We start from the raw sequence: 115,343 nt of genomic DNA on the forward strand, positions 1-115,343 counted from the left end.
GAGCACCACCGCGACTTCATCCACCGCGGCCGCATCCGCCTGACCGGCTGCGCGCCCGACAACCTGCTGTGGGAACTCGGCTGCCGGCCCGGAAAGCCGCCGCTGATGCGGCTGCGCGGCGATGTGTATCTACAGAAATGAAGCGCCGAACCGGTGCGCGACAGTGGCCGCACATTTAACGTCAGCACTGCCGCGATTGTCAGGGGAAGACGGGGCCTCTGTGTTCCTGCACGTCGGGTGCGCTGCGGTGTACGACCGCCGCGGGGCGCTTGCACGCCTCCGCTACGCCTCCGGCAGCTCCTCGAGCTTGACGAGCACGTCACCCGGCCCGACCATTCCGCCGACCTCGACGCGCACCTCGACCACGCGCGCACGGTGCGTCGTGCGCACGGTCGTCTCCATCTTCATCGCTTCGAGCAGCAGCAGCGCCGCGTCCGCTTCGACTTCGTCCCCCGGCGCGACGAGCACCTGCAGGACCTTGCCGGGCATGGGCGAGCTGATCTCCGGCGTGAATCGCGCGGCGCCGCCGGCGGCGTCGGCCGCGGCCTCTTCGCCCGGCACGAACTCGAACACGTGCCCTGCGCTGCCGATGAAGACGTGGCCGCGCTCGCTCTCATAGAGCAGACGGTGCGTCTTGCCGCCGATGACGAGCGAGACGTAGCGGTCGTCGATGCTGACATCGTCCAGCACGACGTCGCGCTCTCCGATGTTGATGACCGGCCTGCCATCGTGCTCGCTCGCCACGAGCTCCAGAAGCTGGTTGCCGACGCGAAAACGCAGCTCCATGTCAGGCCCTCCCGCCCACGCGCCAGGCGCCGAGCGTGTCCCAGGGGCCAGGGATGCGCTGCGCGGCCGCGCCGTCGCCTGCCGCGCCGCCGCCGCGCGTGCGGCCGCTCTTGACGAGCAGCGCCACTGCAGCAGCGGCCGCATCGAGGGCGGCGCCCGGCTGCGGCTTCCAGTCCGCATACTCCTCGCCGATCGTGGTCGTGAAGAACTGCGCCGTGGCGAAGCGCTCGCTCTTCAGCAGGTCGATGAGGAAGGGAATGTTGGTCGTCAGCCCGAGAATCGGAAAGCCTTCCAGCGCCGCGATCATGCGACGGATCGCGTGAGGGCGATCGGGCGCCCACGTCACGGCCTTGGCCAGCATCGAATCGTACTGAATCGGCACCGCCCATCCGTCGCGCAGCGCGGAGTCCACGCGAATGCCGACGCCGCGTGGATGATCGACGCGGCGGACCTTGCCGGCAGAAGGGAGGAAGCCATTGGCCGGATCTTCCGCGCACACGCGGCATTCGATGGAGTGGCCTCGCGGCGCCGGCGGCTTTTCCGGCAGCCGCTCGCCGCTCGCGACCTCCAGCTGCCAGCGCACCAGGTCGGTGTTGGTGATCATCTCGGTAACGGCGTGCTCGACCTGGAGGCGCGTGTTCACTTCCAGGAAGTAGAACTGTCCGTCCGGCGCCGCCACGAACTCGACGGTGCCGGCGCTGCGGTACCCGATCGTCCTGGCCAGCGAGACTGCCGCCGAGCCCATGCGCTCACGTTGTGCGGCGTCAACGACGGGGGAGGGCGCTTCTTCGATGATCTTCTGATGACGCCGCTGCACCGAGCACTCGCGTTCGCCCAGGTGGAGCGCGTTGCCGTGACTGTCGCCGAAGATCTGGATCTCGATGTGACGCGGCCCGACGACGAACTTCTCCATGTACACGCGGGCATCACCGAACGCGGAGCCGGCCTCGCGCTGCGCCGAAGCGACCGCCTCGGCCAGAGCGGCCGCATCATCGACGCGCCGCATGCCGCGCCCGCCGCCGCCGGCCGCGGCCTTGACGAGCACCGGAAAGCCCAGCCGCTCGGCGGCTTCGCGATTGGCGCCGGGATCCTGCGACACCGGCGCCGATGGCAGCACCGGAACGCCGGCCCTCTCGGCAGCTTCGCGTGCGCGGATCTTGTCGCCCATGGCATCGATGGCCTCGGGCGTAGGCCCCACGAACGTCAGGCCGGCGTCGGCAACGGCGCGTGCGAACCCGGCGTTCTCTGCCAGGAAGCCGTAGCCGGGATGGACGGCGTCGGCCCCGGTCTGCTTGGCGGCCGTGAGCAGCTTGTCGATGGCCAGGTAGCTTTCGGCCGAGGTCGAGCCACCGAGCGCGACCGACTCATCGGCGGCGCGCACGTGCTCGCTGCCGGCATCGGGGTCGGAGTAGACGGCCACGGTGCCGATGCCCATCTCGCGCGCCGTCTGCGCGATGCGGCAGGCGATCTCGGAACGGTTGGCGATGAGGAGCTTTCGGATGGGGCCTTGCGCCGGCATGGGAAGGCTCCATAGCGGTCGCTTCGTCGTCGGACAACCGCTTCCTCGGCACATCCGACGCGCGACGCCTACATCCGGAAGATCCCGAACCGCGTCTCCTCCGGCAGCCGGTTGAACGACGCCGCCAGCGCCAGCGCCAGCACCTGGCGTGTCTCGAGCGGATCGATCACGCCGTCGTCCCAGAGCCGGGCGGTGCTGTAGTAGGGGCTGCCCTCGCGCTCGTATTTCTCGAGAACCGGCGCCTTGAAACGCGCCTGCTCCTCCTCGGGCATCGTGCGGCCTTCCTTCTCGTACTGCGCCAGCTTGACCTGCAGCAGCACCGACGCTGCCTGCTCGCCGCCCATCACCGAGATGCGCGAGTTCGGCCACATGAACAGGAAGCGCGGCGAGTAGGCGCGGCCGCACATGCCGTAGTTGCCGGCGCCGTTGCTGGCGCCGATCAGCACCGTGAACTTGGGAACGCGCGTTGTGGCCACGGCCGTGACCATCTTGGCTCCATCCTTGGCGATGCCCCTGGCTTCGTACTCGCGCCCGACGATGAAGCCGGTGATGTTCTGCAGGAAGACCAGCGGGATCATCCTCTGCGAGCACACCTCGATGAAGTGGGTGGCCTTCAGGGCCGATTCCGAGAACAGCACGCCGTTGTTGGCGACGATGCCGACCGGGTAGCCGTGAATGCGCGCGAAGCCGCAGACGATGGTGGGCCCGTAGCGGGCCTTGAACTCGTGGAAGTAGCTGCCGTCGACGATGCGCGCGATCACCTCGCGCACATCGTAGGCGCGGCGATTGTCGGGCGGCACGATGCCGTACATCTCGGCAGGGTCGTAGTAGGGCTCTTCGGGCTCGCTCATCTCCAGCGGGCAGCCGCGCGACGGTGGAATGCTTTCGAAGATCTGGCGCGCGATGCGGATGGCGTCGCTGTCGTCGTCGGCCAGATGATCCGACACTCCCGACGTGCCGGTGTGCACGTAGCCGCCGCCGAGATCTTCGGCGGTGACTTCCTCGCCGGTGGCCGCCTTCACCAGCGGCGGGCCCGCAAGGAAGATCGTGCCCTGTTCCCTGACGATCACCGTCTCGTCGCACATCGCCGGCACGTAGGCGCCGCCCGCCGTGCACGAGCCCATGACGACCGCCACCTGCGGAATGGCCAGCGCGCTCATGTTGGCCTGGTTGAAGAAGATGCGGCCGAAGTGCTCCTTGTCGGGAAAGACGTCGTCCTGCATCGGCAGGAACGCGCCGCCCGAATCGACGAGATAGACGCAGGGCAGACGGTTCTCGAGCGCGACCTCCTGCGCACGAAGGTGCTTCTTGACCGTCATCGGAAAGTACGTGCCGCCCTTGACCGTGGCGTCATTGGCGATGACGACGGCGCGTCGGCCCTGAATGGTGCCGATGCCGGTGACGATGCTCGCCGCCGGCGCCTGCCCGTCATAGAGGCCGTGCGCGGCCAGAGGCGACAGCTCCAGGAATGGCGTGCCCGGATCGAGCAGCCGCTCCACGCGCTCGCGCGGCAGCAGCTTGCCGCGGCTGGTGTGCAGCTTGCGCGCCGACTCGGGGCCGCCGAGGCGCGCCTCGGCCAGCCGCTCTCTCAGCTCGGCCGCCAGCTCCCGGTTGCGCGCGGTGTTGTCGCGAAACTCCGGCGAGGAGGTCCGAATCTGACTGGCGAGCCTCTTCATCGCCCTGGTCCTGCAACCGCGCCGGCAGACTTCGTCGCGGCGTCCCGTGGTTGCCGCGGGTAGCGAGCGCATGCCGCACCGGCAGCACCTCGCCCTCGTCCTGCAACCGCGCCGCCAGTCCTCATCGCGGCCTCCTGTGGTTGTCGCCCGTAACGAGCGCATGCAGCACCGGCAGCACCTCCCCGGGCTCGGTGAACAGCAGCGTCTTCCATCCCAGCGCGCGCGCGGCCTTGAGGTTCTGTCCGATGTCGTCGACGAAGAAGATCTGCTGGTGCGGCACGCCGAGGCGCTGCTGCGTGATCTCGTAGATGCGCGGCTCGGGCTTTCTGCAGCCAACCGCGCTCGAGTCGATGACGACGTCGAAGAGCGAGGGAATGTCGAGAAGCCCCTGCCAGTCGGCGCGCCACTCCACGATGTTGTTGGTCAGCAGCGCGGTGGGCATGCGGCGGCGGATGCGCGAGACCGCGTCGATGACTTCCGTGCGCAGCCGCATCTTCTGCGCCATCGGCTCGGGATCGCCCATGAACGCGGCGGCCGTGGCGGCGTCGACGTTGCCGCCGGCCTTCTCGACCTCCTCGCGCAGCTCGTCGATGAACGTCTGGAAGCTGATCTCGCCGCGCTCGAGCTCGGCCCAGCGCCCTTCATTGCCGAAGATGCGCCGGCGCAGCGGCTTCCACACGTCCTCGGTCAGCCCGCATTTCAGGCCGAAGGCGACGACCTCGCGCGGGCCGCCTTCGATCAGCACGCCGCCATAGTCGAAGACGGCTGCGCGGATGGCGGCCGGATCGAAGTCGGGCTGAGGCATGGCCGGCAGGTGTAATCGAAATCGCGGACGGGGCCAATTCAGGCGAGCGCGCCAATCCGCTCGATCGCCCATAACAGCCCTGCCAGCGCGATCATGCCCGACAGGACGATGGTGAGCGGACGCGCCGCCGCTCCGCGCAGCAGCAGGCGCAGCACCGGGACAACGATGACGAGGACGACGAGCTGGCCCGCTTCGACGCCGAGATTGAAGGCCAGCAGCGGCACGGCCACGCCGCCCGGCGGCAGGCCCGTCTCCGCAAGGATGCCGGCGAAGCCGAAGCCGTGAATGAGCCCGAAAAGGAACGTCACCAGCGCTCGCCGGTCGCCCGCCCAGCCAAGGATGTTCTCGACGGCGACGTAGACGATGCTCAGCGCGATGACGACCTCGACGGGACCGGAGGGAAGCTGCACGAGCCCGAGCGCCGCCAGTGCCAGGGTGATGCTGTGCGCGACGGTGAACGAGGTGACGATCGCGACCAGCCGCCGGATGCCGCCGCCAGCCAGCAGCACGCCGAACAGGAACAGCAGGTGGTCGTAACCGGTCCAGATGTGCTCGACGCCGAGCTCGAAGAAGCGCCGCAGCGCATCGCCGGTACCGGCGGCGTCGGCGCTCGAATCCCCGCCATGTTCACGGCCGGCAGCACCGCCGTCTTCGGCGTCGCCGCGACCCGCGCCGCTGCGCGGCTCGGCGCCTGTCTCCCCGGAGCCGGCGCCGCCGTCTCCCGCATCCGGCATCGGCGCGCCCACCGTCAGACGCGCACTGGTGGGCGTGAAGACGGTGCTGTAGCTCTGGCCGGCAAAGCGCACGGAGGCGATGTTCTGCCAGTCCTTCAGCATGTCGTTGAAGGCGCGGAACGTGACGCGCAGCGACGGGATGCGCTGGGCCGGGCACTTCCACAGCACGATGACCTGGAGATCGTCGTTGAGGTCGGGACCGATCAGGTTGTCGACCGAGGGAGTGCAGCGGCCTTCGGCCACGCGCAGCTCGACGGTTTCCTGCATCCACGCCTGCACGCTGTCCTGCAATCCGAGCACCTGCGCGCGCGACAGCTTGCCGCCGCCCTCGGTGGGAAAGCCCGGAGTCAGATGCGCCGCGTACTTCAGCCGCAGGACGGCGCCGCGGTCGGAGACGTCGATGTCGCTGTAGCTGATGTTGCCGAGGTGTGCGTGCGCGGGCAGCGCTTGCAGCGCGAGCGCCAGCACTGCCGCGGCCGCGAGCATCCTGTGCGGTCGCGCCGGCGCCAGCGGCGGCGCGGCCGGCAGGAGCCTTGCGGGCAGCGCCCGCACCCTTGGCAACCGAGCCAGCACGTTCAGAAGAAGATGCTCTCGCGCGCCGCCCGGCCGCGGTCGAGCTGGGCCTGCAGGGCCGCCTTCACCTGGTTGACCTTCTCCTCGATGACGTCGTCCTCGTCCTCGTGATGGCCCTCGAACACCATGGGTTCGCCGAACTCGATGCGATAGCGCACCGGCAGCGGCCACATGCCGAGCGGCCCGAGCCACGGAAACGTCAGCGTCACCGGGAACGACGGCATGCCGAGGAGCCGTGCCAGCGGCGCCACGTTGGCGAAGCCGGGGTTCTGCTCTTCGGAGCCGACGATGGAAACCGGAACGACCGGTGTGCCCGTCTCCAGCGCCAGACGCATGAATCCGAGTCCGAACTCCATCAGCTTGTACGCATCCGCATAGAGCTTGTTCATGCCGCGTACGCCTTCGGGAAAGGCCAGGACACATTCTCCGTGATGCAGCATGTCCACTGCCGTCTCGCGCGTGCCGACCGCGCTCCCGGTGCGGTCCAGCAGAACGCTGAGGTAGGGCAGAGTTCCCAGCCAATACTCGCCCATGCCGCGCGCGAGTCGCGGCGGATTGCCTTCGAGGACGCACGCCGTCGACACCATCAGCCCGTCGAACGCAATCTGGCCGGCGTGGTTGCCGATCAGGAGAACGCGTCCCTGCGGAATGTTGTGCAGCCCGGTGGTCTGGCAGCGGAAGTAGTAGCGATACATCACCGCCGCCGGCAGGATGAAGCGCTTGAATGCCTTGGGGCTGTAGCCCCAGCGGTCGTAGCCGTATTCGTTGAGCTCGGTCGGAATGCGGTTGACCTTCTCGTCGATCTCCGCCGCAAGATCCGAGATCGGCGACGCGATTCCGCTGGCAAGCGCGCCGATCTGATCGACGAGCGATTCGAAGACGTCGACAGGATCTTTCATGCGGATACGCTCGCGAAGATCTCCGCCAGGGAGTGGCGCGGCCGAAATCCGGTCGCCGATCGGAACCGCGCGTCACTGATCGTGCAGGGATACTTGATGTAATCGATGGCGCCCGGCGGGAACTGGTACACGCTCAGGTTGAAGAGCGTGCCGATGAGCAGGTGCGCGATCGGATCCGGAATCGAGATGCGCGCACGGCCGATCTCGCGGATCGCCCGCTTGATCGGCACCGCGCCCGGACCGGCCACGTTGTAGACGCCGCGGATCTTCTTGTGCAGCACGATCTCGGTGGCTTCGGCGACGTCCTCGGCGTGGATGAACTGCATCATCGGGTTGAAGCCCATGATCGTCGGCACCGCCGGGAGCTTCAGGTACGTGCCGATCGCGCTATGGACGCCCGCGCCCAGCGTGTTGGCAGGACGCAGCACGCACGTGGCGATCTCCGGATAGCGCCACAGGAACGCACCCACCAGGCCCTCGACCTCGCACAGGTCGCGAATCTCCGGAAAATTGCGCGACGCATTCAGAGGATGGTCCTCGTCCATGTAGCGCGGGTTGGTGGGAAGGGCGCCGTAGACGTACGAGCTCGACAGGACGATGACCTGCTTGACGCCGTATTCCGCGCAATGCTCGAGCATGCGCTTGGTGCCGGCCACGTTGATCTCGTGGCGCGTGGCGGGATCGGAGCGGAAGTGCCGGATGAAGGCGCCGTGCACGACGGCATCGGGCCTCTCGGTGCGAAAGATGTCCTCGAAGCGGCGCTTGATCAGGTCGAACTGATGCACGACCACGCCGTCGGGCGCGCTGGGCCACGGCTCGCGGTCCACGCCGATGACCTGCCAGCTCCTGCACACACGTTTGGCGAGCAGACGCCCCTGAGCGCCCGAGATGCCCGTGATCAGCAGCTTCGGCACGCGGTGGGATTACGCAAAAACGAGCACGGGTACAATAAACGGGCGGTTCGGCCATAATGCGCGGCTCATGAGCGAGCGCGTGTCCCACTTCGAAGGCTGCCTCCTCGGCGTCATGATCGGTGACAGCCTCGGCTCGCGTGTCGAGAATGCGTCGGCGGCGATGATTCGCCACCGCCGCCGCGACGACCGCGGCATTCATGCGCTTCGCCCCGGCCTCTACGGCTCGACCACCGAGATGACGCTGGCGCTGGCGGAATCGCTGGCGGCGGAGCCCGACTTCGACGGCGACGACTTCGCGCGGCGCCTGGTGGCGCGCCATCACGAGGCGCGCGTTTACGGGCAGGGCACTGCCGCAGCGATTGCACGTCTTCGTGCGGGATTGGACTGGCGCGAGGTCGGCACCGGACACGGCCGCGGCTGCGCCGGCAACGCGGCGGCTACGCGCAGCGCGCCGATCGGGCTGATGTTCGGGCACGATGTCGAGCGCCTGCGCTGGGTCGCCGAGGAGGCCGCGGCGGTGACGCACACGCATGCATTCGGCGTCGAGGGCGCGGTGGTGTTCGCGCTGGGCGTGGCGGCGGCGCTTTCGGCGCGTGGCGATGCACTGGAGCCGGCGGATTTCCTGGATGCGATCCTTACCGAGGTCCACACGCGCGAATATCGGACGCATCTGGAGACGGCGCAGAGCATCGTGCAGCGGTCGTGGGAGCCGGCCGTCGTGGTCGGCCGGCTCGGCAACAATCAGACGGCGCTGGGATCGGTGGTCACGGCGCTGGCGTGCTTTGCCAGCCACAGCGGCAGCTTCACCGAGGCCGTCAGCGCAGCGGTCGCGCTCGGCGGCAATGCCACGTCGATCGTTGCGATGACCGCGGCCCTGGCCGGCGCATTCCACGGCATCGAGGATGTTCCCGTGCCCTGGATCGATGCGCTCGAGCGTGCGCAGATCGACGCGCAGGCGATGCTGCGGGCGGCGAGGGCGCTCGAGGCGCTGGCACGGTAGCGGGCACGTAAGCGCGGAACCCGCGGGCCAGGTTGCGCGTGCGCGAGATCGCACGCGACGTGCGCGAGCCAAGTAACGGTATCCGCGGCTCAGGAGCGGCGCGCGCTCCCGAACACGCTCACTTCTGCAGCGCCTTGTTGGCCACCGGCGGCTTGGCCGAGTAGTCGTAGAAGCCGAGCTTGGTCTTGCGGCCGAGATGGCCCTGCTCGACGAGCTTCTCCAGAAGCGGCGTCGGCTTCATGTAGTCCTGCTTGAACGTCGAGTAGAGGTTCTGCGACATCGCCAGCACGATGTCGAGGCCGATGTAGTCGGCGAGCGCCAGCGGGCCCATCGGATGATTGGCACCGAGCTGCATGGCCGTGTCGATGCCGGCGATGTCGGCCAGGCCGGACTCGACGCAGCGGATCGCGTCGACCATGTACGGCGTCAGCAGGCGGTTCACGATGAAGCCGGTCTCGTCCTTGACGAGCACCGGCGTCTTGCCGAGCTTTTCCACGAACGCGACGGCATCGGCCGTCACCGCCGCATCGGTGCTGGCCGTCGGAATGACTTCGACCAGCTTCATCACCGTGGCGGGGTTGAAGAAGTGCAGGCCGATGAAGCGGTCGGCGCGGCGCGTTGCCGCCTGCATCTGCGTGATCGACAGCGTCGAGGTGTTGCTGGCCAGGATGCAGGTGGGCTTGCAGATGCGGTCGGCGTCCGCGAACTTCTCGCGCTTGGTCGCGATGTCCTCGACGATCGATTCGATGAAGACGTCGGCGTCGGCGGCGTCCTCGATCTTGTCGGTGAACGTCAGGTGCGACATCGTCGCGTCCATCGCCGATTGCTCGAGCTTGCCGCGCTCGACCTGGGCCGCCAGCTGCTTCTCGATGGCCCCGCGGGCCTTGTCGCTGGGCCCCGGCGTGGCCTTGATCATCACCACGTCCAGGCCGGCCGCCGCCGCCACCTGCGCGATGCCCGAGCCCATCTGTCCGCCGCCGAGTACTGCAACCTTCTGGATGCTCATATCCATTCCTTCGGGTCAGGTCTTGAGTTTACGGTTATCGAGAAACCGTAATTCACACCTGAACCCATCTGTCTCTATCCGTTGACGCGGAAGACGGGGAACCAGCCGACCTTGTCGGCCTTGTAGTCCGCGAAGAGCTGCGGGATCTCGTCGTAGTCGTAGACGCGCGTGTCCAGTGGCGGCAGCCAGCCGTTCTTCTCGGCGAAGGCCACCGCCTCCACGCCCTGCTGGTAGCGCGCGTAGTGAGTGTTGATGTGCTGGTGGCGTGCGATGCACTCGCTGGCACGCACCAGCTCGATCATCATGCCTTCCTTCCATCCGGCCGTCGTGATGATGCCCTCGCGCGCCAGCGCCTTCAGCGTCGCACGGAAGACGGGCACGCCCACGTAGTCGATGAAGATGTTGACCATGTTGCCGCCGGTCATCTCCTCGACCTTCTTCATGAAGATGTTCTCGGCAGCCAGGTACTTCCTGGTGTACTCCTCATCGACGCGGAAGCGCTTCTTGTCGAAGTACAGATCGCGGAACTCGCGGCGGTCGATCGCGCGGATGCCGAGGCTCTCGATCGTCAGCAGCCGCTCGTCGGTCGAGGCGATCTGCGCGACGTTGCAGCCGGCGTGCTTGGCCAGCGCCAGCTCTCCCAGCGTGACGCCGCCGCCCCAGCCCCACACTTCCGGGTGCGGCAGCTCCTCGGCGTTCAGCAGCAGGCGCAGCGTGCCCCAGGCAAGCTCCCAGTTGGACCACGCCGTGACGTAACGCAGGGAAAACGCCGCCCACTGCTCGAGCGGATATTGGGTCTTGGCCGGAATCGGGATGACCTGGTGCGCCTTGAGCTTGGTCTGCTTGGCCAGGAACCCGATGGTGCCGGGGTCGTCGTAGCCGAAGATCTTTTCCGGATAGCCGAACTTGTCCGGCTGGCCGAGGCAGAACAGGATGGCCGTGTCTCCCTCGCGAACCGTGGTGACGGCGGTGCCGACCTTCTCGACGCGGCATACGCCGGCATTGCCGACGACCACCTTGGGCTCGTTGCGTGCGATGCAGATGTCGATGGGCTTTCGCTCCACCGAATGGCCCATGTTGCCTTCCATGCAACCGAACAGCGGCGACACCAGCACCTCGTTCGGCCCCGGATCGTCGAACTCGAACATCTCGCGAACGAGCTCGGTGCGCTGCGGAGGCGCACCCTTCTCACCGGCGTAGAGCACCCATGCGTCGGTTTTCACGGTCATCGTCAGCTCCTGTACGGGTTGAAAAAAGGCGCCGGAAACTAACGCGGCCGGTGGTCGAAGACAACACGGCCGTGCGCCGCTGAAACGAAAAAGCCCCCGCGTCTTGCGACGCGGGGGCTCCTTCAGGCCTTCGCTGGCTTCCGCAAGGAAGCGCGCGACGGGTTCAGCCTACGGGCAGTTGGAGCCGCCCGGCAGGTTGTACTGCGTGCCGTTGGCGCAATACAGGTCGAAGTTGAAGTTCAGCTTGACGCGGCCGGGGCCCGGCAGGCCGCCGGCGCTGTTGACGCCCGGGTTGGACGTCTGCGCCGTGCAGAACGTCGAGATGCCGTTGCTCTCGAAGATGCCAGGATCGCCGGTGGTGGTGATCGTCGGCAGGAAGCAGCTGCGGATCTGGTCGGGAACGCAGCTCCCGCAGTCGTTGCCGGGGCAGTCGGGGTCGAGGGCGTCGCAGTCGGAATCGTCGCTGCACGTGATGATGCCGACGGCGCCGTTGCGGTCGTCCGCACGCACCAGGCCGTCGCAGTGTGAGACGGTCGGGGTGTCGGAATCGCACTGGCCCTGGTTGTTGCCCACGTCGACGCAGCCGGCGATGCCGTCCACGCAGTCGTTCTGCTTGGACTGCGTGCCGCTGGTGCAGGTGCCCGCACCGGCAGCCGCGCACTCGGCGTTGGAGCTGCAGCCGATGGTCGTGTCGCCGCTGCACTGCATGCAGTGGCAGGGAGGCACGCTGCAGCCGCCGCCGGCCAGAGCCGCCGTGATCGACTGCGTGCCGCTCGAGAACTCGAGCGCCAGCGTCAGACCCGTGCCGGAGATGTTCGTGCCGGGGTCGGGGGGACAGTCGAAGCTGGTGTTGCCGAAGTCCAGGCTGGTCGCGTTGACGTCGCAGGCCGAACCATTGCGGGTGCCGCCATTGCAGGTGCCCTGGCGAACGCCGTTGTTGTACTGCGCCTCGGTCTCGCCGTCGCAGGTCGGGCACGGCTGAGACACGTTGATGCCCGTGTGCACGACCGCCTTGGTCGCCGTCGTCACGCTGTACTCGCCCAGGCCGATGGTCGTGCCATCGAACTCGGCCGCGAAACGGTTGCTGACGCAGACCGGCGTGCTGGCCGAGGACAGAGGCAGCGGCGGGCCGAAGAAGCACTGGCAGGTGTTGCCACCGCACTCGGTGTCGGCGCCGTTGATGACGTCGCAGTTGATGGTGACGTCGTTGCTGCAGCGGCAGGTGCTGTACGTGCCGGTGTAGTTATCGGGGACCGGAGTCGGATCCAGGGTGACGTCGCAGTTGTCGCAGTCGTCATCGCAGTTGCTGAGGTTCACCGCACCGAGGTAGCGGTCGATGACGTCGACGCCGTGCGCGAGACCGGTGTAGCCGGAGTCGAGGACGGTGTCGGTCTGCTTGACGCCATAGCCGGAGTTGATCAGCACGTTGGCCGAGGCCGGGCAGGTGCCGGGCAGCTCCTGGGCAGCGGCGGCGAGGCCGTTGGCCAGAGGCCGGACGACGCGGTCGACGACGCACTCGATCAGCTGGTCCTCGGACTGGCCGCACACGCCGAGGCTGCGCAGCTGGTCACCGGTCAGCGGGCCGCACGAAGCGTCGATGGCAAAGTTGACCGCGCTGAGCGTCGGTTCGATCTTGCCGCTGGGGTCGCCGATGGCGCAGTCCGCGCCGAAGTCGAGCGCCGTGCCCGTGAGCTTCTCTTTCGCAGCCTGGCACTTCGCGCGCTCCTTGCCGGCGGTGGCAATGGCCTTGGACGCCGTCTTGGCGATCGCGCCCTGGCAGGAAGCGAGTTCCTTGGCGAGCGCACCATCCGAAACGTCGGGGTTGCCGAGGATCGAGGTCGAGAGGCGGGTCACGTACTCGTCCGACAGCGCGATAAGGCAGTTCGAGAGCTCGGCGACGGTGTCGATGCCGGTGGTGGTTTCGCCGTCGTCAGCGTCCTTCACCGGGACCGGGCAGCGCGGGTACAGCGCCTGGATGTTGGCGAAGTTGGTGCCGGAGGCGGCGCCGCAGCCCTTGTCAATGGCGGCACGGACTTTGTCGCGCGTGTCGTTCAGCGTGCCCTTGAGGTCGGCGCCGTCGGTCACGACGTCGTTGCAGTTGCGGCTTTCCGCGGTCTTCAGACCGTTGCGGGCCTTGTGGCAGCCGCTGACGGCCTTCATGAGCGTGGCCTGATACTTTCCGATGTTCTTGGCGATGGTCGCGTGACACTTCGCATCTTGCGCGGAGGCCGTGCCTGCCGCTGCGATGCAAACCGTCGCTACCGTCACCGCACTGACGAGCAGTCGTGCAGTCATTCGATTCTCTCCTCCTGTGGGACTTAGGGAAGTCTTCCTTTTTGTCTGGTTCCGTCGATGCGGCTGCACCGGCGTCCCGAGCCGTTCTCCTATCTGCTGTTGCGGCATTTCAGTCAAGAGTGACCTGGTCTTTTGACAAACCGTCGGCAAGAAAAAAACGCTGCCAGTCCGCCCGCCTTGGGGGCGTTGCGGCCGCTGTCTAATTGCAGCGCCGCTGCAAGGAGCCGGCGTCGGCGCGGGGCGATGTTCGAGCGGCGCCAGCTTCGACGCAGCGCGTGCAAAGAGCCGGCGTCAGAAGCCCATCGTCCGAAGGTAGTCGTCCAGGCGCTCGAAGCGCAGGAACGGATTGGAGCGTTTTTCCTTTCCAATCGTGGACGTGCGCTCGGCGGCGTAGTTGTGGCCGGGCAGCAGGACGGTGTCGTCGGGCAGCTTCTTCAGCTTGTCGTTGAGGCTGTAGTAGAGCTGGCTCGGGTCCGATCCGGGCAGGTCGACGCGGCCGCAGGAGCCGATGAAGAGCGTATCGCCGGAGACCAGGTTGCCGTCCACGAGAAAACATTGCGAACCCGGCGTATGGCCAGGGGTATGGATCAGGCGAAGCGGTATGCGGCCGATGTCGACGGTGGTCTCGCCGTCGCAGGAGACGAAGTCGGCGTGGGTCATGCCGAGCTGGCGGGCCACGTACGGCGCCTCCTCCTTGTGCATGTAGACCTTACAGCCGCGGGCACCGAGCAGCTCGCCGATGCCCTCGATGTGATGGCCCATGAAGTCGCCGCCTATGTGGTCGGGATGGTAGTGGGTGATCAGGGCGCCGGTCAGCTCGAGGCCATCCTTGTCCAGCTCATCGAGCAACGCCTGGATGTCCCAGGCCGGGTCCACCAGCATCGCCTTGCGCTGCTCCATGTCGGCGATGACGTAGACGTAGTTGGCCATCGGCCCGATCTCGATCTGCTTGATCGCTAGCGACATTCCATGCTCCGTGGGAACGGGGTCAGGTCTTGCATTGAGCATCGTTCTGCAGTGCACGAGATGCCGGACTCCATGCTCATCTCGGCCCCGCGCTTATCGTCGGCCCCGCGCTTTGCGGCCGGGGGGCGGGGGTTCGAGGCCGTGCTGCCAGAGGACTTCGCCGTGGCCGGTGGCGTGGGCGATCCAGCGGGACTGGACGAAGAGGAGGTCGCTGAGGCGATTGAGGTAACGCGCGGCCTGCGGCGAGCAGGCGCCCTCGCGCATCAGCGAAGTGGCCAGACGCTCGGCGCGCCGGCACACCGTGCGTGCGACGTGCAACATCGCGCCGGCGGTTCCGCCGCCCGGAAGCACGAACGATTTGAGCTCGGGAAGGTCGGGCTGCAGCTCGTCCATCCATGCTTCGAGGCGAGCGATCGCATCGTCGCCGACGCGAATCATTCCTTCGTACTCGGCCTCCGGCGGCGTGGCCAGCTCGCTGCCGAGGTCGAACAGCTCCTGCTGCACGAACGCGAGCACCGAGTCGATGCGCTCGGCCGCCGACGTGCCCGCATACGGCTCCTGCGCCAGAAACGCGCGCACGACACCGAGCACGCTGTTCAGCTCGTCGACCTCGCCGTACGAAGCGATGCGCGGATCGTCCTTGGCAACGCGCTTGCCGCCAACGAGCCCCGTCGTGCCGTCGTCGCCCGTGCGGGTGTAAACGCGATTGATGCGAATGCTCACGGACCGTCTCTACGAAGAACCGCACGTCATGACCAATGCCCCTGACCAAACGTCGCTGGACGGCCGCGCGCAGCGGTGCAGCCGCAAGGCGCCGGGCGAGAAGCGAGCGTAGGCGGGCTGGAGGCCCGCCGCAGCGAGCGACGAGTCCGGCAACGCGGCGGATGCGCCACTCCGCGCGGCCGTCCCAGCTCAGCCGCCGGCTCTGGCCTCCACCAGCTCCCGCAGCCGGCTCGGATCGATGGGCTTCTTGAAGATCACGTCGCGCAGCCCCTCGGCCTTGGAGCGTTTGATTACGTGATCCTTGTCGTAGTAGTACGCCGTCATCAGCACCACCGGCAGCTCGCTGTGGTCGGCGCGAATCTGGCGGAACAATTCGTAGCCGTCCATGTCGGGCATCTGCACGTCGCTGATGACGAGGTCGACAGGCTTCTCGTCCAGCACCTTCAAGGCCTCCACGCCGGATCCGGTCGTAAAGACCTGGCATCCCTCGCCGCCGAGGATGTCGGCCATCGACGTGCGCACTTCCTCGTTGTCGTCGACCACGAGCACGCTCTTGCCGCGCAGGTGACATTCGGGCGGCGCCGGCGGCGGAGGAGGCGGCGGCGGTCCCGGCTCGTTCTCCAGGCCAAGGTCCGTCATCAGACGGCCCGGCATGTACTCGCTGGTCTGGTAGTTGCCCTCGGCCGCCATCTCGCCGACGCGCTCGACGATGGTCTGGATGCGCCGCAGCTCGCGCTTGATCGCCGCGATGCGGTCGTGCTCGCGCGTGTAGTCTTCCTCGCTCGCCTTCTGCTTGAGATAGCGCTCGAGCAGCTCGACCTGGTTGACCAGGACCTCGAGCGGATTGTTGATCTCGTGCGCCAGCGTCACCGCCAGCTGACCGAGCGTGGCGAGCTGGTCGTGCTTGCGCAGCTTGCCGATGTCCTTGGCGAAGCCGATGCTGCCCTGCTCCCGACCCTTCTCGTCATGGATGATGGAGCCGGAGATGGCCACGGGGACCGCGCGCCCGTCCTTGGAGATGAACTCGGTTTCGAACGTCGAAACGTGCCCCTTGCCGGCGCGCATCGACGACATCACGCGGCGGGCCTCGTTGGCCGTGGGATAGAGGCGCACGACCGGCGTGCCCAGGACCTCCTCGGCTTCGTAGCCGAGCGTCTCCTCGGCCCCGTCGTTGTAGAAGATGATGGTGCCGTTCTTGTCCACCGCCACGACGATGTCGGGCGAGGTCTCGAGAAGACGTTCGAAGTAGACTTTTGGAAGCTCTTTCAAGAGACCGGATCTTCGAGGGACTCCGTAACCAAAGCATCGTAGGCCGCGGCGAAAGGGAGTCAAGACGCCGACTTCGGCGGACCGTCCCCCGACACAGGGACGCTTTGCCGGTCAGCCCGGCCAACATAAGAGTCCGACGATGCTCACTCGACGAGCGCTTCTTTCCGGCATGGCGGCTGCGGTGATGCTGGCCGCTGCTGCGGGCTGCTACTGGCTGCGCTACGCCGACCTTGCCCGAACCCATGTCGAGCTGCTGGAGCGGCTGGCTTTGGATGCACGCGACGCCATGGCTGCGGGGCACCGGCTCTCCAACTCCGACATCGAGACCATGCAGTATCCGCTCGAACGTGCCGACCAGTTCGCGCGCATCAGCGACCGGCAGGACCCGCCGGCATCGCTCGTGGCCATGCGCGAGACCATCGAGGCCTACCGTCAGATGGTGGAGCTGCTGGACCGGCTGCGAGTAGCCGAGGCTTCGGACGAGGATCGTGCTCGCGTCGACGAGCTGGCCAAAAAGGTGTCGGCGTCGGCTCGGCGAACGGTCGCAGCGCTCGAAGAGGAATGACGGGTTCGGTGCCCTGCGGCGGCACCTGGGAAGGCCGCCCTACTGCGGCACCTTCTTCCAGTCGTCGAGGAACTTCCTGAGCCCGATGTCGGTCAGCGGGTGCGAGAGCAGGCTCTTGATGACGCTGAACGGGCAGGTGGCCACGTCGGCTCCCATGCGCGCGGCGTCGACGAAATGGGTGGGGCTGCGCACGCTGGCCACCAGGATCTCGGTGTCGTAGTCGTAGTTCGAGAAGATCTCGACGAGGTTCGAGATCAGGCCCATGCCGTCCTCGGAGATGTCGTCGAGGCGCCCGACGAACGGGCTGACGTAGGCGGCGCCGGCCTTGGCTGCGAGCAGCGCCTGCGAGGGCTGGAAGATCAGCGTAACGTTGACGCGAATGCCGTCGTCGCTGAGCGCGCGCGTGGCCTTGAGGCCGTCATAGGTGATCGGCGCCTTGACGACGATGTTCGGATGCAGCGCCGCCAGCTTGCGGCCCTGTTCGACCATTCCCTTGAAGTCCTCGGCGGTGACCTCGGCGCTGATCGGGCCGTCGACGATCTCGCAGATGTCGGCGAGCACCTCTTCGAAGCGGCGTCCGGTCTTGGCGACGAGCGACGGATTGGTGGTGACGCCGTCGACGACGCCGAGGGCCACGCCCTCGCGGATCTCTGCAATGTCGGCGCTGTCGATGAAGATTTTCATGGCAAACTCATCCTTGACGCCGCCGCGGGCGTCGGTTTCGGCCTTGGATTCGAGCAGCCCGAGTGCAGGACCGGACGCCGGGTGGCGCGTTCCTATTCCGGCGCCGCGCCTTCGTCGACGTGCGGTCGTGCACATCGCCACGCAAGGCCCGCGACCCGAGTGCGGCCTCGGTCACGACCGAAACAGCATCACCTTCTTCTTGTCCGGCGTATTCGCAAGCAGCGAGGAAACCGTCGACCCCAGCACGGGGTGGTGAAAGGCGGGCGCCAGCTCGGCGAGCGGCAGCAGCACGAACTTTCTGTTGGGGACCTGCGGGTGCGGGACCTTGAGGTTCTTGCTCTGGATCACCTCGTGGTCGAACAGGAGGATGTCCAGGTCCATCTCTCGCGACACGGACGTCTTGGCCGGATCGCGCTTGCGGCCGAGCGCCGTCTCGATCTTCTGCAGCTCCTTGAGCAGGCTCGGCGCCTCCATCTCGGTCGTGATCTCGACGACGCCGTTGAGGAACCAGTTGCGAGCCTTTCCGTGCGGCTCGCTTTCGTACAGCGAGGATCGGCGGGTGATGCGCGTCGTCGGCAGGCTGGAAAGCTTTTCCAGCGCCGTCTTGTAGTTACGCAGCCGGTCCCCGAGGTTGGTGCCGATCGCGATGTACGCCATATGGCTCACGGCGATTCCAGTTGCGCGCGATATAGCCGCTTTGGAGGGGGGCTAGCAACGGCGAGAATGTGCGTCTGCGATAGCGACGGTCCGCTAGAGGCCCAGGAGGTCTTCCATCGAGTAGAGGCCGGCGGGCTTGCCGGCCAGCCAGGCACCGGCCCGCACCGCTCCGGCCGCCAGGCAGTCTCGCGAGGCCGCCCGGTGCGTCAGCTCCACGCGCTCGCCCGTGCCGATCAGCATGACCGTGTGCTCGCCGACGTTGTCGCCGCCGCGCAGGGCCACCACGCCGATCTCGCCGGCCTTGCGCTCACCGGTCATGCCCTGACGGGCCAGCGTGAACGCGGAGGGCGCCTTCAGCCGCGCGGCCTGCGCCGCCGCCTCGGCCAGCGCCAGCGCCGTGCCCGACGGCGCGTCCTTCTTCTTGTTGTGGTGGAGCTCGACGATCTCGATGTCGAAGCCGCTGAGCCTGGCGGCCGCCTGCCGAACCAGCCCGAGCAGCACGTTGACGCCGAGGCTCATGTTGGCCGCCTGCAGGATCGCGACCTTCGTCGACAGCTCCTCGATCTCGCCGCGCTGCGCGGCAGTCAGGCCCGTGGTGCCGATGACGATGGGCGTGCCCGTCTCGGCGGCCGTGCGTGCATGCTCGATGGCCGCCTCGGGCGACGTGAAGTCGACGGCCACCGCGCCGCTGCCCGCCGCCCTGGTCGCAGCCGCGAAGTGACCGGTGATGGCCACGCCGATGGCGTCGATGCCGGCCACTTCGCCCGCGTCGCGCCCAATGAGCTCGGAGCCGGGCACCTCGACGGCCGCGGCCACCGTCGTCGCGTCTCCGGCCTGCGACAGGGCGATGATGCGCCGGCCCATGCGCCCGCCGGCGCCCAGTACGATCAATGGAACGCGCGTCACGGTCAGTCCTTCAGCAGGCCCTGCGCGCGCAGCACCTCGCGAACCTTCCTTTCGGGCTCGGGCGACAGCGGCGTCAGCGGCAGGCGCAGTTCGTTGCGGATCTTGCCGAGCATGGCCAGCTCGGCCTTGACCGGAATCGGGTTCACTTCCAGGCCGATGGTCTGGAACAGCGGCAGAAGCTCGTAGGTCAGCTTGGCGGCGCGCGCGAAGTCGCCGGCGAGAGCCGCGTCCACCATGGCCTTGACGCGCGCCGGAACCACGTTGGACATGACGCTGATGACGCCGTGCCCTCCGATCGACATGAGCGGCACCGTCACGGCATCGTCGCCCGAAAGCACGCAGAAGTCGGGACCGCACAGCTGGATGATGCGCAGCCACTGATCCACCGACCCCGAGGCTTCCTTCACGCCGACGATGTTCCTGATTTCAGCAAGGCGCGCGATCGTCTCGGGCGTCATGTTGATGCCGGTGCGCCCGGGGATGTTGTAGACGATCAGCGGCAGATCGCTCGCTGCGGCGATGGCCTTGTAGTGCTCGATGTGCCCGTGCTGGGTCGGCTTGTTGTAGTACGGGCTGATCAGCAGCGCCGCGTCCGCGCCGGCCTCCGCGGCCGCGCGCGTCAGGTTGCACGCCTCGGCGGTGTTGTTGGAGCCGGTGCCGGCCATCACCTTGATGCGGCCGCGCGCCTGCTGGATCGACAGCTTGATGACCTGCTCGTGCTCGTCGTGGCTGAGCGTGGCCGACTCGCCGGTGCTCCCGCACGGCACGATGCCTTCGATGCCGGCGGCGATCTGCTCGTCGATGAGGCGGCGCAGCGCCTCTTCATCGATGGCGCCGTCGCGAAAGGGCGTCACCAGAGCGGTGTAGGTTCCTCGAAACATGATGTCCTCTGCGGCGGGCGCGGATGGCGGCGCTCCGGGTCGTTCGTCGGCTGTGTGTGGCGGGAGCGGCGGGCCGGCGCAAGCGGCCGAAGCTGCATTGCTCCCGCGACGCGGCGCGAGTCGATGCGCCGCGCGCTACCGGCCCGGCAACGCGATCGTCCCGGTGAAGACTTCCACCGACGGCCCCGTCATCACCACGCTTCCGTCCTGGCGGTACTCGATCTCGAGATCTCCGCCGTTGAGGTGCACGAGCGCACGCCGCTGGCTTCGTCCGGTCAGCACGCCGGCCACCACCACCGCGCACGCGCCGGTGCCGCACGCGGCCGTCTCGCCCGAGCCTCGCTCCCATACTCGCATCGTCAGCTCGGTCGGCGAGTCCACACGAACGAACTCGGTGTTGACGCGCTGGGGGAAGAACGGATGGTGCTCGAAGGATGGTCCGATCTTCTCGAGGTCCAGCCCGCTTGGATCCTCGTCGAACGTCACGCAGTGGGGATTGCCCATGGAGACGCAGGTGACGCGCCAGATGCGGCCGGCCACTTCCAGCTGGTGATCGACGACGCGCCCGTCGGCGGCCACCGGGATGTCGCGGCCCTCCAGGATTGCCTGGCCCATCTCCACGCGGACGCGCTCGACCCGGCCGCCGCGGTGCTCGAGCTGCAGCTCCTTGATGCCGCAGTCGGTCTCGATGCGCAGCTCGTCCTTGACCGTCAGCCCGTGGTCGAAGACGTACTTGCCGACGCCGCGGATGCCGTTGCCGCACATCTGCCCGCGGCTGCCGTCGGCGTTGTACATCTCCATGCGAAAGTCGGCCTCTTGCGATGGGCAGATCAGGATGAGGCCGTCGCTGCCGACGCCGGTGCGGCGCTCGGAGACGAAGCGCGCAATCGTCGCAGGATCGTGCAGCGGCTGGCGCGTGCAGTCGACGAACAGGTAGTCGTTGCCGCAGCCGTGAAGCTTGGTGAACGTCAGCTCCATGGCGGCGATATAGCCGCCGCGGCGGTCAAGGCGAAATGCGCACGGTCAATCGCCGCAGGGCGGACACGTCAGCGGAACATCCTGACCGACGCCCTTGCGCAGAACGATGAGAGCGTCGGTCGCGGTGATCGAGCTGCTCGCGTTGACGTCGCACACGCACAGATCGCAGGTCGCCGATCCGACCGCCGAGCGCAGCACGTAGAGTGCATCCGAGGCATTGATCGTCGCGCCGACTCCCTCCGAGTCCGCTGCCGAGCCTTCGTCGCCGGCCACGTCGTCGCGATAGACCAGAAGCGGGTCTCCGCACGCACCGGGCAGCGTCGTGGTCGTCGTCGACGTCGACCCGACCGACTGGCAGACGACCTCCATGCGCACGCCGGCGAAGTCGCCGGAGGAGCTGGCGGTCTCCATCCTCAGGCGGATCTCGTCTCCGGCGGCGACCTCGATGTTCTCGAGCACGCCGGCGCCGCCCGACCCGGCGGCGAAGTGGAACGGCGCACCTCGCGAGTAGATGTCGCCCGAGGAGATGCTGCCGGTCGTCAGCACCGTGTCTTCGTGCAGGAGAGACCAGTTGATGGCGCGGCCGATGTCGCGCCCCATCCACGTCGAGCCGGTGATGGAGATGACGCCGTCGAAGGGGCTCGTCCAGACCAGCTCGGCCTGGCCGTTGCCCTGGCCGTTGCTGGCGTCCCATGTGTGGACGACGATGTCGCCCGCGAGGAAGTCGCGCTCGAAGGTGGCCTTGCCGTTGCTCTGGAACCAGAACGGCAGCCTGTTGGTGTCGTCCTCGGACTCGGCCCATCCAGGCTGGAACTCGCTCCATCCGCCGGCGATGCGCTGCCAGGCCTCGACGTGGGGCAGCGGGTTGCCGCCTTCGCGATAGGACCACGGACCGTTCGGATTGGAGGTTTCGCTCCAGTCTTCCTTCACGTCGTAGGTCTGGCAGAGACCGCCGGCATGCGAAGGCATGGCCGCCACGGATAGCATCGCGGCCAGTGCGGCAATGCACACGGCCTGTCGCTGATGGTTCGACTGCATCGCCGCATCCCTCCGGGAACGTGCACCGAAGCTGCCATGGAATCGTGCGCCGAGACAAGACGCCCCAATGGGGTACCGGCCGAAACACGACTTCGATGACGCCGGGATGCGGGCCGACAGCATCGAGGAATTCCGATGCGGAGGCCGTTCGAGCATGCGCGCTGCGGCCGCGCGCCGCCGGCCCTGTTCCCTTGGTCCGCTCGTGCTATGAAACGGGCGATGCAGTGCGCCGATCTGGCCGCTGCGATCACTCGAGCCGAACTGGAGGTAGCGTGCCCCGGCGATTGCCGCTGACGATCCTGCTTACCGTCGTAGTCGCGACCGGCGGCTGCGCGCACCAGCGACCCTACTACCGCTTCGACATCGACCAGTCGTGCGCGGCCTGCGACGTCAGCGCGATCGACGCGCGCCTGCTGCTGATCGGCGATGCCGGCGATCCCAATCGCGCCGGCGAGCCGGTGCTGCAGCTCCTGACCAAGAAGGCGCGCGAGCTTCCGGAGCGGACCACCGTCGTCTTCCTCGGCGACAACGTCTACGAGCGCGGAATGCCGAAGGTCGACATGCCCGATCCGCTCGCCGAGGTCACCGAGGCATCCAAGGTCCTGCTTCCCGACCTCATCGACACGCGCAAGGAGGCCGAGCGCTGCCTCAATTCGCAGATCGACGTCGTGCGCGGCACGCAGATCCCCGCGATCTTCATCCCCGGCAATCACGACTGGGACCAGTTCGAACTCGGCGGCTGGGACCGCATCCTCGAGCAGGGCAAGTTCATCGAGGCCGCGCGCCAGCAGGGCAACAACGTCATGCTGCTGCCGGCCGGTGGCTGTCCCGGACCCGTGTCCATTCCGCTCGGCACGCGCGGAATGCTCATCGCCATGGACACCCAGTGGTTCCTGGAGACGCGCGCCGACGGCAAGCCGACGGCCGACAACAATCCGACCGGCTGCTTCTACGTCACCGAAGGCGCCGTGCACGACGGGCTGGTCACGCAGCTGCAGATCGCCGCGCGCGAGGGACGCCGCGCCGTCGTGGCGGCGCATCACCCGCTCGAAAGCTACGGGCCGCACGGAGGTTTCGTCGAGGGCTGGACGCACCTGTTCCCGATGCGCTTCCTGCGGCACTACGTACCGTTCTACATGGAGTGGGTGCCGATGCCGGTGGTCGGCACGATGATGGTGTGGGCGCGGCAGTACTTCTCGCCGAGCCCGCAGGACTTCTCGAACGCACGCAACGAGCAGCTGCGCGCCTACCTGCGCCTTGCCATGGCGGAGGCGGAGAAGAAAGGCGCCCCCGCGCTCGTCTACGCCGCCGGCCACGATCACAGTCTGCAGGTGTTCCGCACGCATCCGGGGCCGCACTACGCGCTGGTCAGCGGTCTCGGCGCCAGGTCCCGAGCCTCGGCCGTCGGTGCTGCCAATCATACGCTGTTCGCGCACTCGAGCCCGGACAGCCCCGGTTTCATGCAGCTCGACTTCCTCAAGGACGGAACGGTCCGCCTGTCGGTGATCGAGGTGACGGGACACGAGATCACCGAAGGCACCGAGACGGTCACCGGAGACGAGGTCTTCTCGATGGTGCTGACCGCGGGCCGCAAGCCCCCCGTCACACGCTGGCAGCGCTGGCGCCAGCGCTTCTTGCCGAAGAGCGGGACGCGATGATGGCACGCGGCTCGTGCCGCAGCCGGCGGTTGGGCGCTCGCGCGGCGGCTTTCGCGTCTCGGGCGAACGCGGGGCCCGATCGCATGTCGCAGGAGTGCGCCGGCCGATGCCGGCGGCGCTAGCGCGCGGCTGCCGCCCCGGCGCCCGTCATGTAGGCGCGCCATCCGCCGTAGTCGGTGATGTCGAGCGCTCCCCGCAATGCTTGCGGCTCGCAGACGAAGCCGCTGACCTCGCTGCCGTCCTCGAGCGTCAGGCGGCCGATCGCCAGGGGTCGCGGCACCGCGGCGACGAAGCTGCCGAAAGCCTGCGGCGTCAGCGACCACACCTCGACCTCGATGGCGGCGCCGTTCTCGCTGACGCGCTGCAGGCCCGGCTTGGGCGGCAAGGTGTCCGGCAGCGCGAAGAGCCGGTAGTCGGCGCTGGTGCGCGTGACGGCCACCAACCGCGCGCCGCGTTCGGTCAGCTGGTGATGCAGCGGCATGCCCGACAGGTGCGCGCCGACCACGGCAATCGCAATGCGATGCGGGCGTCGCAGCCGCGGCACCTCGGATGCGACGCGGGATTCCAGCGCCGCACCGATCTCGAGCAGCAGCGCGTCCGACCCGCCTGGCGCGCACAGCGTGATGCCGAACGGAACGCCGCAGCTCCACGCATTGGTGGGCACGGCCACGGCGGCCAGCCCCAGCAGGTTCACGAAATTGTTGAAGACGCCCATCTTCGGGCTCGCCTCCAGCGGACGCGCCAGCACGTCCGCGATCGTGAAGAGCTGCGGCACCGTCGGCACCACCAGCACGTCGATGTCGTCGAGAATCGGTTGCGTGGCCGTCTTCTGCTGAACGAGCCGTTGCAGGCTAGCGTCGATCTGCGCCGACGTGATGCCGGCGGCTTCGGCCACGATGGCGGCGACGGTGGGATCGACGGCCTCGGGATGCGCGCGCAGGAACGTGCCGAAGGAGCGGTCGCGTTCCACCAGCCATGCGCCGCGGCCGTAGAGGAGATCGGCGGTCTCGCGAAAAGGCGCGTAGTCGATTTCGACGCACGTGCCGCCGGCGCGCGTCAGCGCCGCCACGGCCTTCGCGAACAGGTCGTGCGCTTCGCCATCGAGCGAGGTCAGCTCGGCAGCAGCGGGAACGCCGAAGACGAAGGAGCTTGAGCGCCGCCTCGTCGGAAGCGCAGCCGGCTGCGTCTTCTTCGCCTCCAGCACGGCAAGCACGCGCTCTGCATCGGCGCAGCCGCGTGCGAAGACCGAAACGCAATCCAGGGATGCGCACGCCGGCACGACGCCGTCGGTGCTGATCAGGCCGCGCGACGGCTTGACGCCCACGACGCCGTTGAGCACGGCCGGCACGCGGCCGGAGCCGGCCGTGTCGGTGCCGAGCGCGAAGCTGACGATGCCCTGGGCCACCACGACCGCCGAGCCGCTGCTGGATCCGCCCGCGATGTACTGGGAAACGTGCGCGTTGCGGCACGGGCCATGCGGCGAGCGCGTGCCGACGAGGCCTGTGGCGAACTGGTCCATGTGCGTCTTGCCGACCAGGATGGCGCCGGCGGCGAGCAGACAGTCCACCGCGGTTGCCGTGCGGTCGGGCGTGTACGCGTAGGCCGGACAGCCGGCAGTGGTGGGAATTCCGGCGACGTCGATGTTGTCCTTGACCGCGAAGGGAATGCCGTACAGCGGCAGCGCCCGTGGCCCGATGCGTTCCAGCTCTTCGGCACGCGCGAGCAGGCTGGCGCGCTCGACCACGTGCAGCCACGCCTCGGGCCGATTCGACAGCTCGATGGCATCCATCACCGCTTCCACCACTTTGGTGGCCGTGGTCCTGCCGCTGGCCAGCGCGGCGGAGAGGCTTTCGATGTCGGTCAGATCCATTGCCGCGACATGCGATGAAAAATGACGTCAGGTCCAGTGCTGCGCCAATGCACTCTCAGCGCGCGCGCATCCCATCCGGCAGCAGTGCCAGCAGCGGCGCACCTGCGAGGACGATCTGCCCGGGCGCGCACGCCAGCTTCTCGATCGTGCCCGATACCGGTGCGGGCACGGCGGTTTCGGTTTTCATCGCGGAGAGGACGACGAGGTCTTCGCCGGCCGCAACGTGCTGCCCTTCCTGGACCGGCATCGCCCACACCTGCGCACCGAAGGGAGCGGTGATCACCATCGCGGCGTCCGATGCGTGGAACTCCCCGCTCCGTGCTCGCAGCGAGGCCAGGCTTCCTTCGGCGCTCCTTGCGGCTTCGAATTCCCCCGAATCCACCCAGCGCTGGCGCTCTTCGGCAAAGGCAGCCTGCTGGCGCCGCCGGAACATGCCGGCATCTTCGGCGATGGAACCGAGGAAGCGGTGGTAGGCATCGACGTCGAAGGTGTCCTCCTCGATGCGAAGCTCATGGCGTCCTTCGACGACGGCGCGCCGCAGCTCGAGAAGCTCTCCGGCCTCGACCGGATGAAACCGGATCTGGTCGAAGAAGCGCAGCAGCCATGGGGCGCCCGCGTTGCTGCCGCGCCAGCGCTCGTACGTGTTCCACACCGGCACGGTGCGCCCGACCAGCTGATAGCCGCCCGGTCCTTCCATGCCATAGATGCAGAGGTAGGCGCCGCCGATGCCGACGGCGTTCTCGGGCGTCCAGGTGCGCGCCGGGTTGTACTTGGTGGTCACCAGGCGGTGACGCGGGTCGATGGGCGTGGCCACCGGCGCGCCGAGATAGACGTCGCCGAGGCCCAGCACCAGGTAGCTGGCGCCGAAGACGATCCGGTACACCTCGTCGTGCGACTCCAGCCCGTTGATGCGCCGGATGAACTCGATGTTGCTCGGACACCAGGGCGCATCGTCGCGGACCACCGCCATGTACTTCTCGACGGTCTTGATCGCCTGCGGGTCGTTCCACGAAAGCGGCAGATGCACGATGCGCGTGGCCAGCCGCAGGCCGGCGCCCGATGCCAGGCCGTCTTCCAGCGCCTCGAGCACGCGCATCAGCTCGAGCTGCGGCAGCACGTGCGGGTCGTAGTGCACCTGCACCGATCGGATGCCGGGCGTGACGTCGATGATGCCGCGCACGCTGTCGCTGCGGCGCGCGCGCTCGAGCGCCTCGAACAGAAGCTGCGCGCGGATGCGCAGGTCGATGTCGAGGACGAGCGGCCCGTACTCGATCAGAAGATAGCGATCGCCGCTGCGGCGATAGGTGACCTCCGGCGTGGCGGCGGTCGCCGCGCGCCTGCTCAGCACGCCGCTGGTCAGCGGCCCGCGGCGCCGGCCGCCGGCCGCCGGCGTGATGCCATGGGTGCGGTCGACGTAGCCGCGCCTTTGCAGCCATGCAGCCTGCGCGTGATCGGCGGAAGTCGCCTCCTCGGTGGAAACTGCACGGAACGTGACGGTATCGCCGGGGCTGAGCTGGCCGAGCTTCCACAGGTCGGCGTGGATGACGACGGCGGGGCAGACGAACCCGCCAAGGCTCGGGCCGTCGGGGCCGAGGATGACCGGCATGTCGCCGGTGAAGTCGACCGAGCCGACGCCGTAGGCTGTGTCGTGGATGTTCGACGGATGCAGCCCCGCGTCGCCTCCGTCGCTGCGCGCCCATGACGGCTTCGGACCGATCAGCCGCACGCCGGTGCGCGCCGATTGATAGTGAACCTCGAAGGACTGTCCGTAGAACGTTTCGATGTCCTGGTCGGTGAAGAAGTCCGGATTGGCGTGCGGACCGTCGATCACGCGCAGCTCCCAGGCCGGCCCGTACTGCTGCGCCATCGCGCGCGCCCAGCCCGGCTCCAGCGGCTCGTCGGGCGCCGAGCTGGCGTCCCCGAGCGGCAGCACGTCGCCGACGACGAGCGCGCGTCCGGCATGCCCGCCGAAGCGTCCGAGCGTGAACGTCGAGCGCGACCCGAGATATTCGGGGACGTCGAGGCCGCCGCGCACCAGCAGATACGTGCGGGCGCCGGGGCCGAGGATGGCGCCGAGCTCGAGCACGAACCCGGCGGCAACCTCGATCGGTTCCCACATCGAGCACGGCCGTCCGTCGAGCAGCGCATCGATGGTGGCGCCGGTGATGCAGACGGTGGCGGCGCGGTGGAAGAGCAGCGTCGGCCCGCGGATCGTCAGCTCCAGGCCCGACGTGCCTTCGGCGTTGCCGAGGATGCGGTTGCCGATGCGAAAGGCCAGGTCGTCCATCGGCCCCGACGGCGGCACGCCCACGTGCCAGTAGCCGAGACGGGCGGGCCAGTCCTGCACCGTCGTCATCGCGCCGGCTTCGATGACCTCGACCGCGCAGGGCCGATACTCGAAATCGGCGAGCGAGCCGGTGTGATGATCGCCGCGCACCAGCTCGTGCCACTCGGCGACGGCGCGCGCGTACTCGAGATTGGTTCGCAGCCCGCCGAGGCGGGTGCGCGACAGGGCGTCGGCGAGTCGCGCGAGCGCGGCCGCGCGGTCGTCGCCGTGGGCGATGACCTTGGCCAGCAGCGGGTCGTAGAAGGGCGAGACCTCGGTCCCGCGTTCGATCCAGCCGTCGATGCGCACGTCGTGCGGCAGCACGACCTCGGTGAGCACGCCCGAGCTCGGCTGGAAGGCGCGGCTCGGATCTTCGGCGTACAGCCGAACCTCGATGGCGTGCCCGCGCGGCCGGTGCCGATAGGCGTGCATCGGCGAAGCATCGCCGGTGCCGAGGCGGATCATCCATTCGACCAGGTCGATGCCGCACACTTCCTCGGTCACGCCGTGCTCGACCTGCAGGCGCGTGTTCACCTCGAGGAAGTAGAAGTCGCCGGTGCGCGCATCGAGCAGGAACTCGACCGTTCCGGCGGACCGGTACGAGACGGACCTGCCGAGCTCGACCGCGGCGGCGTGCATGCGTGCGGCCAGCGCGGGTGGCAGGTTGGGAGCGGGGCACTCCTCGAACACCTTCTGGCGGCGGCGCTGGAGCGAGCAGTCGCGCTCGCCCAGGCTGATCACGCTTCCGGCGCCGTCGCCGAAGATCTGCACCTCGATGTGGCGCGCGCGCGGCACGAACTTCTCGAGGAAGGTCTGGCCGCTGCCGAAGTGCGCGGCGGCGAGGCGCGAGACGCGGTCGAACTCGCGCGCGAGCTCCTCGTCGTCGTGGCACAGCCACATGCCGATGCCGCCGCCGCCGGCGGTGGCCTTGAGCAGAACCGGATAGCCGATGCCCGAGGCCGCGGCGATGGCGGCCGGCGCGTCGGCGAGAACGTCGGTGCCGGGGCAGACCGGCACGCCGGCCGCCGAGGCCAGCTCTCGCGCGCGGTGCTTGAGGCCGAAGTCGCGGATCTGCACCGAGGTCGGCCCGAGAAAGGCGATGCCGGTCGCTTCGCACGCGGCGGCGAAGTCGGCGTTCTCGCTGAGCAGGCCGTAGCCGGGATGAATCGCATCGGCGCCGTGCGTGCGCGCGACCTCCAGGATGACGTCGGCGCGCAGGTAGCTCTCGGCCACCGGCGCCGGTCCGATGCGCACGGCCTCGCTCGCCTCGCGCACGTGCCGCGCGCCCGAGTCGGCATCGGCATACACCGCCAGCGACGGCACACCGAGCCGGTCGAGCGTGCGTATGACGCGACAGGCGATCTCGCCGCGATTCGCGATCAGGACTCTCCGCGGAAGCGTCATTGGGGTCAGGTCCCGAATCTACGGTCTTCTGCCCTGTCGCCGTAGCTTCAAGACCGGACCCCGTACACGAGCATGCGCACCGGTGTGGGGTGGAAGGCGTTGCACGGGTTGTTGATCTGCGGGCAGTTCGAGACGACGACCAGCGTGTCCATCTCCGCGCGCAGGTCGACGTACTTGCCCGGCGCCGAAAGCCCGTCGACGATGCCGAGGGCGCCGTCCGCCTCCACCGGCACGTTCATGAACCAGTTGATGTTGCTCGTCATGTCGCGCTTGCCCATGCCGCGGCGCGCGTGCTCGATCAGGAAGTTCTCCACGCACGCGTGCTGGTGCTTCGTGTGATGCCCGTAGCGCAGCGTGTTCGACTCGCAGCTGCACGCGCCGCCGATGGTGTCGTGCCGGCCGCAGGTGTCGGCGGTGATCGTCATCATCACGCGGCCCTCGGTCGAGATCAGCCGCGTACCGGTGGTAAGGAAGATGTTGCCCTGCGCGACGATCGTCTCGGGCGCGCTGTAGCGCTCCTCGGTGTCGTGGGCGTTGTAGAGGATGCAGTCGACCGCCTGATTGCCCTCGAGGTCGATGATGCGCAGCGTCTGCCCCGCCGCCACGACGAACGACCACGGCGCCCGCGCCGGCACCACGGCGTCATGAACGACCACACCCGCGACGTCGGCGCCGTCGAGCTCGTCGACCGCCTCCGGCGCGCTCACGCCTCGGCTCCCCGCCTCGCTCATGCGTAGTAGTCCTCGACGTTCTGGAACGCGCGCAGCCGTTCCGGCGTCGACGCGCGCAGCGGATCGTCCTGCCGCGTCGGATGGCCGCGCCATGCCAGCACGCGCACCGGTCCGACGTCGTAGGTCGTGCGCGGATCGAGCACGTGCGGCGTGTTGGCGATCACGACCAGCACCCGCATCTCGGCGCGCAGCTCGACGTGGCTGCGCACGGGCTCGGCCTGCACGAAGGTAAGGGAGCCGTCGCCGCCCACGCGCACCTGCTTGAACAGGTTGACGTTGGGACAGATGTCGCGCTTGCCCAGGCCGTGCTTGGCCAGCGCCAGCACGAAGCGATCGCGCGCGCTGGGGCAGGGGCCGTGGTTGTCGCCGGTGCCGTACCTGGCGGCATTCGACCAGGGGCTGGAAGCTCCGCAGAGCGCGTCGTGGCGCGTGCTCGTATCGGCGCGGATCGAAAGCAGCACGCGTCCCATGTCCGACAGCAGCAGGTCACCGAGGCCGAGGTACGCCTGCCACTGCACCTTGACGGTATCGGCGACGTTGAGCCGTTCGCTCAGGCAGTCGGCGTTGTAGGCGAGCAGCGAAACGCACGCGTCGCCTTCCAGGTCGTCCAGGCGCATCGTCGTGCCGCGCTCGAGGACGCGCGCGGAGTAGCCGCCCGCGTCCAGACACTCGTCCCAGCAGAGGTCCTGGAGATCGACGCCGACTGGAAGATCGCACGCGTCGGTGACCGGAACGGTCGGCTTGGCGCGCACCGCGGCCGCTTCCCGCTGCGCCTTCGCGCGCGCGTGCTCCATGGCGCCGCGAGGCGTGGCTGTGTCGGAGGTGGTCATGTCCCCTCGTAACGCAAACCCGCTGCCGCAGAAACGTCGTCGCGATCGCGCTTGCCCCTACTTGGCGGCCGCCGCCATGAACGTGTTGTCGAATCTCAGCATGATGTTGCTGGCGTCGCCGGCCGTCTTTCCGCCCGGATACTGAATGCCGATTGCGTCGGCCGACTTGGCGCCGGCGCCGAGGAGCCCGTGCTCGAACGAGAACTTGCGCACGTGATCCATCGTCGTCGTCAGCGCCGCGCTGGCGGCGAAGTCCGCGGCCTCCTTGGGCGTGTAGAACATCCTGGTCGTTGCCAGCTGCGCCTCGAATCCGGCAAGGTCGGTGCCGGAGGCCTTGGCCATCGCTTCGCGCGCGGCCTTGCCCTTCTCCCCCTTGTCGGCCAGCAGCCCGAGCACCTCGTACCATGCGCCGACCAGCGCCTTGCCGAAGGCCGGGTTGTCCTGGAGCGTCTTGGTGTTGACGACCATCAGGTCGATGATCTCGCCGGGAATTCTGCTCGAGTCGAAGACGACGTGCGCGTCGGGCGTCCGGGCGATCTCGGAAAGCTGAGGGTTCCACGTCACCGCCGCGGTCACGGACTCGCTGGCGAAGATGCCGACGATGTCGGCGTCGGAGATGTTGACGACCTCGATGTCCTTTTCGGAAAGTCCCACGGACGCGAGCGCGCGCGCCAGCAGGTAATGGGACACCGACAGCTCGACGAGGTGGACATCCTGGCCTTTGATTTCCTCCAGTTTCGTTTTCTTCTTCAGGACGATTCCGTCGTTGCCGTTGGAGAAGTCGCCCACGATCAGGCCGGTGGAGTCGACTCCTCCGGCGGCCGGGATCGTCAGCGCATCCATGTTGGTCATGGAGCAGCCGTCGAACTGGCCGGCCGTGTACTGGTTGATGGATTCCACGTAGTCGTTGATCTGGACGATCTCGATCTCGATGCCGTTCTCCCTGGCGTGCTTCTCGATGATCCTGGAGTCGGAAAGGTAGCCCCAGGGCATCCAGCCAACGTAGATCGACCAGGCGATCTTGAACTTCTTCTTGGGCTCGGCACTGGCACCCGAAGGTGCCAGTGCCGTCCCGACGATGAGCGAGAACGCAAGGATGAAGCTGATTCTGCGAAGCATGATGGTCCCCGTTCTCGGCTGGTTGCAGTTCAGAAGGAGAAGGTCGCGCCGCCGACGAAGCGTGCGTCGCCGTCTCTCAGATTCAGATTCGTGTCGATGTAGCGCAGGTCGATCGAGATGTTCTTGTGAACGGCAACGACCAGACCGACGTTCCAGTCGATGTACTGCTCGGCCGTATCGCCATCGTTCTCGATGAAGAGCTGATCGCCGCCGAAGTCCTTCTCGTCGTCGGTCCACGTGTAGCCGAAGTTTCCGTCTACGGTCAGGCCGACGTACTTCGCCGCCGCGCCCAGGGGGATCGGCACCGCGATGCCGGTGGACGCGTAGATGCCGTCATCGGCGAAACCGAAGTAGTTCGGCGACCACACCAGACCGGCCTTGGGTGTCATGAACCCGAGGTTGTAGGCAAGCTTCAGAGCGAACTCCCAGTAGCTCCAATGCGCTTCGGCCGGATACCAGAGGTAGGTGGCGCTCGTGTCATAGCTCAAGTCGCCAAGAGCTCCGGCCCAGCCGGCGAAGAAATCCTGCTCCAGATACGTGTCTTCGGTGTCACACCCGTTGGTGCCCGGCGTGCAGTTGGGTGGATTCAGTGACTGGGCAAAGTTGATCGAGGAGCCCCAGGCGCCCACGTACAGCCCGGCCCAAGGCTTCCACGTCACACCGCCCTGCAGCGCGAAGTCGCGCTGCGTCTGCGAGACGCCGCGGAACGAGTAGTCCGAGATCAGCGTGACCAGGCCGGTGACGTCGCCCGGAATGAATCCCAGGAACTCATCCTCTTCTTCTTCCACTTCCGCCTCGGCCTTGGCTGCCGGCACCGGCGCCGGTGCTTCGGTCGTCTCCTCGTCGTCGCCATAGGCCCCGGCGCTGGCCGGCTGGGCCGCGCCCAGCATCATCGCGGTCGACAACGCCACCGTCGCCGCGCCCAGAAACACCTTCCCGTACTCGAGCTTCATCGAATCCTCCGTTTCCCTTTTTTCGATCCAGGCAGGCCCGGCGCGCCATCACGATCCGGGCCGGTCGCAAGTACCGACGCTTCTAGAGCAATGTTCACACCAACCGGTGGCGGGCGTTTTTCCGCCCGTTTTTGCGGGCACGGCGATGCCGCGTGCTCTCGCCGTGCCTATCGAGAGGGCAGGCGGTGCACGTCTCGTGAGCACAGCAGGTCGCATCGTGCTCCTGCTGCCGCGTTTGACGGCGCCTGGACAATGGCACCGGCGTTGCACCTCCCGGCGAGGGACCGGTCGCGCTCCGCGCGAGCGGAAGTGCATTCGTGAGATGGATCAATCGCGTTCCGAGAAGGCCTGCCGCGCTCGCCGTCGTGCCCTTCGCCATCCTCGCTCTCCTCTACCTGATGGGATCGAGTGTGCGGCTGGCTGCCAACCCGGCGGACAAGCTGATGCCGCCGCCGGCCGCGATGGCCGAGGCGTGGTCGGCCATGGCCTTGCACGAGGACGCGCGCACCGGACGGCTCCTGTTCTGGGACGACACCCAGGCCAGCCTCGCTCGCCTCGGCATCGGGCTCGGCATCGCGACCACGCTCGCGCTGGCAGCAGGATTGACGCTGGGGATGCTCCCCTACGCCGAGGCTTTGCTCGGCCCGGTGGTCACGGTGCTGTCGATGATTCCGGCGCTGGCGATCCTGCCGATCCTCTTCATCGTCCTCGGCGTCGATGAGCTGTCCAAGGTGGCGCTCATCGTGCTCGGTGTCCTGCCGTTCATGATCCGCGACCTGTCGCAGCGCGTGCGCGAGATTCCCGAAGAGCAATGGATCAAGGCGCAGACTCTAGGCGCCGGCAGCTTCCAACTCGCCACACGGGTGATCCTGCCGCAGATCGTCCCGCGCCTGATCGACTCACTGCGGCTGTCGCTGGGGCCCGCGTGGTTGTTCCTGATTTCGGCCGAGGCGATCTCGGCGACGAGCGGGCTCGGCTACCGGATCTTCCTGCTGCGCCGCTACATGGCGATGGACGTGATCCTTCCCTACGTCGTGTGGATCACGCTGCTCGCGTTCCTGTTCGACTGGGGCCTGCGCCGCATGCGCCGGCGTCTCTATCCATGGCTCGATGCGGAGACGGCGGGATGAGCCTAGAGCAGCCGAAGACGACACGGCGGGCGCGAATGGGCGGTCCTGGCGGAGCCGCGTCGTGACCGCGAGCGGCCGTAACGGCAGCCGCGGCATCTGCGTGCGCAACCTCTGGCACGAGTACGGCAGCAAGATCGTGCTGGAGCGCGTCAGCCTGGCGATCGAGCCGGGAACGTTCTGCGCCATCACCGGCCCCTCGGGCTGCGGCAAGTCGACGTTCCTGCGCATCCTGCTCGGCCAGCAGCGCGCGTCGCGCGGCACCGTGCTCCTGGATGGCGAGCCGCTGCGATGCGAGCCCGGACCGGACCGCGGCGTCGTCTTCCAGCGCTACAGCGTCTTTCCGCACCTGAGCGTCCTCGACAACGTCGCGCTCGGCCTCGAGCTCGAGCGCGCGCCGCGCCTGGGCCGCCTGTTCGGCTCGGCGCGACGCAGCGCATGCGACGAGGCGCTACGCTACCTCGAGGCAGTGGGCCTGAGCGCCGATGCCGCCGCCTATCCCCATCAACTCTCGGGCGGCATGCGCCAGCGCCTGTCGATTGCGCAGGCCCTGATCCGCAAGCCCAAGGTGCTGCTGCTCGACGAGCCATTCGGCGCGCTCGATCCGGGCACGAAGGAAGCGATCCACGAGCTGGTGCTGCGACTGTGGAAGGAGACCGGCATGACGATCCTCATGGTCACGCACGACATCCGCGAAGGCTTCAAGCTCGCGACGCGCCTGCTCGTGTTCGACAAGGTTCGCGTCGATCCGCATGCACCCGAGCGGTACGGAGCGACGGTGACGTACGACATCGCGTGCTGAGCCGGACGCTTCGGACGGCGACGAATTCCTACTCCGGCGCCGTTTCTTCCCGCGCCCGCAACTGCCGCGCCAGACGCCCCTTCGGCGACGACCACCGGCTGCCGATCGCGGTGCGGACGCGGTAGGGCTTGTCGGCCAGGAACAGGAAGAGCCGGCGGTTGTTCGGGGTCAGGTTGGTGCCGTCGATCCCGCGGCCTCGCGACAGCACGACGGTGGTGCGGCCGTCGGCGACGATGTCGTGCTCGGGCAGGTAGAAGCCGAGCGCGAAGGGCACGCCGCGGAACAGCTTCTTGTGTCGCGGCGCGACCGCGACGGCATCGATGCCCCGGCGGCGGCGGAGCTCGCGCTGCACGGCCTGCATGTCCTTGGTCTCCTGCACGGCCGTGCGTCCGGCCTTCGTCAGCACGACGTCCTTCCGGTACGAGCTCCACACCCCCAGGCCGCAGGCCAGAATCACCGCGACCAGATGGGCGCGCGGCGGAATCAGGTGCAGCAGCGCCGTGAAGAAGACCAGCGTGAGCGGGAAGTAGTAGATCGCCACGTACGAATGGAACGCCGACAGGTCGCGCATCGCGAAGATCCAGGCCGGTCCCGCAAGGCACATCAGCAGCAGAACCTTGCTTGCCGGGGCAGGGCGCGTCGCCGCGAACGCAACCGCCGCGCCGGCCACGGCAAGCGCCAGCACGACGCTGCCCATCCCGACCTCGCGCACGCGATTGCCGCGCCGCCACGGCATCAGGCTGCGCAGCAGCGACTGCGACTGGCGGCTGATCAACCTGGGCCACGGGACGTACTTGTCGATGCGGTCGTGGAACTCGGCGTCCAGCGACAGCCGGCGCGCGGCGCTGTCGACGATGCTGACCTCGGTCACCGGCACGTTTCGCGCGCTCGCCTCGACCGAGATGTTGTAGGCGAGGCATGCTGCGCCGAGCCCGATGCCCAGCAGGCATGCGCGCGTCGGGGCGGCGGCGAGCAGAGTCCGGAACGAGGCCCTCACGCCCTCGCGACCGGCCGCGCCCCACGCCTCGAGGAGCCACCATACGCCGAGCACGGCGAACGACGCGTAGCCGCGCCCCCATAGCACGGCGAACGTCGTGGCAAGATACACGCGCGCAGCGCCACGGCCGCGATACCAGCCGGCGATCGCCCACAGCAGCACCATCCAGCCGAGCAGCGCAGGCTGGTCGAAGTGCACCATGTCGCGATACTCGACGAGGTAGTAGCCCATGGCCGCGAACGCCGAGGCAGCCACGGCAACGGGAACGCTCATGCCCACCTCGAGCAGCAGCAGGACGCCCATGGCCACGGTCGCCACGTAGATGAGGTTCATGAGCTGCCGTGCGCGGTGGATCTTCTCTCCGGCCTTGAGCTCGCCGGCGTGCAGCGCCGCATGCATCGCGGCGCTGAAGAAGACGGGATATCGGTCGAAGTAGAAGAGCTCGCGGCCATCGTCCATCGCATACGACATGGTGTAGCCGACGAAGCGGTTCTCGGCCGTCGCGCGTTCGATGATCGCCAGCGTATGAGCGCTGACCCAGCCGCGGTGTCCCTGGCGAAAACCGAGGTCGGCCGGCTGGAAGACGAACACGAGAGCGAGCGAGGCCGCGAGCGCCGCCAGCGCCGACCAACGAATGGACGCCGGCCGCTGCGGCCACGTCAGCCGCGCCAGGATGCGGCGCCACCGATCCAAGAAGACGGAGCCTCAGCCCTTGGCGCGCGAGATGAAGCGCGCATCGCGCGTATCGACGACGATCTGCTCTCCCGATTCGAGATAGGCCGGGACCTGGATGACCAGCCCCGTCTGCAGCGTTGCCGGCTTGGTCTGTGCCTGGGCGGTGCCGCCCTTGATGGACGGATTGGTCTCGGTGATGGTCAGCACGACCGTATTGGGAAGATCGATCGAGATCACCTTGCCGTTGAAGACCACCGAGCGGATGTCCTCGAGGCCTTCGGTCAGATACCCCGGCGCGTCGCCCACATCGTCTTCGGACAGCAGGATCTGCTCATAGCTGTTGGTGTCCATGAAATGGAAGCCGTCGTCGTCGCGGTACAGGAACTGCACCGGCCGCAGCTCCAGGTCGGGTTGCTCGACCTTGTCGCCGCCGCGGAACGTCTTTTCCAGGACCTGGCTGGTGCGAAGATTGCGCACCTTGATCTTGGTCAGTGTCGACGCGCCGCGCGCCGACGGCGACTGCTGGTGGACGTCCAGGATCACGTACGGATCGTTGTCGACGAGGATGCGCATGCCCCGCTTGAATTCGCCGGTGGAGATCATGTGCGCGGTCTAGCGGAAAACGCCGGTGGCCGTAAGCGCACCCAGACCCGCCGCTCGTCCGGTCGCCCACGCCCACAGGAAATTGTAGCCGCCGATGGGCCCGAAGGCGTCGAGCATTTCTCCGCACAGGAACAGGCCGGGGCAGCGACGGCTCTGCATCGTGCGCGGGTCCACTTCGCCGAGATCGACGCCGCCGCCGGTGACCTCAGCCTTGCGGTAGCCCTCATGTCCGGTCCAGGGCAGCCGCCAGCGCGTCAGGGACTCGACGATCGCGCGACGTTCCGCTGCGCGAAGATCGGCGAGCGATCGCTCGGCAGGAATGCCCGCATCCGCCATCAACGCGTCGGCGAGGCGCGCGGGAAGGTGGCGTCGCAGCACGCCGGCCACTCCCGCGCGCTGCGGGCGCAGCATCTCCTCCCACTCCTGGCGCGTGCGCTCGGTCCACTGAACGTGGATGTCGCCGCCATCGCGCGTGGCCACGTGGGACACGTCGAGCACGGAGGGACCGCTGAAGCCCCGATGCGTGAAAAGGAAGCCGCCGCGCGACGTCGTCCTGCCTGCGCTCAGCGTGGCCGTGCACGAGACTCCGGCGAGCTCTCGGTAGCGTGCGGGCTCCTGCACCAGCGGCGTCAGCGCCGGGTAGGTCGGGCGCAGCTCGTGGCCGAGCTCGCCCGCGATGCGCAGTCCCGTGCCGTCGCTGCCGGTGTTCGGCACCGAAAGCCCACCGGTTGCCAGGATGACGGCCGCCGCGCGCAGCGGCGGGCGGTTTTCCAACTCGACCTCGAACGCATCGCCGAGTCGCCGCACGCCGACGACGCTGTGCTCGCCGCGAAGCTCGGCGCCGCGCGCGGCAGCGGCGGCAACAAGCGCATCGCGCACCTCGCGGGCACGGTTGGAGACGGGAAAGAGCTTGCCGCTGTCGGGCTCCAGTGCCAGCGCCACGCCCAGCTCCACCTCGAAGAACGTGCGCTGCTCGGCCAGCGGCCAGGAGCGGATCATCTTGCGCATTGCATTGGGCGAGGAAGCGGTGACGAAGCGCGACTCCTCCAGGCGCGACGGCAGCACGTTGCAGCGCCCGCCGCCGCTGATGAGGATCTTGCGGCCGCCGTCGCGCGTACGTTCGAGCAGCACCACGGGCGCACCAGCGCCGGCCGCGAAGATCGCCGCCATCAGGCCGGCGGCACCGGCGCCCACGATGATGATGGGGTCGCTGCGCACGCAGCGGCCTGTAGTGAAAAACGGTGCCCGGCACCATTTCCGCGAGGTTTCCGGTGTGCGGCGCGCGCGCGTGCAGCCGCCGATCGTGCCGGCTGGCAGTTCCGGCCCGACTCGCCGCGAGCAGCCGCCGGTGCGCTCGCGCCGGCGCGAGCGCATCTGTCCCCTACGCCATGACCATGATTAAAGGAGACGATGGTCTGGTTGCGATGCGCGGCCCTTGCCGCGGCGGTCCTGGTGAGCGCGTGCGGCGGCGAGGGCTCCAGCGCCGCACCCATGCGCGCTCAGGATCAGCCGCGGCCGGTGCGTCTCGTGACGGCGGAGGCCGGCACGCTCCCGCGCGGGGTGATCGCCACCGGCACGCTGGCCGCCGAAGACCAGGTCGTCCTGAACACCGAGGTCGCCGGCCGTCTCGAGCACCTTCCAGTGGACATCGGCAGCGTGGTCAAGGCGGGCGACGTGGTGGCCGTTCTCAACCTCGAGGACTTCGAGCTTCGCGTGGAGCAGGCGCGCACCGCGCTGGCCCAGGCGCGTGCGCAGCTCGGCGTGCCGGCCGACGGCTCGGGCGATGCGATCGATCCGGAGAAGACGCCGCTGGTGCGGCAGGCGCGGGCGGTGCTCGATCAGGCGCGCAGCCAGCGGCAGCGCGTGGCGTCGCTGCAGCCGCATGGCGCCACCTCCACGGCCGAGGTCGAGCGCACGGCTGCCGACCTGCGCGTGGCCGAAGCGCGACTGCAGGAAGCGCTGCACGAGGTGCGCAACCGGCAGGCGCAGGTTGCCGAGCGCCGGGCGGCGCTGCGCATCGCCGAGCAGCAGCTCGACAAGGCCACGCTGCGCGCGCCCTTCGACGGCGTGGTGCGCGAGCGGCACCTGTCGATCGGCGCGTATCTTTCGGTCGGCGCCGAGGTGGTGACGATCGTGCGCGTGCATCCGCTGCGCCTTCGCCTGGCGGTGCCGGAGAAGGAGACGGGCGCGATCGCGGTGGGCCAGCGCGTGCAGGTGCAGCTCGGCGATCGCACCAGCGCCGAGGGCAAGGTCGTGCGCATCAGCCCGGCGGTCGACGAGACGACGCGTACGCTGATGGTGGAAGCCGAAATTCCGAATCCGGCCGGGACCTTGCGTCCGGGTGCGTTCGCGACCGCCGAGATCATCACCGACCCCGACATGCCGGCCGTCCTCGTGCCGGCGTCGTCGCTGGTGGTCTTTGCCGGCGTCACGCGCGTGCTCGGCGTCGAGAACGGCAAGATCGTCGAGAAGCGAGTGCGCGTGGGACGCAAGCAGGACGACCGCACCGAGATCCTCGAAGGCCTCGCCGCCGGCGAGAGGATCGTCGCCGAGCCCGGCAACCTCGCCGCGGGCCAGGCGGTGATCGTCGAGTAGCGGTGCAGAAGCTCGCCGAAATCTGTATTCGCCGGCCCGTCTTCGCGGCGATGCTCATCCTGGCGCTCGTCGTCGTGGGTGCGGCCGCCTATCTGCAACTCGGTGTCGACCGGTTTCCAGCAGTGGACGTTCCGCAGGTGCGCGTGCGCGCGACGCTGCCCGGCGCCGCGCCCGAGGAGATGGAGACCGAGGTCGCGCAGCCGCTCGAGCAGGTCATCAACACCGTCGAAGGGCTGGACGAGCTGCGTTCCATCTCCGGCTCGGGAGCCACGGTGGTGGTCGCGACGTTTCTTCTGGAGCGCGACATCGACGTGGCCGCGCAGGACGTGCGCGACCGCGTCACCTCGGCCATGGGCGAGCTTCCGCGCGAGATGGATCTGCCGAGCGTGGCCAAGTTCGACAACGAGTCGAGCCCGATCCTTTCGGTGGCCGTGTCGGGAGAGCGCCCTCTGCGCGAGCTGACCGACCTTGCCGACCGCATCGTCAAGGTCCAGCTGGAGCGCTCGCCGGGCGTCGGCGAGATCCGCATGGTCGGAGGGCTGGAGCGCGCCATCAACGTCTGGATCGACGCCGACCGCCTGGCGGCGATGCAGCTGCCGATCACGACGGTGCGCGACGCGATCCTGACGCAGAACAGCCGCGTCCCCGGCGGCAACGTCACCACGCCCACCGTCGAGCGCAGCCTGCGAACGCTCGGCCGGCTCTCGGATGCGCAGGCGTTCGACGAGCTGGTGCTGGCCACGCGCGAAGGAACGCCGATCCGCGTGCGCGACGTCGGCTGGGCCGAGGACGGCACCAAGGAGCAGCGCTCGGTGGCGCGGCTCGACGACGTGCCGACGGTGACGCTGGAGCTCCGGCGCCAGTCGGGCGCCAACACCGTCGCCGTCATCGAGGGCGTCAAGCGGACCATCGAGGAGCTGCGCGCCCAGCTTCCGCCCGACATCAGGCTGGAGATCCTGCGCGACCAGTCGCGCTACATCCACGCTGCGCTGCACGAGATCACCGTGCACCTGGTGCTCGGCAGCATCCTGGCCTGCCTGGTCGTGCTGGTGTTCATGCGCAGCTGGCGCTCCACGCTGATCGCCGGCGTGGCCATTCCGGCCTCGGTGATCACCACGTTCGCATGCATGTGGGCGCTCGACTTCACGCTCAACAGCGTGACGATGCTGGCGCTGGTGCTGATGGTGGGCGTGGTCATCGACGACGCCATCGTGGTGCTCGAGAACATCTTCCGCTTCGTCGAGGAGAAGAAGCTCTCGCCGATGCAGGCGGCGCGCGACGCCACGGCCGAGATCGGGCTGGCCGTGCTGGCCACGACGCTGTCGCTGGTGGTGGTCTTCGTGCCGGTCTCGTTCATGTCGAGCATCTCGGGGCGCTTCCTCTACCAGTTCGGCATCACCGCCGCGGCCGCGATCCTGGTCAGCCTGCTGGTTTCGTTCACTCTGACGCCGGCCATGAGCGCGCGCCTGCTGCGGGCGGACGCGCAGGCGCACGACGGCAAGGCCTCGCGCGGCGGCTTCTACGCGCGGCTGGACGATCTGTATGCACGCAGCCTCGGCGGTGCGCTGCGGCGCAGGCGCCTGGTCGGCGTGCTGGCGGTGCTCGTGATGCTGTCGATGGTGCCGCTGTACGGCGTCATCCAGCAGGAATACATCCCCACCGACGTCGATGAGGCCGAGTTCGAGGTCAACGTGACGGCCCCCGAAGGCACCAGCGTGGCGGCGATGGACGATGCCATGCGCCGCATCGCGGCCGACATCTCCTCGACCCGCGGCGTGCGCAGCGTGCTGACCACGGTCGGCGGCGGCTTTCTCGGCATCGTCAACCAGTCCTCGGCGTACGTACGCCTGGCCCCGCACGAGGAGCGGTACTTCTCCTTCGGGCGTTTCTTCTCGTCACTGGTGCGCCTGCAGCCGTGGGAGGCGTTCGTCGGGAACTACACCCAGCGTGACGTCATGCAGGAGCTGCGCGCCAAGATGAAGAAGTATCCCGACCTGCGCGTGTCGGTGCGCAACGCCTCCTCGTTCAGCCTGGGCACCGCGGGCGCCGACATCGACTTCAACCTGCGCGGCCCCGAGCTCGAATTCCTGGCAGCCAAGTCGGAGGAGCTGCGCACGCGCATGCTCGAGATGGGCGGCATCGCCGACGCCGACACGACTCTCAAGCTGGCCAAGCCCGAGCTGCGCGTCGTGGTCGACCGCGACCGCGCCGCCGATCTGGGCGTGGAGGTCGAGGACATCGCGCTGGCCATGCGTCTGATGGTCGGCGGCGACGACCGCGTCTCGCGCTTCGTCGATCCGACCGTCAACGAGGACTACGACGTGCAGGTGCGTCTGGAGGAAGGCGACCGCAACGATCCCTCGACGATCCTGCGGCTCTTCGTGCCGTCCGCCAGCGGGCAGCTCGTGCGGCTGGACAGCGTGGCTCGCCTGGATCCCGCCGCCACGGCCTCGCGCATCGACCGTCTGGACCGCCAGCGCGTCGCGAGCATCCGGGCCACGGTCGCTCCCGGCTTCGCGCTCGGCGACCGCCTGGACGCCGTTCGCGAGGAGGCTGCCAAGCTCGGGCTGCCGCCCGAGTACACGACCGGCGTCAGCGGCAAGGGCCGCGAGCTCGAGCGCACGTTCACGCAGTTCCTGTGGGCATTCCTGCTCTCGATCGTGTTCATGTACATGATCCTGGCGGCGCAGTACGAGAGCCTGCTCGATCCGGTGACGATTCTGCTGTCGCTGCCGCTGTCGGTGCCGTTCGCGCTGCTCTCGATGTGGATGGCGGGCAGCACGCTCAACCTGTTCTCGGCGCTCGGCATCCTGGTGCTGTTCGGGGTGGTCAAGAAGAACTCGATCCTGCAGGTGGACCACATCAAGCAGCTTCGCGCGCAAGGCATCGAGCGCACCGAGGCGATCCTGCGCGGCAGCCGCGACCGCCTGCGCCCGATCCTGATGACGACGCTGACCCTTGTGGCCGGCATGATGCCGCTGGCGCTCGGCACCGGCCCGGGCGCCGAGGAGCGCTACACGATCGCGGTCGTCGTCATCGGCGGACAGTCGCTGTCGCTGGCGCTGACGCTGATCGTCACGCCGGTGGCCTACGCGATCTTCGACGACGCGCGCACCGCGCTCGTCGCGCGCCGGCGCGCGTTCGGCGTATCGCAGCGCGAAGCGCTCTGAGCTCCGGATACGCCGGGCGCCGCTCGTAGAAGTGAAGAGGCGGCCCGCCACCGCCTGCATCACGTCCGGATGAGCGAGCCATCGGTGAAGAGGGCGGTCGTCATGCCGGCGGCGCGACAGACCCGTCGCGTGCTTCAGCCGTGGACCGTCGCCGGCCCCGTGGCCTCGAGCATCTCCTTCATCAGGCCGTGCAGCAGATTCACGGCCTTCAGTGGACGGATCATCACCTTGAAGTCGTCGATGCGGCCATCCTCGTTCCAGTGGAACATGTCGACGCCGTTGATGTGGATGCCGTCGATCTCGGCCTCGAACTCCAGCACCGCATCGCGCGGCCCGATCACCTCGCGCACGTAGCGGAAGTTCGAAGACAGCAGCACCTGCGCGGCGGCCGACAGGTACATCGTCACCAGCGCCTTGCCGCGCTGAGGAGTGTGCACGACGGGCGAGTGGAACACCGCATTCTCGGCCAGCAGGCCGTCCAGCGCCGTCAGGTCGCCCGAGCGCAGCAGGTCGTGCCAGCGTTCGACGGTCGATGCGTGCGTGGAAGGTGCGGGCATGATTCCTCCTATGCGCGCGACGAGCGCAGCAGGCGGATTGCGGCGGTCATCGCGGCTCCGTCGCCTGACGCGAGATCAGTCGCTCGAGCTCTTCGCCGCTCACCGGCTTGACGACATGCGCGTCGAAGCCGGCTTCCCGGGTCCTGCGCCGGTCCTCGTCCTGACCCCATCCGGTCAGCGCCACGAGCAGCGCGTTCCTGCCCCAGGGCTGCTGCCGGATCATGCGGCAGGTCTCGTAACCGTTGCGGCGCGGCATTCCAATGTCGAGGATGACGATGTCGGGTTGCAGCTCCTGCGCCCTCGCAAACGCCTCCTCGCCGTCGTAGGCGGCGGCCACCGTATGGCCCATGAGTCGGAGCAGCATCGCGAGCCCATCGGCGCTGTCGCGGTTGTCGTCGGCCACCAGGATCGTGAGCGGCCGTTCGGTGTCGGAGCGGCCGGCCGATGTCTTGGCGGCGGAAGCGGCGCCGTAGGCGTCGGACAGCGGCAGCCGCACCGTGAAGGTGCTGCCGCCACCGAGGCCGGGGCTGTCGGCAGTCAGCGTGCCGCCGTGCATCTCGGCCAGACGTTGCGCCAGCGTCAGGCCGATGCCGAGTCCGCTCTGCGCCCGCTCGAGCGTGTTGTCGAGCTGCGTGAACATCTCGAAGATCGACGACATGTGCTCGGCAGCGATGCCCATGCCTTCATCCGTGATGCGGACCACCGCCTCGCCGTCCTCACGCGACGCACGCACACGAATGCTCCTGCCGGGGTCGGTGAACTTGGACGCATTGCTGAGCAGGTTCGCGAACACCTGCGCGATCCGCACCGTGTCGGCCCGCACGTACAGCGGCTCGGGCGGCAGGAGCACGGTGAGCTTCTGCTCCTTCGCGTCGATGTGGCGGCGCACCGTCTCCACGGCATGATCGATGGCGGAAGCCAGTTCGACGACGTCGAGGCGCAGCTCGAGCTTTCCGCGGCTGATGCGGCTGGCGTCGAGCAGGTCATCGATCAGCCGCACCATCTGGCCGAGCTGGCGCTTCATCATGTTGATGGCGCGCGCCGACAGAGCCCGGTCTTCGCCGGCGTGCTCGAGGATCCCGAGCGAATGCAGGATGGGGGCCAGCGGGTTTCTCAGCTCATGTGCCAGCGTTGCCAGGAATTCGTCCTTGCGGCGATCCGACTCGCGCAGCGCATCCTCGGCCCGGCGGCGGTCCTCGACGTCCACGCACATGCCGACCCACTCGCGGATGGTGCCGTCGCCGTTGCGCAGCGGCACGGCGCGCGTGTCGACTCGCCGGTATTCGCCCGTGGGTGCATGCCAGAGGCGCGCTTCGGCCTGGTAGAAATCGACGCTGGAGCGCGCCTGCCGCCATCCGGCCGCAACGGCGTCGCGGTCGTCTGCGTGAAGCGCGTCGAGCCAGCCGAGGCCCGTCAGCTCCGCATCGCTCTGGCCGGTGTAGCGCGACCACGACGGCTGCGGCGGCACGAGGTTCCCGTCGCGATCGGAAACCCAGACGATGGCCGTGGTCGCGTCCAGCAGCGCACGATAGCGTTCCTCGGATTCGCGGGTCAGGCGCTGCGAAGTGCGGCTTTCGGTGACGTCATGGAAAACCAGGATCACGCCGATCACCGAGCCGTCGTCGCCGCGGATCGGGGCGGCGCTGTCGGCGATGGGTCGCTGCTGGCCGTCCTTGGAAATGAGCAGCGTATGGTTGGCCAGGCCGACCACGCGGCCTTCGCGCAGCACGGTCGCGACAATGTCGTCGGCGGGGGCGCCGCTGCGTTCGTCGACGATCCGGAAGATGCGCACCAGCGGCTGGCCGCGCGCCTCCTCGAGCTCCCAGCCGGTCAGCGTCGCCGCCACGCCGTTGCAGTAGGTGACGCATCCCTGGGAATCGGTGGCGATGACGGCATCGCCGATGCTGGCCAGCGTAACGCGCAGCCGCTCTTCCTGCTCGCGCAGGGCCGCCTCGACCTGCCGCCGGCGGACGATCTCGGCGCCGAGCGCATCGATGCGCTGGTTGAGGTGCACGAACTCGCGCACCACTGCCTGCTGCGGAGCCAGGCGCAGCAGGATCGCCCGCTCGCCGCCGCCCGTGCCGACGGCCGCTCCCTCGGCGCGCATCAGCGTGGTGCCGTGCTCGTCGAGCAGTGCCAGCGAGCCCAGAACGAACTCGCCGCTGCCGGCGCACGCCCGCAGGTAGCGGGCCACGTGCTCTTCGTCGTCACCGACCAGCTCCTGCAGCGAGCGTCCCGCCAGCGGTCCCAGACGCCGCAGGCGGCGCATGGCTGCCGGATTGGCTTCCACGATGACGCCGGCGCGCGTCAGCAGCAGCATCGGCTCGGGCAATGGCCCGGCGAAGGCGAGGAAACGCGATGGCTCCACGCGGATCAGGCTTGGAAATACGCGCGTCCGTCGGCGGCCTCGGAGGCCGCAGTGGGCTTGAGGTAGACGACGACCCGGCAGCCGGCGTCGCCGCGAGCGATCGCCTGCTCGATGGCGACCTTGGCATAGCCGAGGTTGTCGGCGGCGATGCTGCCGAAGACGTTCGACGTCATCATGCACAGCGCTGGACGACCGACCACCTTCTCCGCGAACGGACAGGCCCGGTTGCCGAGGACGATCTTCTCGTCGTCCTGCTCGATGATGAAGAAGTCTCCCTGGATGCGTCGCTTGAGGTCGACGAGGACTTCGGCCACCTGCTCGCGCGTCAGCTGATCGGTGCCGAGGGCGGCCTTGTAGGCGCCGTTGATCTCGTCGCCCATCTCCTTGCCGACGACGCTGACGAAGCCGGAGGCCTCCTCGAGACCCACGACGTTCTGCAGCGTCCCCGCCAGATGGCGAAGAAGCGTACGCAGGAACACGTCTCGCTCCAGGGCGATCGAGGCGCTACGCGGGGTGATGGAAACAGGAGCGTCGTGCACGATGATCCTCCTCAGCCGGTCGGCTTTTCGCCGCGGCTGCCGTGCTTGCCGTGTAGCAGACAGAAGAGCGAAGCGCATGCCCCGTCGTCACGAATCATACCCCATGGGGGTGCCGCCGCTCGTGCCGGAGACCGGTTTCGGTTACCTTTGCCGGCTCGCATGCCGGCCGATGCGTCCCGTACCGGACGCTCCTCCTGGACCCGCGACCGCCCAGCTCCGGATTTCCTAGCCGCTCGAGAGAAGAGATCGATGCAAACCACCGCCAGTCGCCGCAGCGACGTCCGCAATTTCGCCATCATCGCCCACGTCGACCACGGCAAGACCACGCTCGTCGACGCCATGCTTCACCAGAGCGGGACCTTCCGCGCCAACCAGCAGGTGGCTGAGCGCGTGATGGACTCGAACGCTCTCGAGCGCGAGCGCGGGATCACGATTCTGGCCAAGAACACGGCCATCGAATACCAGGGCGTGCGCATCAACATCGTCGACACGCCTGGCCACGCCGATTTCGGCGGAGAGGTCGAGCGGACCCTGGCCATGGTCGACGGGGTCATGCTTCTGGTGGATGCCTCCGAGGGCCCGCTGCCGCAGACGCGGTTCGTTCTCCAGAAGGCACTGTCGCTGGGGCTGCCGCCCATCGTCTGCATCAACAAGATCGATCGGGCCGATGCGCGCATCCAGGAAGTGCTCAACGAGGTCTACGACCTGTTCATCGATCTGGATGCCACCGAGGACCAGCTCGACTTCCCCGTCGTCTACACCAACGCGCGCGTGGGCACGGCGACGCTGGATCTTGCCAGGCCGGCCGAGGATCTGAAGGTCCTGTTCGATCTGATGCTGACCGCTCTTCCCGGGCCCGCCGGGGACGAAACGGCCGACCTCCAGTTCCAGTGCAACAATCTCGATTACAACGACTACGTCGGCCGTCTGGCCATCGGCCGCATCAAGAACGGCGTCCTGCGCTCCGGGCAGATGTATTCGCTCTGCCGCCCCGAGGAGCCGGCGCGTCCGGTCAAGGTCACGCAGCTGTACATGTGGAAGGGCCTGCAGCGCATCGAGGTGCCCGAGGCCAGCGCCGGCGACGTCGTGGCCGTGGCTGGCATCGAGGACATCAACATCGGCGACACGATCGGCGACCGTGAAAACCCGCGGCCGCTTCCGGGAATCCGCGTGGACGAGCCGACGATCTCGATGTTCTTCGGCCCCAACACCTCCCCGTGGGCTGGGCGCGAGGGCGAGTACGTGACTTCGCGCAAGATTCGCGAGCGGCTGCTGCAGGAGCAGCGCCGCAACGTCAGCATGCGCATCGAGGACACGGACTCTCCCGATACCCTGCGCGTGACGGGCCGCGGCGAGCTGCAGCTCGGCATCCTCATCGAGACGATGCGGCGTGAAGGTTACGAGATGCAGGTGTCGCGCCCGACGGTGGTCACGCGCGAGCGTGACGGCGCTCTGCAGGAGCCGGTCGAGCTTCTGGTCATCGATGTGGCCGAAGACTACGTCGGCGTGGTCAGCCAGCTGCTGGCGCTGCGCAAGGGCAGGATGACGCGCATGAGCCCGGCCGGCACCGGCCGCGCCCGCATCGAGTTTCGCGTTCCCTCGCGCGGCTTGATCGGCTTGCGCGGCCGCTTCCTGACCGAGACACGCGGCACCGGAATCATGAACGCGCTCTTCGACGGCTGGATGGAATGGGCGGGACCGATCCAGGGCCGAGCCAACGGCGCGATGGTCGCCGACCGCGAGGGCATGGCCACGCCGTACTCGGTCTGGCATCTGCAGGAGCGCGGCATCATGTTCATTCCGCCCGGCACCAGGGTCTACGAAGGCATGGTGATCGGCGAGTACTCGCGCGATGCCGAGCTCAACGTCAACATCGTGCGCGAGAAGAAGCTCACCAACATGCGCGCCAGCGGGCACGACGAGGCCGTCGTCATCACGCCGCACAGGCAGATGGGCCTGGAGGCGGCGCTGGAATGGATCGACGACGACGAGCTGGTGGAGGTGACGCCGAAGTCGATCCGCATCCGTAAGCGCGTGCTCAAGCAGGTCGAGCGGCCGAAGAAGAGAAAGAGCGAGTCGGACTGAGCAGGCGCCGCGGCGCTGGGGCCGGTTGCGGCGACGGTCGCTGAAAGAGACGGCGCACTCGAGGACGCAGCGCACCTGCCGCCGTGCCGGGGCGCTTCCTCCGTTGACTGAGGTCTGCCTGCGCCCTACGGTGCCGCGTTTTTCGCAGGCTGCCTCCAGGGGAACAACATGGAATTCGTCGCGCGCACCGGGCGTGAGCGGACACGCCGCACGCTCATCGCCGTCTGCTCTCTTGCCTTCCTCGCCGCGAGCGCCGCCGCTCACGAAGGCGACCACTGGCCCATCACCGGCGGGATCTTGAAGATGAGCTTCTCGCCCGACGGCTCGCGCACCCGGATGCTTTTCAAGACGAAGAACCAGATCAGCATCAACCCGGTGAGCCTGGCCAAGGATCCGACGCTGGAGCCGGCCACGCTGATCGTCCGCGGGAGCGGTGCGATCCCGGGCAACACCGAGCTGCTGGAGCTGGACGCCGGGAACTGGTCGCGCATCGGGACCGAACAGTCGCCCAAGGGCTGGAAGTACCACGACAAGTACCCGAGCAACGGCGTCACCAAGGTGCAGCTGAAGACCGGCAAGACCGACGGGTCCCTGGTGATCCAGGCGCAGGGGCACACCTGGCCCTTCCAGATCCGAGGGCCGCAGGATTCCATCGAGATCGTCCTGACCATCGGTGAGTTCGCGTTCTGCGCCGAATACTCGGCCGATCGGATGGCGGACTTCCGCGTCAACCGGGAAGGCGAGATCGCCGCGACGTTCTCGCTGGCTCCGAGCGACTGTCCGGCGGTGTGCGGCAACGGCGTCGTCGAGACCGGCGAGGAGTGCGACGACGGCAATCTGCTCGACGACGACACCTGCACCAGCCAGTGCCTCGGCTGCAATCCCTCCGAGGCCGAGTTCGCCAGCACCTATGAAGGCATCCAGCAGCTGATCTTCGACAGCCCCGTCTACAACTGCAGCAACGACATCTGTCATGGTGCCGCGCAGGAAGCCGGCCTGGATCTGCGCGCCGGCTCGTCCTACGCCTCGCTCCTGGGCGTGGCTTCGACGGCGTCGCCGTCGGTCGAGCGCGTCTTCGCCGGCGATGAGGACAAGTCGATGCTGTACATGAAGCTGGCGGACAAGACGCTCGGCACCACGACCGCGCCCGGCAGTCCCATGCCGATCGGATCGGCCGTGCTCACCGAGGACCATCTGCAAGCGGTGCGGCAGTGGATTCGCGGAGGCGCGCCGGCCGACGGAGTCGTCGCCGGAACGGCCGAGCTGCTCGGCAGCTGCCTGCCGGCACCCACGCCGCTTGATATTCCCCAGCCTGCCGCGCCCGAGCCTTCACTGGGCACGCAGCTGCCGATGCCGGGATATGATCTTGCGGCGCGGACCGAGGTCGAGGGATGCGTAGCCAGCTACTACGATGTCTCGGCAACCGTCCCTGCGGAGATGATCGTGGACTGCCCGCGCGATCCTTCCGACCCCAGCCGCTACATGTTCGAAGGCACGAACGGCACGGGGCCGCTGGCCAACAAGTGCTTCTCCTACGACGGCAGCACGCTGTATCAGGACGCGCAGTCGCATCACTCGATCGTCCACATCTACCCCGGCGATCATGATTGGGACGACGAGGGCTGGGGCGGCTGGCGCTGCTACGGCGGCCCGACGCCGCAGGCGCAGTGCAGTCCGGCGGTGGACGGCGCATGCGGCGAGGGTGGCGTGTGCGGCAGCGCGTTCCATCGCGGCGTTGCCTGTCTGGCTGTCCTCGGCAGGCGATGGGGCGCGCCCGACTTCAGCACCTTCAGCGCCCCCCAGTTCTCCGGCGCCCAGGAATCGGTGTCCGACTTCGACCTGCCCGAAGGCGTCTTCAACACGCTGCCTCTCAAAGGGCTGATCGTGTGGAATTCGCACGCCTTCAACCTGACGGCGCAGCCCACGGAAATGGAGGCGTGGCTGAACGTCTCCTACACCGATCATCGGGTCTGGGAGGCCCAGCGGCTGTTCAACTCGCGCTGGATCTTCGCGCAGAACGTGCCGGCGTTCCAGCAGCGCGAATACTGCGGCACGCACACGTTCGAGGAGGGAGCGCGGCTGTTCCAGCTGTCTTCGCACACGCACAAGCGCGGAATCCGCTGGCGCTACTACCAGGCGCCGCAGACACCATGCTCGTCGCCGGCGGCGTGTCCGCCCGGCGATCCCGGCGACATCTTCTACGAGAGCTACGACTACAGCGATCCGCTGGTGCTGAACCCGGATCCTCCCGTTCTCTATTCGGGCAGCGTCGAGAGCCGCACCATCAAGTTCTGCTCGCTGTACGACAACGGCTACACCGATCCTGCCGACGTCAAGATGCAGTCGCGCTCGCCGTACCCGACCGGCACGACGCTGGTTGGCGGCCCGTGCAGCGACTCGGCGGTTCGCTGCATGGGCGGCCCCAACTTCAATCAGCTCTGCCACGGCAACGACTACGAGTGTCCGCAGTCGACGTGCGATGCGTGTCCGCTGCTCGGCGGCGTGACGACCGAAGACGAGATGTTCATCGCCGTCGGCAGCTACTACATCGCTCCCTGAGCGGCGACGCGTTGACCGGCCACGCACCGCCACACCGGCGCCGGCACGCCGTGGACGCGGGAACATCACGATGGCCGCAGCTGCGCGCGCGCGCGCGACGGCGGTCGCGATGAAGATCGCCACCTACAACGTCAACGGCGTCAACGGGCGCCTGCGGCGCATCCTGGAGTGGCTCCAGGAGACCGCGCCCGACGTCGTGTGCCTGCAGGAGATCAAGACGACCGACGAGAAGTGCCCGGCGCAGGCGCTGGCCAGCGCCGGCTACCACTCGATCTGGCACGGCCAGCGTTCGCACCACGGCGTGGCGATCCTGTCGCGCGGACGGAGACCGGTGGAGCGCCGCCGCGGCCTTCCGCAGAGCGGGAGCGAGGATGCCGAGGCCCGTTATCTGGAGGCGGAGGTGGCAGGCATCGTCGTCGCGTCGATCTATCTGCCCAACGGCAACCCGCAGCCGGGCCCCCGGTTCGATTACAAGCTGGCGTGGATGGAGCGGCTGATCGCTCACGCGCAGACGCTGATCGACTGCGGCAGGCCCGTGGTGCTCGCCGGCGATTTCAACGTCGTCCCCACCGACTTCGACATCTACGACGCCTGGGCATGGCAGCTCGACGCGGTCACGCAGCCCGAGACGCGCCAGGCCTACCGGCGGCTGCTGTCGCAGGGATGGATCGACTCGCACCGTCACCTGCACCCGGCGGACCGGATCTACACGTTCTGGGTCAACGCCCACGCGTTCCGCCGCAACGCCGGCTTTCGCATGGACTTCCTGCTGCTCAGCCCGAGCCTTGCCCCGCTTCTGGCAGCGGCGGAGGTCGACGCGCCATTTCGCGGCCGCGAAGGCGCCAGCGATCACGCGCCGACGTGGATCGAGCTCGAGGAGCCCGGGCGCTGACTGCCGATTGCGTCGCCTCATGGAATGGGCGAGGTCTGTGCACATCCCATCGCATGCAGGAGAGCTTCCATGATCGGCTACGTCACTTTGGGAACCAACGACATCGAGCGCGCCGCCGGCTTCTACGACACGCTGCTCGGCACGCTCGGCGCCAGGCGCGTTATGGACATGGGCACGTTCATCCTGTGGGGCGTCGACCCGACGAAAGGGATGCTGGCCGTTACCAGGCCATACGACGGCAACGCCGCCACCGTCGGCAACGGCGTGATGGTCGCGCTTGCCGTCGATTCCAAAGAAAAGGTCGATGCGGTGTACGCCAAGGCCCGCGAGCTCGGCGCAGCCGACGAAGGCGCGCCCGGACCACGCGGCGGCAACTTCTACGCGGGCTATTTCCGCGACCTCGACGGCAACAAGCTCAACGCGTACTTCGTCGGCTGACCGGCAAGACGGCGCGCCCCGAGCAGGCCAGGCTGCGCCGTGTCGCGCCGGCGGCGCAGCGGCGCCCGGCTCGCCAACACAGGTGCCGACGGCCGCTCCGCGCTGGCTCGCGGCAGTCAGGCTACACTGGCTTTCATGCCGGCCACCGACCTGCTCCATTTCGCGCTGACCTCGTTCGTCACGCTGCTGGTCGTCATCGACCCATTCGGCACGGTGCCGATCTTCACGTCGCTGACGAACCACCTGGCGATCGAAGAGCGCAAGCGAGTGCTGCGGCGCGCGGTCGCGCTCGCATTCGGGATCGCGCTGTTCTTCCTGCTGGCGGGCCGCGCCCTGCTCGGCTACCTCGGCGTCAGCGTGCATGCCTTCGGCATCAGCGGCGGAATCCTGCTGTTCGCGGTCGCCATGCCCATGCTCTTCGGCCATCGGCCCGGGCTGCAGGCGCCCGAGCAGAGCGAGCATTCCACGCGCGGCGAGGACCTGGCCGTGTTCCCGCTGGCGATCCCCCTGCTGTCGGGCCCCGGCACCATCGCCACCATCCTGCTGCTGACGGCCGACGCCGACGGCGATCTCGCGCGGCTGCTCGTGATCGCCGCCGCCGTGGCCGCCATCTTCGCGATCACGCTGATCGTGCTCCGGCTGGGCGAACGCTTCCTGCACCGCATGGGTACCGGCAAGGTGCACATGGTCACACGCGTGATGGGCATCGTGCTGGCTGCGCTGGCCGTTCAGTACGTGCTCGACGGCGTCGCCGGCTACTACCGCTCCCTGCTGTGACCCGAGTGCTCCCGCAGCGTGCCAGTCGAGGGACGAGGGCGTCGAAAACACCCGTGCAACCGCACTGCCCATCGCGCTAACCTTTCACCGGACATTTGCGCGCTCGTGCGAGGCCGGGGGGAATCGTGGTTGGCGCGCGTCGAACTCGAAGAGGATCCTTCATGCGAACCGCAGCCCCCCTTCTCCTTGCCGCTCTTCTTTGGATGCCAGCGCCGGCGCACGCCGCCCTTCCCAAGTGCGGTGACGTCAACGACAACGGCTCGATCAACGCGTCCGATGCGCTGGCTGCGCTGCAACGCGCGGTCGACGACGGAACCGAGCTGGATTGCGGCCCGCGCGGAAAGCTGCTGCGGACGGGGCAGACGGCATGCTTCGACGCCGAGGGAGCCGAGGTCAGCTGCGAGGGCTCTCCCCAGGCCGGTGCGGTCAATCGCGGCATCGCGCGCAGCTCGTCGGACAATGACGACGGCACCATCACCGACGAGGTCACCGGCCTGGTGTGGGAGAAGCTGTCCGACGATGGAAGCATCCACGACCGCGACACCCTGCTGACGTGGGAGGAGGCGTTCGACAAGATCGATCAGCTCAACGCCGCCGAACTGGGAGGCCACGACGACTGGCGCCTGCCCAACGCCTTCGAGCTGCTGACGCTCGCCAACCTCGGCCGAACCGACCCTGCCTACTACGCGGCGCATTTCGCGAAGAACTGCGAGCCCGATTGCAGCGCGCAGGAGTGCAGCTGCGTGCCCTCCTCCAACGACAGCTGGTCCTCGACCACGTACGTGGCCGAGCCCGATCGCGCCTGGCTGGTCAGCGCCGCCGATGGGCGGCTGTTCTCCGATGAAAAATCGGCGTTGCACACGGTGCGCGCGGTGCGCGGCGGCTACATCGTCGAGAGCACCGGATCGGCCGCCGGCGCCGAGCAGGCCCAGGATGCAGGGTCGCCGTGCGGCGACGTCGACCTCAGCCACACGGTCACCGCCTCCGACGCCCTCGCCATCCTCAAGGCCGCCGTCGGTCAGGAGATCGAGCTGCGCTGCTCGCCGCGCGCGGAGACGCTGCAGACCGGGCAGACCGAGTGCTACGACAGCGGCGGTGCGCAAGTGCCGTGCGCCGGCACGGGGCAGGACGGCGAGCTTCGCATGGGCGCGCCACGCGCCTTCCGCGACAACGGCGACGGCACCATCACCGACCTGGCGACCGGGCTGATGTGGGAGAAGCTCGCCGATGACGGCACGATCCACGACATGGACAACGCTTACACGTGGGCCGACGCGTTCGCGGACAAGATCATCCAGCTCAACACGACGATGTTCGCCGGCTACGACAACTGGCGGCTGCCGAACATCTTCGAGCTCGTCACGCTCCTCGATCTCGGCTCCGCCGATACGGCGCTGCACGCGATCTTCAGCGCCAAGAGCTGCGACGACGGCTGCTCGGTGACGATGTGCAGCTGCGCGCCGAGTCATCCGGAGCAGTGGTCGTCGTCCACCTATGCGGCGGCACCGGCAATGGCCTGGGCAATGCACCTGGACGACGGCGCGACGGTGCCGCAGGCCAAGTCGGAGACGGCAGCGGTGCGGGCGGTGCGCGCCGGCAACTGACGGCGGCTGCGCTCGGCCCCCTGAAGTGCCGGAAACGGCGGACATGCGTTGACCGGCTTCCCGACTGCGGTCCAGCTCGATCGCATGGACTCGCAGACGCGTATCGCGACGGCACTCCGGTGCCCTGAGCGGCGCCGGCCGATCACCGCCGAGGACGGCGAGCGCGGGCGCTGAAGCCGGCGGGGTCGGCCGCGGGGCCCGTTGGGGCGAGCGGGCGCCGCCTCTGCGTGGCGTCATCGCGGCCAGCGCACGGCGCCGCCTTGGCTTTCGGCCGTTCCAGCGGTAGGCGGGGGAAATGGCCGACGAAACCCTGATCGCGGTCTTCGTGGATTTCGAGAACCTGGCCATCGGCGCTCGCGACCTGCACAGCGACGAGTTCCGCATCGAGCTGGTGCTGAAGCGGCTGCTCGAGAAGGGCCGGATCGTCTACAAGCGCGCGTACTGCGACTGGCAGCGCTACCGCGGCGCGATCCGGGACTTCCACGCGCAGGGAATCGAGCTGATCGACATCCCTGCCAGCAAGCACAGCGGCAAGAATTCCGCCGACATCCGCATGGTCTGCGACGCCCTCGATCTGTGCCATTCCAAGGGCCACATCGACGTGTTCGCGCTGCTGTCGGGCGACAGCGATTTCTCGCCGCTGGTCTCCAAGCTCAAGGAGAACGACAAGCGCGTCATCGGCTGCGGCGTCAAGGCCTCGACCTCCGACCTGCTGGTCTCCAGCTGCGACGAGTTCCTCTATTACGACGACCTGGTGCGCACGGCCGACAAGAAGAAGCCGCGCTCTCGCGGCGGCCGCGGCCGCACCCGGCGCGAGCCGGCCAGCGACGGGCATCAGGAGGCGCTGGACATGCTGCTCGCCATCGTTTCCTCGCTCGAGGAGGACTACGATCCGGTCTGGGGCTCGCTGGTCAAGCAGACGCTGCGGCGCGTGTACCCCGACTTCCGCGAAGAACGCTACGGCTACTCCGGCTTCGCCGATCTGCTGCGCGACGCCGAGTCGCGCGAGTTGATCGCGCTCGATTACGACGAGGGCCGCGGCAACTTCAAGATCCGCAGCAAGGCCTGACGCTCCATGACGGTCCTGGCCGGCACGCCACCGCTCAGCGCCGACCGGCTCCGGCAGGTCCTCGAAGCGGCCGCGCGGCAGGCGGGAGGCGAGCCGCTGGATGCGCTGGCACGCGTGCTCGCGCAGGAGCTCGGCGTGGACGCCGCTGCGATGCGCGAGCTGGTGCGGTTCCTCGACGAGCGCGTGCGCCAGTCCGAGCAGCAGTTCCGCGACCTGTTCGAGGAAGCTCCCATCGCCTACGTCTACGAAGAGACGAGCTCGCGCTTCGTCAGCGCCAACCGTGCTTTCCTGGATCTGCTCGGCATCAAGCCCGAGGAGGTCACGCAGACCTACGGCCTGTCGCTGGTGGCGCCGGTGCAGGACGTGCAGGAGAAGGTGCACGCGTCGCTTGCGGCCGAGCAGAGCGGCCAGGAGCGCGGCGCCATCGAGATCGAGCTGCGCCGCAAGGACACCGGCGCGCCGGTGTGGGTGCAGCGCTACTCGCGGCCGCTCCCCGACGGCAAGCACACGCGCACGATGATCATCGACATCACCGCGCGCGTGCTCGCCGAACGCGAGAAGGCGCGTCTACAGCAGCAGAACCGCTACCTGCAGGAAGAGATCAACACCGGCTACAACTTCGAGGAGATCGTCGGGCGATCGCCGCAGATCCGGGAGACGCTGCGTCTGATCGAGCAGGTCGCACCGACCGACAGCACCGTGCTCATTCTCGGCGAGACCGGCACCGGCAAGGAGCTCGTGGCGCGCGCCATCCACGGCGCCTCGCGGCGCAAGGGCCGGCCGCTGATCAAGCTCAACTGTGCGGCGCTCCCCACCAACCTCGTCGAGAGCGAGCTGTTCGGACACGAGAAGGGCGCGTTCACCGGCGCCACCGAGAAGCGGGTGGGGCGTTTCTCACTGGCCGACGGCGGCACCATCTTCCTCGACGAGATCGGCGAGATGCCCCCCGAGGTGCAGGTCAAGCTGCTGCGCGTCCTGCAGGAGCGCGAGTTCGAGCCGCTCGGATCCACGCGCACGCAGCGCGTGGACGTGCGCGTCATCGCCGCAACCAACCGCGACCTGCGCAAGGCCGTGGCCGAGGGAAAGTTCCGCGCCGATCTCTTCTACCGCCTGCACGTCTTCCCGCTTCACGTTCCGTCGCTGGCGGCGCGGCAGGAGGACATACCCCTGCTCGTGCACTACTTCGTCAACAAATACGCCGCCAAGATCGGCCGGCGCATCGCGTCGGTCGAGCCGCAGACGATGCAGCGGCTGATTGCCTACCGCTGGCCCGGCAACATCCGCGAACTCGAGAACGTGATCGAGCGCGCCATCATCCTGTCGCCGGGCGAGAGCCTGATTGTCTCGCCCGACATGCTGCCAGGTGCGGCCGCCGTCGCCGCCGCGGAGGCTTTCCGCCACCTGCCGGCCTCCGCCATCTCCGCGGCCGATGCCGAGACGGCAGCCGAGGGCGCCGGCGTCGCCAGGCTGGCCGATCATCAGCGGCAGCACATTCTCGACGTCCTGCGAGAGACGGGCTGGGTGATCGAGGGCGAGCGCGGCGCAGCGCTGCGGCTGGGGCTCCATCCGAACACGCTCCGAAGCCGGATGAAGAAGCTCGGCATACGGCGCGACGGCGGCTGAGGCATCAAGGCGCTGCGCACCGTGTGGCGGTGCCGGCGCCGGCGGGCAGCCAGTGGCCGGCCCCGGCCCGAGACGGGCCCGGGAGCGCCTTCGCCGACATGCCCGCCGCGCTCGCCCTCCTTTCCTCCGGTGGCTAGAATGCCCGCACAGGGCAAGCGCCCGATGCGCCCATGCCGACCGGTGGCGCGCAGCAGCACGGCGGCTGCGCCGGCGGATCCATCCAGAATCGGAAAAGGAGACATGCTTATGAAGCGGACCGGGACTTGTTTACTTTCCACCTTGCTTCTTCTCGGCAGCGCCAGCCTGGCAACGGCCGGCGCGTACGGCGAGGAAGAGACCGCCGAGACGCCGGCGGCCCCTTCGGCTCCGGCGCCGGCGGCAGCCGCCACCGATACCGTCGTGGAGGCGAAGTACGGCGAGCCCGGCGGCTACATCGAAGTCGGCGGCTCCTACGTCGTGCAGGTGTTCGATGAGGACGCCGGCATCAAGGGCGTGCCGCTCGACGACACCGACAACACCGGCGGCTACGAGATCCGCGCCGGCTACCGCGTCAACAACTGGCTGGGCATCGAGGCGGAGTGGGAGCAGTTCCTCCACTTCAAGAACGTCAACCTGCGCGACACCGGATGCACGGTCGACTGCGGCGCCAATCTGGACATGTGGAGCCTGATGATGAACGCCAAGTTCTTCCCGCTCCGCGGCCGTTTCCAGCCCTACGGCATCGTCGGCATCGGCGTGGCCAAGGCCGAGTTCGAAACCAGCCTTCCCATCGGAAAGCAGGATGAGCACGGCTTTGCCGCCCGTTTCGGCGTGGGCGTCGACGTCTACATCACCGAACAGATCGGTCTGGCCTTCGAGGCCGACTACATCCTGCCCACCGGCGACGCCCACGAGTTCGACGTCATTCCGTTCAGCGGAAGCATCTTCTACCGCTTCGGCTGAGCTGCAGAGATCACACGGCCGCGGACGCGTCCTGGGTGGACGGCCCCTCCGGCGCATGCGCCGGAGACGCGTCCGCGACCGTGCTGGTCGCCACCGCCGATTCCGGCGCTGGCGATCCCCCCTCGACCTCTTGATCGGCGCGCGGCGGGAAGTCGCCTGCCGCTTCGTCCTTGGCCGCTTCGCACTCGTCTGACTGGTGAGGTGACCGGAGGTGGTGCCGCATGCGCGTGGATGCATGCAAGAGAGCCGAGCGTGATTCCCCACGACGCTGCGGCCCTGACGATCGGCTTCATCGACGCTTCCCCTTTTCCAAGCGCCAGAGAACCTGTCGTCCGCCCCCACGGCGCGAACAGCTCCAACAGGAGAATATTGGATCGATCGCATCCAACAAGGGTTGTCCGACGACGCGGGAAAATATTCTTCGGAAATTGAGAAGCGCCAAAAAAAGCGCGTGGTCAGTCGGCGCGATCACCGATGGCGAAGAGCGTCGCATCGTTGATCGCATAGACGGTGCCGTCGGGACCGGTGAGCGTGGGCGTGTAGCCCTGGCCGAGACCGCCGTTGAGCTCGATCGATTCGCTCAGCTCACCGGTGGTCAGGTCCCAGCGATAGAGCCGGCCGTCTTCGTTGTTGGCCAGCACCGATTTCGTGATCGGGTCGACGGCGGCCGTGTTGATGCACCATTCGCGTAGAGCGTTTGGAAACGCCGCAACCAGTTCGTCATCCACCGTCGGGCTGCGCACCGTCATGACTTCGTTCATCACGTCCAGCCCGGTGACCGGATCGCGCATGCCGACATTGGGATCGAGCACCGCAATGCGGTTGATGCCGGTCCCGCCGGCCGTGGCGTAGTCGTTGTACTTGGACAGAATCAGATAGGAGGAGGGGCCGGTGTAGGAGGCGACGATGGCGGCGGGAATGATCGAGGGCGTGTCGTCCCAGCCGAAAGCCCCGACGTAGCCGGCAGGCACCAGATCGGCGTCGAAGTGCATGAGCCAGCCGCGCCCATGGTTCCACCCGTACAGCTGCTCGAGCACACCGAAGTAGACGTGACCGTCGGGACCGACCGTGGGAGCGGCGGTGCCGTCCTCGAGGAGCAGTGCGTCGATCGCACTGCTGGGATCGACGAGGCGTACCATCGCGCGCGTCTCGAGCGTCCGCGCATCGAGCCCCACCAGATAGCCGGCCGCTCCGTCGGTAACCGCCACGTACAGGCGCGTGCCGTCGGGGCTGATGGCCGGCGCCGAGTTTCCCAGGACCTGTGTCATCGCGGCATCGCCCGTCATCTCGGCCGGCGTCACCCACGACGCCTGCCCGTCATCGCTCATGCGCACCAGGACGCTCTCGAGATCGGACGGCGGCGTGCCCACGACCTCGACGCCGAAGAAGACGTTGCCGCCGCCGTCGGCGGTCAGCGGCGTGTTGATGAAGACGCTGTCGCGAAAGGCCGTGCGGTCACTGAGATAGTTCTCGAGGCCGTAGTAGGCGCGGCGCTCGATCTGGCCGCCGTGCTCGTCCACCAGCGTGCGCGTGAGCACGGTGCCGCCGGCCGCGGGAATCCAGAGCTTGTCGGTCGAAGAGAGCACGGGCGAGAACGTGGGCAGCCAGCGGTGCGGCGGGATGACGTAGTCGCTGCGCCGGCTCCATCGCCGCCTGCCGTCGGTGCCGTCCACGGCAACGACGCGGAACTTGCCGTCGACACCCAGCTTGACCGGCACGACCACGGTGTTGGCCTGGGTGATCAGCGGGGAGCCGTAATGCGCCAGCAGGCTGCCACGCCGCGTGTACTGGGGCCGGCGGTCGACGCGCAGCTTCCACAGGATGCGCGTCAGCGGCCGCGTCGCCACATCCCCGATGGCCGTGTGCTGGGAGTTGCGCCCGGCGGTTCCCCAATACGGCGCGGCGAGCGCTGGAGCGGCCACGAAAACGGCAATGCCGATCGAAAGGAGTGCGGTGCGCACGGACATCGGTCTCGCTTAACATCGCGGTTGCATCAATGACGAGCCGCTTTCGGCGGCTCCCACGCAGACGGGTCGCGTCAGGCGGCCGCGACTTCGCGAGCCATCGGGGCGGCCAGCGTGAAGCGGAACGTGGCGCCGCTGCCGACCTTGCCTTCGGCGGCCACGCGGCCGCCATGGCGGCTGACGATGCGGGCCACCGTGGCCAGACCGATCCCGGTGCCTTCGTATTCGGTCGGAGGGTGCAGGCGCTGGAAGGGCTGGAAGAGCTTGTGCACGAAACGCATGTCGAAGCCGCAGCCGTCGTCGCGCACGAAGAAGACCGTTTCGTTGTCGAGGCGGTCGGCACTGACGTGGATGCGCGCGCTCTGGCAGCGGCTCGTGTACTTCCAGGCATTGTCGATCAGGTTGACGATGACGATGCGCAGCAGGCGCGGGTCGGCGTCCGCCACCAGGCCGTCATCGACCTGGAAGTCGACGTCGCGGCCCGGCCACCGCGCCGCAATCTCTTCGGCCACCTCCCGGAACAGCGCCGTGACGTCCACCCTCTGCAGGTGCAGCTCGCTGCGCACGACGCGTGAGAGCGTCAGAAGATCGTCGATGAGCCGCGACATGTTGCGGCTGGCCTTCTGGATGCGCGCCAGATGCGAGAGAGCCGGCGGGGTCAGCTCTTCGCCGTGGTCGTTGGCCAGCAGCGTGGCGAAGCCTTCGATGGAGCGCAGGGGCGTGCGCAGGTCGTGCGAGACGGAATAGGCGAACGCCTCCAGCTCTCCATTGGCCGTCTCCAGCTCGGCCGTACGCGAGCGCACCTTGAATTCGAGCTCGCGGTTGAACTGGCGAAGAACACGCTCGAGCGCGGCACGGCTGTCGGCCAGCGCGCGGACGGCGGCCTGCTCGCGCAGCTCGGCGAGCGTGTCCTTCTCCACCTCGCGCGCGCTCAGCACGGAGGCGCCGAACGCCAGCAGCAGCGTGAAGTACTGATAAGTCGCACCATGAACGCCGGTGCTGCCGCCGAACACGATCATGAAGGCCGCCGCGATGGCGGCCACGATCACGGTGACCAGCTGCGAAACCCAGCCCCACGGCAGATAGCTCGAGGAGGCCAGCGCAACCATCATGAAGACGAGATTGGTCGTGCCCAGGTCCTGCACCACCGCTCCGGTGATGCCGGTGACGATGTGCATCGTGCAGGCGATGCCCACCATGCACGGCACGATGATGCGCCGCTCGGGCGTGCGCCGGGCGACCAGGTAGCCGACGATCGCGGACAGGATCTGGACGGCCTTGGAAGCGAACAGGATGAAGAGGTGCGACTCGTCGAATGCGAGGTGAATGACACCGTAGGCCGAGGTGGCCACGATCGTCACCCATATCACGTGGCGGAAGCGGCGCAGCAGCAGCGGCGCCAGCGCCTCTCGCGACGGACCGGAAGGCTCCGCCGGCACCGGTGCTGGCGCGGCGTACTCGGCGTACTCGGCCGCGACCGGCAGGGTCCCTGCATGTCCGGTGGTCGGCGGCGTGCTCGTCACGCCGCGTAAAATAGGGGGCCGTCTCACCCACGGCCAGACCGGCGGCGGGTCCATGAAAAAAAAGGACGGGCACGGGGCCCGTCCTTCGAAAGCACGGCGGCTGGCGGCCGCCTGCCGGATTCATTCCTCAGTAGTCGTAGCCGCGCATGCGGTCGAAGTGCCGGCCGATGCGGTCGATGATGAACCGGTGCGGAGGCACCACGCGGTAGCCCGTGCACCGGCGTTCATCGTGCGTCGTGCCGTCGCTCATGTACGTGCGCGTCACCTCGCAGTCGCGGTCACGGAAGACCTCGCGGCTGGTGACCGCCGGCTGGTACTCGTAGCGCTCCTCGTAGTAGGTCGGCTGGTTCTGGTAGACCTGCGTCGGCTGATTCTCGTAGACCTGCGTCGGCTGATTTTCGTAGATCTGCGTCGACTGGTTCTCGTAGACCTGCGTCGGCTGGTTTTCGTAGATGCGCGTCTCGTGCTCTTCGTAGACGCGCGTGTCCTCGTCTACCCAGCGCCATTCAGCAGCCGCCGGCGCCGCAGTGACTGCCAGCAGCCCGACGCTCGCGAGAATCGTGAGTGGACGTTTCATGGGGAACCTCCTCATAAGTCCCGCCCCGCAACCGGGAGAGGCTGCGGGACATGAAACGTAGACCCCGCTCCGCATCGTGATGTTCACGCTTGCACGGATCTTACGGGGCGAGGTGGGTGATTGCGTGCGCAGCGGCGTCGCACGTACCCGCAACGGGGTGCAAATGCTGCGCGGGACGTTGGGACGGCGTCAGAAGCTGCGGGCGAAGAGGTCGGCGATCGCGAGCCTGCCCGAGTCGGTGAGAAAGCGGGTGCCGGTCCCGGTGAAGTGCGGATGCCGGATGACGGGCTGGCCTGCAGCCTGCCAGCCAGAGCCGTCCCAGGCGAACCACGCGTTCTTCTCCTGATCGAACACGAACAGCGGCTTGTTGCAGATCTTGGCGAACTCGGCGCCCCAGCCGGTGCCGCCCTTGACGGTGCCATCCTCCAAGATGTGCCCGACGACGTAGATTTCCTGCCCGTTGTTGACCTGATGCCAGATCGTCTGCAGCACCTTGCGGAACAGCGGCGTGTCGCGGTACTGGCGGTGCATGAGGCGGCTGACGTAGGCGAGGCTGACATCGCCGCTCTTGAGCTCGGCGTGCGTCAGGACGCGGATGCCGCGCGTGCGCGCGTCCGAATGGCCCTCGAACGTGAAGTTGACCTCGTCGATTCCGTGACGCTCGGCGACCACCCCGAACTCGGCTTCGGCGCCCTGCGCGGCTCCGCTGAAAAGAATGCACTCTTCCTTGTCGAGCTTGGTCGTCACGGCTGTTCTCCTTGGCCCGGGGATCGACGGTCGCGAAACATCGGCTCTGCGCGCTTCGTCTGCAAACGTACGGCGCGCAGCATCGCGCGCTAGAGCAGAAAGACGGTGGCGAGCCCGAGCAGCAGGCCCATGCTGACGATGTCGGTGGCGGTGGTCAGGAAGATGCTCGAGGCCGTGGCCGGATCGGCGCCGAGGCGCCGCAGCGCGATGGGCACCATCGCTCCGGAGATGCCGCTGCACATGCAGCTTCCCACCATCGCGACGAAGACGATTCCCGCCAGCGCCAGCGGATTGCTCTCGTCGCCGGCCGTGATGTACATCGCCAGCCCGGCCAGCGCGCCCACGACGACACCGTTGAGGATGCCGAGCGCGGCTTCCTTGGCCACGACGGTGATGGGACTTCGCTCGGCCAGCTCGCCCAGGGTCATTCCGCGCAGCGTCACCGCGAGCGCCTGACATCCGGTGTTGCCCGACTGCCCGGCCAGGATGGGAAGAAACGCCGCCAGCGTCACGATCCTGTCGATGGTCGCCTCGAAGACTCCCACCACCGCACCGGCGGCGAACGCGGTCAGCAGGTTCAGCAGCAGCCACGGGTTGCGCAGCCGCAGCGCGCGCGGCCACGGCGTCGACAGGCGCTCCTCCTTCTCGACGCCGACCATGCTGCCGGCCTGCACGACGAGCTGGAACACGCGCTGCTGGAACAGATCCTCGCCTCGCACCAGGCCCACGAGGCGCCCCTCCTCGTCGCACACGGGATAGACGGGATAATGCCGCTGCACGGCTTCGTGCATCGCCTCGGCCACCGCCATGTTCGCCGAGAGCGAGAACGGCTCGCGGATCATGATGTCGGCCAGCGTCAGCGACGGGTCGGCCAGCAGCATCTCGCGCATGACCACGACGCCGAGAAGGCGGCGGTCGGCGTCGGTGACGTGGATGTAGGTGATGAAGGCCGTCTTGACCTGCTCGCGCAGCTCCACGACCGCATCCCGGATCGTCGTGTGCGGCGGAAAGACGCCGACGGGCTCGGCCATGAGGCGCCCGACGGTGTTGTCGGGGTAGCTGGCGTTGACCTCCCATTGCCGCCGGCGCGACTCCGGCACGCGCGCCAGGATCGCGTCGCGCCGGCGGTCACGGAACTTGCCGAGGATGCGCAGCGCGTGCGGCGGCATCATGCGCGTGAGCATCTCGGCCACGACCGAGTCGGGCTCGTCGGCGAGCTGCGCGTAGGCTGTCTGTGCCGAGCCGCGCGCGATCTCGCGCTCGATCTCGCGCAGGCGTACCGGATCGGTCGGGCTCTCGGCCGTTCGTGCGCTCTCGGCGGTCAAGGGACTGTCGGCGGCCATCGGACCTCCACGCTGACGTCGTTCATCGTCGAAGGACGGGGCAGAGACGCGCGCCGCCGGCCGCTAGCGGGTCCGGTGCGAGCGCCTGCCGCTCCCAACCTGCCGACATGCGCGGATAGTGCAAAGCGTGACCGTCAGGACGCGTCGACCTCCGGGCAGTTCAGCGTCACCGGCAGGCCCACCGCGAACTGCAGGTCCCGCAGCGCATCAGTGGCCATGACGTCTCCGCTGTCGTCGACGTCGCAGACGCACAGTGCGCACGACCGCAGACCCACCGACGCCCGCAGGATGGCGCCGGCATCGACCGCGGTGATCACGCCGAACACCGGTGCTGCATCGCCGCAATCGGACGGGCACTCGGCCGGCACGGTCGTGGTCGTCTCGGGCACGGTGGTCGTGGTGGGTGGCTGGGTCGTGGTGGTGCTGGTCGTGGTCGTGGTCGTCGGCGGCACCGTGGTGGTGGTGGTGGTGGTGTCGGGCAAGGTCGTGGTCGTCGGCGCCAGTGTGGTGGTGGTGGGCGGCGGCACCGTCGTCGTCGGCGGTGGCAGCGTCGTGGTCGGTGCCAGCGTGGTCGTCGGCGCCAGCGTGGTGGTGGTCGCGGGCAGTGTCGTCGTGGTGGTCGGCGGCGGCAGGGTGGTCGTCGTCGCCGGCAGCGTCGTGGTCGGTGCCAGCGTCGTGGTGGTGGGCGGCAACGTCGTCGTCGTGGCGGTGCACTCGGGAGAATCGACGATCAGGCAATTGAACGTGCAGCAGTCGTCGCCGGCCGTGTTGCCGTCGTCGCACTCCTCGCCTTCATCGATGGTCTCGTTGCCGCAAAGCTCGTCGGGCTCCACGGTGAAGCCGGCGTAGCGCACCTGGTCCTGCGAGGAGTTGTAGAAGCCGAACAGGCCGGACTGGAACGTATCGTCCTGGATGGTCCACGTCTGCAGCAGCATGCTGTCGCTGACGCGGGTGACCTCGATGGTGAACTCGCCGGGCGTGAACAGCAGCCGGAAGTCATAGTCCGTGAAGGAGACCCAGGGGATGTCGTTCTGGACCAGCGGCGTGCCGAGGTCCCACAGGTCGAGCCCGCCCGGATCGTCGGGACAGGTGTCGACGACCTTGACGCGCATGCCGATGTCGGCGTTGCCGAAGGTGGGGCCGCTGGCCTGCGAGGCTTTCTTCCAGTCGAACAGATAATACTGGCAGCGGTTCTGATAGCCGAAGACGAAGCCGATGAAATCGTCGTCGTTGGTCGTGTCGACGCGCCAGCTGCCGACGATCTCGGTGTTCGTGATGTCGAAGTCGCCGACGAGGATCGAGGGGTCGGCGTTGACGACCTGGGTGGCGACGGTGTCGGAGTCCGACAGCACCCAGCTCGCGTCATCCTGGCTGTCATGCTCGTACTGCACGACGGTCCAGGTGCTGAGATCGACCGGTATCTGCGCCGCGCCTGCAGCGGTTGCGGCCGAGACGAGCGTCCACGAAACCAGGGCGACTCGAGCGGTTGGTATTCTCATCACTGGCCCCCGATGCGCGCCGGCGCGCCATGCTGTGCGTTGCGACAGAACGTGGTCGTGAGTGAGCGCACGGAGGATGCACGGCGCAGGGGACCTTGGCAAGGCGCAGCCCCTGACCGCGTGGAGCAGACCGTTGGGGCGGCGTCGGCCGCAGCCGCAATGACGCCAGCGCACTTTCGCAATGGCATGTAGCCGCCGTCGGTCTTAGAACTCTTGCTGGAGTGGGGACTCCTCGATGGTCCAGGATCGAATCACTCGCCCGGCAGGGGCTGCGGCGCTGTTCGTCGTTTGCTTGCTCACGGCGGCCGCGGCGCGTGCAGAGCTGAGCGCCGGCCGCGGCGGCAGCGATGCGCAGGCCGCCGGCCACGCTGCAGCTGCTGCGCCGGCCGCCGCCATGGCGTGGGACGGCGCCGACCGCACCGAAGTGGCGGTGGCGTTCGCCCGCCACTACCTGCCGGCGCAGGACTACGAGACGCACCTGGGTTGGACCGGCGACGTCGGCCAGTGCATGTCCGGCGCTCCTTCGCAGCTGTTCCTCGATCGGACGATGTCGCGGGTGAACTACTTCCGCGCCCAGGCGGGCATCGCCGCAGACGTCCAGGGCGACGCGGCGCTGGATGCTCAGTGCCAGCAGGCGGCGCTGGTGATGGCCCGTCAGGGCCAGACGTCGCACTATCCGGCCGACGACTTTCCGGGCAATCCCTGTCTCTCCGACGCCGCCGACACGGCCGCCGCCAAGTCCAACCTGCTGCTCGACTCCATCGGGCCACCTGCCATCGACCGCCTGATGAAGGATCCGGGCGTGAGCAACCGCTATGTCGGCCACCGTCGCTGGCTGCTCTATCCGCGCCAGCAGGTCATGGGCAACGGCGCCATCCCCGCCGCCGGCGCCTACCGCGCCGCGCACTGCAATCACGTCATCGGCGGCTTCAAGCCGTCGCAGCCGACGCAGGCGGTGCCATGGCCGAACGAGGGCTTCGTGCCGTGGCAGGTCGTTCCCAACGACGGCGACGACCCCCCGCGCTGGTCCTTCTCCTACGCGGGCGCCGGCTTCGCGTCGGCCACGGTGTCGGTGGAGAAGCTCGGCGCCGATGGCGGCATGATGGCGGTGACACGGGAGCAGGTCGGCAACGGCTACGGCGACAACACGCTCGTCTGGAAGATCGACGGCGTGCCTGCCTCCGCGCCCGAACAGGATACGACGTACCGCGTGACCATCGGCGGCGTCACCGGCGCGGGCCAGTCCAGCTTCGTCTACGACGTCACGGTCATCGATCCCTACGATCTGGGCCTCGACCTGCAGCCGCACGGGCCCGAGGAGCCGGTCGTCGGCGGAGAGTCCGTCTACGGCTTCGGTGGCTTCGAGCATGCCGACGGTTTCGACGTCCGCGTGGCACGCGCGTCCGATGGCGACTGGCTGGAAGGCGCCGAGAGCGCATCGGCTCCCGTGATCGATCAGACCACCGGCGCCTACGATCTGCGCACGACCCTGGTCAAGGCGAGCGGACAGAAGTCGTTCCATCTGACGGCGCCGAGCCTGCAGGAGCCGGAGCAGGCGTTCATCATCGACAGGATCGTGGTGCCGTCGGCGGCCAGCACGCTGCGCTTCAAGAACCTTCGTCGCTGCGCTTCGCAGACATCGGCGCTGCATGCCCAGGTGTCGCGCGATGGACAGTCGTGGCGCACGCTGTGGTCGCGCACGGGGCAGGCGCTGATCCTGTGCTCCTCCGCCGACTGGGACGCCGGGTTCCAGAGCGTCTCGGCCTCATTTCCCGCCGATCTCGTCGGACAGACGGTGCAGGTGCGGTTCCTGTACAGAATCGCGGGGCCGCTGGTGTTCGGCGGGACCGGCTCGAGCCTCGGGTTCTTCATCGACGACATCGAGGTATCCGGCTCGCGCGAGCTGGTGGATGCGAGCGAGACGGAGCTGCCGGCGGGCGCGACATCCTTTTCCCTGACGCCGCAGCACGAAGAAGAGCTGTGGCTGCAGGTGCGGCCGCGCGTGGCGGACGTGCGCTACGGCTACGGAACGCCGGCGGTGGTCTTTGCCGTCGAAGGCGAGGTGTTGTGCGGCGACGGGAGCGGCGACGGCGAAATCACCGCCAGCGACGCGCTGCTGGCGCTGAAGGCCGCGGTCGGCGCGGCAAGTTGCGTACTGGCGGTGTGCGACGTCAATGACAGCGGCGGCCTGACCGCCAGCGACGCCCTGCTGGTTCTGAAGTTCGCCGTCGGCGGCGCCGTCACGCTCGACTGCCCGATGCCCTGAGGATGCACGGCCTCTTCTACGATCCCGCTTTCGTCTCACCGGCGGATCGCGCCGAGATCGTCGGATGGCTGGCCGGGATCCGGCCGCTGTGGGAGGACCGCTTCACCGAGCGGGAAGCGCTGGCGGCCGGCGGGCAGCGGCGACTGCTGCGGCCCGTCTACTGGCTCGGCAACTGGCAATTCGCCTGTCTCAACTACTACCGCCCGCCGCGCGGCATCCACGACCGCTGCGTGCAGGCCGAGCCGTATCCGCCCGCGCTGGCGCGGCTCGTGGCGCGCATCGAGAAGAAGGCGCGCGCGATGTTCCGCGGCGCGGACATGCCCGAGGCCTGGCACCTGAACACGTGCCTGGTCAACCTCTACGGCGCGCGAGTGGACGCGGACGGGAAGCGCACCGACACCGCCCGCGTCGGCGAGCATCGCGACGACGAGCCCGGCCCGGTGGCGTCGATCTCGCTCGGCGAGCGTGCGCTGTTCCAGTTCGTCGCCACGGGCGGGCGGCACGAACCCAAGCGCGTCGTGCACGGCCAATGGCTCGACGATCGCTCGCTGCTGATCTTCGGCGGCCACACCTGGAAGCGCGCGACCGTGCATCGGGTGCTGCGCGTGGATCGCCGCCAGGGTGCGCGCTTCGACGTGGACGTCGAGGGCTTCGAAACGCGCCGGGTCAACTTCACGTTCCGCTACGTTCCCGACGAGCACATCCTGCCATATGCCCGGCTCGGGCATCAGGCGCGCAGCGACGTCGAGCGCTACGTGCGCGAGCTCGCCAGATCGTCGCAATTCTTCGCGGAGCAGCTACAAACGGCGGTTTCATGATCCGCCTCGACCAGATCAGCATGCAGCACGGCCGCCAGATCCTGTTCCTGGAGGCCGGTGCCGCCATCCATCGCGGCGAGAAGGTGGGACTGGTCGGGCCGAACGGCGCGGGCAAGTCGACGATCTTCCGCCTCATCACCGGCCAGGAGCAGCCCGACGACGGCAGCGTCTCCATCGATCGCGGCGTGACGGTCGGGTACTTCAGCCAGGACGTCGGCGAGATGTCCGGACGCACCGTGGTCGCCGAAGTCATGGATGGAGCGGGGCCGGTTTCGGAGGTCGCGGCCGAGCTGGCCCGGCTCGAGCACGATCTGGCCGATCCGGAAAAGGCCGACCGCATGGACAAGCTCATCGAGCGCTACGGCGACGTGCAGTCGCGTTTCGAGGAGCTTGGCGGCTACGAGCTGGAGGCGCGCGCCCGCGAGGTGCTGGCAGGCCTCGGCTTCTCCGCCGAAATGGTGGACGGCGACGTGGGTCTGCTCTCGGGCGGCTGGAAGATGCGCGTGGCGCTGGCGCGCATCCTGCTGATGCGTCCTTCCGCGATGCTGCTGGACGAGCCGTCCAACCACCTCGACCTCGAATCGCTGATCTGGCTCGAGAACTTCCTGAAGGCCTACGACGGCGCGCTGCTGATGACGTCGCACGACCGCGAATTCCTCAACCGCATCGTCACGCGAATCCTCGAGATCGACGGCGGCGAGCTGGTCAGCTATTCGGGCAACTACGACTTCTACGAAGCGCAGCGCGAGCTGGCGCAGGCCCAGGCGCAGGCCGCCTACGAGCGCCAGCAGGCCAAGCTGGCCAAGGAGATGCGCTTCATCGAACGCTTCAAGGCGCAGGCGGCCAAGGCCGCGCAGGTGCAGTCGCGCGTCAAGCAGCTCGACAAGATCGAGAAGCTCGAGCCGCCCAAACGCCGTGCCACGCTGACGTTCGATTTTCCGCCGTATCCGCGCTCGGGCGACGACGTCGTCAAGATCGAGCACCTCGACAAGCGTTATGGCAGCAGGGTCGTCTATGACGGTCTGGATCTGACCATCCGCCGCGGCGAGCGTTGGGCGGTGATGGGCGTCAACGGCGCCGGCAAGTCGACGCTGCTCAAGCTGGTGGCGGGCGAGAGCCAGCCCGACGGCGGCGTTGTCAAGATCGGCGCGGCGGTGCGCATGGGCTATTTCGCGCAGCACGCCATGGAAGTGCTGCGGCCGGATCGGACGGTGCTGCAGACTCTCGAGGATTCGTTTCCTCTGGCCGGCGGCGGAGTGCTGCGCACGCTGGCAGGCTGCTTCGGCTTTCCGGGCGACGACGTCGACAAGCCGTGCAGGATCCTTTCCGGCGGCGAGAAGGCGCGCCTGGTGATCGCGCGCATCCTCTACGACCGCCCCAACTTCCTGGTTCTCGATGAGCCGACCAACCACCTGGACATGGCGACCAAGGACATGCTGGTGCGGGCGCTCGCCGGCTATGAGGGCACCATGCTGTTCGTCTCGCACGACCGGCGCTTCCTGGCCGACGTGTCCAACCGCATTCTCGAGCTGAGCGCCGAAGGGCCTCTTCCCTTCGGCGGCGGCTATCGCGAGTACGTCGAGGCCAGCGGGCACGAAGCTCCCGGCCTGTGCTGAATTCAGTGCGGCCGCAGATGCATGCCGCGATGATGGTGCGCCGCGCGCTCGTCGACCGCCTTTTCGGACGGGTGCTGCACCTCGCCGGTGATGGCGCCGAGCGTGACGCCGTAGATTGCGTGCACGAGATAGGACGCGAAGACGGCGATCGCAGGATTGGGAAGCTGGCCCGAGAACAGTCCCATGCCGAACAGCGGCTTGAACAGCAGTTCGACCAGCGTCGCCAGGCCGAGGCCCATCAGCAGGCCCTTCTGCCAGGGCGCACCCGGCAGCTCGCGGCTGAGAAACATCGCGTAGATGTGCGGGAACAGCACTGCGCCGAAATTGAAGTGCCAGGCCATCATCACCCACCAGCTCCAACTGAAGCGCTCGGGCTCGTTCTCGAAGAGGATGCCGCCGAACAGCTCGGTCAGTCCCGACTGCGGATAGCCGACGGCAGCGAATGCGTACACGGCAATGGTGACGAGCAGGGTGCCGACAAAGCCGGCTGCCATCGCGCGAGGGATGATATGGGCGTAGTTCATCGGTTCGCTCCTGCGCAGATCTCACGGGCGCGTCCGCGTGCATCGCTCGCGGCGCGCCCACGCACAGAAGGAGCGACGTGTCAGCCGTGTCTTCCATGCCGTCGGACGCGGCGAATTGCTCGTGCGTGGGTCTCCACAACCCTGCGCATGGGGCGGCGCCGCCCAGGTCGGGGGCACGGTCCGGGTACGGCCCGGCAGTGAAAACGCGTGCCGGATTGGACCGTGGGCAGGAGCGAAAAAAAGTCGGCGGCAGGATGCGCGGGCCGTGCGTTTCCGTCTCGACAACGATGCGGCTCGTGCGTAGTTTGTCCCTCGTCCACAGCCTGGTCGAGGCACACACAGGCCTCTCTGCCGGCACAGCCGGTGACTGGGGCGGGGGAGCGGCATCGGCGGTCGCTTCGTCGGCAGCGGTTCTCGGGAACGCTCGATTCGTCCCCGCCGAACACAAGGAGGTGATCCAGTGATCTATCTTAGTACGAAGGTGACCTGTGAGGTGGTGTCCTCTTAGGAGGCGTCCTTCCCAGATTTCACTGGGTGATCCTTTCTGAAGGGGACCCAGACACCACCGAACTCCGGTAGTCCCGCTTTCACCGGCGGGCCGGCGACAACGCGAATCTCGCGACCGCCGGAAGCACTACCGGAGTTTTTGTTTGCGGCGCCGCCTCCCCCTGGCCATGCCGATCAGCCCGGCGCCCTCAGAGCCCGTGGCCGCCGTCGTGCCCGCCATGGTGGACGGGGAAGAGCGACAGAAGGCCCTGCCCCTCGTTCGCATCCGTGCTAGCGTCGCCACTCGCGCCTCCTCGAGCCCCGTCGCGACGTCGCCGGGTCGCGGCGCTATCGGGATGACGACGCTTCACGAACGCGACCTGCTGGCACTCCTCCTCGTGCGCGCCGTCGAGGAGCACGATCCGCACTGCTTCTCGCCGGAAGTGCAATCGGAGGCTGCGCTGGCAGCTGTCGACGCCGCCAGCGATGTCGAGTTGCTGGAGAAGCGAACCTCCTACCTGTTCCTGCGCCTTCCTCGCTCGGTGCGGGCGTGGGCACGCATCGCGCTTCTGCCCGAAGACTCGATGGGCGCGGTCATCGTTGCCGCCTTCGCGCTCGGGGCGTTGTCGAACTATCTCGGGCCCTCGGGGCAGATCCACGTCGCCTACAATCCGCTCGGGTTCCTGATCCTGTGGAACATCGGAGCCTACGCCCTGATCGGCGCGCGGCGCATCCGGCGTTCCGCGCGCGCCCGATCCGGATCGCGCCCAGCGGCAGGCGCTCACGCCGGCGAAGACGTCACCGCCGCCGCGGCTGCCGCCTCTCGCGGGCACAAGGAAGGGCGGACCGCCGGCGGCGACCGAAGCAGCGACCGCGGTTTCCTGCGCGTCCTCCTTCCGAGCCTGTGGATGGCGTGGAACCGCTCGCAGGCAGGCATGCGGTCGGCGGCCGGCAACGTCCGCAACACGCGCGAGATCGCGACCGCGTTCTGGGATTCGTACCAGGAGTCGGCGCGCGAAGTGATGATCGCGCGCGTCGAGAGCCTGGTCCACATCGCCGCCATCGGGCTCGCCGCCGGCGCGCTGGTGGGAACGTACGTGCGCGGCCTGTTCTTCGAATACAACGCCGTCTGGCGCAGCACGTTCGTGGTCGAGCCCTCTTCGGTTGCCGCGTTCCTGAACATGCTGCTCGCGCCCGCGAGCCTGGCATTGGACGGGCGCCTGCTCGGCATCGACGACGTGCGTCCGCTGCTCATGCCCGAGGGCGACGTGGCCGCGGCATGGATCCATCGGCTCGCGCTGATGGGCGTCTTCGTGGTTCTCCTGCCGCGCGCGATGCTGGCGCGCTCGGCCGCGCGGCGTGCCGAGCAGGCCGCCGCCGGCATCGAGGTCGATCTGTCCCAGCGCTACTTCGTCGAGAAGCTGCATGCGGCGCGCGAGGGGCAGATCCACCGCATCCGCGACGGCATCGCCTCCGCGCTGCGCACCGAGACCGGCAAGCTCGCGGAGTCGGTGGCGCTGTTCGTGCGCGACCGGTTCTTCGACAAGGTCGTCGCTCCGACCCTGTTCCAGTTCCGCAATCGCGGAGGCCGCATCTGCGACCTCGAAGAGGAGCTGGCGGCGCACAACGCGGCCTTCGGCGCTGAGCTCCAGGCGCATCTGCGAATCGCGCAGCGCGATTTCGACGACGGCGTGCGTCACTCGGTGCGCGGCATCATCGGCCGCGAGCTCGACCAGCCGCCCGAGCTGCTGGGCGACCTTGCCGCGCGCTCCGTCTCGGTGGACCCGCGCGGCATGACGGGCTCGGTGGCCGCCAACGTCGGCGACGCGATCGGCGCCACCGTCACGGCCGCCATCAGCGCCACGGCGGCCGCCATCAGCGGCGGCGTCGGCAAGACGCTCGGCGTCGCCGTCGTCTCGCACCTGCTCGGCACCACCGGGCCCATCGGCCTCCTGATCGGCGGCATCGGCGCTGCCGCAGTGGTCGGCGGCGCCTATGTGCTGGGACGCGATCGCGTGACGTCGGCGGTCAAGACCTGGCACATCCCGGCATCGGTGGTCGCGCTCGGCCTGCGCGACTCCAAGCTCGAGCGCGCGCGGCAGTCGACCTACGCCGAGGTCAAGCGCGAGATCGAGAGCCGCATCGAGCCCGAGATCGCCCCCGCCACCGAAACCATCCTGCGGCAGCTCTCGCTGGCGGTGGTCTCGCGTGCGCGACAGGGCGAGCGCTGATGGACCTGCTCGCACGCACACTGGAGGCGCTGGACTGGCCGTTCATGGCGCGAGAGCTGGCCAGCCATGCGCGCACTGCGGCCGGAGCGCGTGCCGCCGCCGAAGTCGAGCTGCACAAAGATACCGGTGCCATCGCCGAATCCCTCGACGCCATCGAAGAGATCCACGCGCTGCTCGAGGCGCGCGCCGGAGCTCCGCCGGTCGGCGGCGTCGAGGACATCGCCGAGCCGCTGCTGCGCGCCGCCCGCGGCGAGGTGCTCGACCTTGCCGACCTGCGCGCCGTGCGCAGCACGCTGGCGGCGTTGGCGGAGCTGGCGCGCTTCCTGGCGCGCCATGCGCAGGCTGCGCCGACGCTGGCTCGCCTCGGCGCGGCCATCGAGCTGGACCGCAAGCTCTGCGCGACGTTCGAGGCGGCGCTCGACGAGCGCGGCGAGCTGTCGGAGCGCACCTACCCGATGCTCGCGCAGCTTCGCCAGCGCATCGCGGCGCTGGAGCGGCGGGTGCGCAGCGTGATGGAGAGCCTGCTCGAGTCGCCCGAGCTCGCCGACGTGCTGCAGGAGCGCTACATCACCATCCGCGACGATCGTTACGTGCTGCCCATCAAGGCGCAGGCCAAGGGCATGGGCCTGGGCATCGTGCACGATGCCTCGCGCACCGGTCAGACGGTGTTCGTCGAGCCTGCGCAGGTCGTGCCCATCGGCAACGAGCGGCGCATGGCCGAGTCGGAGCTGTTCGAGGAGGACCGCCGCATCCGCGGCGATCTTTCCGAGACGCTCGGTCGCCACGCCGATACGTTGCGCGGCGCGCTGGAGGCGGCGACCGTGCTCGATGTCGCCTGCGCTCGCGCCGAGCTGGCCACGCGCCTTGGCGCGACGCGGCCGCGCATCGGCGTTTCCGGCATCATCGATCTTCGGCACGCGCGCCATCCGGTTCTCGCGCTCGGCACCGACGTCGTCGGCAACGACCTGTGCCTGTCCGAGGAGCGGCCGGTGCTGGTGCTGACCGGTCCCAATGCCGGCGGCAAGACGGTGGCGATGAAAACGATCGGCCTGTGCGCGCTTCTGGTGCGCGCCGGCTGCTTCGTGCCGGCGGCGCCGGGCTCGCGCGTGGATGTCTTCGATCCGATCCTGGCCGACATCGGCGACATGCAGACCGTGCACGGAGGCCTCTCCAGCTTCTCGGCGCACCTGACCACGCTCAAGGCGATGCTCGAAACCGCCGGCGCCGGCACTCTGCTGCTGCTCGACGAGATCGCTTCCGGTACCGACCCTGCCCAGGGCGGAGCCCTGGCCGGCGCCGTCATCGAGCGCCTCGCGGACGTCGGCGCCCGCGTGGTGGCCACGACGCACTATGCGCAGGTCAAGGCGATGAGCGCGCGCGACTCACGCGTGGAAGTCGCAGCGCTCGAGTATCGCGAGGGCCGGCCGACCTACCGCGTGGTGTCGGGTCTGGCGGGCGAGAGCCACGCGCTGGCCGCGGCGCTGCGAATCGGCATCGAGGAAGCGCTGGTTGCGCGGGCGCGTGAGCTGATGGACGAAGGCGAGCGCGCGCTGCACGAAGCGCTGGCGGCACTGGAGGTCGAGCGCGAGCGGGCGCGGGACGCTTCGCTTCGCGCCGATCTTGCGGCCAGCGATCTGGCCGCGCGGCAGAATGCGCTGGCCGAGCGCGAGCAGCGCATCCGCCACCACGCCAGAGAGATCCAGGAGGATCAGGCGCGTGCATTCCTCGAGCGGCTTCGCGCCGCCGACGAGGAGGTGCGCCGCCGTATCCGCGAGTTGCGCGAGGACCCGTCCCGACAGACGGCCACCCGGGCAGGCATGGCGATTGCGGCCGCGCGTGCCGCCACGGCGCTGCCACGCGAGCAGCAACCGGCGGCGAGCCGAGAGCCCGCCGTAGGCGACCGCGTGCGCCTGCTGCGCCTGGGCACGGTCGGCGAGGTGCTGGCCGTGCGCGACGGCGAGGTGGAGGTGAGCGCAGGCTCCCTGACGATCCGCGCCAGGCCCGCCGACGTCGAGGTGGTCAGCGGCGCCGAAGCGCGGCGGCACGTTCGCGCGCATCGTTCCCGCCTCGCTTCGCGATCGACCGCCGACGCGGATCGTGACGCGCTGGCGCAGAAGACGATGCAGGACGATCGGGCGCTCGAGGACGCGCTGCGCATGGCCAGCAACACCCTCGACCTGCGCGGCGCCCGCGTGGAGGAGGGGCTGGAACGGCTGGAACGCTTCCTCGACGAGTCCATGCTGGCCGGGCGCGACGCGGTCTTCGTGCTGCACGGACATGGAACCGGCGCTCTGAAGGCGGCGGTTCGGCGCGCTCTGTCGGCATCGAAGTATGTGGAGGCCAGCGGAGCGGCCTCCGAGGAGCAGGGTGGAGATGCATTCACCGTGGCGCGGCTGCGTGGATAGCCGCGTCGACCCCTGAGTACGCCTCCGCTGCGACCGCGCGCGGCGTCTAAGAGAAAACCGCAGCGCCGCCTCTTTCCTCACAGGGTGAATTGTTGGGCGCATTCAATTTTGGCTGCGCGGCGACGTCTGACGTGGCGCATGACGCATTACGCGCACGCCCTGAAGGGCGGGTGGTGGATGGGGAGCCTTGTCGGCGATCCTGCGGCGTGTTTGCGTGGACGATGACGATGTTTGGAGCGATGCGAAAGGGCGCGTGGTGTTCGGCGGTGCTTCTGGCGACGACGCTGCTCGCGCCGGGAAGCGAGGCCGCGCCGCGTCAGACTCAGCCCCGTGCGATCGTCGCGGTCGATCCCGCCGTCACTCTTGCCAACCGTGCCGACAGCTATCTGCGCGCCGGAGAGCTGCTGCCGCCGAGCGACCGCGCGACCGCATTCTACCGGCAGGCCCTCGATCTGGCGCAGCAGGCCCTCGAGCTGGATCCGACATCCGCGCGTGCCAACTTCGTCTACTTTGCGGCCAAGGGCCGCCTCCTCATGATCGAAGGCACCGCGCGCAACGTCATCGCACTCAAGAATTTGCGGCCCTATCTCGATCGTGCGCTGAAGACGGATCCGGACTATCCCGACGCGCTGGCGGCCAAGGGAGGCATGCTGCTGGAACTGCCGAACTATCTCGGCGGCGACTCGCGCCAGGCCGAGCAGGTGCTGCAGCGTGCCGTCCAGGTTTTCCCGGGCGGGCCCGCCACGCGGCTTCTCTACGCGAAAGCGCTGCTGCAGAACGGCAAGCTCACCGCCGCCCACGAGCAGCTTCGCCGCGCCGCCCACTATGCTTCGGTGCAGCGGCGCTACCTGGTCCTGGTGGACGCGCAGAAGCTGATGCGGCAGGTCGACAGCGAGATCGCGCGCAACAGCTCGCGCTAGACTTCCCACTCCATCGCGGGCGCCGCTTTCTTGCCGTACCCGGAGCGCCCTTGGCACGTCGCGGACGATGATTATCCTCGTCCGCATCCGCGCGCGACCTCTCCGATCCCACACCGCCGGGACGTTGTTCACGTACTAAGGCGCTTCGGCTGCGCATCACGTCCTTAGTACGTCGTGCATTCTCATTGTGAGATCGTGCGCGATCCGAACGAATTTTCCGCGGAAAAAATGCGTCGAGCGCCAATCGCAGTCTGGCCCGCCGAGGTCGGGTCCGGGTAAAACACGTGCGTGACATTCCGTCTCGGGGAAGACGGAGAAATACGTTGGGGAGGAATCTGGCCTTGTTCGAGACGAACGTCGGGGGATCGGTGCGCAAAGCGGCCGAGGTGGAAAAGAGGGGAACCGGAAGCAAGGTTCTGACGATGGCGGCGAGCGGCGCGCTCGCCGTTGCGCTGTCGTGGACCTCGCAGGCCGCGGCTTCGCAGGACGGAGCGGGCGCAGTGGCGGCCGATGCGCCGGCGGCGGTGGCTGCGCTGCGCGATGCAGCCGGCGTGGCCGATGCGGCACGCGATCTGCAGCCTGGGCAGCTCCTGCGTCTGGAAGGCATCGAGCTGGATGGCGAGGCCGGCATCACCGGTGCCGATCTCGAAGCGTTCGAGGTCACCACTGGCGACACGCAGTTCGTCGTCGAAGGCCCGGACGGGCCGCGCAAGGTCCACATGAAGCGGCCGGTGTATCTGCGCGGCGCGCTCGACAGCCATCCGGGCTCGGTGGCGGTGCTGAGCGTGCACGAGGACGGCGAGATTCGAGGCATCGTCTCCGCGTCCGGCAACACCTGGCTGATGCAGGCAGGCTCGGGCGAGGGCGGGGCGGCCGGCGGCGAGCGCCGCATCCGCACCTCCAAAGTCGACCCCAGCACGAAATCGCGAAAGTTCGACTGTGAAGCCGGCGAGAAGCATCAGGAGATCGACGGCATGGATGCCGCCGCCGACGCAGCGGCCGGCGGTGCAACCGGCGCCGAGATCGCGGCGCTGCCTCTCGCCTACACGGCCCAGGTCGCCGTCGAGCTGGACTACGAGTACTACGTGCAGCTCGGCTCCAGCGTCACCAACGCGGTCCGCTATGCGAGCGACCTGCTCGCATTCACCAGCTCCATCTCGCTGGCCGAGCTGGGGATGAACATCAAGATTCCGTTCATCCGCGTCTGGACCGTGGAGAACGATCCTTATTCGGGTCTGAGCAACTCCGACCGCCTCGCGCAGGTGCGCGCGTGGTGGAACAGCAACGATCCCACGCACTGCGCAGGACAGGCGTGCACGACGATCAAGCGCGCGACCACGCTGTACCTGAGCTCGGCCCGCACCAACGGCGGCGTCGCCTACATCAGCGCGCTGTGCGATGCGTACCGCACTCCCGGCAGCAGCTACGGCTATGCCGTGGTCGGCAGCATCAGCGGCTCCTTCAACATCGCCGATCCGCGCGTGGTGTGGGACATCGTCGGCACCAGCCACGAGCTGGGGCACAACTTCGGATCGCAGCACACGCACTGCTACCAGCCGGCCGTCGACACCTGCTGGTCGATCAGCGGCTCGAGCACGTGCTATGAAGGTCCGACCTCGCTGCCCGCGGGCTGCCCTGGCGGCGGCAGCGGCTGCGGCACCATCATGAGCTACTGCCACCTGCTCACCGGCGGGATGTCGAACCTGACGCTGACCTACGGCGCCGGCCATCCCTACGGAACGCTGCCGCAGCGCGTGCCCTCGGCGATGATCAACTACATCGCATCCGAGTACGCGCAGACGCCCGGCTGCTTCACGACCAGCTCGGCGGCAGCGGCGCCCACGCCGCCTTCGGACCTGAGCGCGACGGCGCTGTCGAGCTCGCAGATCAAGCTGCTGTGGAGCGATCGCAGCAGCGACGAGCAGGGCTTCCGCATCAGCCGCCGTACCGACATCGACACGACGTGGAAGGACATCGCCACCGTCGGCGCCGGCGCGACCACCTACACGAACGCGGGGCTGGCGGCCGGCACGCGCTACTACTACCGCGTGCGCGCGTTCAACTCGTATGGAGACTCGGTCAACTCGACCAGCGCCAGCGCCGTCACCTCGGGCGGCACGCTGCCGGCGACGCCGACGGCCCTGACCGCCGCGCCGATGTCGTCGACCTCGGCGTTGCTGAACTGGAACGACAACAGCAACAACGAGACCGGCTTCGAGATCCGGCGCAAGGCTCCCGGCGGCGTCTTCAAGAAGATCGGCACGGTGGGAGCGAACGTGGAAAGCTTCACGGACACGGGCCTGAGGTCGAAAACGCAGTACTCCTACCGCGTGCGCGCCTTCAACCAGCTCGGGCGCTCGAAGATCTCCAACACCGTCACCATCACCACTCCGTGAAGAAGGGGGTCCGGCGCTGAGATGTCGCTTGCGACATTTCGGTGCCGGACCCGGTCCTCTACAGAACCTGCAGGAGGATCCGCACCGCCAGGCCGAGGCAGACGAGCTGGCCCAGCGTGTAGGCGAGGAACCGCCACGGCTGCACGCCGTTAATGAAGAAGAACGTGTGCGCGTAGCGCGCCGCCACGAACGTTCCGAAATACCAGCCCGCTCCGTCCGGTGACGCTTCCACGAGCACGAACACGAGCGCGAGGAAGAGGAAGATCGGGATGTTCTCGAGGTCGTTGCGCCAGACGGCGTTGAGCCGCTGGACTGCCGGCAGGTCCTCGCCGCTGGCGCCGCCGAAGAACTTTGCGTCCTCCGCATGCACGAACTGCCGCCGTCCCATGCGGTGGTAGCCTTGCAGCGTCGAGTTCAGGACCATCTTGAAGAACAGCAGCACGGTGGTCACCGCGTAGGCGCGCATGGCTGGGTTCATGGTCGAAACCTCCCTCAGGGATGCGGCCTTGTATGGGGACGGGGCCGTGGCGGGTCAAGGAACGCTCTTCTCTTCCACTGGTCCTGGATCGCTGCCGGACTTTGCGGAATGGGCGGCAGTCCCTGCGGTCAGTCTTCTGGTCTGGCGAGGCAGTCCCGGTCCGGTGCTGTGGTCAGGCGCCGGCGCCTTCGTCGGATTTGCCGTGATGGCGCGCAGCCATCGGGCACGTTGCCTCACCGCCCTCCCTTCTCACCCCAATGATGTGGAATGCTCGCGATCAGGTGGACGAGCGCCGGCGTCAGCGCCGGATGAACGTCATCGCTCGCCACCACGACACGGCCGCCCTGGGAATGGTCGGCGAAGCCTTTGTCCTTCCACACCAGGCGCCCGGCCTTCTTGTCGAACATGTAGCCGTGAACCTCGGCCTGGGCCGGCCGCACGAATGGAATCCACGGAAGCAACTCCACGAGCGTCACCACCATCACCCACCGCGCATCCGGTGGTCCCAGACCGGCGATGAACTGGGGCGTCGGATCGCGAAGCTCCTCCTCCACGACATGGAGCCGTGGATGGTCGAAATCCGAGGTTGCGCCATACCCCTTCAGCCGCAGCAGCGACAGGGTGATCTCGCGCATCTGGCGATCGAAATCGGGCTCGCCGGATCGATCGATGCGCGCATCGATCGCTGGCAGCACGACGATTTCCTCGACTTGCCGCGGCTCGAAATCCCGCACGATCGCTTTCTTCAGCGACGGGCCGCATCCACAGGCGAGCGCGACGATGAGCGCGCACAGGAGCGTAGGCCGGCCAAGCATTCAGTTTTCCCCGTTGGCCGGGAAACCCCGGTACAGAAGCCGCAGCGCCTGGTTGTGCGTGCTCATGAACGTCAAGGGCAGTTCGCGCACGAGCACCTCGTTTCTCCAGAGGATGGTGCCGCTGCCGGCATCGATCAACGCCGCGTGCAGCGTGTAGGCCGCCGTGCCCGTCCGCGTCGTGCGGCTGTCGGGATCCCAGACCACTCCCGGAATTCGTACCCGCGCGGCGTGAGCGAGAACAGCGCCTGCTCCGCTGCTGTGCGCGGACCGCAACGCGACGCGCGCTGCCTCACGGACCACGCCGTTGGCAAGGAGGCTCGAATGTTCCCGAAAAGCCATGCATGCAGCATCCGGAACTGAAGCCCGTGTGACGAGGCAGGATCGGAAGGCGGTTGCGCCCGAGGCGGCAGCCTCCGCGGCGTCCTGCAGGGTCGTTTCGAGATCGCGCTGCATGGAAGCGCGCCGACGCGGCTGCCTCCCGTCGACCGTCTCGAAGCCGACGGCCGCGGCAAGGACGAGGATCGACTGCTCGGGCAGAAGGCTGCCGCCGACGACGGGCTCGGCACTGACCACGACGGGCACGCAGCCCGCAGAGATCGCCGTCAGCGCGGCAGCGATCAGCCAGGTTGCGAAGACGCGCGTCGCGGCTCCGTACCCATCACCAGCGCGCACGCCATGGCCAGCCGTGCGCATTCAGAAGATCTCGTGCTCCCGGGTCAGGAAAACGCGAGAGCGGGCAAGGTCGATGAAGCGCGCTTCGTCCTCGATCAGCGCCCGCGCCGCCGCCTGCCCCTGCTCGCTGGCCAGCGCCGCGCGAAAGCTGTCCTCGTCCTTCCACCACACCTCGGTGATGCCGTCGTAGGGCGCCTTCAGGCCGCGCGACTGACGCAGCATCTCATTGAGATCGGGTGCGACGGTGTGGCTCTGCACGTAGCGGACGGCGGAGAGATCGCCGGCCAGGCTCGCCACCAGCGGGCCATGCTCATGCAGCCAGTAGCGGTGGAATTCGGCCGATGGCACGGCCTCGCGGCGGCGGATGCAGTAGACGAGCTTGATCATGGACGCTCCTTATCATGCCGAGCGAGCTTCACCGAAGAGAGCCTTGCGACGTACCGTCCGCGCGCCTCGCGATACGGTGCGCAAGCATGAAGAGAAGGATGTCAGGCTTCGCCTGACGATCGCCATCGGTCCGGCGGCACCAATGGTCGCGGCCGCTGCAGCGCTGCGCCGCCGCCGCTACCGGGTGCAGGTGAAGACCAGGGATTCTTCAGGCCTTGCGCGCCAATCGCCGCCGGTCATCCCATTCCAGCACGGCCGGCAGCACGACCACGTAGCAGACCAGCGTCCAGAACACGCCGAGCGCCAGCAGCTGGCCGATCGAAGCGGAGCCGCGGTGGGAGCTGAAGCCGAGGCTGCCGAAGGTCAGGATCGTGGTCAGCGCGGAGAAGAACACCGCACGTGCCGTGCTGCTGGCCAGCACGTCGATCTCGTCGGGCCGCGTGCGGTGCCGGTGCACGAGATGGATGCCGTTGTCCACACCCATGCCCACGAGCATCGGCAGCACGATCACGTTTCCGAAGTTGAACGGATGGCCTAGCACGACCAGGCTCGCGCACGTCAGCAGCATCGCCAGCGCCAGCGGAAAGAAGGCCAGGATCGTGTCCCACACGCTGCGCCACAGCACGACGAGGAATGCGATCATCAAAACGATCCCGATGCTGAGGGCGAGCACCATCGCGTGCCACGTCGCGCGGCCCCATTCGACCTGCCAGACGGCGCTGCCGGTGGCCTGCGGTGCGACCTCACGGACCCGGTCGACGAAGCGCTCGAGCGCCGCGCTGTCGGAGAGATCGTCGCGCGCGAAGACCTGAATGCGCGCCTGACCGCTGGGCGCGACCAGCTCCGATGCCAGATTGGCCGGCAGGTCCTCGACGACCACGCGCTGCGGCTTGAGCAGCAGGCGAAGGTCGCGGAGCTGCTCGGGGAGCGATCCCACAAGGTTGGCGTGCAGCCCCGCCAGAGCCGCGGCCGGCGAGGCCTCGGCCTCCAGCGTCGTCAAGAATCGCGTCAGCGTCTGGTGCAGCCGCTGCGCGGCGCCAGCCAGCGCCGCGTCCTTCGCCTCCCTGGAGGTGCGCTCCGCCTCTTCGGCGAGCTTCTGCAGAGCCTGGCGCTGCTCCTCCACGCTGCGGCTCTGCGGCGCAGTGCCTTCGGGCAGCAGGAAGAACTCGGCCGTCTGCAGCGTCTCGAGCTTCTCCTCCTGCTGCGCAGGAACATAGTCGTCGATGGTCCGGACCGCGGCCACCTCCTCGAGCTGCGCGATCCGTGAAGCCAGCACGCGCGCCTCCGCCAGCGACGGTGTGACGACGTCGATGATCCAGGGCGTGCTGCCGGGCCGCGCCAGCAGGTCCTCGAACGTCTGCACCGACTCGGTGGCAGGGTCGCGCAGGTCCAGGAGGTTGTAGTTGAAGCGGATGAACGGGAGCGTGAGCAGCGAGGCGAGCGCGGCGGCGACGGCGGCGATGCGGATGGGACCGGCGTAGCGCAGCGGCAGGTGCGCGAGGTTCGTCAGACTCACAGCCGTCTTGCGGGGAGGGCGCGGGGAGGGCTCCCCGCCAAGCGACAGCACGGCCGGCACCATCGTGAACGCGCTGGCGAAGCTGAAGAACATGCCGCATCCGGCAATCACACCGAGCTGGGCAACTCCGGTGAAGTCGGTGAGAAGGAAGATGAAGAAGCCGATGGCGGTCGTGCATGCGCTCGAGAACAGCGAGGGCGCCATGCTTTCGGCGGTCTCGCGCAGGGCGCGGCTGCGCCCGACGCCCGAGGCGATCAGCTCGCGGTAGCGCATGCAGACGTGAATCTGCAGCTCGCCGCCGAGGCCGATGATGAGGACGTTGGCGACCGCCGAGATCTGGTTGAGGTGGCCGATTGCCAGCGCCGCGAAGCCGTTGCTCCACGCCAGGCCCACCACCAGCCCCGAAACGAGAGCCAGCGTGATGCGGAAGGAGCGGAACGCGAAAGCGACCGTGATCGAGAACAGCAGGAACGAGGTGACGCCGACCACGACGTTCTGCGTCGCGATCGCGATCAGCTCCTCGTAGTTGAGCACCGGCTCGCCGGTGATGCGCACTCGGTAGCCGCGTTCCGGCGTCAGCCCCAGCTCCACCGCGGTCGTGCGAATGGCATCGACGTGCGGCCCGGCGTTGAGCAGGGTTCCGAAGTCGAGCTTGCCGCGCAGGGCGACCACGCGCTGGCGCGCTTCGGCAGGCAGCGTGCTGCCGAGCAGCGCGGTGCCCCACGGATCCGGCGCCGGTCGCCGGTCGATCGTCGCCTGCACCGCGGTGGCGACACGGTCGAGCGCCACCGGGAGCTCGAGACCGACCGGCGTTCCCTTGCGCTGCGCCGCCAGCGCGTCGCGCAGCAGATCGGCGACGCCGGCGATGCTCGGGTCGCGCTCGAGCGTGGCCACGAACGGCTGCACCTGGCTCAGGCGCGTGGTCAGGTCGTCGATCTGGTCGAGGCTCAGGTACAAGAGCGCGTTGCGCGCGTAGAACGGCCCGCCGCCCGGGACATCCACCTGCGTGAACAGGTCCTTGCGCTGCGCCAGTCGCTCGGCCAGCGCCTCGGCGGCGTGCCCGGCGGCGACGGGACTGTCGGCGTCGATCACGACCAGAAAGCCGTCGCCAAGCGTATGGAAGGTGTTGATCAGTTCGCGCTGGCGGACCTGGAAGGGAAGGTCCTCGGAAATCAGGCTTCGCGGGTCGGCGTCCACGCCGAGCGTCAGCGCCGCATAGGCCGCCGCGGCCCCCGTCGCGGCCAGGATCAGCGCGAGCGCCCGCTTCGGGCTGCGCTCGATGCGTGCGACCCAGCCGGCGGCTGCGGCCGCAATGCGATCCTCGAGGTTGCCGGTCATGTCGTGCGCGGGTCTTGCGTGCGAAGGCGTCGCAGAGCGCAGCCGCGCGAGCGCAGCGTTCTGCGGGTCACGGCGGCGCCGCCGCGGGCGTCCTTTAGCAATGCGTGGCTGCCGAGGCGAAGAAGGGTGACCCGCGGGCACCCTGCCGGCGTTGACGCGGCCCGTGCCGCGGCAGTATGAAGGCCGGGGGCCGGAGCGGCCGGCCCCGAGAGCTTCGCGAAGCCGGACGCGAGCCCGGAAGAGACAGGGAAAACCAGGAGGATGCCATGACGAAGTCGCTGCGCGTTGCGTTTCTTGCCCTCGTCCTGATCGCCGCACGATCGGAGCAGGCTGCCGGCTTCGGCGCCGGCGGCGGCGTGCGCTCCGACGTCAAGGGCGACGCCGAGATTCGGAAGCTCTACGAGACGTTCGTCGCCGACTGGAACAAGCACAACGTCAACGGGATGGCCGACCTGTGGGCGGTCGATGGCGATCACGTCGAGCCCGACGGCAACGTCGCCAAGGGACGCGAGGAAGTCCGCACGCTGTTCACCAAGCAGCATGGCACCGTGTTCTCCGAGACCACGCTCGATCTGAAGATCGCGGGCGTGTGGTTCATCTCCAACGACGTCGCGCTGGTGGATGGCACCTACAGCGTCAAAGGCATCATCGCTCCTACGGGGCAGAAGGTTCCCGAGCGGCGTGGTCTGCTGACTTCGGTATTGATGCGCGAGGGCGGCAAGTGGTGGATCGCCGCCAGCCGGTTGATGATCCCGACCACGCTTCCGTACAAGAAGGACGAAGCCGCGGCCGAGCAGGCCGAGGAGCCTGCGACCAGAAAGCAGTAGCCCGTTCCCACCTGGGAGTTTTTGTCCGCCATGCTATGGCCGCGTGCGCGCGCGCCCCGTTAGACTCGTTCCTGGCCGGCGCCGCCTTGGATGCGTCCGGCAAAGGGACGACAGGTGAGCGCATCCGGGAACATTCGCTGCTTCGTTGTGTCTGCGTGCATCGGCGCCGGCCTTTTCGCGCCCGGCGCCGCCGCGGCCGCCTTCGGTGACTGCTCGCAACCCGTCACCAGCGGGAGTCAGCCGACCGCCTCCGATTGCCTCTACATACTGCGCACCGGCGTGGGCCTGGCCGACTGCGAGCTGTGCGTCTGCGATACCAACGGGTCCTTCTCCATCAGCGCCACCGATGCGCTGGTGTGCCTGAAGGTCGCGGTGGATCAGCCGGTGCCGCTCCAGTGCCCGAGCTGCGTCGTCAGCACCAGCACCACCACCACGAGCACCTCCTCGAGCTCGTCTTCGACGACCACCATCCCGTTCTGCGGCGACGGCTTCCTGGATTTCGGCGAAGACTGCGACGACGGCGACAATTTCAACGGCGACGGGTGCAGCGCCGACTGCCTGCTCGAAGGCGGCACGTGCGAGGCCGACGTGGAGCTGCTGTGCGACGATACCGACACCTGGGACACGCTCGAGGAAGGCTCGACCGATCGCGTCGAGTTCTACGGCTGCGATGACTGGTTCGAGAGCGGACGGGAGTACACGTACGTCTTCCTGCCCGACTTCGCGGAGAACGTGCTCGTCGAAGTCTTCTCCGAAGCCGGCGTCGATCATGACGTGTTCGTGCTTCTCGACGACGGGCTGGGTTGTCAGCCGGGCAACTGCATCGCGTACGGAGACGACGAGGCGCAGTTCGTCGCGGCGGCGGGGGAGATCTACTACATCGTCGTTGACGGCTTCGAGGGCGACGCTGGCGCCTTTACCATCGACCTGAGTTGCCTGTAGGGGCGGCGGAGGGCGCGGAGCGGGGCATCCGCTGCGTTGCGCTCCTCGTCCGCCGCTCCGGCGGGCCACCAGCCCGCCTCCGCGTCGTCCTCGTCGCGCGCCTTGCGGCTGCCCCACTGCGCGCCCTCCGCGCTCGATGACAACGGTTGCCTGTAGGGCGGCGGAGGGCGCGGAGCGGGGCATCCGCTGCGTTGCGCTCCTCGTCCGCCGCTCCGGCGGGCCACCAGCCCGCGTTCGCGCTCGATCGACAGGTCTGCAGTAGGAGAAGGCACCTCCGCCGTTGCGTGGGAGGAGGTGCCTTCTGCGTTGTTGTTACGGTCCGACTTGCAGCGGGACGTGGGTCAGGTTGCCGCTGTCTCGCAGCTGGACGATCTGCTTGCCGCCCAGCAGGGCGCCGGTCCAGGTGGTGCGCTCTTCCATGAGCAGCTTGCCCTCGGGGCAGATCACCGTACCGGAGCCGGTTACCTCTTCGCCGAACTTACACTTGTTCTTGCCGTAGACGATCACCTTGCTGGCCTGCTGTCCGTTGGCCAGCAGCAGTCCGCCGCGGAAGTGCAGGTCGAACTTCTTGGCCACGCGCACGACGTAGACCGTGTCGGCGTTGCCGCCGCCGTCCAGGATCAGATCGGCCTCGTTGCCGCTGGTGAAGCGCTCGATGTCGATCACGTTCAGGCCGCCCGCCACCACGCCCGGCGTCGTGCCCGGCGCCAGCGTCAGCGAGGAGCCGCCGCTGATGTGGACATTGCCGAGGTCGGTCGTCGAGGGCAGCGCATCGAGGAGCGCGGCCGCCGTGTCGATGTCTGCCTGCGCATCATTGCAGGCCGCGACCTGCGCGTGCGAGCCGGTGGTGTCATAGACGCCGGCGCCTTTGGCCACGGTGGCGCCGCCGGCGATCTCGTCGACCGCCACGTCGGGCAGGATGGAGCCCGAGGGCTTGCCCTTCACCGCGCCGCCGGCGGTGACGACATCGCCGCTGATGGCGGCGGCCGGTCCGATGCGGACGGCATTGCCGGTCGCGAACATGCCGACCACGTCGCCGGTGGTCGTCGAGGTCTCGCCGATGATCGTTTCCTCGCCGCAGATGTCGCCGGCGACTTCCGTCTGGCCGCGCGTGCGTGCGCGCACTCGCCGCGTCGGATCGCCACCCACCATCACCCAGCGGCACGCCGCTGGAATGATGACGGCATCGCCACCGCAGGTGCCGCCGTTGCCGCAGCTGTCGCCGACGGTGCAGAGGTCGCCGTCATCGCAGGACGCGCCGACGCTGGGTGCGCACACGGACGGGCCGGTGCACTGCGGGAACTCGGGAGCGGACGTGGCCCCGATGGTCGTCGTCGTCACGCTCTGCACGCCGCACGTGTAGCACTGCTCCACGTCGCAGCCGGCATCACAGCCGTCGCCGGTGGCGGTGTTGCCGTCGTCGCATTCCTCGCCCTGCTCGACGCAGCCGTTGGAGCACGTCGACGGCGGCACCTCGATCTGGCAGTGGTCGTCGCAGCCGTCGCCCGAGCTGGTGTTGCCGTCGTCGCAAGTCTCGCCCTTGTCGATCTCCTCGTTGCCGCACAGCTGCGGCGCCTCGACGGCGCAGAAGGGATCGCAGCCATCGCCCGGCTCGATGCCGCCGTCGTCGCAGCCTTCGCCCGGATCGGTGCGACCGTTGCCGCAGATCCAGCAGTCCGGGTCGTTGGCGTCGACGAGATCGTCGCCGTCGTCGTCGCGCTGGTTCGTGCAGTTCTCGACCGAGGTGAAGCTGCCCGTCTGCAGGAAGATCCAGCTGTCGAGCGAACGGTCGCCGGTGTCGGCGATCGCGATCTTGAAGTGGTTGGTCACCTGCGGGTTCACCACCGCCGTGAGCACCAGCTCCACCGTCAGGCCGTCGGGCTCGATGTCGAGCGTGGCGGCGGGATCGTTGGGATCATTGTTGCGGAAGAACGCAGGATTGGACGCGTTGCTGCCAAAGGGGTTGCCGCCGTTGACGTTGTTGATCGAAACGACAGTCACCCCGTCGGGCAGCAGTGCCTTGTTGACGCCGTTGACGAAGAAGCCGAACACGTCGTTGTACGACGAGTTGACGTACTCATTGTACTCCTCGGAGCTGAACACGTACCGCACCTGGATCGTGTCGGTGTCGGGCACGAAGTCGAACTCCAGCACCGTGGCATCGTTGGTCGGGGCGCCGCCGATCAGGCCCGACAGGTCGGCGTCCCCGGGCTCGTTCAGGTGCACCGTGTAGCCGTCCTCATCGTTGGGGCCGGCTGCCGATTTGGCGCATCCGGAGCTGAGGATGACGCCGGTGGGAATGCCGGTGGCGGCGGCGGAGTCGGCGAAGCGTCCCGCGGCAATCGGTGCGCCGGTCAGCGTGACGTTCGAGACGGTGACGCCCGCGCCAACCAGCGCGGCAGCAAGGTCGTTGGGGGTCAGGCCATCGGTCAGATCGGTGACGACGAGGTTGGCGCCCTCGGGCACCTCGCACTCCGGCGTGAAGAAGGTCGTCGATGTGGTGCTCGTCGTCGTCGTGATGATGAACGTCGTCGACGTCGTCGGCGGCAGCGTAGTCGGCGTCGGAATCGTGGACGTCGTCGTCGGCGGCAGCGTTGTCGTGGTTTCGAATTGAGCGAGAGCGTGTACGGGCGCGAGCATCGCAAGAGCGAGCGCCGCCGCGTTCATGCCTGAGGCAGCGGCCGCACGGCCGCGCATCCAGCGCGTGTTCATATTGAATCCTCGAACCCCCTGAAACGAAGGACGATGCGAGAAGGGGAGCTCTCGCACTCGTCCGGATCCCCACCTGAAGCTGCGGGCTTTTATCCGCCGGCGGTGAGCGCGGTCAAGACGACATTCGCTGGCGCGGACCATCTGCGCCGGTTTTTCGCCGCGACGCGTGCCGATGGGGGGCAGAAGCCACAGATATCAGACCATCGATGGTGCCGACACGGGATCGGCGATGGTGAAGTAGAACGTGGCGCCGTTGCCGAAACTGGCGCGCGCCCACAGCCGCCCGCCGTGCTTGTGAATGATCCGCTGCACGACTGCCAGGCCGGTGCCGTCGCCGGGGAACTCGCGCGCATCGTGCAGGCGTTCGAACGGCGCGAACAGCCGTCCGGCCTGCTTCATGTCGAAGCCGACGCCGTTGTCACGGACGAAGTAGGCCTTGCTGCCGTCGTACTGCATCTCGCAGCCGATCCGGATGTGCGGCGACGCCGCGTTGCCGGCGTACTTCCACGCGTTGTCGAGCAGGTTCTCGAACACGGTCGCCAGCAGATCCGCGTCGCACACCGCGGGCATCGTCTCGTCGACCTCGACGTTCACGAGTCGGTCGGGATGCTTCGTGCGCAGATCCTCGACGACGCTGCGGGCGATCGCCGCCAGGTCGACGTGACGCGCGTGCAGCGGTGCCCGGCTGATCTTGGCCAGCTCGAGCATCTTCGCGACGAGGCGCTCCATGCTTTCGCCGGTGACGCGCGCCTGCTCGAGCCGCGCACGGTAATCGGCGGCATCGCCGCCAACGATTTCCGTGGCCGCGCGAATCGCCTGCAGCGGCGCCTGCAGCTGCGCACACACCGCGCTCGAGAACGCGTCCAGCTCACGCTGGACGACCTCGAGCTGACGCGACCGGTCCTGCAGCCGCTGCTCGAGCTCGCTGCGCGCGGAAGTGTTCTCCATGGCCATCGCCACGGTCTCCGCCAGCGCCTGGAGCAGCTCGGTCTCGTGAGGCTCGGCGCGATGCCTGCGCGCCCAGTAGACGCCGATCGCGCCGACCGGACTGGTGCGCCGGATCGGCAACATGAGCAGGCTCTTGACGAACGTCGGCCTATAGACCTCCGGCAGCACACGCGCATCGTCCAGAACGTCCTCGATCATCGCGGGCTGGCCCCGCAGCATGCTCCAGCCGCTGATGCAGCTGGTGATGGGGAAGCGACTGCCTTTCCACAGTGGCGCAACGGCATCCTCGGCGAGGTAGTGGCAGTAGTCGCCCTCGCGCAGGACGAAGGTGGCGCCGTCGGCGGCCGCGATCTCGCGCGCCGCGCTGCGCACGATCGTGGCAACCGATGCGAGGCTGGGGGCGGAGGCCAGGTCTTGCACCGCGCGCACCAGGCGCCGGGTGGCGCGCATGTGATCGCTCATGCGGCGCTGCTCGCGCTTGTCCTGCCCGACACGCAGCTCGCGCTGTGCCACCGCGATCAGCCGCCACTCGTGGTCCTTCAGGACGTAGTCGGCGGCGCCGGCCGCCAGCATCGCCTTGACGTTGTTCTCCTCGGCCGAGCCCGACAGGCAGACGAAAGGGGCATCCGGCTGCAGCTGGCGGGCCAGGTGCAGGGCTTCCAGAGGCGCCATTCCAGGAACGCTGCTGTCGGCCAGGACGAGGTCGTATTCGCCGCTCGTCAGACAGCTGCGGTAGGAGTCGGCGTCGGAGGCGAGCGTGACGTCGGCATCGATGCCGCCGGCGCTCAGCCAATGGCCGATCAAAAAGGCGTCGCTGGCGTTGTCCTCGAAATGCAGAATTCGACCACGGTTCATCGTGTGCCAAGCCCCCCTCGCACACTCCCAAGCTAGCGCGGAGTTTGCCACGCAGCCATGCCGTTTGTTCGCGCCGGCGCGGAAACGAAGGAAGTGGCGGCGCGGTGTCGCTTCCGGCAGAGGCTCAGGAATGGTCCGCGCCGTGGACCTGCGATGCGGTCTCTTCGGCTGCTGACACCGAGTTCACTGACGCGATGGTCGTGCCTACGGACGCGAAAAAACCCCGCAGCGGTCGGCCCGGGCCCACCTCGAGAATGCGCGCGTCGCGTCCGAGCAGCGCTCGCATGTTGGCGACCCACTGCACCGTGGCCGTCACCTGGCGCGTCAGCGCGTCCTCGAGCGCCGGGCGTGATCCCGTGTGAAAACCGCCGCTCGTATTGGACAGGACGGAGGTGGCTTTGGACGCGTTCGTAAGCGGCAGCTCCGCCAGCGCCTCCGCCAGCGGTTCGGCCACGGGCTGCATGTAGCGCGAGTGGAAGGGCGCCGAGACGCGCAGCGCGATCGTCCTGGCCTTCCACGACGGGTGCTGCCGCACTGCCTCCACCGCTCGCGCGACGTCGCCGGCCGTGCCGCTGATGACGGCCTGATCCGGCGCATTGTGGTTGGCGATGTCCACATTCATGGGCGCGACGAGCTCGGCCAGCGCCTCGACGTCGAGATCGCGCTGCAAGATCGCCGTCATGGCTCCCTCGCCCGGCGCCACCGCTTCCTGCATCAGGCGGCCGCGCAGGCGCACCAGCCGAACCGCATCGCCGAGCGCGAGCGCGCCGGCGGCCACGAGCGCCGCATATTCGCCGAGGCTGTGGCCGCCGAAGAGTGTGGGATGGACGCCGAAGTGCGAGCGCAGCGCTTCGCACATGGCGATCTCGACGGTGAGAATGGCCGGCTGCTGGAACTCGGTCAGCGCCAGCCTCGTCTCATCGGCGAAGCAGATCGCGGCGAGGTCGAGCCCGCTGGCGTCGGAAGCTTCCTCGAACACGCGTGCGGACTCGGCGAAGGCTTCGACGAAGTCGCGGCCCATGCCGAGGCGCTGGCAGCCCTGGCCGGGGAACACGAAAGCGACGGCAGTCGTCATGAACGCGCGCTCAGTTGGCCGCCGGCGGGCTGATCGCCGCGGGCGCGCTCGGCGGGCCTTCCTGCCCGTCGGCCGTCACGGCGCGCACGCGATACCAGACCGTGGCTGCGCCGGCAGGCGGATCGTCGACGTGGCGGAAGCGCGTGCGGCGCCGGAAGCGCTCCTGATCGACGACGTCGACGCGCGCCACCGGTGCGAACTCCCCGGGCTGCTCCGCCCGCTCGACCACGAACGCCGCGAGGTCCTCGAGACGTCGTCCATCGGCACTGCGGTCGGCGCGCTTCCACGTCAGCTCGACCTTTCCATCGCTGGCCTGGGCCGTGACCTGGCCTTCCATGACCGGGGCCGTGTCCTCGGGCGGGCGCGGAGCGGTACGAAGGCCGCACGCACACACCAGCATCAGCGCGGCCGCCGTCAGCGCGAAACGACTCATGGCGTGCGCACTCCATGGCGCCTGGCCAGCGTCCGCAGTCGTCGCTTGACCAGTGCCGGCGAGGTGCCGCCGAGCGAAGCGCGGCGCGCGACGCTGCGGTCGAGCGTCAGCAGCTGGGCCACGGTCTCCCCGGCGCGCCGATCGGCATCGGCACCGAGCAAGGGCGAGAATGCCGCAAGCTCGCGCGAGTCGAGCTCGGTCAGCGCCTTGCCGCTGTCGAGGCAGTGGCGAACGATCTTTCCCACCACCGCGTGCGCCTGCCGAAACGGCATGCCGCGCGCGACGAGGATTTCGGCAAGGTCGGTCGCGAGCAGCATCGGATCGGATGCCGCAGTCCGCATCGTGTCCTCGACGAAAGTCAGCGAGCGCACCATCGCTGCAAGGATGGTCAGGCAAGAAAGAGTCGTGTCGACGCTGTCGAAGAGCGGCTCCTTGTCCTCCTGCAGGTCGAAGTTGTATGTCAGCGGCAGCCCTTTGACCGCCGTCAGCACCGACACGAGGTTTCCGTAGACGCGCCCGGTCTTGCCGCGCACCAGCTCGGCAATGTCGGGGTTCTTCTTCTGCGGCATCATCGAGCTGCCGGTGGAGAATGCGTCGTGCAGGCGCACGAAGCCGTACTCGCTGGTCGCCCACAGCACGATCTCGGCCGACAGCCGCGAAAGGTGGCTGAAGAGCGTTGCCGCCGCCGCCAGCGGCTCGATGACGAAGTCCCGATCGGCCACCGCGTCCATGCTGTTCTCGGCGACGCGCGCGAAGCCGAGTTCGCGTGCGACGTGCTCGCGATCGATCGGCAGCGTCGTGCCGGCGATGGCACCGGCGCCGAGCGGCAGCACGTCGGCACGGTCGCGGGCGGCGGCAAAGCGCTGGCGGTCGCGCGAGAGCATTTCGTAATAAGCCAGCAGATGGTGGGCGAGCAGCACGGGCTGCGCTCGCTGCATGTGCGTGTAGCCGGGCAGCACCGCCGACTCGTTGGCCAGTGCGACTTCCAGCAGCGCACGCTGCAGATCGTCGATGGCGCCGTCGATCTGAGTCAACGCGTCCTTCACGTAGAGTCGCAGGTCCGTGACGCTCTGATCGTTGCGCGACCGCGCAGTATGCAGCTTGGCGCCCGCATCGCCGATGGCGGCGGTGAGCTGGCGCTCGATCGCCATGTGGATGTCCTCGTCGGCAACGTCGAAGACGAAACGTCCGGCGTCGATGTCGGCTTCGATCTTGCGAAGGCCGATCTCGATCTTGCGCGCCTCTGCCTTGGTGAGCAGCCCGACGGCTGCCAGCATGTTCGCATGCGCGACGCTGCCGCGGATGTCGTAGCGATACAGCCGGCGGTCGAAGCCGATCGATGCGGTGAAGCCTTGCATCGCCGTATCGGGCGCGGCGTCGAAGCGGCCGCCCCACGAACGGTTGGTGGCGTCGGCGGGGGCAGCGGGCATGTCCGCGACGGCGGCGGTGCCTGTGGATCTGGTCGTACGGTTCTTGGAAGCCGCTGTCTTCTTCTTGGCCACTACGAGGCGCTTTGTTTCGCGAAAATGGGGACAGGTCCAGCGGGTCCCTGTCGTTGCCGCTACTTCCCGCGCCGCGACTGCACCATGTTGCGCACCTTCAGCCGCAGGCCGGCGAGGCGGATGAAGCCGGTGGCATCCGCCTGCGTGTACACCTCGTCCTCCTCGAACGTCGCCAGCGCCGGCACGTACAGCGACTGTTCGGACTTGCGCCCGGCCACCGTGGCACTGCCCTTGTAGAGCTTCATGCGCACCGTCCCGTTCACCGACTTTTGCGACTCATCGACTGCCGCCTGCAGCATCTCGCGCTCGGGCGCGAACCAGAAGCCGTAGTAGACCATCTCGGCGTAGCGGGGGATCAGCGAGTCGCGAAGATGCATGACTTCCCGATCCATCGTCAGCGACTCCAGCGCCCGGTGGGCGATGGTCAGCACCGTTCCGCCCGGCGTCTCGTAGACGCCGCGTGACTTCATCCCGACGTATCGGTTCTCGACGATGTCGGCGCGCCCGACACCATTTCTGCCCGCGATCTTGTTGAGCGCCGCCAGCAGCTCGAACGGGCCCATCGCCTTGCCGTCCAGTGCCACCGGGTCGCCGCTCCGATACTCGATCTCGACGTACTCGGCCTTGTCGGGCGCCTGCTCGGGCGACACCGACAGCACGAACATGTCTTCGCGCGGCTGCTGCCAGGGATCCTCCAGCTCGATGCCCTCGAAGCTGATGTGCAGCACGTTGCGGTCCATGCTGTAGCCCTTGTCGCGCGTGATCGGCAGCGGAATGCCGTGCTTCTCCGCGAAGTCGAAAAGCTTGGCGCGCGAATTCAGGTCCCAGATCCGCCACGGCGCAATCACCTTGAGGTCGGGCGCCAGCGACGCGTACGTCAGCTCGAAGCGCACCTGATCGTTGCCCTTGCCGGTGGCGCCGTGGCTGACGGCATCGGCGCCGGTGCGCCGCGCCACCTCGATGTGCCGCTTGGCAATGACCGGCCGCGCGATCGAGGTGCCGAGCAGGTAGGTGCCCTCGTAGACTGCACCCGCGCGGAGCATCGGGAAGACGAAGTCGCGCACGAACTCTTCGCGCAGGTCTTCGACGTACGCTTCGACCGCGCCCGTCTTGAACGCCTTCTGCCTGGCGGCCTCCAGGTCCTCGTCCTGCCCGACGTCGGCGATGTAGGCCACGACCTCGCACTGGTACTGCTCGATCAGCCACTTGAGGATGACGGAGGTGTCGAGCCCGCCGCTGTAGGCGAGCGCGATCTTCTTCGGGGATGTCGAGGTGCTCACGGCAGCAGGTTTTCGCCGGAAAAAGCCGACAGGTCCAATTCGGCCGTGCATTTCGTGTGCAACCGGGTCGGGCGCAATTTGGGCCGGGTGGTGGCTGATGCCGCGAGACGATGCGAAGACTGGAGGCGATGGTGATGCCTCGCACGACCGCCAGCGCCGGCTCGAAGGTTCCAGCCTGGGCCGAGCGGCTGGTCCTCTTTCTCGACGACGGCTTCGTCCTGCCCGGCACGTCGTTCCGCGTCGGCTTCGATGCCGTGCTCGGCCTCATCCCCGGCATCGGCGACCTCATCACGACGAGCACCAGCCTCTCCCTTCTGTATCTGGCTCACGAGCGCGGCGTGCCCAAGCCCGTCATTGCCAGGATGGTCCTCAACGTCGCGGTCGACGCGGCCGTCGGCGCCATCCCCGTTCTCGGCGACGTCTTCGACGTCGTCTTCAAGGCCAATCGCCGCAACCTGACCCTGCTGCAGCGCTACGATGTCGCGCCCCGCCAGGCCACGGTCCGAGACAGCATCTTCCTGATCACGGCTGCGATGGTCATGCTTGCCGTCCTCATGATCCCGATGGTTCTGGCCGTGCTGCTGGTACGCGCTCTGCTCGCCTGAGCGGAAGTGGTCGGCTGGCCCTGCTGAGCGGCGGTCGGTTGGCCGGACGTCTTCTGATCATCCGCGGCACGCTTTGGACCTCGCACGATCGCGGCCCCGCCGCGCCCGCTCGCGAAGCAGACGTGCGCGCTGGCCCTTTTTTCGCCGTCTTCGCCGGATGACGGCCCTCACCTGGCCAGCGCGCCCACTCGTTCGCGCTTCGCTGGCTCGACCGTCATCGGGAAAACTCCTAATTTGACGTCATCGTCGGGCGCGACTGGCGTTGGCCGGAGAATGCGCGCGAACGTCGGGGCAAAAGGAGACAGACGATGATGATGAAGCCGATGGCTGGAGTCGTGTTCTCGCTGGGCCTGGTGATCGCCGCCGCAACGACGGCCAACGCGCAGGCAACCGAGCTGACGTGCGACGAGTGGCGCTGCGAGTTCCAGGACCGCGTCGAGGCGCGCTGTCCGTGCAGCGAGCAGACCAACCACGGCCGATACGTCAGCTGCGTCGCGCACGTGGTCAAGGAGCTGGTGGCCGACGGCCTGCCGACCAGGTGCAAAGGCAAGCTCAAGCGCTGCGCCGCCAAGTCGGTGTGCGGCAAGGAAGGCTTCTCCACCTGCACGATCCACGAGTACGGCACGTGCGTCGAAGGCGTGTGCTCGCACGACTCGAACATCACCTGCAGCGCCGACACCGACTGCCTGGTATCCAGCCAGTGCAGGATCACCCGCGACACCGCGCGCTGCGAAGCCGCCGGCGGCGTGGCCAACCTGTCGCCGACCTGCTGCTCGAGCTGCAACACGGGCGAGTAGCCTCACCGACCACGGCCGAAGACGCGGGGCCGGGATCGCTCCCGGCCCCGCCGTTGCCGTCGCCTCAGGAACGATCGACGCCGAGCTCGCGCAGCACCGCGATGCGAAGGTCCTGGACCTGCGGGCTGGTCAGCTTGCGAGGGTGCGGGAAAGGGACGTCGAAGCTCGACTGGATGCGCGTCGGGCGCTCCGAAAGCACCAGCACGCGATCGGCCATGTGGATCGCCTCCTCGACGTCGTGCGTGATCAGCAGCACCGTGTGCCGCTCCTCCTCGAGGATACGCAGCAGCTCGCCGCGCATGCGAAGGTTCATCAGCGCATCGAGTGCCGAGAACGGTTCGTCCATGTAAAGGATCTCGGGCTTGACGACGAGCGCACGCGCCAGCTCGGCGCGCTTGAGCATTCCTCCCGACAGCTCGTGCGGGTAGCTGTTCTCGAAGCCCTTGAGGCCGACGATGCCGGCATAGTGGTCGGCCAGGCCGGCCTTGTCGCCGTGGGCGTGACCGTTGAGGCCGAACATCAGGTTCCTGCGGACGGTCAGCCACGGGAACACCGATCCGTGCTGCGAGATCACGATGCCATCCGGGCTCGGACGAGTGTGCTCGACGCCGTCGATGCGCACGCTTCCGCGGTCGGGCCGCACGAAGCCGGCGACGATGTTGAGCAGCGTCGATTTGCCGCACCCCGAAGGACCGACGATCGCCACCAGCTCCCCGTCGCCCACCGTGAAGCTGACGTCGTCGACGACCGGCAGCGGCCCCTTGTCCGTGACGAAGCCCTTGGTTATGCCGCTGACTTCAATCTTGGTGCGCATAGCGCCACTTGACCCACTTCAGCCCTTCGAGCAGCCGCATGATCCCGTCGAGCAACAGCCCGATCAGACCGATGATGATCATGCCGGCGATGACCAGGTCGTAACGGTTCCCGGCGTTGCGTGAATCGATGATGAGATAGCCCAGCCCCGACCGCAGCGCGATCATCTCGGCCGCCACCACCACCAGCCACGCCACGCCCAGGCCGATGCGCATGCCCACGATGATCTGCGGCAGCACGGCCGGGATGATCACCTGCGTGAACAGCGTGTAGCGCGAGACGCCGAAGTTCTGGGCAGCCTGCAGATAGCGCTTCTCGATCGTGTGCACGCCGGCGGTGGTCTGCACGACCATCGGGAAGACCGACGAGATGAAGATCAGGAAGATGGGCGAGGCGTTGCCGACGCCGAACCACAGGATCGCGATAGGAATCCAGGCAATCGGCGAGATCGGCCGCAGGATCTGGAAGAGCGGGTTCAGGGTCCGAAAGGCGCCTCGCACCCATCCCATCCACAGCCCCAGCGGCAGCGCCACGCAAACCGCCAGCAGGAATCCTGCGCCGACGCGGAACAGCGAAGCGCCGATGTGCTCGAACAGCGTGCCGTCGGCGACCAGCTCGAGCGTTCCCGTCACCACCTGCCACGGCGTCGGGAAGATGACGCTGCCGCTGGCGGTCACGGTCAGCCACCACACCGCCAGGAGCATCGCCAGCACCGCCAGCGACGGAAGGTACTTGCCGAGACCGTTCATGCTGCGCTGTCGCCGGCCGCCGCAGCGCCGCCCGCTGCCGCTGCAGGCCGCGTCAGCTCGCGAATGCGCCACAGGAGGCGCGCCCAAGGCGTGTCGGGATACGGATCGACGATGACGGTCATCTGACCGCTGGGATGGGCGGTGCAATCGAACTGGTAGCTCGAGGCCACGGCGAACGGCAGCCGGAAGCTCTGGCCGGGCATCATCAGCGTCGGCCCGAAAATCTGGGGCACGTCATCGAGGTTGCGCAGGACCAGGACGTCGCGAAGGCCAAGGGTCAGACGGATGTTCTCGGGCAGGATGCTCAGGTCCTCGCCCGCCATGCGTCGCTGCCAGGTTCCGTTCGGGATCTCGAACAGCTCGTCGCGGCTCGCGGACTGCACCGGAGCCATGGCCGCGACCGCCGCCAGCATCGCCACGATCACGGCCGCGCCGGCGCCGGCGCGGCGGGCCCAGGTTCTGGCCACCGGTGTTTGCCGCACCCGCACCTCGGCCTCACTTCCGCAGCAGGATGCGCAGGTCGTGCACGTAGTCCTCGGCGCTCTGCCCGTACGGCATCAGCGCGACCAGCCTGCCTGCGGGGTCGATCAGGTGCGTGGACGCCGAGTGACTGTACATATAGCTGGCACCGACGTTCTCGCGCGTGGCCGAGATGCCGAAATCGCGCCGCACGGCCGCCAGCTGGTCCTCGCTGCCGGTGCCGCCGACGAACGTCGCATCGAAGCCGCCGAGGTACTCGCGCATGCGCGCTTCGGTGTCGCGTTCCGGATCCACGGTGACGTACACGATCTGCACCTGCTCGGCATCCGCGCCCAGCTGCTTGCGCGCCCGGGCCAGCGTCGACAGCGTGGTCGGGCAGACCGCCGGGCAATTGGTGAAGCCGAAGAAGATCACGACGACCTTGCCGCGAAAGCGCTCGAGCGTCAGCTCCTGCCCGTCCGAGCCGCGCAATCGGAAATCGGGCGCCATGCGCGCGGGGCTGAACGTACCGGCCTTGAGCGGAAGCGGTTCCTCACCGGGCCCGCCTGCCTCGAGCGGCGGCGTTTGCTCATCGGACGTGCCGGCCTCCAGCGCCGGCGCTCCCTCGACGCGCCCGGCAACCGCCAGCGGCGCAAGCGACAGCGCCGCCGCAAGGACGAGCGGAAAGACCGTCCCGGCTCGCATCTCAGATCCGGATCGCAATCGGCTGCGCATTCCTGGCGAAACTCTCGTCCATGTAGGTCTCGTACGGCACCGGGTGCGCGAGCGTGCCGGCCTCCACCGACAGCTGCATCAGCTCCTCGAACTCGGATCGGATCATTCGCAGGTCGCCGTAAGTGACGCGGTCGGTCGGGTTCTCCATCACGAACTTGATGATGTTGGGATCCTGATTGAAGAAGTCGCGCCCGGCAGCAATTTCGGCCGCCTTGTCCCGGTTGGCCTGCTGCTGGTCCAGCCACACGCCGGCTCCCAGCACGTGGTTGACGAGGTCCTGCACGAGCGGACGGTCGGCGGCGATCAGCTCCTCGCGCACGGTGAGGACGCAGCAGATGTATTTCGGCCACTCATCCCGCGTCATGCGGATGGGCCTGGCATAACCGGCGCGCTGCGCGGCGGCCCCGAAAGGCTCGCCGGTGCAATAGGCGTCGACGGCGTTCGCATACAGCGCCGCCGGCATGTCGGGCGGCGCCATCTCGACGATCTCGATCTGGTCGACCGTCATGTTCTCTTCCGCCAGCATCTTGCGCAGGAAAAGAAAGTCGACGGCGAATCGGCTCGGAATGGCGATGCGCCTGCCTGCCAGGCCGCGGAACGTGTGATACGGCGAATCCGTCCGCACCATGATGACGGCGCCCGAGCGGTGGCCGAGCGAGACGATCTTCACGGGAATCTTCCTGTCGGCAAGGTCCATGACGAGCGGCGCCAGCATGTAGCCGGCCTGGATGCGGCCGGCCATCAGCGATTCCTTGATCTCGGGCCAGCCGCTGTACTTGCTGTACTCGTACTCGAATCGCGCCGCGCCCGGCGCCGCGCCGCGGTTGGCGGCCGCTTTGGCTGCGCACGCCACCGGCAGCGTCAGATTGCACGTCACCGGCAGCCCGCCGACCTGCAGCGGCCCATCGGCCTGCTCGTTGGTGCAAGAGGCCGCAGTCCACGGCAGCGCCGCGGCCGCCAGGCCGATCTTGAGCACTTGCCTGCGCGTCAGCATGCTCTCGCCATGCAAGAGATCATCCGGGCATGAATGCCCACGAAAGTCGCGGCAAGCAAATGGTCCGATCGTGCGATTTGCTACCACCGATCGCTCGGGTCATGCGCGCTCGATGGTGCAGGAAGAGCGGCGCCGCGAAGTGCTCGGCATGGCGGCGCTCGGCGCCACGGTGCTGATGTGGGGAATGAGCGCGGTGGCGATCAAGGCCGTGTCCACCGGCGGTCTGGCTACCGCGACGTACCGGCTGTGGCTGGCGATTCCGGCGCTGTGGCTGACGATGCTCGCGCCGAGCATGCGGCGGCGGCTGGACGCGCAGTGGCTGCGCGCGTCCATCATCGGCGGCGCGCTGTTCAGCATCCACCAGATCCTTTATTTCGTCAGTCTCAAGCTCACCAGCGTTGCCAACGTCACCATCATCGGCGCGCTGCAGCCGGCGCTGGTCCTGCTGCTGGCGCGGCGCATGTTCGGGGAGCCGGCGAGCCGCGCGGCGGTGTCGTGGTCGGGCGTGGCTTTCGTCGGAACGGCCATGGTGGTGATGGGATCGCCGCACGCGACGCGCTCGAGCCTCGTCGGCGATGCGATGGCCTTCGTCAACCTTTTCGCGTTCACTGCGTATTTCCTGGCATCCAAGCGCTTCCGCCAGAGCGTGCGCGCCTGGGACTACGTCGTCGGAATGACGACCGTCTCCGGCTTCGTCATCGCCGCCATCACGATCGCGACGCGGCAGGAGCTGGGCTCACCGGCGCCCTGGGAATGGCTGGTGCTCGCGTTCATCGCCATCTTCCCCGGCACGCTCGGGCACGTGCTGACCAACTGGGCGCACGCGCACGTTCCGGCCTTCGTCGCCTCGATGATCCTGCTTGCGGTGCCTGTGATCGCTGCCGCCGGCGCCTGGCTGCTGGTGGGCGAGAGCATCGGGGCGATGCAGATTGCGGGCGGCGCCATCGTGCTCGGGTCGATCACCCGCATCGTGCGCACCGACCGCCGCGCACGCACCGAAGTGCTGGTCGAAGGCGCCGCCTTCACCGAGTCGCCCTGAATGCACGCACGTCGCTGCGGCGCATGCGCAGGTTCGCCCATGCCTGCCCGCCGGTGAGACCGGCGGGTCCCCGGCCGCACGAAGCATGGCTGTCACGGGTGCGCGAACGGTCTCGGCGCGCGCTCGGCCATGACCACACGGTGGCTGGCGGCGCAGCCTCGCTGTAACGTGAGCCGGTATGCTCGAGACGCTGGCCACCATTGTCGGAACGCTGGTGGTCGTCTTCGTCGCCATCAATCTGTCGCGGCCCGAAAAGAAGATTCAGCGGCGCATGGAGCCGCTCTTTGGCACCGAGGACGAACAGCTCGAGCGCGAGATGGGTGCCCTGCTGGGGCCGGCCATTCTGGCCGGCAACCGCATCGAGGCGCTGCAGAACGGCGACGAGATCTTTCCCGCAATGCTGTCGGCCATCGCGGATGCGCGGCGCACGATCACCTTGGAGACCTACATCTACTGGTCGGGCGAGATCGGCCGGCGCTTCGCCGAGGCGCTGACCGAGCGCGCTCGCGCCGGCGTCCGCGTGCACGTGATGCTGGACTGGCTCGGCAGCGCACGGATCGACAAGGAGCTCCTCGACATGATGAGCGGCGCAGGTGTGGAGGTGGAGCGTTATCACCCGCTGCGGTGGTACAACCTGGGGCGGCTCAACAACCGCACCCATCGCAAGGTCATGCTCGTGGACGGCGCGGTCGGCTTCACCGGCGGCGTCGGCATTGCCGACCAGTGGACGGGGCATGCGCAGGACGCCGAGCACTGGCGCGACATCCACTTTCGGGTGCGTGGGCCGGTGGTAGCCCAGATGCAGGCGGCGTTCCTGGACAACTGGATCAAGAGCACCGGCCGCGTGCTGCACGGAATCGACTATTTCCCGCCGCTGCGCGAGGAAGGCACCCTCAAGGCCCATCTCTTCATGAGCTCGCCTGCCGGAGGCAGCGAAAGCATGCGCCTGATGTACCTGACCGCCATCACCGCGGCCCGGCGCAGCATCGACATCGCCTCGGCCTACTTCGTGCCGGATCAGCTCATGAGCGAGGAGCTTTTGCGTGCGCGCGAGCGCGGCGTGCGCATCCGCATCATCCTTCCCGACCGCCACATCGACGCGGTCACCGTCGGCATCGCCTCCAAGCGCGCATGGGGACCGCTGCTCGAGGGCGGCGTGGAGATCCACGAGTACGAGCCGACGATGTTCCACTGCAAGATGCTGATCTTCGACCGGCGCGTGGTCTCGGCCGGCTCCACCAACTTCGACATGCGCTCCTTCGAGCTCAACGACGAAGCCAGCCTCAACGTCTACGACTCCGTCTTCGCCGAGGAGATGACGGCGGTCTTCGAGCGCGACCTCGCTCGTACCCGCAAGTACACCTACCGCATGTGGAAGCAGCGGCCGCTGCGGCAGAAGCTCTCCGAGATCGTCATCGCTCCCATCCGCTCGCAGCTGTGACGCATCGCTGGCACCGCCTGCAGCCGTGACTGGTCGACGGCATCGCACGCAGGCGTGGGACTCGTCGACGGCATCGGGCGCCGCGTGTGACTCATCCCTTCCCTGCTCGCGGCCGTGACCGCCGGCCCCTTGCAGCGCATGCCGCGTCGCTCGCGCATCAAGCTGGGACATGCCGCCTCGCTTCGATCCGCCGCCGGCCGTTTCATTGTGGGACCTCGCCGCTCCACCATCGAGCAAAACGTCGACATTCCGCCGTCATGGCTCGTGCCGCCGAACTGGCCCGCGCATTGCTCTTCCACAGCCATCGTTCGCGCGAAGCCGAAGAGGGAACGGCAGGGGAGGCGGACGAGTTGGGGAGCGGCGGTTCGAGGAGAGCCCACGCTTTCGAAAGTGGGGAACCTGGGGAGCCGCGGGGGCGGTTTCACGGGGGACGAAGGGAAGGAATTGGCGGTCGGTCACGGGTGGTTTCAGACCGATAGCCAATGAAAGAGAGACCCCGTGCTCAGGCTCGCAGCGTGCAGGCGACCCCGAGCGCGGGGTTTCTCTTTTTCGGTGTCCACTTTGCGCTGGCGGAAGAATGGACGCGCAGCGAGCGCGCCAAGCGGCGATACGGCGATGCGGCGACGCGGCATCGAAAATCGGCATGACTGACGGTGAGCGCTCGCGTAGCATCGGGAGCTTCGGGAGGCCCCTTTCACGTTCGACATGGATCAATCGGTGACCGCGCGACGGTTCTGTCGCGCCGGCCGCGCCGGCGCCCTGGCTGCCGCGGCATTCTTCCTGACTCTGCCGGGTGCAACCGCGGGCCGCGCCATCGACGCCGGTTCCGGCCGCGCCGCCATCTGCGACCACGCGCAGCGACCGTGGTTGACCGAGCCCGATGCGGGTACGGGCGGCGCACATTCCAAGGAGCAGACCGGTGCCGCCGACGCAGGCGTTATGGTGGCCCGGGTGCTCGGCCCCCGCGACGCGGCATCTGCTCTTGCGCCCGACGTACTGGAAACGGCCTCCCGATCTGCAGCCGTCGGCGCTGCCCCCGCGTTGCGTGTCGTCACCTACAACATCCACAGCGGCCTCGGCGAGAAGCACGCGCTGCGACGCGCGCGCGAGGAGGTCGAGGCCAACCTGCGGGTAATCGCGCGCGACATCGCCGGCGGATCGGCCGAGCCGGCCGACGTCGTCGCACTGAATGAGGTCGACTTCGACTCGCGCCGCAGCGCGGGCATCGATCAGGCCGCATTCATGGCCGCCGAGCTCGAGCGCATCAGCGGCCATGCCTACGGCGTCGTGCGCGGCGAGACATGGAGGCGCAGCTTCCCCGGCCTCGATGTCCGCTTCGGCAACGCTCTGCTGACCCGCCTGCCCATCGTCTCCGCCAGCGCCTGCCTTCTCACGGACGACGGCGAGTGCGAGGCCGCGGCGGCGGCCGCCGAGCTGCCGTCGCTGCGCATCGGCGGCTGGCGCAGCCTGCTCAGCGAGCGGCGCGGCGTGATCAAGGCGACCGTGCGTGCCGCCGATCGCGACGTCGACGTTCTGGTCACGCACCTGGACCCCTTCCACGCCGCGGCGCGCGAGCGGCAGGCCCTGCACATCCTGCGACGCTTCATCGATCCCGCCCGCACCACGCTGCTGCTCGGCGATCTGAACGCGGTCTCGACCTCGCTTACCGGCAAGCGCCGCTTCTTCGCGAGCGACCGCACGATGGACATCCTGACCAGCGACACGCTCGCCGACGTGCGCGTCAGCTACGCCGCCGAGCACGGCCTGGATTCGCTCAACCGCTGGCCGACCTATCCGGCCGCCGCGCCTCAGTGGCCGCTGGATGCCGTGCTGGCATCGGTCGATCTTGCCGCGCGCGACATCCGCGTCATCGGCAGCACCGCCTCCGACCATCGCGGCCTCACGGCCAACCTGACGTTGATCGGCGGTGCCGGCCTGGCCGAGCGCCGTGCCCGACATGACCGCATCCGCGAGCGGCAGCTCGAACGCATCGTGCACTGCGACCTTGCCGGCGGCGATTCCTCGCGGGAATGGCTGGTGGCCATGACGGGATTCCGCGCGCTGCTCGCGACGGCGCAGGCAGGGCGCGATGCCTCCGCGGTCGCCACGCTGTCTGGCGCTGCCGGGGCCGAACCTGTCGCTGCCACGAGCCTGCCGCTCTATGCTGGCCATGTGGACCGTTTGATCGCAGCACGCGCCGCCGATTCGGCAGAGCATGCCATACAGCCTCAGTCGACGCGCATGCCGGTGAGGGATCCGTCCGCTGCGGGTGCACGGAGAGCGCCCCTGCTGTGACGCCGCGGTGGCGCCGCATCCAGCCGGCGCGCTTGATGCTTGGCCTGCTCGTCGTCGCCGCAGGCGCCGCACTCTGGGCCTCCTGGCCGCAGCGTCCCGAGCCGGCACCGCCGCCGTTGCCGCCATTCCAGCGAGGCCTGAGCCTGCGAGAGACTTTCGAGACGCTGCCCGGTCCCGGTCAGGAGGCTTCGCTGCGGCTGTTCACCGACAACACCGAGGCGTGGGCCGAGCGCTGGCGATTGCTCGAGAGCGCCGAGCACAGCATCGACGTCAGCTACTTCATCCTGCACGAGGACATCTTCGGCCTGTCGTTCCTCGGGCATCTGCTCGAGCGCGCCCGCAACGGCGTTTCCGTGCGCATGCTCCTGGATGCGCTCGGCACCAAGATGTCGCGCGAGATCGCCGGCAACGGCTATCTCCAGGAGCTCGGCGCCGGCAAGCGCGTCAGCCTGCGCACCTACCGCCCGCTGTGGCGCCGCTGGACCGAAGGGCTGCTGACGCTGCGACCGAGCGCGATCGTGGCCAGCGAGCACGACAAGATCATGGTCATCGACGGCAGGCGCAGCCTGACGGGCGGCCGCAACATCGCCGTCGAGTACTTCTCCGACCCACGCAAGGACGATCATGCCTTCAAGGACGTCGACGTGCGCATCGACAGCAAGCCGGTGGCCGCCGCGCTCGTGCGCGCGTTCGAGCATCAGTTCGCCAGCGAGGATGCCGTCTCCGCCAGCGGCGCCGAGTCCGAGGCCTCGCGCAGCTCCGAGCTGCTGCGCGCCTACGCCGCCATGGACCGCTGGCTGCACGGCAAGGATCCGGAGGCGGCGGATGACAGCGCCGACTGGCTCGCGCAGCTTCGCGAGCACACGCGGCTGCGCGGCGCGCTGCTGCGCGAGCCCGCACCGCCGCTGCGCGCCGAGACGCGCATCCTGGACAGCCACACCCGCTTCAACGCCCCCGACGACCAGATCACCGAGGGCCTGTGGCGGCTGGTGCAGGCGGCCACGCGCGAGATCTTCGTGCAGACGCCGTACGTCGTGCTGTCCGAGCAGGGCGTGCGCGCGCTCGAAGATGCCGCGGCGCGCGGCGTCGCCATCACCCTCGTCACCAACAGCCCGGTTTCCAGCGACAATGCCCTGAGTCAGGCGTTCTTCCTCGAGCAGTGGCCCGAGCTGCTCGCGCGCGTGCCGACGCTGCGCCTGTTCGTGGCCGGGCGCGAGCACAACCTGCACGCCAAGGCCGTGACCTTCGACGGAGAGGTGGCGCTGGTCGGCACCTACAATCTCGATCCCGTCAGCATGGCCTTCAACAGCGAAGTGATGGCAGCTGCGTGGTCGCAGCAGGTCGCGGGTCAGGTCGAAGCCACTGCCCGCGCCGCAATCGCGCGCGGGGCGCCCGAGCTCTTCGAGTATCGGATCGAACGCGATTCGGCGGGCAGGGCCGTGCGGGGTGAGGATGGACGCGTGGCCGTCCGTTTCGGCCCGCGCGATCACTGCACGCCCGAGGAGTGGGCGGCGCTGGGCGCGTACTGGACCGTTCTGAAGGCGGCGAAGGACTTCGTGGGATTCTCGCCGATTCTGTAGGCGGCGGATTTCGCGGCCGTTCCGTGCGATACGCGAGGACGCGGGTGGCACGGCCGCGGGGCGAGGGAGCAGATGTTGAGCAGACTCGGTGTGGGGACGTTGTTGCTTGCGGGGGTTTTCCTTCTTCCCACCCTTGCCGATCCGTGCGGGCGGCCGCTGACCTATCGGATCGGCGAACTGGATCTGCGCTTCGGGCTGCCGCGTCACGAACTGATGGAGGCCATGCGACAGGCCGAGGCAGTCTGGGAGGAGGCCGCCGGGAGGAACCTCTTCGATTACGCCGCCGACGGCGAGATCGCCGTCCATCTCGTCTACGACGAGCGCCAGGAGACGGCCACGACCAACGAGAAGCGGAAGGACGTCATCGACCGGGTCAGCGAGACCGCCGAGCAGGTACGGGAGCGCCGTGAGGCGCTGATCGACAGGCACGAGCGCGCACAGAAGAAGTACCTGGAGGCGCGCGCGGAGTTCGACCGGCTTCTGGATGAACACAACCGCGACGTGAAGCGATGGAACGCTCGCGGCGGCGCCACCGGAGCGCAGCTGCAGGCGCTGCGGCTCGAGGCCGAGGAGCTCGAAGAGTCGGCCGCGGCGCTCGAAGAGGAGCGCCTGCGTGTCAATGCGATGGCCGAGGAAGCCAACGCGCTCGCCAACCGCTACAACGAGCTCGCCCACAAGGTCAACGAGCACGTGGAGGCCATCAACGCGACGGCAGGCCAGGAGTTCAAGCAGGGCCGCTACGTGCGCGATCGCGACGGCACGCGCATCTACATCTTCGAGTTCATCGGCGAGAAGGACCTGGTGCACGTGCTCGCGCACGAGCTCGGGCACGCGCTGGGCCTCGAGCACGACGACGACCCGCAGGCCATCATGTACGGCTTGAACGCCACTGTGGCGGTGGAGCCGACGCCCGGCGACATCGCGGCCTTGCGCGAGCGCTGCCGGCTCTAGCGCCGCGACTGATACACATCCGAAGCTCGCGTCCGCTTCGGCTGCGATCGGCAATGGCAGCCGAGCCTGGTCGATCGGCGTTCGGAATCGGGAGACACCGCATCAGGTCGGGTGTACATCGTCGCCATGCGAAAGATCGCCGTGGTTACCGGAGCATCGGCAGGCATCGGGGCAGCAAGCGCGCGGCGGCTGGCGGCCGACGGCTTCGACGTCGTCATCGGCGCCCGCCGCACCGATCGGCTGGCCGCACTGGCAAGCGAGATCGGCGCGCGATGGGCGCCGCTGGACGTGACGAATCAGGCCAGCGTCGATGCGTTCTGCGCACCGCTGCCCACCGTGCACGTGCTGGTGAACAACGCAGGCGGCGCCAAGGGCCTGGCGCCGCTGGCCGAGGCGAACGAAGAGCACTGGCGGTGGATGTACGAAACCAACGTTCTCGGACTGATGCGCATGACGCGCGGGCTGCTACCGGCGCTGGAACGCTCCGGCGACGGCCACGTCGTCAACGTCGGCTCGATTGCCGGCATCGAGACCTACGCCGGCGGCGCGGGCTACACGAGCGTCAAGCACGCGGTGCGTGCGATCAGTCACACGCTGCGTCTCGAGCTGCTGGGCCGGCCCGTCCGCGTAACCGAGATCGCGCCCGGACTGGTGGAGACCGAGTTCAGCCTCGTGCGATTCGATGGCGATGCTGAACGCGCATCCAAGGTGTATGCGGGCATGCAGCCGCTGACGGCCGACGATATCGCGGACTGCATCTCCTGGGCCGTGACGCGCCCGAGCCACGTCAACATCGACTACATGCTGGTCAACCCACGCGCGCAGGCGCGCGCGACCCTGGTTCACCGCGAGCAGAAATAGCCGCGCGGCTCGTCGGCACGAACTTCACGCCACGCTCGGCTGAGCTTCCTGCGCGCAGTCGGCTACGTATCGCTCCAGGCAGCTCTGCAGCGAGGGCAGCAGCACGCCGCGCTCGCTGCCGAGCGCCGAGTAGCGCGGGCGCGGCGCTACCGACGTGCGCGCGCGCGTGGCGCGCACGAGCGAGGCCGGGTAGCCCTGCAGCGCGGCCAGCCGCAATGCCAGCTCCGCCCAGCTCACCGCATCCGGATTGGCGACGTGCCACAGGCCGGTCTCGCCGTCGATGAGCAGGTCGAGGCAGATGCGCGCGAGCTCGGGCACGTACGTAGGAGTGACGACCTGCTCGGGATCGGCTTCGACGACGGTGCCCGAGCGCCAGCAGCGCGTGGCGTGCTTGAGGAAGTTGTGCTCGTCCCACGGGCCGAAGAACGCGCTGGTGCGAACGATCAGCGCGCCGTCCCACGACGACAGCACCAGCTTCTCGGCCTCGGCCTTGCTCTCGCCGTATGCGTTGAGCGGGCGAGGGCGGTCGCTCTCGACGTACGGCCGACTGCTCGAGCCGTCGAAGACCAGGTCGGTCGAGAACGTCATCATCGGAAGTTCCAGGCGGCGGCACTCGCGCGCCAGCACCGCCGCACCTTCGGTGTTTTCGCGGAAGCAGCGCATGCGGTCGGACTCGGCATCGTCGACGCGCACGTAGCCGGCCGTATTGACGACGGCCCACGGCCGTATGCGCTTCAACGTGGCGAGTACCGATTCCGGATCGGCGATGTCCATCTCCTTGCGGCTGACGAGTCGATACGGGATCGCGCGCTGGCGGCACAGCCTGGCAAAGGCGCGGCCGAGAGTGCCGGTGGCGCCGGTGATCAGGAGCGGCGTTCCACCCTCGTCCTGCTCGAGGCAGTCCTGGTCGGCTTCGCGACTGGTGCCCGCGAACGCGCGGCAGGGGCGTCGCCACCACCCGCGATGCGACAGCACCGGGTGTGCGTAGGCTCCGGCGATCGAATAGCTGCGGATCATGTCGGCCACCGCGGTACGGCGGGGCTGGCGGTCGGGCGTTCGCAGGTCGAACGCGCCCGACTCGTAATAGCCGGCGTCGCGCGTGACCAGTGAGTTCCAGTCAAAGGATCCCAGCAGCGCCCACGGCGTGATCGCCCGCACGTCGGCGCCGGCGTCGCGCGCGCGGTGCGCGCCGTACCACGCCTCCTGCAGCCAGCGCAGCTGGTCTTCGCGCGTGCTGTCGATGTGCACCTCGGTCAGCGCCACGGGAATCCGGTACCGTTCCCACGCCGCCGACAGCGCCTTCTCGTGTCCGCTGATCTCGATTCCCAGCACGCGCACGGTTTCGACGTCGGCATAGACATCGCGGCCGTTGCCGCCATGGCTCCACGCCGGATAGGCGGCCAGGTTCTCGTCGAGGTGGCGGTCGCTGGTGACGTAATAGTTGATGCCGATGATATCGGGCGGGCACGGCCGCTCGAGCAGGTCCGCGAGCGCGCGTTCGCCGACGGCCTGAGCCAGCGCCGGCCAGAAAGGATGATCGACATCGACCCTTCCGCACAACAGGTCGAAGCCGAGCCAACGCCGCGCGTTATCGAAGTCGGCCTGATAGCGCAGCCGCGGCGTCGACGTGGTGGTGCCGAGGTCCTCGGTCTGCACGAGCCGCGCCTGCGGCTGCACGGCACGGATTTCGCGCATGGCGGCGGCGGTGGCCAGACACTGGTTGACCAGCGCGCGCAGGAAGCACGCGTGGTCCTGCATGTGCGGATACCAGTGTCCGTACAGCGCGCTGAAGCGGGCAGTGGTCAGGGGCTCGTTGATCGGGGTGTAGTCGAGCATCCACGGATACCGCTCTGCGACGGCGCGAGCGTACTGCGCGAGCTTCTGCGGAAGGTCGACGTCGAGCAGATCGGTGTTGGAGGGACCGCTTCCGTGGTGAATGAGGCCTGCGATCGGCTCCAGTCCGAGCGTTCGCAGGCGTTGCAGGCGCTCGTCGGGCCAGCTCCAATCGGCGCGAGCAAGATCGCCTTCGGGAGCGACGGTCTCCCACAACACCGGATACCGCAGGCGGCGCGGCGCGAGCTCGGCAAAAAGATCGAGATCTTCGATGCGCCATCGGTGGCCGGACCGTGCCATCTGATCGAAGCGCTGGTCGCGCACACGGTTGACGGTGCATTCCACACCCGCCCAGATTTCGATGTCGCCTCGCACAGGAGTCAGGGATCGCATGAGGTAAATGCTACGTTGGCCCGTGCAGGCCGTGAAGACGGTTGCCGGCGGCGGTGGGGCGCGTGGGGACGATGCCTCGATTTCTACCCGGGTTGTGGGTACGATCGTGCGCGTCGCCGCACCTGAACGGTCCGCATTACCGATGGTGCCCGCTGTCGAACGAGGACGCGGGCGCGGCTACTCGTCGCCCATGACGAGGCCTTCGATGTCGTGCTTCTGAATGACGGGCTCGAGCTTGTCGACGATGCGGCACACCAGATGCTCCCGCACCGACGCCGGCAGCGCATCGTAATACTCGCGCGTCACCATCGGGTCGTGCAATGCGGCGTGCCCTGCACCTGGCGCGTCGACACCGAGCACCAGCACCGGGCGCGCGATCGGCGACGGATGCGGCGTGCCTCGATGCACCGTCAGCGCCGACCTGCAGCTGATGTCGCCCGCCTTCGGATATTTGCGGACGCCGCGCTCCTCGTAGCGCGGCCATTCTTCCCTGGGCGGAAACATCTCGTGCTTCCAATGCCGCCCGTCGTCCCACTGCGTGCCCGGCGCGATCTCGAACGGTCCCATGTCGGGCGTGACGTCGACACCGGTCATGTTGAACGCCAGCGAGGTGATGCGGCGCTGCTCGTACGTCTCGGGCGGAGACGGAAAGTCGCGGTGCCAGGGCTGGCGCCGGGCTCCCTGGAATGGAACGTCGAAGCCCAGCTCGACGACCTCGTAGTCCGGGCCCAGAACCTGCTCGCACATCGCCGTCACCCACGGATGCGTCACGAGATCGACGAAACCCGCAAGCTGTTGCGGGTGGATCTCGACATACCAGCGCCGCGGGCCGCGGCCGACCGAGCCGCCCGGAATCTGAATGGCCGCCCAGAACGCGGTCATGATGTCCTCTCGCATCTGCTCGACCCACTCGCGAGAGAAGGCGCCCGAGAGCGCGGTGATGCCGTCGCGGTAGAGCTCGGCGACGGCAGAGGCTGCATGGGGGTTGGTGGCGAGCTTCGTGTCCGCTTCGTTTGCGCGATCGGTCGAGGTGCTCATGGCGGCCCACAGTGTGCGACCGCCGGCTGCGAATTTCCATGGCCGAACGCGGCGTGCACCCTCACCGGCGGCTGCGATGCGCGCCGCGCGTGCGCGCCACACACCCGAAAGACTCAACGCGCACGCTGGTCCTGGATCTGGAACAGACGGAGTTTCCCGCCTCCGCGACCGCACCGACGCACGCAGGCGCATCGATGCTGCCTCGGCAAGGGCGGCAGGCAATGCCGCCGTGACCGCGGCGAGGCCGCCGCTACTCCACGTACACCACGAGGGAACGCACGTTCGTCACGCCCGTGGAGTTGAAGATGTACTCGCCGGTCTGGCCCTTGGCCAGAGTGGTGATCGCACCGCCGAGCGCCACCAGGCCATCACTCTGGCGCAGGTAGTCCAGCCCCATGCCATTGATGGCGATGTCGACGACGTGAGCGAGAGAGCTGTCGGCGACGAGGGTTCCATAGACGGTGCCGTCGCCAAGATCGGCAAAGGCGGCCAGGCCGCCGGCGCCGGTGAGCGTGGCGATCGGTGTGGCGATGGCAAAGAGCGTGTACGTCTCGCTCGGATCGGCGCTGTTGTACGGGGCCTGAACATCCGGCGCGGTCGATAGATGGAGCAGCCCGCTGGTGATGTAGCCATCCAGCGAAGACAGGTCGAAGACCAGATAGTTGCGAAGCTCGCTGCCGTTGACGCCGGCGTACCAGCCCACCGCGTAGCCATTCGAGCTGCGAGTGCCGGCGGCGTTGTAGAAGCCGACCGAGGTTGCCGCAAAGCCGCGCTGATTGCTGCAGCTGAGCGTGGGCGGCAGGCTGCCGACGGCGACGCGCAGCACTGCCAGCGCATCGACGGCCGTGACCTGGCCGTCCAGGCTCAGGTCCGCCTCCGGGACTTCCTCGACCTGTCCGACGCCCATCTTCAGAGCCAGCAGCCCGTCGCTCGCGCTGACGTTGCAGTCGCCGGTCAGCTCGCCGCAGAAGAAGATGGTCTGGTAGCCGGGACAGTTGCCGCCGGCGCGCGCCGGCAGCGTCGTCAGGATCAGCGCCAGCGCGGCAGCGAGGCCGGCCAGCGCCGCAATGCGCGGGTTGCGTGCAGTGAATGCGGAGATCATCGTTGGTGCCCTCCGTGCGCTAATTAGCGCAAGATCCTTCGGCACGCCACGGTGTGGCCGTGCAAAGTCGCGGCTGCAGCGTCGATGCCGGGCGCTCGAGGTGCCGTCGTCCATCGTCGCGCCAGAGGAACGACGAGAAGCTGAAGATTTCTTACGGCTACGCCGTCTTGCTGGCAGCAGGATGAAGCGTCACTATCGCACGAACGGCTCCGCGGGCCCGACGGGATGATCGATGAAATTTAGAATCGTCTTAGGAATGGCTGCGGATGGAACGATGGTGGCGGCGGTCCCGTCCTTGCCCGGCTGCATCTCGCACGGCACCACACGCAAGGAGGCGGTGATGAACGCCCGCGAAGCCATCGCGGGCTACCTCGAGAGCCTGCGCGAACGCGGCGAGCCGATCCCGCCGTTCACCGACGAAGAGATCATCGACATTCCGACCTGAGTGCGTGCCGGGGCTGTTCATGGCCCATCCTGGCTGCAGACTCCCCAGTCATCGTCCGCATCGCCAAGGGCGGCGTGGCTGCGTTCGCACACGGTTTTGGTGACGCGGGGCTTGTCGCAGCTCTCGATGTCGACGCAGACGACGCCGGAATCGCAATCCGGATCGGAGCCATTGGCGGAGAGCTCGCTGTCGCGCACACCGATCGGCAGCGATGGGTCGCACTCGCTCACGCGCATGCCCGACAGGCCGTTGCCGCGGATGACGGAGTCGGTGATGCGCACCAGCAGGTCGGCGTAGCGCACGCCGTCGCTGGCGTTGTTCAGAATGGCCGAGCCGTCGATGCGCAGCCGGCCGGGATGATAGGCGGACCCGAAATAACTGACGATGCCGTTGTCGCCGTTGCCGTCGATGGTGGAGTCGAAGACGTTGACGCGGCCGAAAATGCGAAGGCCGTCGAGGCGGTTGCCAGTGACGCGCGAATTCGACAGTCGCAGGCCCTTCGGCGCACACACGCCGGTGCCGCCGCTGGAGATCGTGCTGTCGGAGATGATGACCTTGTTGCCGTCGACCAGACAGCCGTTGCCCGTCTCGGCGCCCGAGACGTCCATGTTGCGCGCGATCAACTGTCCTCCCAGCGCAAGCACCGTCCCTTCCTGCGTGAAGCGATCGAGGATGATTCGCCCGGGGCGTCCGCTGACCTGGTTGTCCAGGATGGCTCCGCGATGCGTGCCTGGGCCTCGGATTTCGCACGACCAGAGGCAGTAGATGCGGTTGCCGCTGATCGTGAAGCCGCGAAGGTCGAGGCTGGCGTTTTCGAGCCGGACGGAGTCGGCGGTGGTGCAGCTCAGGTTGCGCGTCAGAAAGCCCGTATCGTTGACCACGGCCTGTCCGCAGGAGGTGATGGCTACTTCGGCGCCGCCTGCCGATGCCCGGATCGTGATGGCAATGACGAGCGCGGCACGAGCACCGAGTGATGCGTGTTTCATGGCGAGGCCCTCCGCCGTCTCGACTAGCAGGGTGGCCGAAGACCGGTCAACGGCGTTTCTGGCTCCGATGCGAAAAGACGCCGAACCCAGGCTGTCCGTGGCGTAGACAGCGCCTGACGAACGTCACAGCGGTGTTTCGCACATGGCACGGCGGCCACCGCCGCAGGCCCTGCCCGGCGCTCCTCTAGCGAGCCTCTTCGGTCCCCACCAGCCAGGCCAGGATCGCCTTCTGGATGTGAAGGCGGTTCTCGGCCTGCTCGAGCACGATCGAGCGCGGGCCGTCGATGACGCTGGCGGTGATTTCCTCTCCACGATGGGCAGGCAGGCAGTGCATGACGACTGCATCGGACGCGGCCTTCGCGACCACCGCGTCGTTGATCTGATAGCGCGCGAACGCCTTTCGGCGCCGCTCGGCCTCCACCTCCTGCCCCATGCTCGTCCACACGTCGGTGTAGAGCACGTCCGCGCCTTTGACGGCCGCGGCCACGTCGTGCGTGATCAGGATGCGGCCTGGCGCGGCGGCTTCGGCCTCGGCCAGGATGTCGGCGTCGGGCTCGTAGCCGGCGGGGCAGGCCAGGCGGAAGTCGAAGCCGAGCTTGACGGTGGCAAGCAGCCAGGAGTGAACCATGTTGTTGCCGTCGCCCACGAACGCGACCTTGAGACCCTCGGTGTTCTCGCGCAGTTCGATCAGCGTCAGGACGTCGGCCAGCACCTGA

At 68.2% G+C, this 115,343-nt stretch carries 93 protein-coding genes (1 of these 93 running past the window's edge); 34 read left to right on the forward strand and 59 right to left on the reverse strand.

The window, feature by feature from the left end; all coding sequences use genetic code 11:
* Positions 1 to 282: 282 nt before the first annotated feature.
* From VEC57_06740 to VEC57_06770, 7 genes are all read right to left on the reverse strand, one after another.
* Positions 283 to 786 carry a biotin/lipoyl-containing protein gene (locus tag VEC57_06740; GenBank protein ID HYB98818.1) on the reverse strand — a complete coding sequence of 168 codons (504 nt, stop codon included), beginning with the start codon at positions 784 to 786 and terminating at the stop codon, positions 283 to 285.
* A 1-nt stretch (position 787) separates the two neighbouring features.
* Entirely contained in the window at positions 788 to 2,305 is a 1,518-nt protein-coding gene (locus VEC57_06745) for a biotin carboxylase N-terminal domain-containing protein (protein ID HYB98819.1), read from the reverse strand.
* 68 nt (positions 2,306 to 2,373) lie between these two features.
* Positions 2,374 to 3,981, reverse strand: a complete 1,608-nt coding sequence (locus VEC57_06750) for a carboxyl transferase domain-containing protein (GenBank protein HYB98820.1) — start codon at positions 3,979 to 3,981, stop codon at positions 2,374 to 2,376.
* A 121-nt stretch (positions 3,982 to 4,102) separates the two neighbouring features.
* Complete coding sequence (locus VEC57_06755; GenBank protein HYB98821.1) at positions 4,103 to 4,786, reverse strand: HAD family phosphatase; 684 nt, start codon at positions 4,784 to 4,786, stop codon at positions 4,103 to 4,105.
* A gap of 38 nt (positions 4,787 to 4,824) precedes the next feature.
* Positions 4,825 to 6,006, reverse strand: coding sequence for a HupE/UreJ family protein (locus VEC57_06760; GenBank protein ID HYB98822.1), 1,182 nt, complete (start codon positions 6,004 to 6,006; stop codon positions 4,825 to 4,827).
* An 89-nt stretch (positions 6,007 to 6,095) separates the two neighbouring features.
* The gene (locus VEC57_06765) at positions 6,096 to 6,992 is read right to left on the reverse strand and encodes a lysophospholipid acyltransferase family protein (GenBank protein HYB98823.1); all 897 of its coding nucleotides are present in this window, start codon (positions 6,990 to 6,992) and stop codon (positions 6,096 to 6,098) included.
* Complete coding sequence (locus VEC57_06770) at positions 6,989 to 7,906, reverse strand: NAD-dependent epimerase/dehydratase family protein (protein ID HYB98824.1); 918 nt, start codon at positions 7,904 to 7,906, stop codon at positions 6,989 to 6,991. The genes VEC57_06765 and VEC57_06770 overlap by 4 nt, the downstream gene beginning before the upstream one ends.
* Positions 7,907 to 7,973: 67 nt before the next feature.
* On the opposite strand from VEC57_06770, the gene VEC57_06775 reads away from it, so the two are divergent.
* Positions 7,974 to 8,906: an ADP-ribosylglycohydrolase family protein gene (locus tag VEC57_06775; GenBank protein ID HYB98825.1), complete on the forward strand. Its 933-nt coding sequence runs from the start codon at positions 7,974 to 7,976 to the stop codon at positions 8,904 to 8,906.
* A 118-nt stretch (positions 8,907 to 9,024) separates the two neighbouring features.
* On the opposite strand, the gene VEC57_06780 is transcribed toward VEC57_06775, so the two are convergent.
* From VEC57_06780 to VEC57_06805, 6 genes are all read right to left on the reverse strand, one after another.
* A complete protein-coding gene (locus VEC57_06780) occupies positions 9,025 to 9,912 on the reverse strand; it encodes a 3-hydroxyacyl-CoA dehydrogenase family protein (GenBank protein ID HYB98826.1) in 888 nt (295 codons plus the stop codon).
* Between the two features lie 74 nt (positions 9,913 to 9,986).
* Positions 9,987 to 11,141 carry a hypothetical protein gene (locus VEC57_06785; GenBank protein ID HYB98827.1) on the reverse strand — a complete coding sequence of 385 codons (1,155 nt, stop codon included), beginning with the start codon at positions 11,139 to 11,141 and terminating at the stop codon, positions 9,987 to 9,989.
* Between the two features lie 168 nt (positions 11,142 to 11,309).
* On the reverse strand, positions 11,310 to 13,436 hold the full coding sequence (locus VEC57_06790; protein HYB98828.1) for a hypothetical protein: 2,127 nt from the start codon (positions 13,434 to 13,436) through the stop codon (positions 11,310 to 11,312).
* A 291-nt stretch (positions 13,437 to 13,727) separates the two neighbouring features.
* On the reverse strand, positions 13,728 to 14,402 hold the full coding sequence (locus VEC57_06795) for an MBL fold metallo-hydrolase (protein HYB98829.1): 675 nt from the start codon (positions 14,400 to 14,402) through the stop codon (positions 13,728 to 13,730).
* A 93-nt stretch (positions 14,403 to 14,495) separates the two neighbouring features.
* The gene (locus VEC57_06800) at positions 14,496 to 15,125 is read right to left on the reverse strand and encodes a cob(I)yrinic acid a,c-diamide adenosyltransferase (GenBank protein ID HYB98830.1); all 630 of its coding nucleotides are present in this window, start codon (positions 15,123 to 15,125) and stop codon (positions 14,496 to 14,498) included.
* A gap of 189 nt (positions 15,126 to 15,314) precedes the next feature.
* On the reverse strand, positions 15,315 to 16,394 hold the full coding sequence (locus VEC57_06805) for a response regulator (GenBank protein ID HYB98831.1): 1,080 nt from the start codon (positions 16,392 to 16,394) through the stop codon (positions 15,315 to 15,317).
* 139 nt (positions 16,395 to 16,533) lie between these two features.
* Here VEC57_06805 and VEC57_06810 point away from each other — a divergent pair, with 139 nt between their 5' ends.
* Positions 16,534 to 16,959: a hypothetical protein gene (locus VEC57_06810; GenBank protein ID HYB98832.1), complete on the forward strand. Its 426-nt coding sequence runs from the start codon at positions 16,534 to 16,536 to the stop codon at positions 16,957 to 16,959.
* A 39-nt stretch (positions 16,960 to 16,998) separates the two neighbouring features.
* Here VEC57_06810 and fsa read toward each other — a convergent pair whose 3' ends face one another.
* The 6 genes from fsa to VEC57_06840 all read right to left on the reverse strand — a co-directional run bounded on the left by fsa (position 16,999) and on the right by VEC57_06840 (position 22,043).
* Positions 16,999 to 17,643 carry a fructose-6-phosphate aldolase gene (fsa, locus tag VEC57_06815; GenBank protein ID HYB98833.1) on the reverse strand — a complete coding sequence of 215 codons (645 nt, stop codon included), beginning with the start codon at positions 17,641 to 17,643 and terminating at the stop codon, positions 16,999 to 17,001.
* A 171-nt stretch (positions 17,644 to 17,814) separates the two neighbouring features.
* A complete protein-coding gene (gene folK, locus VEC57_06820) occupies positions 17,815 to 18,300 on the reverse strand; it encodes a 2-amino-4-hydroxy-6-hydroxymethyldihydropteridine diphosphokinase (GenBank protein HYB98834.1) in 486 nt (161 codons plus the stop codon).
* A gap of 93 nt (positions 18,301 to 18,393) precedes the next feature.
* The gene (dapB, locus tag VEC57_06825) at positions 18,394 to 19,206 is read right to left on the reverse strand and encodes a 4-hydroxy-tetrahydrodipicolinate reductase (protein ID HYB98835.1); all 813 of its coding nucleotides are present in this window, start codon (positions 19,204 to 19,206) and stop codon (positions 18,394 to 18,396) included.
* A 2-nt stretch (positions 19,207 to 19,208) separates the two neighbouring features.
* Complete coding sequence (gene dapA, locus VEC57_06830) at positions 19,209 to 20,087, reverse strand: 4-hydroxy-tetrahydrodipicolinate synthase (GenBank protein ID HYB98836.1); 879 nt, start codon at positions 20,085 to 20,087, stop codon at positions 19,209 to 19,211.
* A 135-nt stretch (positions 20,088 to 20,222) separates the two neighbouring features.
* The gene (gene dapF / locus VEC57_06835) at positions 20,223 to 21,065 is read right to left on the reverse strand and encodes a diaminopimelate epimerase (GenBank protein ID HYB98837.1); all 843 of its coding nucleotides are present in this window, start codon (positions 21,063 to 21,065) and stop codon (positions 20,223 to 20,225) included.
* 45 nt (positions 21,066 to 21,110) lie between these two features.
* Positions 21,111 to 22,043: a hypothetical protein gene (locus VEC57_06840; GenBank protein HYB98838.1), complete on the reverse strand. Its 933-nt coding sequence runs from the start codon at positions 22,041 to 22,043 to the stop codon at positions 21,111 to 21,113.
* 332 nt (positions 22,044 to 22,375) lie between these two features.
* Here VEC57_06840 and VEC57_06845 point away from each other — a divergent pair, with 332 nt between their 5' ends.
* A complete protein-coding gene (locus VEC57_06845) occupies positions 22,376 to 23,761 on the forward strand; it encodes a hypothetical protein (protein ID HYB98839.1) in 1,386 nt (461 codons plus the stop codon).
* A gap of 118 nt (positions 23,762 to 23,879) precedes the next feature.
* Here the strand turns inward: VEC57_06845 and atzF are convergent, their stop codons facing one another.
* The 6 genes from atzF to VEC57_06875 are packed head-to-tail and all read right to left on the reverse strand — an operon-like array spanning position 23,880 to position 32,994.
* A complete protein-coding gene (gene atzF / locus VEC57_06850; protein HYB98840.1) occupies positions 23,880 to 25,631 on the reverse strand; it encodes an allophanate hydrolase in 1,752 nt (583 codons plus the stop codon).
* A 55-nt stretch (positions 25,632 to 25,686) separates the two neighbouring features.
* Positions 25,687 to 29,361 carry an urea carboxylase gene (gene uca / locus VEC57_06855; protein HYB98841.1) on the reverse strand — a complete coding sequence of 1,225 codons (3,675 nt, stop codon included), beginning with the start codon at positions 29,359 to 29,361 and terminating at the stop codon, positions 25,687 to 25,689.
* Positions 29,362 to 29,408: 47 nt separating this feature from the next.
* A complete protein-coding gene (locus VEC57_06860; GenBank protein ID HYB98842.1) occupies positions 29,409 to 30,068 on the reverse strand; it encodes an urea amidolyase associated protein UAAP2 in 660 nt (219 codons plus the stop codon).
* A 20-nt stretch (positions 30,069 to 30,088) separates the two neighbouring features.
* The gene (locus VEC57_06865) at positions 30,089 to 30,922 is read right to left on the reverse strand and encodes an urea amidolyase associated protein UAAP1 (GenBank protein ID HYB98843.1); all 834 of its coding nucleotides are present in this window, start codon (positions 30,920 to 30,922) and stop codon (positions 30,089 to 30,091) included.
* Positions 30,923 to 30,979: 57 nt separating this feature from the next.
* The gene (locus VEC57_06870; GenBank protein ID HYB98844.1) at positions 30,980 to 32,041 is read right to left on the reverse strand and encodes a putative urea ABC transporter substrate-binding protein; all 1,062 of its coding nucleotides are present in this window, start codon (positions 32,039 to 32,041) and stop codon (positions 30,980 to 30,982) included.
* Positions 32,042 to 32,070: 29 nt separating this feature from the next.
* Positions 32,071 to 32,994 (reverse strand): TorF family putative porin, encoded by a 924-nt coding sequence (locus VEC57_06875; protein HYB98845.1) that lies wholly within the window; start codon positions 32,992 to 32,994, stop codon positions 32,071 to 32,073.
* A gap of 317 nt (positions 32,995 to 33,311) precedes the next feature.
* Here VEC57_06875 and VEC57_06880 point away from each other — a divergent pair, with 317 nt between their 5' ends.
* A complete protein-coding gene (locus VEC57_06880; protein ID HYB98846.1) occupies positions 33,312 to 34,124 on the forward strand; it encodes an ABC transporter permease in 813 nt (270 codons plus the stop codon).
* A gap of 61 nt (positions 34,125 to 34,185) precedes the next feature.
* On the forward strand, positions 34,186 to 34,923 hold the full coding sequence (locus tag VEC57_06885) for an ABC transporter ATP-binding protein (protein ID HYB98847.1): 738 nt from the start codon (positions 34,186 to 34,188) through the stop codon (positions 34,921 to 34,923).
* 28 nt (positions 34,924 to 34,951) lie between these two features.
* Here the strand turns inward: VEC57_06885 and VEC57_06890 are convergent, their stop codons facing one another.
* The 3 genes from VEC57_06890 to VEC57_06900 are packed head-to-tail and all read right to left on the reverse strand — an operon-like array spanning position 34,952 to position 38,416.
* Positions 34,952 to 36,613 (reverse strand): hypothetical protein, encoded by a 1,662-nt coding sequence (locus VEC57_06890; protein ID HYB98848.1) that lies wholly within the window; start codon positions 36,611 to 36,613, stop codon positions 34,952 to 34,954.
* A gap of 12 nt (positions 36,614 to 36,625) precedes the next feature.
* Positions 36,626 to 37,198, reverse strand: a complete 573-nt coding sequence (gene efp, locus VEC57_06895) for an elongation factor P (protein HYB98849.1) — start codon at positions 37,196 to 37,198, stop codon at positions 36,626 to 36,628.
* A gap of 9 nt (positions 37,199 to 37,207) precedes the next feature.
* Positions 37,208 to 38,416 (reverse strand): aminoacetone oxidase family FAD-binding enzyme, encoded by a 1,209-nt coding sequence (locus VEC57_06900; GenBank protein HYB98850.1) that lies wholly within the window; start codon positions 38,414 to 38,416, stop codon positions 37,208 to 37,210.
* Between the two features lie 192 nt (positions 38,417 to 38,608).
* Between VEC57_06900 and VEC57_06905 the strand changes: the two genes are divergently transcribed.
* Together VEC57_06905 and VEC57_06910 are read left to right on the forward strand one after the other, a co-directional pair.
* Positions 38,609 to 39,793 carry an efflux RND transporter periplasmic adaptor subunit gene (locus VEC57_06905; protein HYB98851.1) on the forward strand — a complete coding sequence of 395 codons (1,185 nt, stop codon included), beginning with the start codon at positions 38,609 to 38,611 and terminating at the stop codon, positions 39,791 to 39,793.
* Between the two features lie 2 nt (positions 39,794 to 39,795).
* Positions 39,796 to 42,963 carry an efflux RND transporter permease subunit gene (locus tag VEC57_06910; GenBank protein ID HYB98852.1) on the forward strand — a complete coding sequence of 1,056 codons (3,168 nt, stop codon included), beginning with the start codon at positions 39,796 to 39,798 and terminating at the stop codon, positions 42,961 to 42,963.
* 134 nt (positions 42,964 to 43,097) lie between these two features.
* Here the strand turns inward: VEC57_06910 and VEC57_06915 are convergent, their stop codons facing one another.
* From VEC57_06915 to VEC57_06925, 3 genes are read right to left on the reverse strand one after another with little or no spacing between them, the layout of a single operon-like run.
* Positions 43,098 to 43,520 carry a nuclear transport factor 2 family protein gene (locus tag VEC57_06915; GenBank protein ID HYB98853.1) on the reverse strand — a complete coding sequence of 141 codons (423 nt, stop codon included), beginning with the start codon at positions 43,518 to 43,520 and terminating at the stop codon, positions 43,098 to 43,100.
* A gap of 46 nt (positions 43,521 to 43,566) precedes the next feature.
* On the reverse strand, positions 43,567 to 45,888 hold the full coding sequence (locus tag VEC57_06920; GenBank protein HYB98854.1) for a PAS domain S-box protein: 2,322 nt from the start codon (positions 45,886 to 45,888) through the stop codon (positions 43,567 to 43,569).
* Positions 45,889 to 45,893: 5 nt separating this feature from the next.
* Entirely contained in the window at positions 45,894 to 46,427 is a 534-nt protein-coding gene (locus tag VEC57_06925) for a methanogen output domain 1-containing protein (protein ID HYB98855.1), read from the reverse strand.
* 249 nt (positions 46,428 to 46,676) lie between these two features.
* Between VEC57_06925 and typA the strand changes: the two genes are divergently transcribed.
* The 9 genes from typA (at position 46,677) to VEC57_06970 (ending at position 58,416) form a co-directional block, all read left to right on the forward strand.
* Positions 46,677 to 48,512 carry a translational GTPase TypA gene (gene typA, locus VEC57_06930; protein ID HYB98856.1) on the forward strand — a complete coding sequence of 612 codons (1,836 nt, stop codon included), beginning with the start codon at positions 46,677 to 46,679 and terminating at the stop codon, positions 48,510 to 48,512.
* Positions 48,513 to 48,680: 168 nt separating this feature from the next.
* The gene (locus VEC57_06935; GenBank protein ID HYB98857.1) at positions 48,681 to 51,071 is read left to right on the forward strand and encodes a DUF4215 domain-containing protein; all 2,391 of its coding nucleotides are present in this window, start codon (positions 48,681 to 48,683) and stop codon (positions 51,069 to 51,071) included.
* Positions 51,072 to 51,141: 70 nt separating this feature from the next.
* Positions 51,142 to 51,963 carry an exodeoxyribonuclease III gene (xth, locus tag VEC57_06940; GenBank protein HYB98858.1) on the forward strand — a complete coding sequence of 274 codons (822 nt, stop codon included), beginning with the start codon at positions 51,142 to 51,144 and terminating at the stop codon, positions 51,961 to 51,963.
* 69 nt (positions 51,964 to 52,032) lie between these two features.
* Positions 52,033 to 52,401 (forward strand): VOC family protein, encoded by a 369-nt coding sequence (locus tag VEC57_06945; GenBank protein ID HYB98859.1) that lies wholly within the window; start codon positions 52,033 to 52,035, stop codon positions 52,399 to 52,401.
* A 135-nt stretch (positions 52,402 to 52,536) separates the two neighbouring features.
* Positions 52,537 to 53,178 carry a MarC family protein gene (locus VEC57_06950; protein ID HYB98860.1) on the forward strand — a complete coding sequence of 214 codons (642 nt, stop codon included), beginning with the start codon at positions 52,537 to 52,539 and terminating at the stop codon, positions 53,176 to 53,178.
* A gap of 161 nt (positions 53,179 to 53,339) precedes the next feature.
* Complete coding sequence (locus VEC57_06955) at positions 53,340 to 54,782, forward strand: DUF1566 domain-containing protein (protein HYB98861.1); 1,443 nt, start codon at positions 53,340 to 53,342, stop codon at positions 54,780 to 54,782.
* A 295-nt stretch (positions 54,783 to 55,077) separates the two neighbouring features.
* The gene (locus VEC57_06960; GenBank protein ID HYB98862.1) at positions 55,078 to 55,851 is read left to right on the forward strand and encodes an NYN domain-containing protein; all 774 of its coding nucleotides are present in this window, start codon (positions 55,078 to 55,080) and stop codon (positions 55,849 to 55,851) included.
* Between the two features lie 6 nt (positions 55,852 to 55,857).
* Positions 55,858 to 57,474 carry a sigma 54-interacting transcriptional regulator gene (locus VEC57_06965; protein ID HYB98863.1) on the forward strand — a complete coding sequence of 539 codons (1,617 nt, stop codon included), beginning with the start codon at positions 55,858 to 55,860 and terminating at the stop codon, positions 57,472 to 57,474.
* A gap of 246 nt (positions 57,475 to 57,720) precedes the next feature.
* Positions 57,721 to 58,416: a porin family protein gene (locus tag VEC57_06970; GenBank protein HYB98864.1), complete on the forward strand. Its 696-nt coding sequence runs from the start codon at positions 57,721 to 57,723 to the stop codon at positions 58,414 to 58,416.
* 455 nt (positions 58,417 to 58,871) lie between these two features.
* Here VEC57_06970 and VEC57_06975 read toward each other — a convergent pair whose 3' ends face one another.
* From VEC57_06975 to VEC57_07000, 6 genes are all read right to left on the reverse strand, one after another.
* Positions 58,872 to 60,377 (reverse strand): hypothetical protein, encoded by a 1,506-nt coding sequence (locus VEC57_06975; GenBank protein ID HYB98865.1) that lies wholly within the window; start codon positions 60,375 to 60,377, stop codon positions 58,872 to 58,874.
* A 77-nt stretch (positions 60,378 to 60,454) separates the two neighbouring features.
* Entirely contained in the window at positions 60,455 to 61,903 is a 1,449-nt protein-coding gene (locus tag VEC57_06980) for an ATP-binding protein (GenBank protein HYB98866.1), read from the reverse strand.
* Between the two features lie 127 nt (positions 61,904 to 62,030).
* Positions 62,031 to 62,480 carry a hypothetical protein gene (locus tag VEC57_06985; protein HYB98867.1) on the reverse strand — a complete coding sequence of 150 codons (450 nt, stop codon included), beginning with the start codon at positions 62,478 to 62,480 and terminating at the stop codon, positions 62,031 to 62,033.
* Between the two features lie 189 nt (positions 62,481 to 62,669).
* Complete coding sequence (locus VEC57_06990) at positions 62,670 to 63,227, reverse strand: hypothetical protein (GenBank protein HYB98868.1); 558 nt, start codon at positions 63,225 to 63,227, stop codon at positions 62,670 to 62,672.
* Positions 63,228 to 63,316: 89 nt separating this feature from the next.
* Positions 63,317 to 64,570 carry a magnesium transporter gene (locus VEC57_06995; GenBank protein HYB98869.1) on the reverse strand — a complete coding sequence of 418 codons (1,254 nt, stop codon included), beginning with the start codon at positions 64,568 to 64,570 and terminating at the stop codon, positions 63,317 to 63,319.
* 134 nt (positions 64,571 to 64,704) lie between these two features.
* Positions 64,705 to 66,069 carry a hypothetical protein gene (locus VEC57_07000; GenBank protein ID HYB98870.1) on the reverse strand — a complete coding sequence of 455 codons (1,365 nt, stop codon included), beginning with the start codon at positions 66,067 to 66,069 and terminating at the stop codon, positions 64,705 to 64,707.
* Between the two features lie 292 nt (positions 66,070 to 66,361).
* Between VEC57_07000 and VEC57_07005 the strand changes: the two genes are divergently transcribed.
* The 3 genes from VEC57_07005 to VEC57_07015 are packed head-to-tail and all read left to right on the forward strand — an operon-like array spanning position 66,362 to position 70,769.
* Positions 66,362 to 68,335, forward strand: coding sequence for a CAP domain-containing protein (locus VEC57_07005; GenBank protein ID HYB98871.1), 1,974 nt, complete (start codon positions 66,362 to 66,364; stop codon positions 68,333 to 68,335).
* 2 nt (positions 68,336 to 68,337) lie between these two features.
* Positions 68,338 to 69,153 (forward strand): alpha-ketoglutarate-dependent dioxygenase AlkB, encoded by an 816-nt coding sequence (locus VEC57_07010; GenBank protein ID HYB98872.1) that lies wholly within the window; start codon positions 68,338 to 68,340, stop codon positions 69,151 to 69,153.
* A complete protein-coding gene (locus VEC57_07015; GenBank protein ID HYB98873.1) occupies positions 69,150 to 70,769 on the forward strand; it encodes an ABC-F family ATP-binding cassette domain-containing protein in 1,620 nt (539 codons plus the stop codon). The genes VEC57_07010 and VEC57_07015 overlap by 4 nt, the downstream gene beginning before the upstream one ends.
* A gap of 2 nt (positions 70,770 to 70,771) precedes the next feature.
* Here VEC57_07015 and VEC57_07020 read toward each other — a convergent pair whose 3' ends face one another.
* Complete coding sequence (locus tag VEC57_07020) at positions 70,772 to 71,293, reverse strand: DUF6789 family protein (protein HYB98874.1); 522 nt, start codon at positions 71,291 to 71,293, stop codon at positions 70,772 to 70,774.
* Between the two features lie 842 nt (positions 71,294 to 72,135).
* Between VEC57_07020 and VEC57_07025 the strand changes: the two genes are divergently transcribed.
* The 4 genes from VEC57_07025 to VEC57_07040 all read left to right on the forward strand — a co-directional run bounded on the left by VEC57_07025 (position 72,136) and on the right by VEC57_07040 (position 79,731).
* Positions 72,136 to 74,010 (forward strand): DUF2868 domain-containing protein, encoded by a 1,875-nt coding sequence (locus VEC57_07025; protein ID HYB98875.1) that lies wholly within the window; start codon positions 72,136 to 72,138, stop codon positions 74,008 to 74,010.
* Positions 74,010 to 76,415: a Smr/MutS family protein gene (locus VEC57_07030; GenBank protein ID HYB98876.1), complete on the forward strand. Its 2,406-nt coding sequence runs from the start codon at positions 74,010 to 74,012 to the stop codon at positions 76,413 to 76,415. The genes VEC57_07025 and VEC57_07030 overlap by 1 nt, the downstream gene beginning before the upstream one ends.
* A 221-nt stretch (positions 76,416 to 76,636) precedes the next feature.
* Positions 76,637 to 77,335, forward strand: a complete 699-nt coding sequence (locus VEC57_07035) for a TRAP transporter TatT component family protein (GenBank protein HYB98877.1) — start codon at positions 76,637 to 76,639, stop codon at positions 77,333 to 77,335.
* Positions 77,336 to 77,676: 341 nt separating this feature from the next.
* Positions 77,677 to 79,731: a fibronectin type III domain-containing protein gene (locus tag VEC57_07040; GenBank protein HYB98878.1), complete on the forward strand. Its 2,055-nt coding sequence runs from the start codon at positions 77,677 to 77,679 to the stop codon at positions 79,729 to 79,731.
* 58 nt (positions 79,732 to 79,789) lie between these two features.
* Here the strand turns inward: VEC57_07040 and VEC57_07045 are convergent, their stop codons facing one another.
* From VEC57_07045 to VEC57_07065, 5 genes are all read right to left on the reverse strand, one after another.
* Positions 79,790 to 80,209, reverse strand: coding sequence for an MAPEG family protein (locus VEC57_07045; protein ID HYB98879.1), 420 nt, complete (start codon positions 80,207 to 80,209; stop codon positions 79,790 to 79,792).
* Between the two features lie 233 nt (positions 80,210 to 80,442).
* Complete coding sequence (locus VEC57_07050; GenBank protein ID HYB98880.1) at positions 80,443 to 81,024, reverse strand: hypothetical protein; 582 nt, start codon at positions 81,022 to 81,024, stop codon at positions 80,443 to 80,445.
* Entirely contained in the window at positions 81,025 to 81,717 is a 693-nt protein-coding gene (locus VEC57_07055) for a hypothetical protein (GenBank protein HYB98881.1), read from the reverse strand. It abuts the gene before it with no gap.
* Positions 81,718 to 82,083, reverse strand: coding sequence for an EthD domain-containing protein (locus tag VEC57_07060; GenBank protein HYB98882.1), 366 nt, complete (start codon positions 82,081 to 82,083; stop codon positions 81,718 to 81,720).
* A gap of 208 nt (positions 82,084 to 82,291) precedes the next feature.
* Positions 82,292 to 84,937, reverse strand: coding sequence for an MMPL family transporter (locus tag VEC57_07065; GenBank protein HYB98883.1), 2,646 nt, complete (start codon positions 84,935 to 84,937; stop codon positions 82,292 to 82,294).
* Positions 84,938 to 85,203: 266 nt separating this feature from the next.
* On the opposite strand from VEC57_07065, the gene VEC57_07070 reads away from it, so the two are divergent.
* Both VEC57_07070 and VEC57_07075 read left to right on the forward strand, forming a co-directional pair.
* Positions 85,204 to 85,764 carry an SgcJ/EcaC family oxidoreductase gene (locus tag VEC57_07070; GenBank protein HYB98884.1) on the forward strand — a complete coding sequence of 187 codons (561 nt, stop codon included), beginning with the start codon at positions 85,204 to 85,206 and terminating at the stop codon, positions 85,762 to 85,764.
* A 147-nt stretch (positions 85,765 to 85,911) separates the two neighbouring features.
* Complete coding sequence (locus tag VEC57_07075) at positions 85,912 to 86,706, forward strand: DUF4215 domain-containing protein (protein HYB98885.1); 795 nt, start codon at positions 85,912 to 85,914, stop codon at positions 86,704 to 86,706.
* A 312-nt stretch (positions 86,707 to 87,018) separates the two neighbouring features.
* Here the strand turns inward: VEC57_07075 and VEC57_07080 are convergent, their stop codons facing one another.
* From VEC57_07080 to VEC57_07105, 6 genes are all read right to left on the reverse strand, one after another.
* The gene (locus tag VEC57_07080; protein ID HYB98886.1) at positions 87,019 to 89,418 is read right to left on the reverse strand and encodes a choice-of-anchor L domain-containing protein; all 2,400 of its coding nucleotides are present in this window, start codon (positions 89,416 to 89,418) and stop codon (positions 87,019 to 87,021) included.
* Between the two features lie 195 nt (positions 89,419 to 89,613).
* Positions 89,614 to 91,221, reverse strand: coding sequence for an ATP-binding protein (locus VEC57_07085; protein ID HYB98887.1), 1,608 nt, complete (start codon positions 91,219 to 91,221; stop codon positions 89,614 to 89,616).
* 124 nt (positions 91,222 to 91,345) lie between these two features.
* Positions 91,346 to 92,296, reverse strand: a complete 951-nt coding sequence (locus VEC57_07090; GenBank protein HYB98888.1) for an ACP S-malonyltransferase — start codon at positions 92,294 to 92,296, stop codon at positions 91,346 to 91,348.
* Positions 92,297 to 92,306: 10 nt separating this feature from the next.
* Positions 92,307 to 92,729, reverse strand: a complete 423-nt coding sequence (locus VEC57_07095) for a hypothetical protein (protein HYB98889.1) — start codon at positions 92,727 to 92,729, stop codon at positions 92,307 to 92,309.
* Positions 92,726 to 94,231 (reverse strand): argininosuccinate lyase, encoded by a 1,506-nt coding sequence (gene argH, locus VEC57_07100; protein HYB98890.1) that lies wholly within the window; start codon positions 94,229 to 94,231, stop codon positions 92,726 to 92,728. The genes VEC57_07095 and argH overlap by 4 nt, the downstream gene beginning before the upstream one ends.
* 59 nt (positions 94,232 to 94,290) lie before the next feature.
* Positions 94,291 to 95,511 carry an argininosuccinate synthase gene (locus VEC57_07105; protein ID HYB98891.1) on the reverse strand — a complete coding sequence of 407 codons (1,221 nt, stop codon included), beginning with the start codon at positions 95,509 to 95,511 and terminating at the stop codon, positions 94,291 to 94,293.
* Positions 95,512 to 95,645: 134 nt separating this feature from the next.
* Here VEC57_07105 and VEC57_07110 point away from each other — a divergent pair, with 134 nt between their 5' ends.
* Together VEC57_07110 and VEC57_07115 are read left to right on the forward strand one after the other, a co-directional pair.
* Positions 95,646 to 96,116 carry a DUF4112 domain-containing protein gene (locus VEC57_07110; protein ID HYB98892.1) on the forward strand — a complete coding sequence of 157 codons (471 nt, stop codon included), beginning with the start codon at positions 95,646 to 95,648 and terminating at the stop codon, positions 96,114 to 96,116.
* Positions 96,117 to 96,424: 308 nt separating this feature from the next.
* Positions 96,425 to 96,913: a hypothetical protein gene (locus VEC57_07115; GenBank protein HYB98893.1), complete on the forward strand. Its 489-nt coding sequence runs from the start codon at positions 96,425 to 96,427 to the stop codon at positions 96,911 to 96,913.
* 64 nt (positions 96,914 to 96,977) lie between these two features.
* Here VEC57_07115 and VEC57_07120 read toward each other — a convergent pair whose 3' ends face one another.
* From VEC57_07120 to VEC57_07140, 5 genes are read right to left on the reverse strand one after another with little or no spacing between them, the layout of a single operon-like run.
* The gene (locus tag VEC57_07120; GenBank protein HYB98894.1) at positions 96,978 to 97,727 is read right to left on the reverse strand and encodes an ABC transporter ATP-binding protein; all 750 of its coding nucleotides are present in this window, start codon (positions 97,725 to 97,727) and stop codon (positions 96,978 to 96,980) included.
* Positions 97,711 to 98,475, reverse strand: coding sequence for an ABC transporter permease (locus VEC57_07125; GenBank protein HYB98895.1), 765 nt, complete (start codon positions 98,473 to 98,475; stop codon positions 97,711 to 97,713). The genes VEC57_07120 and VEC57_07125 overlap by 17 nt, the downstream gene beginning before the upstream one ends.
* Positions 98,472 to 98,942: a hypothetical protein gene (locus tag VEC57_07130; GenBank protein HYB98896.1), complete on the reverse strand. Its 471-nt coding sequence runs from the start codon at positions 98,940 to 98,942 to the stop codon at positions 98,472 to 98,474. The genes VEC57_07125 and VEC57_07130 overlap by 4 nt, the downstream gene beginning before the upstream one ends.
* Before the next feature lie 28 nt (positions 98,943 to 98,970).
* A complete protein-coding gene (locus VEC57_07135) occupies positions 98,971 to 99,639 on the reverse strand; it encodes an SCO family protein (GenBank protein ID HYB98897.1) in 669 nt (222 codons plus the stop codon).
* Between the two features lies 1 nt (position 99,640).
* Positions 99,641 to 100,663, reverse strand: a complete 1,023-nt coding sequence (locus VEC57_07140) for an ABC transporter substrate-binding protein (protein HYB98898.1) — start codon at positions 100,661 to 100,663, stop codon at positions 99,641 to 99,643.
* 70 nt (positions 100,664 to 100,733) lie between these two features.
* On the opposite strand from VEC57_07140, the gene VEC57_07145 reads away from it, so the two are divergent.
* The 6 genes from VEC57_07145 to VEC57_07170 all read left to right on the forward strand — a co-directional run bounded on the left by VEC57_07145 (position 100,734) and on the right by VEC57_07170 (position 108,830).
* On the forward strand, positions 100,734 to 101,702 hold the full coding sequence (locus tag VEC57_07145; GenBank protein ID HYB98899.1) for a DMT family transporter: 969 nt from the start codon (positions 100,734 to 100,736) through the stop codon (positions 101,700 to 101,702).
* A 178-nt stretch (positions 101,703 to 101,880) separates the two neighbouring features.
* A complete protein-coding gene (locus VEC57_07150; protein HYB98900.1) occupies positions 101,881 to 103,143 on the forward strand; it encodes a phospholipase D-like domain-containing protein in 1,263 nt (420 codons plus the stop codon).
* A 717-nt stretch (positions 103,144 to 103,860) separates the two neighbouring features.
* The gene (locus VEC57_07155; GenBank protein ID HYB98901.1) at positions 103,861 to 105,438 is read left to right on the forward strand and encodes an endonuclease/exonuclease/phosphatase family protein; all 1,578 of its coding nucleotides are present in this window, start codon (positions 103,861 to 103,863) and stop codon (positions 105,436 to 105,438) included.
* A gap of 35 nt (positions 105,439 to 105,473) precedes the next feature.
* Entirely contained in the window at positions 105,474 to 107,018 is a 1,545-nt protein-coding gene (locus VEC57_07160; GenBank protein HYB98902.1) for a phosphatidylserine/phosphatidylglycerophosphate/cardiolipin synthase family protein, read from the forward strand.
* A gap of 72 nt (positions 107,019 to 107,090) precedes the next feature.
* Positions 107,091 to 107,969, forward strand: coding sequence for a matrixin family metalloprotease (locus VEC57_07165; protein HYB98903.1), 879 nt, complete (start codon positions 107,091 to 107,093; stop codon positions 107,967 to 107,969).
* Between the two features lie 126 nt (positions 107,970 to 108,095).
* Positions 108,096 to 108,830: an SDR family NAD(P)-dependent oxidoreductase gene (locus VEC57_07170; GenBank protein ID HYB98904.1), complete on the forward strand. Its 735-nt coding sequence runs from the start codon at positions 108,096 to 108,098 to the stop codon at positions 108,828 to 108,830.
* A gap of 24 nt (positions 108,831 to 108,854) precedes the next feature.
* On the opposite strand, the gene VEC57_07175 is transcribed toward VEC57_07170, so the two are convergent.
* The 3 genes from VEC57_07175 to VEC57_07185 form a co-directional block, all read right to left on the reverse strand.
* A complete protein-coding gene (locus VEC57_07175) occupies positions 108,855 to 111,056 on the reverse strand; it encodes a family 1 glycosylhydrolase (protein ID HYB98905.1) in 2,202 nt (733 codons plus the stop codon).
* A gap of 177 nt (positions 111,057 to 111,233) precedes the next feature.
* Positions 111,234 to 112,094: a phytanoyl-CoA dioxygenase family protein gene (locus VEC57_07180; protein HYB98906.1), complete on the reverse strand. Its 861-nt coding sequence runs from the start codon at positions 112,092 to 112,094 to the stop codon at positions 111,234 to 111,236.
* Positions 112,095 to 112,344: 250 nt separating this feature from the next.
* Positions 112,345 to 113,196 (reverse strand): hypothetical protein, encoded by an 852-nt coding sequence (locus tag VEC57_07185; GenBank protein HYB98907.1) that lies wholly within the window; start codon positions 113,194 to 113,196, stop codon positions 112,345 to 112,347.
* A 256-nt stretch (positions 113,197 to 113,452) separates the two neighbouring features.
* Here VEC57_07185 and VEC57_07190 point away from each other — a divergent pair, with 256 nt between their 5' ends.
* Positions 113,453 to 113,641, forward strand: coding sequence for a type II toxin-antitoxin system HicB family antitoxin (locus VEC57_07190; protein ID HYB98908.1), 189 nt, complete (start codon positions 113,453 to 113,455; stop codon positions 113,639 to 113,641).
* A 17-nt stretch (positions 113,642 to 113,658) separates the two neighbouring features.
* Here VEC57_07190 and VEC57_07195 read toward each other — a convergent pair whose 3' ends face one another.
* Complete coding sequence (locus tag VEC57_07195) at positions 113,659 to 114,627, reverse strand: right-handed parallel beta-helix repeat-containing protein (protein ID HYB98909.1); 969 nt, start codon at positions 114,625 to 114,627, stop codon at positions 113,659 to 113,661.
* Between the two features lie 184 nt (positions 114,628 to 114,811).
* Positions 114,812 to 115,343, reverse strand: partial view of an ornithine carbamoyltransferase gene (gene argF, locus VEC57_07200; protein HYB98910.1) — the 3' portion only. It continues 395 nt past the right edge of the window; only the last 532 of its 927 coding nucleotides appear in the window; the start codon falls outside the window, past its right edge; the stop codon is at positions 114,812 to 114,814.

The organism is Candidatus Limnocylindrales bacterium, assembly GCA_035626395.1.
Taxonomy (GTDB): Bacteria; Desulfobacterota; Binatia; order UBA1149; family CAITLU01; genus DASPNH01.

Bases quoted from the DNA above. Each gene is read 5' to 3' on its own strand.
- VEC57_06740 (HYB98818.1), bottom strand. From the start codon at position 786: ATGGAGCTGCGTTTTCGCGTCGGCAACCAGCTTCTGGAGCTCGTGGCG.
- VEC57_06745 (HYB98819.1), bottom strand. From the start codon at position 2,305: ATGCCGGCGCAAGGCCCCATCCGAAAGCTCCTCATCGCCAACCGTTCC.
- VEC57_06750 (HYB98820.1), bottom strand. From the start codon at position 3,981: ATGAAGAGGCTCGCCAGTCAGATTCGGACCTCCTCGCCGGAGTTTCGC.
- VEC57_06755 (HYB98821.1), bottom strand. From the start codon at position 4,786: ATGCCTCAGCCCGACTTCGATCCGGCCGCCATCCGCGCAGCCGTCTTC.
- VEC57_06760 (HYB98822.1), bottom strand. From the start codon at position 6,006: ATGCTCGCGGCCGCGGCAGTGCTGGCGCTCGCGCTGCAAGCGCTGCCC.
- VEC57_06765 (HYB98823.1), bottom strand. From the start codon at position 6,992: ATGAAAGATCCTGTCGACGTCTTCGAATCGCTCGTCGATCAGATCGGC.
- VEC57_06775 (HYB98825.1), top strand. From the start codon at position 7,974: ATGAGCGAGCGCGTGTCCCACTTCGAAGGCTGCCTCCTCGGCGTCATG.
- VEC57_06780 (HYB98826.1), bottom strand. From the start codon at position 9,912: ATGAGCATCCAGAAGGTTGCAGTACTCGGCGGCGGACAGATGGGCTCG.
- VEC57_06785 (HYB98827.1), bottom strand. From the start codon at position 11,141: ATGACCGTGAAAACCGACGCATGGGTGCTCTACGCCGGTGAGAAGGGT.
- VEC57_06790 (HYB98828.1), bottom strand. From the start codon at position 13,436: ATGACTGCACGACTGCTCGTCAGTGCGGTGACGGTAGCGACGGTTTGC.
- VEC57_06795 (HYB98829.1), bottom strand. From the start codon at position 14,402: ATGTCGCTAGCGATCAAGCAGATCGAGATCGGGCCGATGGCCAACTAC.
- VEC57_06810 (HYB98832.1), top strand. From the start codon at position 16,534: ATGCTCACTCGACGAGCGCTTCTTTCCGGCATGGCGGCTGCGGTGATG.
- fsa (HYB98833.1), bottom strand. From the start codon at position 17,643: ATGAAAATCTTCATCGACAGCGCCGACATTGCAGAGATCCGCGAGGGC.
- folK (HYB98834.1), bottom strand. From the start codon at position 18,300: ATGGCGTACATCGCGATCGGCACCAACCTCGGGGACCGGCTGCGTAAC.
- dapA (HYB98836.1), bottom strand. From the start codon at position 20,087: ATGTTTCGAGGAACCTACACCGCTCTGGTGACGCCCTTTCGCGACGGC.
- dapF (HYB98837.1), bottom strand. From the start codon at position 21,065: ATGGAGCTGACGTTCACCAAGCTTCACGGCTGCGGCAACGACTACCTG.
- atzF (HYB98840.1), bottom strand. From the start codon at position 25,631: ATGGATCTGACCGACATCGAAAGCCTCTCCGCCGCGCTGGCCAGCGGC.
- uca (HYB98841.1), bottom strand. From the start codon at position 29,361: ATGACGCTTCCGCGGAGAGTCCTGATCGCGAATCGCGGCGAGATCGCC.
- VEC57_06865 (HYB98843.1), bottom strand. From the start codon at position 30,922: ATGACCACCTCCGACACAGCCACGCCTCGCGGCGCCATGGAGCACGCG.
- VEC57_06870 (HYB98844.1), bottom strand. From the start codon at position 32,041: ATGCTTCGCAGAATCAGCTTCATCCTTGCGTTCTCGCTCATCGTCGGG.
- VEC57_06875 (HYB98845.1), bottom strand. From the start codon at position 32,994: ATGAAGCTCGAGTACGGGAAGGTGTTTCTGGGCGCGGCGACGGTGGCG.
- efp (HYB98849.1), bottom strand. From the start codon at position 37,198: ATGATCTCCACCGGCGAATTCAAGCGGGGCATGCGCATCCTCGTCGAC.
- VEC57_06905 (HYB98851.1), top strand. From the start codon at position 38,609: ATGGTCTGGTTGCGATGCGCGGCCCTTGCCGCGGCGGTCCTGGTGAGC.
- VEC57_06915 (HYB98853.1), bottom strand. From the start codon at position 43,520: ATGCCCGCACCTTCCACGCACGCATCGACCGTCGAACGCTGGCACGAC.
- typA (HYB98856.1), top strand. From the start codon at position 46,677: ATGCAAACCACCGCCAGTCGCCGCAGCGACGTCCGCAATTTCGCCATC.
- VEC57_06935 (HYB98857.1), top strand. From the start codon at position 48,681: ATGGAATTCGTCGCGCGCACCGGGCGTGAGCGGACACGCCGCACGCTC.
- xth (HYB98858.1), top strand. From the start codon at position 51,142: ATGGCCGCAGCTGCGCGCGCGCGCGCGACGGCGGTCGCGATGAAGATC.
- VEC57_06945 (HYB98859.1), top strand. From the start codon at position 52,033: ATGATCGGCTACGTCACTTTGGGAACCAACGACATCGAGCGCGCCGCC.
- VEC57_06950 (HYB98860.1), top strand. From the start codon at position 52,537: ATGCCGGCCACCGACCTGCTCCATTTCGCGCTGACCTCGTTCGTCACG.
- VEC57_06955 (HYB98861.1), top strand. From the start codon at position 53,340: ATGCGAACCGCAGCCCCCCTTCTCCTTGCCGCTCTTCTTTGGATGCCA.
- VEC57_06960 (HYB98862.1), top strand. From the start codon at position 55,078: ATGGCCGACGAAACCCTGATCGCGGTCTTCGTGGATTTCGAGAACCTG.
- VEC57_06965 (HYB98863.1), top strand. From the start codon at position 55,858: ATGACGGTCCTGGCCGGCACGCCACCGCTCAGCGCCGACCGGCTCCGG.
- VEC57_06970 (HYB98864.1), top strand. From the start codon at position 57,721: ATGAAGCGGACCGGGACTTGTTTACTTTCCACCTTGCTTCTTCTCGGC.
- VEC57_06985 (HYB98867.1), bottom strand. From the start codon at position 62,480: ATGAAACGTCCACTCACGATTCTCGCGAGCGTCGGGCTGCTGGCAGTC.
- VEC57_06995 (HYB98869.1), bottom strand. From the start codon at position 64,570: ATGGCCGCCGACAGTCCCTTGACCGCCGAGAGCGCACGAACGGCCGAG.
- VEC57_07000 (HYB98870.1), bottom strand. From the start codon at position 66,069: ATGAGAATACCAACCGCTCGAGTCGCCCTGGTTTCGTGGACGCTCGTC.
- VEC57_07010 (HYB98872.1), top strand. From the start codon at position 68,338: ATGCACGGCCTCTTCTACGATCCCGCTTTCGTCTCACCGGCGGATCGC.
- VEC57_07015 (HYB98873.1), top strand. From the start codon at position 69,150: ATGATCCGCCTCGACCAGATCAGCATGCAGCACGGCCGCCAGATCCTG.
- VEC57_07020 (HYB98874.1), bottom strand. From the start codon at position 71,293: ATGAACTACGCCCATATCATCCCTCGCGCGATGGCAGCCGGCTTTGTC.
- VEC57_07025 (HYB98875.1), top strand. From the start codon at position 72,136: ATGACGACGCTTCACGAACGCGACCTGCTGGCACTCCTCCTCGTGCGC.
- VEC57_07030 (HYB98876.1), top strand. From the start codon at position 74,010: ATGGACCTGCTCGCACGCACACTGGAGGCGCTGGACTGGCCGTTCATG.
- VEC57_07035 (HYB98877.1), top strand. From the start codon at position 76,637: ATGACGATGTTTGGAGCGATGCGAAAGGGCGCGTGGTGTTCGGCGGTG.
- VEC57_07045 (HYB98879.1), bottom strand. From the start codon at position 80,209: ATGAACCCAGCCATGCGCGCCTACGCGGTGACCACCGTGCTGCTGTTC.
- VEC57_07050 (HYB98880.1), bottom strand. From the start codon at position 81,024: ATGCTTGGCCGGCCTACGCTCCTGTGCGCGCTCATCGTCGCGCTCGCC.
- VEC57_07055 (HYB98881.1), bottom strand. From the start codon at position 81,717: ATGCGCACGGCTGGCCATGGCGTGCGCGCTGGTGATGGGTACGGAGCC.
- VEC57_07060 (HYB98882.1), bottom strand. From the start codon at position 82,083: ATGATCAAGCTCGTCTACTGCATCCGCCGCCGCGAGGCCGTGCCATCG.
- VEC57_07065 (HYB98883.1), bottom strand. From the start codon at position 84,937: ATGACCGGCAACCTCGAGGATCGCATTGCGGCCGCAGCCGCCGGCTGG.
- VEC57_07070 (HYB98884.1), top strand. From the start codon at position 85,204: ATGACGAAGTCGCTGCGCGTTGCGTTTCTTGCCCTCGTCCTGATCGCC.
- VEC57_07080 (HYB98886.1), bottom strand. From the start codon at position 89,418: ATGAACACGCGCTGGATGCGCGGCCGTGCGGCCGCTGCCTCAGGCATG.
- VEC57_07085 (HYB98887.1), bottom strand. From the start codon at position 91,221: ATGAACCGTGGTCGAATTCTGCATTTCGAGGACAACGCCAGCGACGCC.
- VEC57_07090 (HYB98888.1), bottom strand. From the start codon at position 92,296: ATGACGACTGCCGTCGCTTTCGTGTTCCCCGGCCAGGGCTGCCAGCGC.
- VEC57_07095 (HYB98889.1), bottom strand. From the start codon at position 92,729: ATGAGTCGTTTCGCGCTGACGGCGGCCGCGCTGATGCTGGTGTGTGCG.
- VEC57_07110 (HYB98892.1), top strand. From the start codon at position 95,646: ATGCCTCGCACGACCGCCAGCGCCGGCTCGAAGGTTCCAGCCTGGGCC.
- VEC57_07115 (HYB98893.1), top strand. From the start codon at position 96,425: ATGATGATGAAGCCGATGGCTGGAGTCGTGTTCTCGCTGGGCCTGGTG.
- VEC57_07120 (HYB98894.1), bottom strand. From the start codon at position 97,727: ATGCGCACCAAGATTGAAGTCAGCGGCATAACCAAGGGCTTCGTCACG.
- VEC57_07125 (HYB98895.1), bottom strand. From the start codon at position 98,475: ATGAACGGTCTCGGCAAGTACCTTCCGTCGCTGGCGGTGCTGGCGATG.
- VEC57_07135 (HYB98897.1), bottom strand. From the start codon at position 99,639: ATGCGAGCCGGGACGGTCTTTCCGCTCGTCCTTGCGGCGGCGCTGTCG.
- VEC57_07140 (HYB98898.1), bottom strand. From the start codon at position 100,663: ATGCTGACGCGCAGGCAAGTGCTCAAGATCGGCCTGGCGGCCGCGGCG.
- VEC57_07150 (HYB98900.1), top strand. From the start codon at position 101,881: ATGCTCGAGACGCTGGCCACCATTGTCGGAACGCTGGTGGTCGTCTTC.
- VEC57_07160 (HYB98902.1), top strand. From the start codon at position 105,474: ATGCTTGGCCTGCTCGTCGTCGCCGCAGGCGCCGCACTCTGGGCCTCC.
- VEC57_07165 (HYB98903.1), top strand. From the start codon at position 107,091: ATGTTGAGCAGACTCGGTGTGGGGACGTTGTTGCTTGCGGGGGTTTTC.
- VEC57_07170 (HYB98904.1), top strand. From the start codon at position 108,096: ATGCGAAAGATCGCCGTGGTTACCGGAGCATCGGCAGGCATCGGGGCA.
- VEC57_07175 (HYB98905.1), bottom strand. From the start codon at position 111,056: ATGCGATCCCTGACTCCTGTGCGAGGCGACATCGAAATCTGGGCGGGT.
- VEC57_07180 (HYB98906.1), bottom strand. From the start codon at position 112,094: ATGAGCACCTCGACCGATCGCGCAAACGAAGCGGACACGAAGCTCGCC.
- VEC57_07185 (HYB98907.1), bottom strand. From the start codon at position 113,196: ATGATCTCCGCATTCACTGCACGCAACCCGCGCATTGCGGCGCTGGCC.
- VEC57_07190 (HYB98908.1), top strand. From the start codon at position 113,453: ATGGCTGCGGATGGAACGATGGTGGCGGCGGTCCCGTCCTTGCCCGGC.
- VEC57_07195 (HYB98909.1), bottom strand. From the start codon at position 114,627: ATGAAACACGCATCACTCGGTGCTCGTGCCGCGCTCGTCATTGCCATC.